The sequence below is a fragment of the Serratia sp. Je.1.23.a genome (genome assembly GCF_051129805.1).
Lineage (GTDB): Bacteria > Pseudomonadota > Gammaproteobacteria > Enterobacterales > Enterobacteriaceae > Serratia > Serratia liquefaciens.
Genome location: NZ_JBCPSR010000009.1, coordinates 1 through 114,632 on the forward strand (window position 1 = coordinate 1; position 114,632 = coordinate 114,632).

General features: G+C 56.2%; 106 protein-coding genes, 3 tRNA genes and 1 pseudogene (1 of these 110 running past the window's edge). 54 read left to right on the forward strand and 56 right to left on the reverse strand.

The genetic code is table 11. The annotated features are described in order from the left end of the window. Positions 1–176: 176 nt before the first annotated feature. The 4 genes and pseudogenes from AAZT04_RS23215 to lptF all read right to left on the reverse strand — a co-directional run. Positions 177–529: pseudogene (locus tag AAZT04_RS23215) on the reverse strand (Arm DNA-binding domain-containing protein); the annotation flags it as partial. A gap of 195 nt (positions 530–724) precedes the next feature. Then, a tRNA-Leu gene (locus tag AAZT04_RS23220) sits at positions 725–809 on the reverse strand. A 437-nt stretch (positions 810–1,246) separates the two neighbouring features. Beyond that, entirely contained in the window at positions 1,247–2,317 is a 1,071-nt protein-coding gene (gene lptG, locus AAZT04_RS23225) for an LPS export ABC transporter permease LptG (protein WP_020825022.1), read from the reverse strand. Further along, complete coding sequence (lptF, locus tag AAZT04_RS23230) at positions 2,317–3,411, reverse strand: LPS export ABC transporter permease LptF (RefSeq protein ID WP_020825021.1); 1,095 nt, start codon at positions 3,409–3,411, stop codon at positions 2,317–2,319. The genes lptG and lptF overlap by 1 nt, the downstream gene beginning before the upstream one ends. 280 nt (positions 3,412–3,691) lie before the next feature. On the opposite strand from lptF, the gene pepA reads away from it, so the two are divergent. From pepA to AAZT04_RS23250, 4 genes are all read left to right on the forward strand, one after another. After that, positions 3,692–5,203 (forward strand): leucyl aminopeptidase, encoded by a 1,512-nt coding sequence (gene pepA, locus AAZT04_RS23235; RefSeq protein ID WP_020825020.1) that lies wholly within the window; start codon positions 3,692–3,694, stop codon positions 5,201–5,203. Between the two features lie 209 nt (positions 5,204–5,412). After that, positions 5,413–5,862, forward strand: coding sequence for a DNA polymerase III subunit chi (locus AAZT04_RS23240; protein WP_012005017.1), 450 nt, complete (start codon positions 5,413–5,415; stop codon positions 5,860–5,862). A gap of 13 nt (positions 5,863–5,875) precedes the next feature. Beyond that, positions 5,876–8,752, forward strand: a complete 2,877-nt coding sequence (locus AAZT04_RS23245; RefSeq protein WP_129941302.1) for a valine--tRNA ligase — start codon at positions 5,876–5,878, stop codon at positions 8,750–8,752. 328 nt (positions 8,753–9,080) lie between these two features. Further along, positions 9,081–9,584: a GNAT family N-acetyltransferase gene (locus AAZT04_RS23250; RefSeq protein WP_041414155.1), complete on the forward strand. Its 504-nt coding sequence runs from the start codon at positions 9,081–9,083 to the stop codon at positions 9,582–9,584. Positions 9,585–9,631: 47 nt separating this feature from the next. Here AAZT04_RS23250 and AAZT04_RS23255 read toward each other — a convergent pair whose 3' ends face one another. After that, positions 9,632–10,621, reverse strand: a complete 990-nt coding sequence (locus AAZT04_RS23255) for an acyltransferase family protein (protein ID WP_129941301.1) — start codon at positions 10,619–10,621, stop codon at positions 9,632–9,634. Positions 10,622–10,973: 352 nt separating this feature from the next. Here AAZT04_RS23255 and AAZT04_RS23260 point away from each other — a divergent pair, with 352 nt between their 5' ends. Next, positions 10,974–12,581, forward strand: a complete 1,608-nt coding sequence (locus AAZT04_RS23260) for a GMC family oxidoreductase (RefSeq protein WP_128865691.1) — start codon at positions 10,974–10,976, stop codon at positions 12,579–12,581. A 24-nt stretch (positions 12,582–12,605) separates the two neighbouring features. Here the strand turns inward: AAZT04_RS23260 and miaE are convergent, their stop codons facing one another. Beyond that, positions 12,606–13,370, reverse strand: coding sequence for a tRNA isopentenyl-2-thiomethyl-A-37 hydroxylase MiaE (gene miaE, locus AAZT04_RS23265; RefSeq protein ID WP_044554017.1), 765 nt, complete (start codon positions 13,368–13,370; stop codon positions 12,606–12,608). 99 nt (positions 13,371–13,469) lie between these two features. Continuing rightward, complete coding sequence (rraB, locus tag AAZT04_RS23270) at positions 13,470–13,898, reverse strand: ribonuclease E inhibitor RraB (RefSeq protein WP_020825014.1); 429 nt, start codon at positions 13,896–13,898, stop codon at positions 13,470–13,472. Between the two features lie 163 nt (positions 13,899–14,061). On the opposite strand from rraB, the gene argF reads away from it, so the two are divergent. Further along, positions 14,062–15,081 (forward strand): ornithine carbamoyltransferase, encoded by a 1,020-nt coding sequence (gene argF / locus AAZT04_RS23275; protein ID WP_128865689.1) that lies wholly within the window; start codon positions 14,062–14,064, stop codon positions 15,079–15,081. 202 nt (positions 15,082–15,283) lie between these two features. Beyond that, positions 15,284–16,852, forward strand: a complete 1,569-nt coding sequence (locus AAZT04_RS23280) for an ABC transporter substrate-binding protein (RefSeq protein WP_129983230.1) — start codon at positions 15,284–15,286, stop codon at positions 16,850–16,852. Between the two features lie 238 nt (positions 16,853–17,090). Here AAZT04_RS23280 and AAZT04_RS23285 read toward each other — a convergent pair whose 3' ends face one another. The 3 genes from AAZT04_RS23285 to AAZT04_RS23295 are packed head-to-tail and all read right to left on the reverse strand — an operon-like array spanning position 17,091 to position 19,848. Further along, on the reverse strand, positions 17,091–17,489 hold the full coding sequence (locus tag AAZT04_RS23285) for a RidA family protein (RefSeq protein ID WP_020825011.1): 399 nt from the start codon (positions 17,487–17,489) through the stop codon (positions 17,091–17,093). Then, a complete protein-coding gene (locus AAZT04_RS23290) occupies positions 17,486–18,946 on the reverse strand; it encodes an N-acyl-D-amino-acid deacylase family protein (protein WP_176984152.1) in 1,461 nt (486 codons plus the stop codon). The genes AAZT04_RS23285 and AAZT04_RS23290 overlap by 4 nt, the downstream gene beginning before the upstream one ends. A gap of 38 nt (positions 18,947–18,984) precedes the next feature. Continuing rightward, positions 18,985–19,848 carry a MurR/RpiR family transcriptional regulator gene (locus AAZT04_RS23295; protein WP_046374619.1) on the reverse strand — a complete coding sequence of 288 codons (864 nt, stop codon included), beginning with the start codon at positions 19,846–19,848 and terminating at the stop codon, positions 18,985–18,987. Positions 19,849–20,041: 193 nt separating this feature from the next. Between AAZT04_RS23295 and AAZT04_RS23300 the strand changes: the two genes are divergently transcribed. The 12 genes from AAZT04_RS23300 (at position 20,042) to AAZT04_RS23355 (ending at position 33,937) form a co-directional block, all read left to right on the forward strand. Beyond that, positions 20,042–21,283 carry an amino acid deaminase gene (locus AAZT04_RS23300; protein ID WP_434681958.1) on the forward strand — a complete coding sequence of 414 codons (1,242 nt, stop codon included), beginning with the start codon at positions 20,042–20,044 and terminating at the stop codon, positions 21,281–21,283. A 19-nt stretch (positions 21,284–21,302) separates the two neighbouring features. Beyond that, positions 21,303–22,091, forward strand: coding sequence for an ABC transporter ATP-binding protein (locus AAZT04_RS23305; protein ID WP_434681960.1), 789 nt, complete (start codon positions 21,303–21,305; stop codon positions 22,089–22,091). Positions 22,092–22,327: 236 nt separating this feature from the next. After that, positions 22,328–23,284 (forward strand): ABC transporter substrate-binding protein, encoded by a 957-nt coding sequence (locus AAZT04_RS23310; RefSeq protein ID WP_434681962.1) that lies wholly within the window; start codon positions 22,328–22,330, stop codon positions 23,282–23,284. Then, on the forward strand, positions 23,284–24,288 hold the full coding sequence (locus AAZT04_RS23315; RefSeq protein ID WP_115060273.1) for a FecCD family ABC transporter permease: 1,005 nt from the start codon (positions 23,284–23,286) through the stop codon (positions 24,286–24,288). Before AAZT04_RS23310 ends, AAZT04_RS23315 begins: the two co-directional genes overlap by 1 nt. Positions 24,289–24,600: 312 nt before the next feature. Beyond that, complete coding sequence (gene pyrB, locus AAZT04_RS23320) at positions 24,601–25,536, forward strand: aspartate carbamoyltransferase (protein WP_020825004.1); 936 nt, start codon at positions 24,601–24,603, stop codon at positions 25,534–25,536. Positions 25,537–25,548: 12 nt separating this feature from the next. Further along, positions 25,549–26,013 (forward strand): aspartate carbamoyltransferase regulatory subunit, encoded by a 465-nt coding sequence (gene pyrI, locus AAZT04_RS23325; protein WP_020825003.1) that lies wholly within the window; start codon positions 25,549–25,551, stop codon positions 26,011–26,013. A gap of 157 nt (positions 26,014–26,170) precedes the next feature. Continuing rightward, positions 26,171–26,557: a 2-iminobutanoate/2-iminopropanoate deaminase gene (gene ridA, locus AAZT04_RS23330; protein WP_044554008.1), complete on the forward strand. Its 387-nt coding sequence runs from the start codon at positions 26,171–26,173 to the stop codon at positions 26,555–26,557. A 198-nt stretch (positions 26,558–26,755) separates the two neighbouring features. Then, entirely contained in the window at positions 26,756–29,737 is a 2,982-nt protein-coding gene (locus AAZT04_RS23335) for an amino acid adenylation domain-containing protein (protein ID WP_434681965.1), read from the forward strand. A gap of 245 nt (positions 29,738–29,982) precedes the next feature. Continuing rightward, the gene (locus AAZT04_RS23340) at positions 29,983–31,419 is read left to right on the forward strand and encodes a circularly permuted type 2 ATP-grasp protein (protein WP_041415185.1); all 1,437 of its coding nucleotides are present in this window, start codon (positions 29,983–29,985) and stop codon (positions 31,417–31,419) included. Further along, positions 31,413–32,342, forward strand: a complete 930-nt coding sequence (locus AAZT04_RS23345; protein WP_128865681.1) for an alpha-E domain-containing protein — start codon at positions 31,413–31,415, stop codon at positions 32,340–32,342. Before AAZT04_RS23340 ends, AAZT04_RS23345 begins: the two co-directional genes overlap by 7 nt. Further along, entirely contained in the window at positions 32,339–33,133 is a 795-nt protein-coding gene (locus tag AAZT04_RS23350) for a transglutaminase family protein (RefSeq protein WP_046374624.1), read from the forward strand. The genes AAZT04_RS23345 and AAZT04_RS23350 overlap by 4 nt, the downstream gene beginning before the upstream one ends. Positions 33,134–33,208: 75 nt before the next feature. Then, a complete protein-coding gene (locus AAZT04_RS23355) occupies positions 33,209–33,937 on the forward strand; it encodes a proteasome-type protease (RefSeq protein WP_020824997.1) in 729 nt (242 codons plus the stop codon). 62 nt (positions 33,938–33,999) lie between these two features. Here AAZT04_RS23355 and AAZT04_RS23360 read toward each other — a convergent pair whose 3' ends face one another. Then, positions 34,000–36,393: a beta-N-acetylhexosaminidase gene (locus AAZT04_RS23360; protein WP_434681970.1), complete on the reverse strand. Its 2,394-nt coding sequence runs from the start codon at positions 36,391–36,393 to the stop codon at positions 34,000–34,002. Positions 36,394–36,665: 272 nt separating this feature from the next. Then, entirely contained in the window at positions 36,666–39,374 is a 2,709-nt protein-coding gene (mgtA, locus tag AAZT04_RS23365; protein ID WP_434681973.1) for a magnesium-translocating P-type ATPase, read from the reverse strand. A 417-nt stretch (positions 39,375–39,791) separates the two neighbouring features. Between mgtA and treR the strand changes: the two genes are divergently transcribed. After that, a complete protein-coding gene (treR, locus tag AAZT04_RS23370; RefSeq protein WP_261135907.1) occupies positions 39,792–40,739 on the forward strand; it encodes a trehalose operon repressor TreR in 948 nt (315 codons plus the stop codon). A gap of 33 nt (positions 40,740–40,772) precedes the next feature. Here the strand turns inward: treR and AAZT04_RS23375 are convergent, their stop codons facing one another. After that, positions 40,773–41,186 carry an Exc2 family lipoprotein gene (locus AAZT04_RS23375; protein WP_261135908.1) on the reverse strand — a complete coding sequence of 138 codons (414 nt, stop codon included), beginning with the start codon at positions 41,184–41,186 and terminating at the stop codon, positions 40,773–40,775. Positions 41,187–41,520: 334 nt separating this feature from the next. On the opposite strand from AAZT04_RS23375, the gene treB reads away from it, so the two are divergent. Beyond that, entirely contained in the window at positions 41,521–42,936 is a 1,416-nt protein-coding gene (gene treB / locus AAZT04_RS23380; protein ID WP_020824992.1) for a PTS trehalose transporter subunit IIBC, read from the forward strand. Between the two features lie 56 nt (positions 42,937–42,992). After that, the gene (gene treC / locus AAZT04_RS23385; RefSeq protein WP_261279934.1) at positions 42,993–44,657 is read left to right on the forward strand and encodes an alpha,alpha-phosphotrehalase; all 1,665 of its coding nucleotides are present in this window, start codon (positions 42,993–42,995) and stop codon (positions 44,655–44,657) included. Between the two features lie 29 nt (positions 44,658–44,686). On the opposite strand, the gene AAZT04_RS23390 is transcribed toward treC, so the two are convergent. After that, positions 44,687–45,211: an NAD(P)H-dependent oxidoreductase gene (locus tag AAZT04_RS23390; protein WP_048762834.1), complete on the reverse strand. Its 525-nt coding sequence runs from the start codon at positions 45,209–45,211 to the stop codon at positions 44,687–44,689. Positions 45,212–45,315: 104 nt separating this feature from the next. Here AAZT04_RS23390 and AAZT04_RS23395 point away from each other — a divergent pair, with 104 nt between their 5' ends. From AAZT04_RS23395 to nrdG, 3 genes are all read left to right on the forward strand, one after another. Next, the gene (locus AAZT04_RS23395; protein WP_115060291.1) at positions 45,316–46,224 is read left to right on the forward strand and encodes a LysR family transcriptional regulator; all 909 of its coding nucleotides are present in this window, start codon (positions 45,316–45,318) and stop codon (positions 46,222–46,224) included. Positions 46,225–46,507: 283 nt separating this feature from the next. Then, positions 46,508–48,646 (forward strand): anaerobic ribonucleoside-triphosphate reductase, encoded by a 2,139-nt coding sequence (nrdD, locus tag AAZT04_RS23400; RefSeq protein WP_020824988.1) that lies wholly within the window; start codon positions 46,508–46,510, stop codon positions 48,644–48,646. A 173-nt stretch (positions 48,647–48,819) separates the two neighbouring features. After that, positions 48,820–49,284 carry an anaerobic ribonucleoside-triphosphate reductase-activating protein gene (gene nrdG, locus AAZT04_RS23405; RefSeq protein ID WP_434681980.1) on the forward strand — a complete coding sequence of 155 codons (465 nt, stop codon included), beginning with the start codon at positions 48,820–48,822 and terminating at the stop codon, positions 49,282–49,284. Here nrdG and AAZT04_RS23410 read toward each other — a convergent pair. The 3 genes from AAZT04_RS23410 to AAZT04_RS23420 all read right to left on the reverse strand — a co-directional run bounded on the left by AAZT04_RS23410 (position 49,281) and on the right by AAZT04_RS23420 (position 51,024). Beyond that, entirely contained in the window at positions 49,281–49,565 is a 285-nt protein-coding gene (locus AAZT04_RS23410; protein ID WP_262259440.1) for a type II toxin-antitoxin system RelE/ParE family toxin, read from the reverse strand. The two genes, nrdG and AAZT04_RS23410, sit on opposite strands and share 4 nt — an antisense overlap. A gap of 8 nt (positions 49,566–49,573) precedes the next feature. Beyond that, on the reverse strand, positions 49,574–49,861 hold the full coding sequence (locus AAZT04_RS23415; protein WP_020824985.1) for a type II toxin-antitoxin system RelB/DinJ family antitoxin: 288 nt from the start codon (positions 49,859–49,861) through the stop codon (positions 49,574–49,576). A gap of 104 nt (positions 49,862–49,965) precedes the next feature. Then, complete coding sequence (locus AAZT04_RS23420) at positions 49,966–51,024, reverse strand: permease (RefSeq protein ID WP_434681983.1); 1,059 nt, start codon at positions 51,022–51,024, stop codon at positions 49,966–49,968. 260 nt (positions 51,025–51,284) lie between these two features. Here AAZT04_RS23420 and phnF point away from each other — a divergent pair, with 260 nt between their 5' ends. The 11 genes from phnF to phnP are packed head-to-tail and all read left to right on the forward strand — an operon-like array spanning position 51,285 to position 59,586. Beyond that, the gene (gene phnF, locus AAZT04_RS23425) at positions 51,285–52,010 is read left to right on the forward strand and encodes a phosphonate metabolism transcriptional regulator PhnF (protein ID WP_170868571.1); all 726 of its coding nucleotides are present in this window, start codon (positions 51,285–51,287) and stop codon (positions 52,008–52,010) included. Continuing rightward, positions 52,011–52,454, forward strand: coding sequence for a phosphonate C-P lyase system protein PhnG (gene phnG / locus AAZT04_RS23430; RefSeq protein ID WP_046374634.1), 444 nt, complete (start codon positions 52,011–52,013; stop codon positions 52,452–52,454). It abuts the gene before it with no gap. 2 nt (positions 52,455–52,456) lie between these two features. Continuing rightward, entirely contained in the window at positions 52,457–53,038 is a 582-nt protein-coding gene (gene phnH, locus AAZT04_RS23435; RefSeq protein ID WP_434681985.1) for a phosphonate C-P lyase system protein PhnH, read from the forward strand. After that, the gene (locus AAZT04_RS23440) at positions 53,038–54,123 is read left to right on the forward strand and encodes a carbon-phosphorus lyase complex subunit PhnI (RefSeq protein WP_434681987.1); all 1,086 of its coding nucleotides are present in this window, start codon (positions 53,038–53,040) and stop codon (positions 54,121–54,123) included. Before phnH ends, AAZT04_RS23440 begins: the two co-directional genes overlap by 1 nt. Further along, entirely contained in the window at positions 54,116–54,976 is an 861-nt protein-coding gene (locus AAZT04_RS23445; RefSeq protein ID WP_020824979.1) for an alpha-D-ribose 1-methylphosphonate 5-phosphate C-P-lyase PhnJ, read from the forward strand. Before AAZT04_RS23440 ends, AAZT04_RS23445 begins: the two co-directional genes overlap by 8 nt. Then, complete coding sequence (gene phnK / locus AAZT04_RS23450) at positions 54,976–55,764, forward strand: phosphonate C-P lyase system protein PhnK (RefSeq protein WP_020824978.1); 789 nt, start codon at positions 54,976–54,978, stop codon at positions 55,762–55,764. Before AAZT04_RS23445 ends, phnK begins: the two co-directional genes overlap by 1 nt. 16 nt (positions 55,765–55,780) lie before the next feature. Further along, positions 55,781–56,485, forward strand: a complete 705-nt coding sequence (phnL, locus tag AAZT04_RS23455; RefSeq protein WP_044553987.1) for a phosphonate C-P lyase system protein PhnL — start codon at positions 55,781–55,783, stop codon at positions 56,483–56,485. Further along, on the forward strand, positions 56,485–57,621 hold the full coding sequence (gene phnM, locus AAZT04_RS23460) for an alpha-D-ribose 1-methylphosphonate 5-triphosphate diphosphatase (RefSeq protein ID WP_020824976.1): 1,137 nt from the start codon (positions 56,485–56,487) through the stop codon (positions 57,619–57,621). The genes phnL and phnM overlap by 1 nt, the downstream gene beginning before the upstream one ends. Next, positions 57,621–58,190 carry a ribose 1,5-bisphosphokinase gene (phnN, locus tag AAZT04_RS23465; RefSeq protein WP_434681990.1) on the forward strand — a complete coding sequence of 190 codons (570 nt, stop codon included), beginning with the start codon at positions 57,621–57,623 and terminating at the stop codon, positions 58,188–58,190. Before phnM ends, phnN begins: the two co-directional genes overlap by 1 nt. Then, the gene (locus AAZT04_RS23470; RefSeq protein ID WP_261135918.1) at positions 58,187–58,789 is read left to right on the forward strand and encodes a DapH/DapD/GlmU-related protein; all 603 of its coding nucleotides are present in this window, start codon (positions 58,187–58,189) and stop codon (positions 58,787–58,789) included. Before phnN ends, AAZT04_RS23470 begins: the two co-directional genes overlap by 4 nt. Positions 58,790–58,803: 14 nt before the next feature. After that, positions 58,804–59,586 (forward strand): phosphonate metabolism protein PhnP, encoded by a 783-nt coding sequence (gene phnP / locus AAZT04_RS23475; RefSeq protein ID WP_041414151.1) that lies wholly within the window; start codon positions 58,804–58,806, stop codon positions 59,584–59,586. Here phnP and AAZT04_RS23480 read toward each other — a convergent pair. Beyond that, positions 59,537–60,175, reverse strand: a complete 639-nt coding sequence (locus AAZT04_RS23480) for an NAD(P)H-binding protein (protein ID WP_434681993.1) — start codon at positions 60,173–60,175, stop codon at positions 59,537–59,539. The genes phnP and AAZT04_RS23480 overlap by 50 nt on opposite strands. Positions 60,176–60,222: 47 nt before the next feature. Further along, a complete protein-coding gene (locus AAZT04_RS23485) occupies positions 60,223–60,651 on the reverse strand; it encodes a YhbP family protein (RefSeq protein WP_115060308.1) in 429 nt (142 codons plus the stop codon). A gap of 438 nt (positions 60,652–61,089) precedes the next feature. Here AAZT04_RS23485 and speFL point away from each other — a divergent pair, with 438 nt between their 5' ends. From speFL to AAZT04_RS23505, 4 genes are all read left to right on the forward strand, one after another. Next, on the forward strand, positions 61,090–61,194 hold the full coding sequence (gene speFL / locus AAZT04_RS23490) for a leader peptide SpeFL (RefSeq protein WP_112363015.1): 105 nt from the start codon (positions 61,090–61,092) through the stop codon (positions 61,192–61,194). 269 nt (positions 61,195–61,463) lie between these two features. Further along, positions 61,464–63,626, forward strand: a complete 2,163-nt coding sequence (speF, locus tag AAZT04_RS23495) for an ornithine decarboxylase SpeF (protein WP_020824970.1) — start codon at positions 61,464–61,466, stop codon at positions 63,624–63,626. A 63-nt stretch (positions 63,627–63,689) separates the two neighbouring features. After that, on the forward strand, positions 63,690–65,006 hold the full coding sequence (gene potE / locus AAZT04_RS23500; protein ID WP_115060310.1) for a putrescine-ornithine antiporter: 1,317 nt from the start codon (positions 63,690–63,692) through the stop codon (positions 65,004–65,006). 90 nt (positions 65,007–65,096) lie between these two features. Further along, positions 65,097–65,405 (forward strand): GIY-YIG nuclease family protein, encoded by a 309-nt coding sequence (locus AAZT04_RS23505; RefSeq protein ID WP_139285490.1) that lies wholly within the window; start codon positions 65,097–65,099, stop codon positions 65,403–65,405. On the opposite strand, the gene AAZT04_RS23510 is transcribed toward AAZT04_RS23505, so the two are convergent. Then, positions 65,392–65,895, reverse strand: coding sequence for a GNAT family N-acetyltransferase (locus AAZT04_RS23510; RefSeq protein ID WP_020824967.1), 504 nt, complete (start codon positions 65,893–65,895; stop codon positions 65,392–65,394). The genes AAZT04_RS23505 and AAZT04_RS23510 overlap by 14 nt on opposite strands. After that, a complete protein-coding gene (gene ubiT / locus AAZT04_RS23515) occupies positions 65,889–66,410 on the reverse strand; it encodes a ubiquinone anaerobic biosynthesis accessory factor UbiT (RefSeq protein WP_020824966.1) in 522 nt (173 codons plus the stop codon). Before ubiT ends, AAZT04_RS23510 begins: the two co-directional genes overlap by 7 nt. A 254-nt stretch (positions 66,411–66,664) precedes the next feature. Here ubiT and ubiU point away from each other — a divergent pair, with 254 nt between their 5' ends. Together ubiU and AAZT04_RS23525 are read left to right on the forward strand one after the other, a co-directional pair. Beyond that, complete coding sequence (ubiU, locus tag AAZT04_RS23520; RefSeq protein ID WP_048762819.1) at positions 66,665–67,660, forward strand: ubiquinone anaerobic biosynthesis protein UbiU; 996 nt, start codon at positions 66,665–66,667, stop codon at positions 67,658–67,660. A gap of 11 nt (positions 67,661–67,671) precedes the next feature. Continuing rightward, positions 67,672–68,550, forward strand: coding sequence for a U32 family peptidase (locus tag AAZT04_RS23525; protein ID WP_020824964.1), 879 nt, complete (start codon positions 67,672–67,674; stop codon positions 68,548–68,550). Positions 68,551–68,618: 68 nt separating this feature from the next. Here AAZT04_RS23525 and AAZT04_RS23530 read toward each other — a convergent pair whose 3' ends face one another. The 4 genes from AAZT04_RS23530 to AAZT04_RS23545 form a co-directional block, all read right to left on the reverse strand. Beyond that, positions 68,619–69,740, reverse strand: a complete 1,122-nt coding sequence (locus AAZT04_RS23530; protein WP_434681998.1) for a JmjC domain-containing protein — start codon at positions 69,738–69,740, stop codon at positions 68,619–68,621. A gap of 104 nt (positions 69,741–69,844) precedes the next feature. Beyond that, positions 69,845–70,987 (reverse strand): ABC transporter permease, encoded by a 1,143-nt coding sequence (locus AAZT04_RS23535; protein WP_020824962.1) that lies wholly within the window; start codon positions 70,985–70,987, stop codon positions 69,845–69,847. Then, entirely contained in the window at positions 70,984–72,138 is a 1,155-nt protein-coding gene (locus AAZT04_RS23540) for an ABC transporter permease (protein ID WP_020824961.1), read from the reverse strand. The genes AAZT04_RS23535 and AAZT04_RS23540 overlap by 4 nt, the downstream gene beginning before the upstream one ends. Next, positions 72,120–73,091 carry an HlyD family secretion protein gene (locus tag AAZT04_RS23545; RefSeq protein WP_020824960.1) on the reverse strand — a complete coding sequence of 324 codons (972 nt, stop codon included), beginning with the start codon at positions 73,089–73,091 and terminating at the stop codon, positions 72,120–72,122. The genes AAZT04_RS23540 and AAZT04_RS23545 overlap by 19 nt, the downstream gene beginning before the upstream one ends. 224 nt (positions 73,092–73,315) lie before the next feature. Here AAZT04_RS23545 and AAZT04_RS23550 point away from each other — a divergent pair, with 224 nt between their 5' ends. Then, positions 73,316–74,329: a luciferase-like monooxygenase gene (locus AAZT04_RS23550; protein ID WP_170868569.1), complete on the forward strand. Its 1,014-nt coding sequence runs from the start codon at positions 73,316–73,318 to the stop codon at positions 74,327–74,329. Between the two features lie 82 nt (positions 74,330–74,411). Here AAZT04_RS23550 and yedF read toward each other — a convergent pair whose 3' ends face one another. The 19 genes from yedF to rlmE form a co-directional block, all read right to left on the reverse strand. Further along, positions 74,412–74,651, reverse strand: coding sequence for a sulfurtransferase-like selenium metabolism protein YedF (gene yedF, locus AAZT04_RS23555; RefSeq protein WP_046374647.1), 240 nt, complete (start codon positions 74,649–74,651; stop codon positions 74,412–74,414). Beyond that, a complete protein-coding gene (gene yedE, locus AAZT04_RS23560) occupies positions 74,648–75,862 on the reverse strand; it encodes a selenium metabolism membrane protein YedE/FdhT (protein ID WP_046374648.1) in 1,215 nt (404 codons plus the stop codon). Before yedE ends, yedF begins: the two co-directional genes overlap by 4 nt. A 147-nt stretch (positions 75,863–76,009) precedes the next feature. Further along, on the reverse strand, positions 76,010–77,977 hold the full coding sequence (locus AAZT04_RS23565; RefSeq protein ID WP_020824957.1) for a DEAD/DEAH family ATP-dependent RNA helicase: 1,968 nt from the start codon (positions 77,975–77,977) through the stop codon (positions 76,010–76,012). Next, positions 77,967–78,047 carry a protein YrbN gene (gene yrbN / locus AAZT04_RS23570; RefSeq protein ID WP_096335046.1) on the reverse strand — a complete coding sequence of 27 codons (81 nt, stop codon included), beginning with the start codon at positions 78,045–78,047 and terminating at the stop codon, positions 77,967–77,969. Before yrbN ends, AAZT04_RS23565 begins: the two co-directional genes overlap by 11 nt. A gap of 116 nt (positions 78,048–78,163) precedes the next feature. Further along, positions 78,164–79,048 (reverse strand): lipoprotein NlpI, encoded by an 885-nt coding sequence (gene nlpI, locus AAZT04_RS23575; protein WP_012004952.1) that lies wholly within the window; start codon positions 79,046–79,048, stop codon positions 78,164–78,166. A 128-nt stretch (positions 79,049–79,176) separates the two neighbouring features. Continuing rightward, positions 79,177–81,294, reverse strand: a complete 2,118-nt coding sequence (pnp, locus tag AAZT04_RS23580; RefSeq protein ID WP_020824956.1) for a polyribonucleotide nucleotidyltransferase — start codon at positions 81,292–81,294, stop codon at positions 79,177–79,179. Positions 81,295–81,549: 255 nt separating this feature from the next. Further along, the gene (rpsO, locus tag AAZT04_RS23585; RefSeq protein ID WP_012004950.1) at positions 81,550–81,819 is read right to left on the reverse strand and encodes a 30S ribosomal protein S15; all 270 of its coding nucleotides are present in this window, start codon (positions 81,817–81,819) and stop codon (positions 81,550–81,552) included. A gap of 123 nt (positions 81,820–81,942) precedes the next feature. Next, positions 81,943–82,887 carry a tRNA pseudouridine(55) synthase TruB gene (truB, locus tag AAZT04_RS23590; protein ID WP_020824955.1) on the reverse strand — a complete coding sequence of 315 codons (945 nt, stop codon included), beginning with the start codon at positions 82,885–82,887 and terminating at the stop codon, positions 81,943–81,945. Next, positions 82,887–83,297: a 30S ribosome-binding factor RbfA gene (rbfA, locus tag AAZT04_RS23595; protein WP_020824954.1), complete on the reverse strand. Its 411-nt coding sequence runs from the start codon at positions 83,295–83,297 to the stop codon at positions 82,887–82,889. Before rbfA ends, truB begins: the two co-directional genes overlap by 1 nt. Before the next feature lie 68 nt (positions 83,298–83,365). Beyond that, positions 83,366–86,053: a translation initiation factor IF-2 gene (gene infB / locus AAZT04_RS23600; RefSeq protein ID WP_020824953.1), complete on the reverse strand. Its 2,688-nt coding sequence runs from the start codon at positions 86,051–86,053 to the stop codon at positions 83,366–83,368. A gap of 24 nt (positions 86,054–86,077) precedes the next feature. Beyond that, entirely contained in the window at positions 86,078–87,586 is a 1,509-nt protein-coding gene (gene nusA, locus AAZT04_RS23605; protein ID WP_004952855.1) for a transcription termination factor NusA, read from the reverse strand. A gap of 21 nt (positions 87,587–87,607) precedes the next feature. Beyond that, positions 87,608–88,060 carry a ribosome maturation factor RimP gene (gene rimP / locus AAZT04_RS23610; protein ID WP_071827073.1) on the reverse strand — a complete coding sequence of 151 codons (453 nt, stop codon included), beginning with the start codon at positions 88,058–88,060 and terminating at the stop codon, positions 87,608–87,610. Between the two features lie 217 nt (positions 88,061–88,277). Beyond that, positions 88,278–88,354: transfer RNA gene (locus AAZT04_RS23615), tRNA-Met, on the reverse strand. A 60-nt stretch (positions 88,355–88,414) separates the two neighbouring features. After that, positions 88,415–88,501 (reverse strand) — tRNA-Leu (locus AAZT04_RS23620). Positions 88,502–88,578: 77 nt separating this feature from the next. Beyond that, positions 88,579–88,914 (reverse strand): preprotein translocase subunit SecG, encoded by a 336-nt coding sequence (gene secG, locus AAZT04_RS23625; protein WP_020824951.1) that lies wholly within the window; start codon positions 88,912–88,914, stop codon positions 88,579–88,581. A gap of 252 nt (positions 88,915–89,166) precedes the next feature. Beyond that, entirely contained in the window at positions 89,167–90,504 is a 1,338-nt protein-coding gene (gene glmM / locus AAZT04_RS23630) for a phosphoglucosamine mutase (RefSeq protein ID WP_048762815.1), read from the reverse strand. A gap of 7 nt (positions 90,505–90,511) precedes the next feature. Beyond that, positions 90,512–91,345, reverse strand: coding sequence for a dihydropteroate synthase (gene folP, locus AAZT04_RS23635; RefSeq protein WP_149573648.1), 834 nt, complete (start codon positions 91,343–91,345; stop codon positions 90,512–90,514). Between the two features lie 92 nt (positions 91,346–91,437). After that, the gene (gene ftsH, locus AAZT04_RS23640) at positions 91,438–93,369 is read right to left on the reverse strand and encodes an ATP-dependent zinc metalloprotease FtsH (protein ID WP_041414147.1); all 1,932 of its coding nucleotides are present in this window, start codon (positions 93,367–93,369) and stop codon (positions 91,438–91,440) included. Positions 93,370–93,425: 56 nt separating this feature from the next. Next, positions 93,426–94,055, reverse strand: coding sequence for a 23S rRNA (uridine(2552)-2'-O)-methyltransferase RlmE (gene rlmE / locus AAZT04_RS23645; RefSeq protein WP_012004940.1), 630 nt, complete (start codon positions 94,053–94,055; stop codon positions 93,426–93,428). A gap of 144 nt (positions 94,056–94,199) precedes the next feature. Between rlmE and yhbY the strand changes: the two genes are divergently transcribed. Beyond that, entirely contained in the window at positions 94,200–94,493 is a 294-nt protein-coding gene (yhbY, locus tag AAZT04_RS23650) for a ribosome assembly RNA-binding protein YhbY (RefSeq protein ID WP_004933536.1), read from the forward strand. A 114-nt stretch (positions 94,494–94,607) separates the two neighbouring features. Here the strand turns inward: yhbY and greA are convergent, their stop codons facing one another. Further along, positions 94,608–95,084, reverse strand: a complete 477-nt coding sequence (gene greA, locus AAZT04_RS23655; protein WP_020824947.1) for a transcription elongation factor GreA — start codon at positions 95,082–95,084, stop codon at positions 94,608–94,610. 256 nt (positions 95,085–95,340) lie between these two features. On the opposite strand from greA, the gene dacB reads away from it, so the two are divergent. From dacB to pmrB, 3 genes are read left to right on the forward strand one after another with little or no spacing between them, the layout of a single operon-like run. Further along, positions 95,341–96,774, forward strand: a complete 1,434-nt coding sequence (dacB, locus tag AAZT04_RS23660) for a serine-type D-Ala-D-Ala carboxypeptidase (RefSeq protein WP_434682009.1) — start codon at positions 95,341–95,343, stop codon at positions 96,772–96,774. An 8-nt stretch (positions 96,775–96,782) separates the two neighbouring features. Further along, complete coding sequence (gene pmrA, locus AAZT04_RS23665) at positions 96,783–97,445, forward strand: two-component system response regulator PmrA (RefSeq protein ID WP_020824945.1); 663 nt, start codon at positions 96,783–96,785, stop codon at positions 97,443–97,445. After that, positions 97,442–98,506: a two-component system sensor histidine kinase PmrB gene (gene pmrB, locus AAZT04_RS23670; RefSeq protein WP_434682012.1), complete on the forward strand. Its 1,065-nt coding sequence runs from the start codon at positions 97,442–97,444 to the stop codon at positions 98,504–98,506. Before pmrA ends, pmrB begins: the two co-directional genes overlap by 4 nt. Before the next feature lie 51 nt (positions 98,507–98,557). Here pmrB and cgtA read toward each other — a convergent pair whose 3' ends face one another. The 4 genes from cgtA to rplU form a co-directional block, all read right to left on the reverse strand. After that, positions 98,558–99,730 (reverse strand): Obg family GTPase CgtA, encoded by a 1,173-nt coding sequence (cgtA, locus tag AAZT04_RS23675; protein ID WP_434682014.1) that lies wholly within the window; start codon positions 99,728–99,730, stop codon positions 98,558–98,560. Positions 99,731–99,746: 16 nt separating this feature from the next. Further along, complete coding sequence (locus tag AAZT04_RS23680; RefSeq protein WP_041415179.1) at positions 99,747–100,718, reverse strand: DMT family transporter; 972 nt, start codon at positions 100,716–100,718, stop codon at positions 99,747–99,749. Positions 100,719–100,824: 106 nt separating this feature from the next. Beyond that, positions 100,825–101,082, reverse strand: coding sequence for a 50S ribosomal protein L27 (rpmA, locus tag AAZT04_RS23685; protein ID WP_004933559.1), 258 nt, complete (start codon positions 101,080–101,082; stop codon positions 100,825–100,827). A gap of 17 nt (positions 101,083–101,099) precedes the next feature. Further along, positions 101,100–101,411: a 50S ribosomal protein L21 gene (rplU, locus tag AAZT04_RS23690; protein ID WP_004933561.1), complete on the reverse strand. Its 312-nt coding sequence runs from the start codon at positions 101,409–101,411 to the stop codon at positions 101,100–101,102. Between the two features lie 269 nt (positions 101,412–101,680). Here rplU and ispB point away from each other — a divergent pair, with 269 nt between their 5' ends. Then, positions 101,681–102,652 carry an octaprenyl diphosphate synthase gene (gene ispB / locus AAZT04_RS23695; protein ID WP_046374652.1) on the forward strand — a complete coding sequence of 324 codons (972 nt, stop codon included), beginning with the start codon at positions 101,681–101,683 and terminating at the stop codon, positions 102,650–102,652. Positions 102,653–102,701: 49 nt separating this feature from the next. Here the strand turns inward: ispB and AAZT04_RS23700 are convergent, their stop codons facing one another. Continuing rightward, complete coding sequence (locus AAZT04_RS23700; RefSeq protein ID WP_048762812.1) at positions 102,702–103,052, reverse strand: DNA-binding protein; 351 nt, start codon at positions 103,050–103,052, stop codon at positions 102,702–102,704. 182 nt (positions 103,053–103,234) lie between these two features. Between AAZT04_RS23700 and AAZT04_RS23705 the strand changes: the two genes are divergently transcribed. Continuing rightward, entirely contained in the window at positions 103,235–103,495 is a 261-nt protein-coding gene (locus AAZT04_RS23705) for a helix-turn-helix domain-containing protein (protein ID WP_020824939.1), read from the forward strand. A 68-nt stretch (positions 103,496–103,563) separates the two neighbouring features. Here AAZT04_RS23705 and mdh read toward each other — a convergent pair whose 3' ends face one another. Then, positions 103,564–104,502, reverse strand: a complete 939-nt coding sequence (mdh, locus tag AAZT04_RS23710) for a malate dehydrogenase (protein ID WP_020824938.1) — start codon at positions 104,500–104,502, stop codon at positions 103,564–103,566. A 251-nt stretch (positions 104,503–104,753) separates the two neighbouring features. Beyond that, the gene (locus AAZT04_RS23715) at positions 104,754–104,921 is read right to left on the reverse strand and encodes a hypothetical protein (protein ID WP_153263177.1); all 168 of its coding nucleotides are present in this window, start codon (positions 104,919–104,921) and stop codon (positions 104,754–104,756) included. A gap of 47 nt (positions 104,922–104,968) precedes the next feature. On the opposite strand from AAZT04_RS23715, the gene argR reads away from it, so the two are divergent. From argR to yhcN (AAZT04_RS23730), 3 genes are all read left to right on the forward strand, one after another. Next, the gene (gene argR, locus AAZT04_RS23720) at positions 104,969–105,439 is read left to right on the forward strand and encodes a transcriptional regulator ArgR (RefSeq protein ID WP_020824937.1); all 471 of its coding nucleotides are present in this window, start codon (positions 104,969–104,971) and stop codon (positions 105,437–105,439) included. A gap of 405 nt (positions 105,440–105,844) precedes the next feature. Then, entirely contained in the window at positions 105,845–106,108 is a 264-nt protein-coding gene (gene yhcN / locus AAZT04_RS23725) for a peroxide/acid stress response protein YhcN (RefSeq protein ID WP_048762811.1), read from the forward strand. A 124-nt stretch (positions 106,109–106,232) separates the two neighbouring features. Next, on the forward strand, positions 106,233–106,496 hold the full coding sequence (yhcN, locus tag AAZT04_RS23730; protein ID WP_020824935.1) for a peroxide/acid stress response protein YhcN: 264 nt from the start codon (positions 106,233–106,235) through the stop codon (positions 106,494–106,496). A 203-nt stretch (positions 106,497–106,699) separates the two neighbouring features. Here the strand turns inward: yhcN (AAZT04_RS23730) and mpl are convergent, their stop codons facing one another. Continuing rightward, positions 106,700–108,079 (reverse strand): UDP-N-acetylmuramate:L-alanyl-gamma-D-glutamyl-meso-diaminopimelate ligase, encoded by a 1,380-nt coding sequence (gene mpl, locus AAZT04_RS23735; RefSeq protein ID WP_020824934.1) that lies wholly within the window; start codon positions 108,077–108,079, stop codon positions 106,700–106,702. A gap of 168 nt (positions 108,080–108,247) precedes the next feature. Between mpl and fbp the strand changes: the two genes are divergently transcribed. Next, a complete protein-coding gene (fbp, locus tag AAZT04_RS23740; RefSeq protein WP_020824933.1) occupies positions 108,248–109,252 on the forward strand; it encodes a class 1 fructose-bisphosphatase in 1,005 nt (334 codons plus the stop codon). Between the two features lie 37 nt (positions 109,253–109,289). On the opposite strand, the gene AAZT04_RS23745 is transcribed toward fbp, so the two are convergent. Further along, positions 109,290–110,843: a methyl-accepting chemotaxis protein gene (locus AAZT04_RS23745; protein ID WP_020824932.1), complete on the reverse strand. Its 1,554-nt coding sequence runs from the start codon at positions 110,841–110,843 to the stop codon at positions 109,290–109,292. A gap of 256 nt (positions 110,844–111,099) precedes the next feature. Between AAZT04_RS23745 and ppa the strand changes: the two genes are divergently transcribed. Then, positions 111,100–111,630 (forward strand): inorganic diphosphatase, encoded by a 531-nt coding sequence (gene ppa, locus AAZT04_RS23750; RefSeq protein WP_004952787.1) that lies wholly within the window; start codon positions 111,100–111,102, stop codon positions 111,628–111,630. 52 nt (positions 111,631–111,682) lie between these two features. On the opposite strand, the gene AAZT04_RS23755 is transcribed toward ppa, so the two are convergent. Next, complete coding sequence (locus AAZT04_RS23755) at positions 111,683–112,030, reverse strand: gamma-glutamylcyclotransferase family protein (RefSeq protein ID WP_006317485.1); 348 nt, start codon at positions 112,028–112,030, stop codon at positions 111,683–111,685. Between the two features lie 2 nt (positions 112,031–112,032). After that, a protein-coding gene (gene tamB, locus AAZT04_RS23760) for an autotransporter assembly complex protein TamB (protein WP_434682023.1) crosses the window boundary here: on the reverse strand, positions 112,033–114,632 show its 3' portion. 1,219 nt of this gene lie beyond the right edge of the window; the window shows 2,600 of its 3,819 coding nt (coding positions 1,220–3,819); its start codon lies beyond the right edge, outside the window; its stop codon occupies positions 112,033–112,035.

The window sequence follows — 114,632 nt, forward strand, 5'->3', positions numbered from 1 at the left end:
ATTCTGCCCTGGGCTGGATGACACCTTCTGAATTTGCCGAGAAATCTGCCGGTTGCCAGAATATGCAGCCAGAATGAGGCCGGTTATTCCTGATTATGAATGGATCACATACGGGGAGCGGGTCAAATATTACTTGACCACTACATATGAATGGATCACATACGGGGAGCGGGTCAGCTATGTGATGCAAACCACTTCTGATTGCTGGCATGCCAGTCTCTGGCGACCACTTCAAACGTTATCGCCTCTTGCTCCTGCTCTACCTTAACGACCTTCTTGTTCTCACTAGGATCTACACCGTTAGCTAGCTGCTTACGGGCTTCGTCTCGCCGTGCCTTGGCATCCGCTAAGGAAACTTCAGGGTATTTCCCCAATGCCAGCATCTTCTCTTTACCGCCGAAGCGATAACGAATCCGCCAATATTTGGAACCGTTAGGGTGAACCAGCAATACCATGCCGTCACCATCAGTAAGCTTATAAGCTTTTTCTTCTGGTTTAGCCGAACGAACCTTACATCACTCAGAGCCATGATGAGTATCCTTTCAAGGGATCTGTGTGGTTACAAACATTATCGAACCGGGATATACCCGCAGTTGTATCCGCATCAGTAAGTTGATGTAGGCTGATTCAGATTAAGTGAAAAAGTAAGGAAAAAACCTTGCAGGACTGGATTTTAGGCACAAAAAAACCACCTCTCGGTGGCTTCTTGTTCGCGCTGTACTAATGGTGCCGAAGGCCGGACTCGAACCGGCACGTATCTCTACGGTTGATTTTGAATCAACTGCGTCTACCGATTTCGCCACTTCGGCACTGCAAGTAGTATGCGGAAAACGGGTGCATTATACCTTTCAGCGATCCACGTGCAACACATATCCGTTGTTCAATGAGTTAAGTGCTGAAAAAATCGTCGCCGCAGTCACGTTGGCTCGTTTTTTGGGCGAAGTAAGGCGTGTCGATTGGGGATAACGGTGATAAACGACACGGGCACAGCGTGCAGCGCGCCTACGGATGACATCGGGGATAACTGTGGTAAACGGCACGGGCACGGCATGCGGCGCCCCTACGGATGACATCGGGGATAACTGTGATAAACGACACGGCCGCGGCGTGCAGCGCCCCTACGGATGATACCGGCGATAATGTGCGCCTGTGCGTAGCGATATCAGCAGCAGCGCGTCCCAGAGGCGCCAGAAACAAAAAAGGCGTAACCGCATGGCTACGCCTTTTTAAATCGTCTGTCGTGCCGCTACTTGCGTTTTAGCAGCATATACACGCTGATCAACAGGAACAGCATGCTTGGCAGCAACGCGCCCAATACCGGCGGCATGTTGTACACCAGGCTCAGCGGGCCGAATATCTGGTCCAGCACGTAGAACAGGAAACCGAAGCTGATACCGGTCACCACACGCACGCCCATCGGCACGCTGCGCAGCGGCCCGAAGATGAACGACAGGGCCATCAGCATCATCACCGCGACGGAAAGCGGCGAGAACACTTTGCTCCACATGTTCAGCTGGTAGCGGTTGGCTTCCTGGCCGCTTTGTTTCAGGTACTTCACGTAGTTGTGCAGGCCGCTGATCGAAAGCGAGGTTGGGTCCAGCGCTACCACGCCCAGTTTGTCCGGGGTCAGGTTGGTTTTCCATTCGCCGGTCAGCGTCTGGGTGCCGGTCACCTGCTTTTCATTGGTCAGGTCGGAGGTATCCACCTGCGAAAGCTTCCACACGCCGTCTTCAAAGCTGGCGGTGGCGGCATAGCGCACCGTCTCGAGCCTGCGCTGGTCGTTAAAGTGGTAGATGTTGACGCCGGAAAGCTCTTTCTCGCCCGCCACGCGCTCAATGTAGATGAAGTCGTTGCCGTCCTTCGCCCACAGGCCGTTTTTGGTGGAAAGCAGCGAGCCGCCGTACATCTGCTGCGCACGGTAGTTGCGCGCCATCTGGTCGCCCTGCGGTGCCACCCACTCGCCAATCGCCATGGTCAACAGCACCAGCGGGATAGCGGTTTTCATCACCGAACCGGCGATCTGCATGCGGGTAAAGCCGGAAGCCTGCATCACCACCAGTTCACTGCGCGTCGCCAGTTGCCCCAGCCCGAGCAGTGCGCCCAGCAGTGCCGCCATCGGGAAGAAGATCTCGATGTCTTTCGGTACGCTCAGCAGGGTAAACATCCCGGCGCTCAGCGCCGTGTACTCGCCCTGGCCCACTTTACGCAGCTGGTCGACGAACTTGATGATGCCGGAAAGCGACACCAGCATGAACAACGTCATGATGATGGTGTTGAAAATCGTCTTACCGATATATCGGTCTAAAACGCCAAACATCAGGCCGCTCCTCTCAGGCGTGCACGCAGCTTACGCATCGGCACCGTATCCCACAGGTTTAGCGCCAGCGCGATCGCAAAGTACGCCGCGTTGACCACCCAAAGCCATATCATCGGGTCCAGTTTGCCCTTGCCGCCGTTGGAACGCAGCGACGTCTGCAGCAGGAAGAAAATCAAATACAGCAGGATGGCCGGCAGCATGCTGAGCACGCGGCCCTGGCGCGGGTTGACCACGCTGAGCGGTACCACCAACAGCGCCATGATCACCACGGAAAGCACCAGCGTCAGGCGCCAGTGGAACTCGGCGCGTGCGTCCGGGTCGTCAGACTCCAGCAGCGTCTGCATCGACATCTGTTCGGCCTGGTTGCCGTCCACGGCGACCGTGCGGTGGCCGACCACGGCTTTATAGTCGTTGAAATCGGTAATGCGGAAGTCACGCAGCAGCGCGGTGCCTTCGAAGCGGGTGCCCTTGTCCAGCGTCACCACCTGCGAACCGTCTTTCATCTGGTTGATCTGGCCATGCTCAGCCACCACCACGGATGGGCGTTGGTTGCCGTTCGGCCGCAGTTGCGCCAGGAACACGTCGTTGAAGGTGCTGCCTTTTACGTTGCCGATAAACAGCACCGCGTTGCCGTCTTGCGAAGGTTTGAACTGCCCTTCCGCCAGCCCGGCGATGCTGGGGTTGGCTTTGGCTTCGCTGATCACCACGTCCTGATAGCGCGAGGCCATGGGCCCGGCCCAGAACACGTTGACCGCCGCCACGGCAGAGGTGATCAGCGCCAGCACCATCGCGGCGATAATCAAGGTGCGTTTACCCAGCCCGCAGGCATGCATCACGGTGATTTCGCTGTCGGTATACAGCCGCCCAAGCGTCATCAATAAGCCGAGAAACAGGCTTAACGGCAGGATTAGCTGCGCCATCTTCGGCACACCCAATGCGAGCAATGAAAGGACTAAATTTGTCGGGACATCGCCGTCCACCGCATCGCCTAACACCTTGACCAGGTTCTGACAAAAGAAGATCAGAAGCAGGATGAAAAGGATCGCGATTTGGCTCTTTAGCGTTTCCCGTACCAGATATCTTATGATGATCACGCTTATTACGCCTGTGAAAACTTGTCTTTTTGCAGGAAAATCGATAGTTTCATCGCTAATCCGCCATTTATTCTCATCATATGGCAACCAACACAGCTAAAATAGTATTACAACATCTAGCATTTGGGTGTCCTATAGGAACTTACTTATAGTCGCCAAAACAGAGCAATTTACGCCGTTCAGGTTAACATAGTTAGTTAACTCAATGGCGGGAGATCGTTACGGAGTACGTTATTCTAGCCGTAGCGCCTGCCTTTGTCTTTAAGATTCAGGAGAGTGCATGGAGTTCAGTGTAAAAAGCGGTAGCCCGGAAAAACAGCGCAGTGCCTGTATTGTAGTCGGCGTTTTCGAACCGCGCCGCTTGTCCCCTATCGCAGAACAACTCGACAAAATCAGTGATGGTTATATCAGCGCTTTGCTGCGCCGTGGCGAACTGGAAGGTAAAGTCGGGCAGACGTTACTGCTGCACCATGTGCCTAACATTCTCTCCGAACGCATCCTGTTGATTGGCTGTGGCAAAGAGCGCGAGCTCGATGAACGCCAGTACAAACAGGTGATTCAAAAAACCATCAATACCCTTAACGATACCGGCTCCATGGAAGCGGTCTGCTTCCTGACCGAGCTGCACGTGAAAGGCCGCAACACTTACTGGAAGGTGCGCCAGGCGGTGGAAACCGCAAAAGAAACGCTCTACACCTTCGATCAGCTGAAAAGCAATAAAGTGGAGCCGCGCCGTCCGCTGCGCAAAATGGTGTTCAATGTGCCGACCCGCCGTGAGCTCACCAGCGGTGAACGCGCTATCCAGCACGGTCTGGCCGTCTCTTCCGGTATCAAGGCAGCGAAAGATCTCGGCAATATGCCGCCGAACATCTGTAACGCCGGCTACCTGGCCTCTCAGGCTCGTCAACTGGCGGACGCCTTCAGCACCAACATCACCACCCGCGTCATCGGCGAACAGCAGATGAAAGAGCTGGGCATGAACGCCTATCTGGCGGTTGGCGCAGGGTCGCAGAACGAATCGCTGATGTCGGTGATGGAATATAAAGGCAACCCGAACCCGGACGCCAAGCCGATTGTGCTGGTGGGTAAAGGGCTGACCTTCGACTCCGGCGGCATCTCGATCAAACCTGCCGACAGCATGGACGAGATGAAGTACGACATGTGTGGCGCCGCTACCGTGTACGGCGTGATGCGCGTGGTGGCGGAACTGAACCTGCCGCTGAACGTGATCGGCGTACTGGCCGGCTGTGAAAACATGCCGGGCGGCAGCGCTTATCGTCCGGGTGACGTGCTGACCACCATGTCCGGCCAGACCGTCGAGGTGTTGAACACCGACGCCGAAGGCCGCCTGGTGCTGTGCGACACCCTGACCTACGTTGAGCGTTTCGATCCGGAGCTGGTGATTGACGTTGCCACCCTGACCGGCGCCTGCGTGATTGCGCTGGGCCACCACATCACCGGCCTGATGTCGAACCACAACCCGCTGGCACACGAACTGATCGGCGCGTCCGAACAGGCCGGTGACCGCGCGTGGCGCTTGCCGATGTCCGACGAGTACTATGAGCAGCTGGACTCTAATTTTGCCGATATGGCAAACATTGGCGGCCGTCCGGGCGGGGCTATCACCGCAGCCTGCTTCCTCTCGCGCTTTACCCGCAAGTACAGCTGGGCACACCTGGATATCGCCGGCACCGCCTGGCGTTCCGGCAAAGCCAAAGGCGCAACCGGCCGTCCGGTAGCGATGCTGGCGCAGTTCCTGCTCAATCGCGCGGGGCTGAACGGCGACGATTAAATCTGAGCGGTAATTCAGGTATAATCCCCAAGGGTACAGCATGCTGTACCCTTGTGTTTTTAGTAATGCTGCACAATTTTATAAACCCAATAGCTTTCGAGTTGCAGCAAGGCGGCAACCGAGAGAATCCCCAGGAGCTTACACGGGTAAGTGACTGGGGTGAGGGAGGGCAGCCAACACGGCTGCAGCTTGAAAGATGAAGGGGTTATATGAAACAGGCTACGTTCTATTTAATTGAACATGCGGAACCGGCAGGTGCGCTCAGCGCGCATGAGGCCGTGGCCTGCGCCGTTGCCGCCGAACGCTGGCGCTCCGGCAAGCGGGTGTTGATCGCCTGCGAAAGCCAGGAACAGGCCCAGCGGTTGGACGAAGCGCTGTGGCAGCGCGATCCGCACCAGTTCGTGCCGCACAATCTGGCCGGCGAAGGGCCGCACTACGGTGCCCCGGTCGAGCTGTGCTGGCCCGGCAAACGCGGCAACTCACCGCGCGATCTGCTGATCGCCCTGCTGCCGCAGTTTGCAGATTTTGCTACTGCTTTCCATGAAGTGGTAGACTTCGTCCCTTACGAAGACACCTTAAAACAGTTGGCGCGCGACCGATATAAAGCCTATCGCAGCGTCGGCTTCCATTTGACCACGGCAACGCCGCCAACTCACTGAACAACGATATAAAATGGAAAAGACAAACAGTCATCTCGATACCGCATACGACCCGAAAGAGATCGAACAGAAGCTGTACGATCACTGGGAAAACCAGGGTTACTTCAAGCCAAACGGTGATACCAGCCAGGAAAGCTTCTGCATCATGATCCCGCCGCCGAACGTCACCGGCAGCCTGCACATGGGTCACGCCTTCCAGCAGACCATCATGGACACCATGATCCGTTACCAGCGCATGCAGGGTAAAAACACCCTGTGGCAGGCCGGTACCGACCATGCCGGTATCGCCACCCAGATGGTGGTTGAGCGCAAGATCGCCGCAGAAGAAAACAAAACTCGCCATGACTATGGCCGCGATGCGTTCATCGACAAAATCTGGCAGTGGAAAGCAGAATCCGGCGGCACCATCACCCGCCAGATGCGTCGCCTGGGCAACTCCGTGGACTGGGAGCGCGAGCGCTTCACCATGGACGAAGGCCTGTCCAACGCGGTACGCGAAGTGTTTGTCCGCCTGCACAAAGAAGATCTGATCTACCGCGGCAAACGCCTGGTGAACTGGGATCCGAAACTGCGCACCGCCATCTCCGACCTGGAAGTGGAAAACCGCGAGTCCAAAGGCTCCATGTGGCACCTGCGCTACCCGCTGGCTGACGGCGCCAAAACCGCCGAAGGCAAAGATTACCTGGTGGTCGCCACCACCCGTCCGGAAACCGTGCTCGGTGATACCGGCGTGGCGGTAAACCCGGAAGACCCGCGCTACAAAGATTTGATCGGCAAAGAAATCGTTCTGCCGCTGGTGGGCCGCCGCATCCGCATCGTCGGTGACGAGCACGCCGATATGGAAAAAGGCACCGGCTGCGTGAAAATCACCCCGGCGCACGACTTTAACGACTACGAAGTCGGTAAACGTCACGGCCTGCCGATGATCAACATCCTGACTTTCGACGGCGATATCCGTCAGGAAGCGGAAGTGTTCAACACCCTCGGCGAAATCTGCACCGATTACTGCAACGAAATCCCGGCCCAGTTCCGTGGCCTGGAGCGTTTCGCGGCGCGTAAAGCGGTGGTTGCCGCCTTTGACGAATTGGGCCTGCTCGACGAGATCAAACCGCACGACCTGACGGTGCCTTACGGCGACCGCGGCGGCGTGGTGATCGAACCCATGCTGACCGACCAATGGTACGTACGTACCGCACCGCTGGCGAAAGTGGCGGTGGAAGCGGTTGAGCAAGGCGAAATTCAGTTCGTGCCGAAGCAGTACGAAAACATGTACTTCAGCTGGATGCGCGACATTCAGGACTGGTGTATCTCTCGTCAGCTGTGGTGGGGTCACCGTATCCCGGCCTGGTACGATGTGAACGGCAAAGTCTACGTGGGCCGCAGCGAAGAAGAAGTGCGCAGCGAAAACAACCTGGGCGCCGACGTGGTGCTGACTCAGGACGAAGACGTGCTGGACACCTGGTTCTCTTCCGGCCTGTGGACCTTCTCTACCCTGGGCTGGCCAGAGCAGACCGACGCGCTGAAAACCTTCCACCCGACCAGCGTGATGGTCAGCGGCTTCGACATCATCTTCTTCTGGATTGCGCGCATGATCATGCTGACCATGCACTTCATGAAGGACGAAAACGGCAAGCCGCAGGTTCCGTTCAAGACGGTCTACATGACCGGCCTGATCCGCGACGACGAAGGGCAGAAGATGTCCAAGTCGAAAGGCAACGTGATCGACCCGCTGGACATGGTTGACGGCATCTCGCTCGAAGACCTGCTGGAAAAACGCACCGGCAACATGATGCAGCCGCAGCTGGCGGAGAAAATCCGCAAGCGCACCGAGAAGCAGTTCCCGAACGGCATCGAGCCGCACGGCACCGACGCCCTGCGCTTCACCCTGGCGGCGCTGGCCTCTACCGGCCGTGACATCAACTGGGACATGAAGCGCCTGGAAGGCTACCGCAACTTCTGTAACAAGCTGTGGAACGCCAGCCGCTTCGTGCTGATGAACGCGGAAGGTCAGGACTGCGGCTTCAACGGCGGCGAGAAAGTGCTGTCGCTGGCGGACCGCTGGATCCTGGCCGAATTCAACCGTACGGTGAAAGCTTACCGCGAAGCGCTGGACACCTACCGCTTCGATCTGGCCGCCAACATCCTGTACGAATTCACCTGGAACCAGTTCTGTGACTGGTACCTGGAGCTGACCAAGCCGGTCGTGAGCAACGGCAGCGAAGCGGAACAGCGCGGCACCCGCCACACGCTGATCACCGTGCTGGAAGCCCTGCTGCGCCTGGCGCACCCGGTGATCCCGTTCATTACCGAAACCATCTGGCAGCGCGTGAAGACCCTGACCGGCGAAACCGCAGACACCATCATGCTGCAACCCTTCCCAGAGTACGACGCCGCGTTGGAAGACGCGCAGGCGCTGAACGATCTGGAATGGATCAAGCAGGCGATCACCGCGGTGCGTAACATCCGCGCCGAGATGAACATCGCTCCGAGCAAACAGCTGGAAGTGCTGCTGCGCAACTGCAGTGCCGACGCTCAGCGTCGCGTGCAGGAGAACCAGAGCTTTATCGAGCGTCTGGCGCGTCTGGAGTCTATCGCCCTGCTACCTGCGGGTGACAAAGGCCCGGTATCGGTCACCAAACTGGTGGACGGCGCCGAGCTGCTGATCCCTATGGCCGGCTTTATCGATAAAGACGCCGAAATTGCGCGTCTGTCGAAAGAGATGGGCAAGCTGGATGCAGAAATCGCCTCGATCGAAGGCAAGCTGGCCAACGAAGGCTTTGTAGCGCGCGCGCCGGAAGCCGTGGTCGCCAAAGAGCGCGAACGTCTGGCAGCCTGCAAAGAAGGTAAAGTGAAGCTGCAGGAACAGCAGGCGACCATCGCCGCGCTGTAATCTTACGGTTCACTGCAACAGTTGAAAAACAGCGGGGATTTCCCCGCTGTTTTTTTATCGCCGTTGCATCAGCCATATAAATACCCAATAGATTTCGAGATGCAGGAAGGCGGCAAGTGAGCGAAGCCCCAGGAGCTTACATAAGTAAGTGACTGGGGTAAGAAAACGCAGCCAACACATCTGCAGCTTGAAAGATGAAGGGTATAGATGTTATTACAAGATATTAAAGCTGCATGGACGCCGCCGAAATATAACCCCGGCGCGTTTTTGTCTGCACAAAAAACGATATTCCGGAACCCTTCGGGTTCTTTTTATGGCGAGTGTAACTATGACAACAGCAACCCCAGTACGTCTTCTGGTGCGCCCAATAACGGCTGACGACAATGCCGCTATTGCTAATGTCATTCGCGAAGTCTCTGCCGAGCACGGCCTGACGGCAGACAAAGGCTATACCGTTTCCGACCCCAATCTGGACGTCTTGTATCAGCTCTACAGCCTGCCACGCAGCGCTTATTGGGTGATAGAAGTCGATGGCCGGATTGCCGGCGGTGGCGGCGTGGCCCCGCTGCAGGGCGGTGACGACGATATTTGCGAATTACAGAAAATGTATTTCCTGCCGATTTTGCGCGGCCAGGGCCTGGCAAAACGCCTGGCGCTGCAGGCACTGGAGTTTGCCCGTCAACAGGGCTTCCGCTGTTGTTATTTGGAAACCACCGCCAGCCTGACGCAGGCCATCGGCCTGTACGAGCATCTGGGCTTCGAACATATCGACCACGCCATGGGCACCACCGGCCACGTCGACTGCGAAGTCACCATGCTGAAAACGCTTTAATCTTGCTGCTGCGCCCGCGGTCATCACGGGCGCAGTATTCAGCCTCCCTACGCCGTTACCCTGCCCTTGATCGCCAGCTCAATCCGGCTCAGCACCAGGCTGGTCAGATAGGACACCACAATCAGCAGCAGCAGGATCAGCGGCGTATAGCGCGGCGCAAAAATCAGCTTTTGAGTGAAGTAATAGCAGTAGAAGCTGTGGGTCAGCCACATGTACATCGAATGCTTGCCCAGCTCGCCCACCGCCCGATTCACCGTGCCGCCCAGCCCGTCTGCGGTTTTCATCATCGCGATGATAAACAGCGGCGTCACCAGCAGCAGCCCCGGATTATGGGCGACGATAAACACCGCCACCGTCACCATCAGCAAGATCAGCGGATGGGTGCGGCTCAGGGTAACAATCAGCTTCGACAGCCAGAAGTCCGCCGGCATTTGCTTGCTGCGGCCAAACACCATGCCAAAGCCGAAAGGCAGCAGCCAGGTGCAATATTCGATCAAGATTTCAGGCGCCCAGGCGAAATACTGCAGCCCTCTGCCGCACAGCGCCGCCAGAACCAGCAGCCCCAGTAAAGGGTAGATATTCAGCCGCGACAACAGCGGCAGAGAAAGCACGTACAGCACATAGAGTTTGAAGAACCACCACTCGCTGTTATACGTGGATTTAATGCCAATCAGGTTTTCGAGAAACAGCGGCAGGGAAAGGCTATACCTTTCTCCGGGAAAGAAGAAAATGCCGATAGGGACAAAGATAAATAACACTATCCAATAGCTGATATATAAATTTTTCAGCTTTCCCCAAATATAGTGAAACGACACTTCTTTTTTCAGCGAAAACCCGTAACCGGACAGAAACAGAAACATCGAAACGCAAATCTTGCCGAACAGACCAAGATACATTTCAAGATCAACGCTGTTAACAATATGATAGACCGGGATATCCGGGCTAATTCGGATCGGGTAGGCAAACAGGTGATGGATCAGCATCAATATGATGGCAATCCCTTTTAAATAATTAGATTTATTAATAGAAATGTCCATATTTCTTAATATCTTATCCAACCACAGAGTGGCTCATCATATAGCAGCATTTTTGTGCTGACATCCTCTTTCCCGCTCGGATAAATCTCATATTTAATATTCCGTTTAGAAACAATGCGCCGGATATTTATCACCGCGTATTTTTCGCTCCGGTATCGTCACGGTCGCGCAAACCACAAAAAATATTAATATGAAAATTTTATTTTTTATATATTAAAATCAATTAGTTGATAAAAATTAAAAACAATTTATGTGATATTCATTAACAAATTAACGATTTGAAATTGACCTGCCGCCCGCTTGCGATACTCTGCCATGACAGGCTCATGCCGTAATCGCACAGGGAGCAGTCATGTCGGAAAACGCTTTTGATTACATCATTGTCGGCGCAGGTTCCGCCGGCTGCGTACTGGCAGCGCAGTTGATCCGCCGCACTCAGGCGCGGGTGTTACTGCTGGAAGCCGGTGGCGACGACAATAATTTATTCATCAAGATGCCGGCCGGCGTGGCGAAAATCATCGCCAAAAAAAGCTGGCCCTACGAAACCGAACCCGAGCCGCACGCCAACAACCGCCGCATGCAGATCGCCCAGGGCAAGGTGTTGGGCGGCAGCAGCTCGGTCAACGGCATGATCTATATTCGTGGCCAGCGGCAGGATTACGACGAGTGGGCCGAACGTTACGGCTGCGTCGGCTGGGGCTATCAGGACGTGCTGCCCTATTTCAAACGTGCCGAGGCCAACGAGAGCCTGTCCGACACCTATCACGGCGGTGAGGGCCTGCTGCCGGTCAGCGAGAACCGCTACCGACACCCGCTCAGCATGGCGTTTATCCGCGCCGGCCAGGAGCTGGACCTGCCCTACCGCAACGATTTCAACGGCGACAGCCAGCACGGCGTCGGCTTCTACCAGACCACCACCCATAACGGCGAGCGCGCCAGCACTGCACGCACCTACCTGAAAGCGGTGCGCAACGACCAACGCCTGGTGGTGAAACTGAATGCGCTGGTGCACCGCGTGGTATTGGACAACAACATCGCCACCGGCGTGGTGTATAGCCAAAACGGCGGTGCCGAAGTCACCGCGCATGCGGCAAAGGAAGTGATCCTCAGCGCCGGCGCGGTAGGATCGCCGAAGATCCTGATGCTGTCAGGCATTGGGCCACGCGAACATCTGCAACAGTTGGGCATAACGCCGCTCGCCGATCTGCCGGTGGGCAAGAACTTCCACGATCATCTGCATATGTCGATCAACGTCAGCACCCGGCAACCGATCAGCCTCTACGGTGCCGATCGCGGGCTGCAGGCGCTACGCCACGGCACCGAATGGCTGGCGTTTCGCAGCGGCGTGCTGAGCTCCAACGTACTGGAAGGTGCCGCCTTCACCGACAGCCAGGGTGACGGCCGGCCCGACGTGCAAATCCACTTCCTGCCGATGCTCGACAGCTGGGACGACGTGCCCGGCGAACCGCTGCCCAATATCCACGGTTTCACGCTCAAGGTCGGTTATCTGCAGCCCAAGGCGCGAGGGGAAGTCCTGCTGCGCAGCCGCGATCCGCGCGATCCGGTGAAGCTGCACGCCAATTACCTCGGCCATCCGGAGGATCTGGCCGGCAGCGTGCGCGCGGTGAAATTCGGCCTGCGCTTCCTGCAAACCGCGGCCCTCAAGCCGCTGATCAAAGATCTGCTGATGCCGCAGCCGGCGTGGTTGAACGATGACGCCCAGTTGGAGGAGTTTGTGCGCAACTTCTGCAAGACGGTGTATCACCCGGTAGGCAGTTGCCGCATGGGCCAATCGCCGCAGGACTCGGTGACCGATCTGCAACTGCGGGTGCACGGTTTTGAGCGACTGCGGGTGATCGACTGCTCGGTGATGCCGCAGGTCTCCAGCGGCAATACCAATGCGCCGACCATTATGCTGGCGGAAAAAGCGGTGGATTTGCTGCTGGGCGCACCGGCGTAACTGAGTTGCGCGGGAGCCCGGCTATCAGGCGAAGGCGGGCACGCCGCTGTGGAAGCGGAACTCGCTGTCCGGCGTTTGGATAAGCTCTGCTTCAATGCGGCCGAAATGGGCCACCCGCTCACTGATGTCGCCACCGGCTATCTGTTCGGCAAGCTGCAGGTAATCCTGATAGTGGCGCGCTTCGGAGCGCAGCAGCGAAACGTAGAAACGGTTTAACTCGTCGTCCAGATGCGGTGCCAACCGGGCAAAACGCTCGCAGGAGCGGGCTTCGATATAGGCACCGCAAATCAGCTTATCAATCAGCGTAGCCGGATCGTGGGTGCGGATCTCGCGGATCATGCCTTTGGCATAGCGGCTGGCGGTGATCTTCTTATACGGGATCTGCCGCGCCAGCATGATCTCCAGCACCTGCGAGAAGTGATGCAGCTCTTCTTTGATCAGCAACACCATCTTGTCCGCCAGATCCTGGCCGTAGGCCGAGCCGTTCTTAGGCAAGATCTTGCGGGTGAAATTGTTTTGCTGGAACAAGGCTTCCGGCACGCCCTGCGCTTCATGCAGAAATGCTTCATAAGGCCTTAGCAGCGCCAACAAGGCATCGCCGCTCTCCTTGTCTGCCACGTAACGGCGGATTAGCCACATGCCGGTTTGCGCCGCTTTCAGCTCGCACACCATATGGTCGGTCAGCAACAGCGGCAGGTTTTCCGGACGACGGGCGGCGTCGATCCAGGCGTCTGGGGTTTCGCAATGCAGGAAGTTTAAAATGGGGGCTAACAGGGATTGGTATTTCATCTGCTTCAACTGCCCTATGCATTTCAAGTTACAGCTAGCGCTGCGGCTTGAAAAACGGCGGGATAGGCGGGGCCGGCGAGCGCCGGCCCACAAGATTAATTAATGGCGTTTACCGTCGTCGTCTTCGTCGATGAAGTCACCTTCTTCTTCGTCGTCGTCACCTTCTTCGCCGTTCGGATCTTCAAAGTAGGTGCCCCAACCGTCGTAGTTGACGCCGCAACGTGCCGCCAACGCCACCAGCTGCTCTACCTGAGTGTCGATCAGCTCGGCGTTGAGACCGATTTCGCTGATCACGTCACAGCACATCACCAGGGTACCGTCTTCCACTTCCAGCTCTTCGGCGTCGGTCACTTCGTAGCCCAACTTGAAGGCTTCAACGGCGGCCTGCTCCAGCACTTCAAACTTCTCAGCAGAAAGGTGGTGTTCGATAGTGTAGAGCGCTTCCGGATCGCTGCCGTCTTCCAGCAGTTCTTCGATGATCAGGCGGGTCTCTTCACGTTGTTCTTCTAGCTGTTCGCGGTTTGCCATGCCTATATCCTCAAGTCAAATGGCCTGTATTCCTTCTATTTTCACACACCGTCGGCATTGCTTCCACGATAAACGTGAAAGATTTCTCCCACGGGGTTGAAATTGAATATTCATACATATAAAGTGAATTTTAATTCAATAACAACAATCAGGATACACGGCAATGAGTAGCATAAACCCGTTCTACAAACGTCACTTCCTAAGGTTAATGGATTTCACCCCGGCGGAGCTTCAGGCGCTGCTGCAGCTTTCGGCCGAGTTAAAGCAGGCCAAGCGGAAAGGCCAGGAAAAACGCCACCTGCAGGGCAAAAACATTGCGCTCATCTTCGAAAAAGACTCGACCCGTACCCGATGCTCTTTCGAAGTTGCCGCTTTCGATCAGGGTGCTCAGGTCACCTATCTGGGCCCAAGCGGCAGCCAGATCGGCCATAAAGAGTCGATGAAAGACACCGCCCGGGTGCTGGGCCGGATGTATGACGGTATTCAATACCGCGGTTATGGTCAGGCGCTGGTGGAAACCCTGGCCAACCATGCCGGCGTACCGGTGTGGAACGGGTTGACCAACGAGTTCCATCCGACCCAGTTGCTGGCGGATCTGCTGACCGTACAGGAGCACCTACCGGGCAAGCCGCTGAGCGAGGTGAAGCTCGCCTACCTTGGCGACACCCGCAACAACATGGGCAACACCCTGCTGGAAGCTGCCGCCCTGGCGGGCATGGACCTGCGACTGGTGGCGCCGAAGGCCTGCTGGCCACAGCCGGAGCTGGTGGCAGAGTGCCAGGCATTGGCGAAACAGACCGGCGCCAAGATCACCCTGACCGAAGACATTGCCGAAGGGGTGAAGGACGCGGACTTTCTGTATACCGACGTGTGGGTATCGATGGGCGAGCCGAAAGAAACCTGGCAGGAGCGTATCGCGCTGCTGAAGCCTTATCAGGTCAATATGGCGATGGTGAAACTGACCGATAACCCGAACGTCAAATTCCTGCACTGCCTGCCGGCGTTTCACGACGACCAGACCACGCTCGGTAAGCAAATGGCCGAACAATACGGGCTGCACGGCGGCATGGAAGTCACCGATGAGGTGTTCGAATCTGCACACAGCGTGGTGTTCGATCAGGCCGAGAACCGCCTGCACACCATCAAGGCGGTGATGGTCGCCACCCTGAGCGAAACGTTTTAATCTGCATTGCCGGGGCGCAGTGATCCAGCACGCTGCGTCCCCCTCCCGCCTTTTCCGTCTAATATATTTTAAGCATATCAAATAGCCGATTGGCCTTTGTCAGCCGCCGACAAAGACTCTACCGTGGCATTCTGGCGGCGAAAACGCCGTGAAAACAAACGATAACAATAATTTCTTGCCGTACATTCAAGGGAAAACATCGATGAAAGCCAAAGTCCTGCCGCTGTTAATACTTGCCGCCCTGTCCTCCTCCGCGCTGGCCGCCACCCCGCCCAATACGCTGGTGGTCGTGCAATCGCTCGACGATATCGTCAGCCTGGATCCGGCGGAGGCCAACGAGCTGTCGAGTATCCAGACCGTCCCAAGCCTGTATCAGCGGCTGGTGCAGGCGGATCGCGACGATCCGGCGAAAGTGGAACCGGTGCTGGCGGAAAGCTGGCAGGGCGACGCCGCGGCCAAAACCCTGACCATCAAACTGCGTCCGCAGGCGACCTTCGCCTCCGGCAACCCGCTGACCGCCGATGACGTGATCTTTTCCTTTAGCCGCGCGGTGAAGATGAACAAGTCACCGGCGTTTATCCTCAACGTTCTCGGCTGGCAGCCGGACAACATCGACGCACAGCTGAAAAAAATCGACGACCACAGCCTGCAACTGAGCTGGACGGCGAACGTCAGTCCTGCGGTGGCGCTGAATATTCTCTCCACGCCGATCGCCTCGATCGTCGACAGCAAGGCGGTGCAGCCTAACGCCAAAGACGGCGACTACGGCAATGCCTGGCTGAAAATGCACTCCGCCGGCAGCGGGCCGTTTAAAATGCGCGTCTATCAACCGCATCAGGCGATTGTGCTGGACGCCAACCCGACGTCGCCGGGCAGCAAGCCACTGCTGAAAAGCATCATCATTAAAAGCGTGCCGGACTCCGCCACTCGCCGCCTGTTGATCCAGCAAGGTGACGCTGATGTGGCGCGTGAACTGGGCCCGGACCAAACCGTGGCGCTGAAAAATCAGCCGGGCGTGAAGGTGCTGGAAATCCCCTCTGCCGAGCAGAATTACCTGGTGTTCAACACCGGCAATACCGCCAATCCGCTGTTGAAAAACCCGGCGTTCTGGGAAGCGGCGCGCTATCTGATCGACTATCAGGGCATCACTAAAGATCTGTTGAAGGGCCAATATTTTGTGCACCAGAGCTTCCTGCCGGTAGGCTTGCCGGGCGCTTTGAAAGACAATCCGTTCAGTTTCGATCCGGCCAAAGCCAAGGCCATTCTGGCCAAGGCCGGTATCACCAATGCCTCGCTGACGCTGGACGTCGAGAACAAACCGCCGTTTATTACTATCGCTCAGGCGCTGCAGGCCAGCTTTGCCGAAGGCGGCGTGAAGGTGGAACTGTTGCCGGCCGCCGGCAGCCAGGTTTATTCGCGGGTACGCGCCCGACAGCATCAGGCGGCGATCCGTCTGTGGATCCCGGACTATTTCGACGCCCACTCCAATGCCAGCGCCTTCGCCTATAACGACGGCAAGACCAGCACGGTCGCAGGCCTCAACGGCTGGCAGATCCCACAGTTGAACCAGCAAACGCTGGCGGCGGTGGCCGAAGCCGATCCCGCCAAGCGCAGCGCGCTGTACACTGCCATGCAGCAAGAACTGCAACGCAGTTCGCCGTATGTCTTTATCGATCAGGCGAAAACCGAAGTGGTGCTGCGCGATAACGTCAAAGGCTATCAGCAGGGTCTGAACGCCGACATGGTCTACTACGATCGCGTCAGCAAATAACTGACTCGCGCCGCGGAGCTCCACCGCCTGGTGAAATGATGATTAGGGGAAATTTTTCCCCTAAGGCCACTGGCAAAGTGCTCCAAAGTTTCGTAGTAAGGTCGCTGCATGCTGCGCCCTATCGCATAATCAATCGGTTAAATCGGGTCGAACATGTTCGACCCCTACCGGTTTAGCCATTATGCGGGTTAATCAGCGGTCTGAGGGTGGCTTCACCCCCCTTTAATCGGCAAGCGCTCTAGCGGGGAATACGTGCGGCGTTATAGCAGGTGATATCCACTTCAACCTTGCAATCCACCACCAGATCGGCGACCGCGCAAATCCGTGCCGGGGGATGAGCGGCAAAGAACTCGCGAAAGACTTTATTGAATGACTGGAAGTAACGCGCATCGGTCAGAATGACCTTAACGTGCACCACGTCTTCCAGGCCATATCCCGCTTCCGCCATAATATCCAGGCAGTTTTGGATCGCCAGGCGAGACTGATCGATAATTCCCCCCTCCACCACTTCACCGTCTTTCATCGGCGTTTGGCCGGAAATGTACAACCAGCCACCGGCTTCTACCGCGCGGGAAAAGGGCAGATGCTGTCCACCGGTTCCGGTTCCGCCGTCAATGCCGTATCTTTTGATCGTCATGCCTTGCTCCTGTCGATTGTGTTGCCCTGACGGCACAAAAACCGCCCGGCGCGCAGGCCGGTCACGGCCTGATGTTGATAACTCAGTACGCCGTTCACCCACACCGCGTCGATCCCTGCAGCGGGTTGCTGCGGTTGGCTGAACGTCGCGCTGTCTTTCACTTTCAATGCGTCAAACAATACCAGATCGGCGTAGTACCCCGTTTTGATCAGCCCACGCTGCGGCAGTTGATAACGCGCCGCCGACATACCGCTCATTTTGTGCACCGCCACCGTGAGCGGGAACAAACCTTCATCGCGGCTGTAGTGGCCCAGCACGCGGGGAAAAGCGCCCCACAGGCGCGGGTGCGGCATCGGATCGTTCGGCAGGCCATCCGATCCCACCATGGTCAGCGGATAGCGCAATACCCGGCGCACATCCTGCTCGTCCATGTTGTAATAAATCGCCCCCGCTGGCATCAGCCGTTTGCCGGCCTCATGCAGGCTCATTGACCAGGCCCCGGCGATGTCCCGCAAGGATTGCCCCGCCATCTCCGGGTGCGGTTCGGACCAGGTGATGACGATATCGAACTCATCGGTGATCTGTTTTAAATCCAGCGTCGATGAACTGGCGGAATAAGGGTAACAGTCGCAGGACACGTCCTGCGTCTGGCGCACCTTGTCGAACAGCTTGAGCGTTTCCTGCGTGCGGCCCCAGTTTTTCGCCCCGGCGCATTTGTGGTGCGAAATCACCACCGGCACCCGGCCATGGCGGCCAATGTGGAATGCCTCCTCCATTGCCTCGAGTATGGGCTCAAATTCAGAACGCAGGTGAGTGGTGTAAATCCCCTGCTCACCCGCCAGCTCTTCCGCCAATGCCATCACCTCTTCCGTGGGGGCAGAGAACGCCGAGGCATACGCTAGGCCGGTACTCAGACCCAGAGCGCCCTGTTGCAACGCGGCACGCAGCTGCTCACGCATGGCGCAGATTTCCTCGGCATTAGCCGGGCGAAACAGGTCGTCCATCTGGTTACTGCGCAGCGTGGTGTGCCCGATCAGCGTCGCCACATTCACCGCCGGCGTCGCGGCCTCGACCTGCTGACGATAATCAGCAATCGTGGGGTAAACGAAATGCGCTTTTTCTCCCAGCAGGTTCATCGGGTCGGGCACGCTGGTTTTGATTACCGCCCCGGCAGCGCTGATGCCACAGTTGCCGACAATCACCGTTGTCACCCCCTGGGATATCTTCGGCAGCATCTCGGGCATACGGATCACGTTGGTGTCGTCGTGAGTATGTACGTCGATAAACCCCGGCGACAGCACCCGCCCCCGGCCGTCGATCACCACCTCCGCTTCAGCCTCTATGGCGGGTGCGATCGCCGCAATCCGATCGTCTTTCACCGCCACATCGGCACGGTATTGCGGCCCGCCGGTGCCGTCGATCACCGTGACATTTTTAATCAGATACTGATACCGCATGAATCATCATCCTCAGGTTAGTGTCTTGGGGCAGCGACTCAGTCCCCCAGCGGCTGCCGATCTTCTCCTCCACGGTGACTGTCCAGCGCCAGCTTGATGCGACGCAGACGGTCCCGGGACTGGCGTTTATTCGCCATAGCCAGCGCCGTCGCCAGCACGTCGACCATCGCCAACATGGCGTAGCGCGAAGTACTGGGTTTGTAGATGTAATCATTTTCCCGCACCACCAGCGCCAACAGCACGTCGGCCTGCGCCGCCAGCGGCGTTCCTGCCGGCGTGATGGCCACCACTTTGGCCCCGTACTGGCGAGCAATCGCCGCGCTTTCCACCACTTCCTGCGTGTAGCCGCCTAGCGACAGCGCCACCACCACATCCTGCCTGGCCACCGCCGCCGCCATCATGCGCACCAGCAAGCCGTCGCTTTGCGCGGTCACCGGCAGCCCGAGCCGAAACAGGCGGTGCTGTACCTCAGCGGCACAAATGGTCGAACCGCCGCCCATACCAATGGCCAGAATTTGCCGCGCGTCGCTGAGCCACTCCACCGCTTTGGCCAGCGCCGGCTCATCGATCGTCCGGCGGTTAATCGTCAGGACATTGATGATGGTTTCGTAAATCCCCTGGATCCCTTCCAGGTCCGGTTCTTCATGGATAAACCGTTGCCCCACCGCCAACGACTGCGCCAGCTTGACCTTAAGGTCACGCACGTCACGGCAGCCCAGCGTTTTGGCGAAGCGTGTGATCGAGGCCTGGCTGACGTTGGCCTGCCGGGCCAGCTCAGCAATCGGCAAAGCGGTCACCGCGTCCGCCTCGTCCAGAATGAATTGCGCGATACGTTTTTCGGCGCTGCTCAGCTCAATAAAAAGCTCTGTAATGCGCGAGATAATGTCGATATCCACACCCATCGCCTCACCCCATAGTGATTAAATTTTGTCATTTACAATGCAAGAAAACAGTGGAAGACTACACAAAAATCAGCGTTAAAAATGATACTTTGTACCCTAAAATAAAAAAATAATATTTAAATCCAATTAAAATCAAAGAAATAAATCAAGATACCTCATTTTAAAAAAGATAGAACACCCAAAGGATGATGTTATGAAATACCAAAAAGATTTCACCGTTACCCATAAGGCCGCCGTGCTGCGCAGTGACCCGTCTGCGCCGGCAAACCTGCTTAACGAAGATGTCTGCCTGCCGGCCGCGGTGATCAAGCTCAGCAGCCTGGAAAACAATATCGCCTGGATGCAAAACTATGCCGATGCACGCGGCGTCTCGCTGGCCCCGCACGGTAAAACCACCATGACCCCCTGGATCTTCCAGCGTCAGGTAGCCCAGGGCGCCTGGGCGGTGGGCGTCGGTTCCGCCTGGCAGGCGAAGGTGGCAATGGAGGCGGGCGTACCCCGGGTACTGATGGCCAACCAACTGGTCGGCAAGGCCAATATGCGACTCGTGGCCGAATTGAAAGTGCAACATCCCTCCACCCTTTTCCTTTGCTGCATCGACAGCCTGAGCAATGCGCAAGCCCTCTCGGCGTTTTTCAGCCAGCATGGGCAAACCCTGGATGTCCTGTTGGAACTGGGCGTGCCCGGTGGCCGCTGCGGCTGCCGTAGCGTGGCACAAGCCGAGCAACTGGCGCAGGATATTGCCGGGCTGCCAGGGCTGCGCCTGCAGGGTATCGAGCTGTATGAAGGCGTGATGCACGGCGACGACGCCCAGAGTAAAATCGAACGGTTCCTGCGTGACGCCGCCGGCTTGCTGCGTGAACTGCACCGGCAACGTCTGCTCAGCGGTGAAGAAGCAATCCTCACCGGTGCGGGCTCTTCCTGGTATGACGTGGTTTGCCGCGTTTGGGGTGAAGAGTCGCTGCCGAAAAACTGCCGTCGGGTGATCCGCCCCGGCTGTTACATCACCCACGATCGGGGAATTTATCAGGACGCGCAAAATGCGGTGCTGGCCCGCGATAGCTACGCCTGCGATCTGGCGGGGGAGCTAACCTCGGCATTGGAATTGATAGCGCTGGTACAGTCGGTGCCGGAACCGGGCCGGGTTATCGTCAATTTTGGCAAGCGAGACGCGGCTTTCGACGCCGGATTACCGCAGCCGATCGCCCATTACCGCAACGGGGTTCTGCAAGACAACGGCGTGCAGCAGTTAACCCCCCAGGGGATTATGGACCAGCACGCCATGTTAAGCTGCCCGGCAGACTTCCCGGTGCAGGTTGGAGATATACTGGTGTTTGCCACCTCGCACCCCTGCCTGACCTTCGATAAATGGAAGACGCTGTTGGTGATTGATGATAATTACAACGTTATAGAAACCATTGAGACATTTTTCTGAGCTCGGAAAAGGATATTTCATGACCAGCCTGCCCACCGACAGCCTGCTGTCGGTGCAGAATCTTTCTCTGGCGACCCCAGGGAAAGCCCCGCGAATTGATCGGGCCAGCTTCAGTATTCAACCCGGTGAATCCGTTACCATTATCGGCCCGAACGGCAGTGGGAAATCCACGCTATTGCGGCTACTGACCTGTGAGCTCAAGCCGACCGAAGGCGAAATTCTCTTTCAGGGAAAGCCCCTAGTCAGCTTAAAACCCCAGCAACGCGCCCGCGCTATCGCCTTGCTGAGCCAGCACGATGATGCGGATTTACGGCTTAAGGTTAGCGAGTATGTGGCGCTGGGACGACTGCCCTGGCTGGCCGATCATTCGCCATCTCAACACGCGCTGATAGTTGCAAAAGCGATGGAGGAGGTGGGTATCGGCCACCTGCAACATAGCCCGCTGGGCAAGCTTTCAGGCGGTGAACGCCAGCGCGCCGGGTTCGCCAGAGCATTGGCGCAGCAGCCGTTGCTGTTATTGCTTGATGAACCCACTAACCATCTCGATCCGCTGGCCCGACATCAACTGCTGTCGCTGATCCATGAAAAAAAGATAGCCACGATAAAAGTGCTGCACGATCTCGAGCTGGTGCAACCCTTTTCCGATAAGGTGATGATCATCAATAAAGGGAAAATCCTTTGTTATGACCGCCCTGAAAGGGTGCTGGAATCGGCGCACCTGCAACAGGTGTTTGGCATGAGAACGCTGCAGGTTCGTCATCCGGAAAGCGGCGAAGCTGTGCGTTTCTTCGAGGCTTTACCGACATAATCCCCGTGATATTCTCCACAACCGACAATTGTTTGATCTAACTATATTTGTCATACGAATTATTCAGGTATGTTGCCCCCGTTTCCAATAAACCGGGTTATTGACTTCGGTTTTGCCGTTTTGCCCACGGGGTTACCCGAGTGGGATGACCTTCCTCCGCCCCACTGACGCCTGGCCAGACAACCGACGGTAATGCCCAATCAATAGCCTTTCGGTGCAATGAATCTGGAGTCGATGTGAAAAAGTTAACCCTCGCCGCGTTACTGGCATTCACCGCGGCAAGCGCCGGGGCCTCTGGTTTCCCGGTTACGGTGGACAACTGCGGTCAGCCCCTGACCTTTGAACGCCCGCCACAGCGTGCCATTATTCAAGATATCAATATGTCGCAAATGGCCTTTGCCCTGCAGCTCCAGCCTTCTATCGTCGGCGTGACAGGGATCTCCGGCTGGTACAAAAACATCCCTGAATTCACACAACAGCAGGGAACCATTCCTGAACTGGCCGCCAAATACCCGACGATCGAAAACCTTCTCGCTGCCAGTCCAGACCTGTTCTTCGCCGGCTGGAATTATGGTCTTCGTGGGGAAGTGACCCCGCAAGCGCTGGAAAAATTCAATATCAAAACGCTGGTGTTAAGTGAAAGCTGCATCCACGTCGACAGCCATCGGCCGCGGGCCAGTATGGATTTGCTCTACGACGATATAATCAGGCTCGGCAAAGTCTTTGGTAAACAGGAACAGGCGGAAAAGCTGGTCGCAGGCTGGCAACGGCAGGTGGCAGATATCCATCGCAAAATTGCGACGCAAAAACCCGTCAGGGTGTTCCTTTATGATTCCGGCGAAGAAAAGCCCTACACCAGCGGGGCCTACGCCATGCCGACGGCGATTATTGAAGCCGCTGGGGCAACAAACGTGATGGATACCCTGAACACCAGCTGGGTGAACACCAATTGGGAAAACGTGGCGGCGACAGAGCCTGAATTTATCATTCTGGTGGACTATCAGGCTGAGCCCACCGACAGTATCGATGCGCGGCAGCTTTTCCTTGAACAACACCCCCTGATGAAGCAAACCCCGGCAGTGGTCCATCACCGCTATTTGAAATTGAAATACCAGGCGTTAACACCGGGGCCGGTCAATATTGAGGCGATCCACAAACTGGCTCAGGCCCTTTATCCTGCCGCTGTTAGCTGATGTCGGAAAAAATACGTTTCAGGCTGGCCTGGACCCTCGCCCCGCTGTTATTGGCAGGGTTAATCTTCGCCAATGTCGCCCAAGGCAGCGTGTCACTCTCTCTTGCCCAGGTGTTAAGCGCGCTGGGCATCGTCCCGGGTGATGTGCCCCCCATGATCAAGAGCATCGTGCTGGAACTGCGTTTGCCACGCACCTTGCTTGGGCTACTGGCGGGGGCTGGCCTGGCGTTGGTCGGCGCGCTGTTGCAAACCACAACCCGCAACGATTTGGCCGATCCCTTTCTGTTTGGCCTCTCCTCTGGCGCCTCCGCCGGCGTGGTGCTGGTGATGACCCGTCTCGGTGATAGCCTCGGGGCCTGGACGTTACCGGTGTCTTCCTTTGCCGGTGGGATGCTCTCTGCTGCCGTGGTGCTGGTTATTTTTATGACTCAATCGCAAAAAGGCACCGAAAAGCTGATTATCTGCGGGCTGGCGGTCTCTTTTTTATTCGGGGCCTTCACCAACTATCTGGTTTTTTCCGGCGATCAGCGTACCGCCAGCAGCGTACTGTTCTGGACGCTGGGCGGGCTGGGGCTGGCCCGCTGGGATAATGTGATTTTTGCCTTGATAGCGCTGCTGTTGCTGGTGGTATTGATTGCCTTGCGCTGGCGATCGCTGGACGGCTTACTGGCGGGCGAACAGACCGCCGGCACGCTGGGCATCAACACCCGCCGTTTGCGCACGGAAGTGTTTCTTTGCTGTTCGCTGGCGACGGCATTACTGGTGGCATTGACCGGGGTGATAGGGTTTGTCGGCTTAATGGTTCCCCATCTGGCGCGCCCTTTTACCGGCGTACGTCACCGGCGTCTGCTGCCGTTGGTCGGGGTGCTAGGGGCCATATTGCTCTCTGCCGGCGATCTGCTGAGCCGCGTCATCACCGCCCCCCAAGAGCTGCCCATCGGGATCATTACCGCCGGGCTGGGCGGCGTTTTCGTTCTGGTGATTTTGCTGCGCCGAGCCCACTGAAGATAAATTTTCTGCCATGCGGCTAAAGGCCACCAGCCAATCGATTGCGAAATGACAAAAATCGGCGTTTTAGCGCTTGCAGTGAACAAAGGCACGAGTATAATGCGCGACAATTTGCCAGGAGAAAGCATGAAAAACGACGTTTGTTTTGTTAGCCACAACCGACAAAACCGACTGCCAATCGGCAGCCAACTGCCGTTGTTTCTCCTGTTGCTAAACCGATCGTTTCAAGCCCCTCGTTGAGGGGCTTTTTTTTGCCTGAAAATCTGTTCAAAGCCCCGCGCCACGGGCACGAGTCGAGGAGAGTGAAAAATGGCCAACCCGCTGTATCACAAACATATCATCTCTATTAACGATCTCAGCCGCGAGGATCTGGAGCTGGTGCTGCGCACCGCCGCCAGCCTGAAAGCCAATCCGCAACCCGAGCTGCTAAAACACAAGGTGATCGCCAGCTGCTTCTTTGAAGCCTCGACCCGTACCCGCCTGTCGTTTGAAACCTCGATGCACCGTCTGGGCGCTTCGGTAGTGGGTTTTGCCGACGGCAGCAACACCTCGCTCGGCAAGAAAGGCGAAACGCTGGCCGACACCATCTCGGTGATTGGCACCTACGTCGACGCCATCGTCATGCGTCATCCGCAGGAAGGCGCGGCGCGCCTGGCGACCGAATTCTCCGGCGGCATCCCGGTGCTCAACGCCGGTGACGGCGCCAACCAGCACCCAACCCAGACGCTGCTCGACCTGTTCACCATTCAGGAAACCCAGGGCCGCCTGAACAACATCAATATCGCCATGGTTGGCGACCTGAAATACGGCCGCACCGTGCACTCACTGGCGCAGGCGCTGGCCAAGTTTGAAGGCAACCGCTTCTTCTTCATCGCGCCGGACGCGCTGGCAATGCCGGCCTATATCCTGCAAATGCTGGAAGAGAAAGGCATCGAGTTCAGCCTGCACAGCAGCATTGAAGAAGTGGTCCCCGAGCTGGATATTCTCTACATGACCCGGGTGCAGAAAGAGCGTCTGGATCCTTCCGAATACGCCAACGTGAAGGCGCAGTTCGTTCTGCGCGCAGCGGATCTGGCCGGCGCACGCGCCAACCTCAAGGTGCTGCACCCGCTGCCACGTATTGACGAAATCACTACCGACGTGGACAAAACGCCGTACGCCTACTATTTCCAGCAGGCGGGTAACGGCATTTTTGCCCGTCAGGCGCTGCTGGCGCTGGTTTTAAACGCAGATTTGGCTCTTTAAGGGGGAACCGTCATGACTCACGATAACAAACTGCAGGTTGAAGCGATCAAGTGCGGCACGGTGATTGACCATATTCCGGCACAGATCGGGTTTAAGCTGCTGACGCTGTTCAAGCTGACCGCCACCGACCAGCGCATCACCATCGGCCTGAACCTGCCTTCCAACGAGCTGGGCCGTAAAGACCTGATCAAAATCGAAAACACCTTCCTGACGGAGCAACAGGCCAACCAACTGGCCATGTACGCGCCGAAAGCCACGGTTAACCGCATCGACAATTATGAAGTGGTACGCAAGCTGACCCTCAGCCTGCCGGATCACATCGACGGCGTGCTGACCTGCCCGAACAGCAACTGCATCAGCCGCAGCGAACCGGTGTCTTCCAGCTTTAGCGTGAAATCCCGCGACGGCGACGTACACCTGAAATGCCGCTACTGCGAAAAAGAGTTCGAGCATCAGGTGGTCTTGCAGGCGGACTGAGTTCGGCCGGCGGCCGGGAGATGAGGCTGTTATTCTCCCGGTGACTGCCTATAATGGGAACCCCGTAGGGGCACCGAATACCGGGCCCGACGCTACGGAGAGCCACGCAGCCCACCGCGCTGCGATTTGAAAGACGAAGGGTATATCAGGAGAAAAAATGTCACGTAACATCAGCACTGAACTCGCCCCGGCAGCCATTGGTCCTTACGTGCAGGGCGTTGATCTGGGCAGCATGATCATCACTTCCGGCCAGATCCCGGTCGATCCGAAAACCGGCGCCGTTGCCGACGACGTTGCCGCTCAGGCTCGCCAGTCGCTGGAAAACGTTAAAGCGATCGTTGAAGCCGCCGGCCTGAAAGTGGCCGACATCGTGAAAACCACGGTTTTCGTGAAAGATCTTAACGACTTCGCTACCGTTAACGCCGCTTATGAAGCTTTCTTCACCGAGCACAGCGCGCCGTTCCCGGCCCGTTCCTGCGTTGAAGTGGCCCGTCTGCCGAAAGACGTGAAAATCGAAATCGAAGCCATCGCCGTTCGTCGCTAATACCGCGACCTCGCGCCCAACGGTCAGCCCAGGCTGGCCGTTTTTATTTTTAGTATTTCAATTATTTTATAACGATAGACCTATCCCCCCAAAATTTACAATCCCGCATTAAAAATACGTCTATAATTATTTTCGCCCGGCCAGGCTATGATTTCTTGTGATTTATTAACCAGACTAATTATCTCAGGAGAATATCCCATGGCTCAAAGCATATTGGATTATTTTATCCAACAGGTCACTTATTCCCCCGAAGCACTGGCGATCGTCAGTGACGATCAACGTATTACCTACCGACAGTTAAATGAAGCCAGCAACCAACTCTGCGGTCAGTTGCAACGGCAGGGCGTTAGCCCCGGTGACAACGTGCCATTAGTCGCGTTGCGCACGCCGGAATTGCTGATAGGTATCCTGGCGATTATCAAAGCTGGAGCAAGTTATATCCCCATCGATGCCCGATATCCTGAAAAAAGAATTCTGGATATTGTCAGACAAAGCGGGTCAAAAGTAATCATATTGAGTAACTTATCAATTACTTTTGAAATAAATAACCCCGATGTGAAAATTATTGCCATTGATAATATTACATCAGATAAACTGGTTCCTTTTGAATTAATAAATCCCAAGAGTGATGCAACGGCTTATATTATTTTCACCTCTGGCACTACCGGCAAGCCCAAGGGAGTGATGATTGAACATCATTCACTGTTGAATATTATTCTCTGGCATAATCAAAAATTCGCCATGAGCCATGAAAGCCGTTCCACGCTGATAGCCGGTATCGGCTTTGATGTGGCTCAGTGGGAAATCTGGGCAGCATTGCTCAGCGGCGGCACGCTGTATTTGCCGCAAGAAGAGACCCGACTGCAGCCCTCTGCCCTGCTCAACTTCTTCGCAGACCACCAGATCACCCATGCTTTCGTGCCCACGGTGTTGGTGGCTGAAATCGTCAGCGCGCCACAGCCAGAAAACCTGGCGCTGCGCTACCTGTTTACCGCCGGGGAAAAACTCAACCCGATCGATCTCCGTGGAGTGAGTTACCCCTTGGTGGATTACTACGGCCCCACTGAAGCGACCATCTTCGCCACTTGGAATCGGGTCACTTGTGCAACACAAAACACGGCCGCGACTATCGGTCGACCGGTGGCAGACACCGAGATTTTCATTCTCGACGATCATCTGCAACCGGTGAGTGGCCAACAGGCTGGCGAGCTTTATATCAGTGGCCGCTGCCTGGCTCGTGGTTACCTGAATGACCCACAGCTCACCGCAGAAAAGTTTATTACCCCGGTGCATTTTGCCGGTAAACGCCTCTACCGCAGCGGCGATCGGGCACGCTGGCTACCGGATCAACGCATTCAATACCTCGGGCGTCTAGACGACCAGATCAAAATCCGCGGTAACCGCGTGGAACTGGGCGAAATAGAAAGCGTTATGGTGCAGGTTGCGGGAGTGAAGGCGGCTGTCGCTATCGCCACCCAACCCCAGGATCCGGCAAACAAACAGATTGTGGCGTTTTTGGCGGCTGACAATGACGACGGCGAGTTGGTCGAACGTGTGAAGCAGCAGCTGAAAGAAATGTTACCTTCATACTTCCTGCCCGCCAGCTTCCTGGTGATGGAACGCATGCCGATCAATGCCAATGGTAAAACCGATAAGGCCGCGCTGTTGGCCCTTTCCCGCACGGATCAGTCTCCGACAGCAGAGACGCTGACCGGCAGCCGGCAGATCATTGCCGCTATTTGGAGCCAGGTATTGGGGACGGCGAATATCCGCGCCGAAGACAACTTTTTCGACATCGGCGGCCATTCACTGCTGGCAGCAAAGCTGGCGACGGCCATCGATAACAAAATCGGAGTCAAAGTCTATGTGCGCGATATTTATGAATATCCGACGATAAACCGTCTGTCGCAGGCGCTGGATGAACGCAGCGGCCATGCACTGCCGACGGTGGACAGCGAACCGGTACGTGCTCTGCAAGACGATGTTTGGCTGCCTGCAGATATCACCATCAACCCGGATTATGATGTGCGACAGGTCAGCGACCCCAAAGCCATTTTACTCACCGGCGCCACCGGCTTTGTCGGTGCGCATCTGCTGGCAGAGTTGCTCGCCACAACCCGTGCCGAGTTGTATTGCCTGGTGCGGCAGCGCAGCCGGATATCCCCGCAGCAACGACTCAACGAGATCCTGAATCGCTATCAGATTACTTTATCCGCCGAGCAGTACGCGCGCGTCCATCTGATCCCCGGCGACGTGGCCGAGCACGATTTCGCCCTGTCACCAGAGCACTTCCGTGAACTCAGCCAGCGGATCGATATCATTTATCATTCGGCAAGTGCGGTGAACTTTATCCAGCCCTATTCTTATATGAAACGCGATAATGTGCAGGGCCTGCGCGAAATCATTCGTTTTGCCGCGTACCGACGCACCAAACCACTGATGTTGATGTCGACGATTTCGGTCTACAGCTGGGGGCACTTGCATACCGGAAAACGGGTGATGCTGGAAAGTGACGACATAGATCAGAACCTGCCGGCGGTGATCACTGATATCGGCTACGTCCGCAGCAAATGGGTAATGGAGAAAATTGCCGATCTGGCGGCATCGCAAGGCCTGCCGCTAATGACCTTCCGTCTGGGGTACGCCACCTTCCACAGCCGAACCGGCGTCAGCGCCAGCTACCAATGGTGGGGACGGCTAGTCAAAACCTGTATCACCAGCGGCACCCTGCCAGTGTTGCAAGACCTGCGCGAGGGCCTGACGACGGTGGACTATATGACCCAATCCATTGCCCATATCACTCGCAACCCTCAGGCGTTAGGGAAGAAATTCAACCTGATCCACCAGCACCAGAATAACCTGACGCTGCAAGCCTTCTTCCGCCTGCTGGAGCGCGAGTGTGGCTACCGCTTCCGACAGTTGCCTTTCGATCAATGGCGAGCACAGTGGGAACACGACGCTAATGCACCGCTCTACCCGTTGCTCAGCCTGTTCAGGGACAATATGGTGAATGGGCAATCGACGGTGCAGCTCTACCAAAATACCTACCAATGGGATTGCAGCAACCTGCAGCATTTCCTGCGGCACAGCGGGATCGAAGAACCACGGTTTACCCGGCAAATGCTACTGAATTATCTGCGGCAGTCTATCGGCACTTCGCAGCAAGCATTGCAGGTATAAATACCAGGGCGGGTCTTCAGGGCCCGCCCGCGTCCTTTGCACGGTGAGTTGCGCCATCACTGCTCATAGCCAACCCACACGCGCCGCAGTTTTGCCCCGTTTTAAGGCAGCGCCCGCTTTGGTTGCACCCAAAGCGGGCCATTTCCTGCCGCAAGCCGGCGTTTTCGCGCCATTTTCGCCCCTTTATCACCTTGGCACATTTTATGCTGGTTCTGTATACAGCCTGCAATGTCGACGAGGTGATGATGCTAAATATCGATCTGTCTGCTTCACCGTTTTTTGATGAGATGCTTCTGGCTGAGGGTAAGCACCGGGGTCACTACGAGGCTTACTGGCATTGGCTGCAACAGGCTGACCAAAAGGCCATTCAACGCAAGAGGGAAGAGGCTGCACTGCTGTTTCACCGGGTGGGGATTACCTTTAACGTTTATGGTGAGGATGACGGCGCTGAGCGCTTGATTCCGTTCGACAGCGTACCGCGTATCATACCCGCCAGCGAGTGGGCGATGCTCGATCGCGGTATCCGCCAGCGCGTACAGGCGCTTAACGCCTTTCTGCACGATATTTACCATCAACAACACATTCTGAAAGCCGGGATCATTCCGGCGGAACAGGTGCTGGCCAACGATCAATATCAACCCTGCATGCAAGGGGTCGATCTGCACCGCAATATTTACGCGCACATCGTTGGCGTGGATATGGTGCGCAACGGTGACGGCCAGTATTACGTGCTGGAAGACAACCTGCGCACCCCGTCCGGCGTTTCCTATATGCTGGAAAACCGCAAAATGATGATGCGCCTGTACCCGGAGCTGTTCGCTCAGCAACGCATCGCGCCGGTGGAGCGCTACCCGTCGCACCTGCTGCAAACCCTGCGTGAAAGCTCGCCGATCAACGATCCTACCGTGGTGGTGCTGACGCCGGGCCGCTTCAACAGCGCCTACTTCGAACACAGCTTCCTGGCGCAGCAGATGGGGGTTGAGCTGGTGGAAAGCGCCGACCTGTTCGTCAAGGACGGGGCGGTCTTTATGCGCACCACCGCCGGGCCTTGCAAGGTGGATGTGATCTACCGCCGGGTGGACGACGCCTTCCTCGATCCGTTGGCGTTCCGCCCGGATTCGATGCTCGGCGTGCCGGGCCTGCTGTCGGTATACCGCGCCGGCAACGTGGTGCTGGCCAACGCCATCGGCACCGGCGTGGCCGACGACAAGTCAATTTATCCGTACGTGCCGGACATGGTGCGTTTCTACCTGCAGGAAGAGCCGATCCTCAATAACGTGCCCACCTGGCAATGCCGCCACAAGAATGAACTGTCGTACGTGCTGGCGAACCTGGAACAGATGGTGGTGAAAGAGGTGCACGGTGCCGGCGGCTACGGCATGCTGATCGGCCCGGCGGCGACCAAAGACGAAATCGCTCACTTCCGCAGCCTGCTGCTGGCCAAGCCGCATAACTACATTGCGCAAAACACGCTGGCGCTGTCGACCTGCCCGACCTTCGTCAACGACGGCCTGGCGCCGCGGCATATCGATTTACGGCCGTTCGCCCTCAGCGGCGCGGAAATCCGCCTGGTGCCAGGCGGCCTGACGCGCGTGGCGCTGGCGCAAGGCTCACTGGTGGTCAACTCGTCGCAAGGCGGGGGAACCAAGGATACCTGGGTGTTGGAGGACGACGCATGCTGAGCCGAACTGCCAGTGAACTCTATTGGATGGCCCGCTATCTGGAGCGGGCGGAAAGCATCGCCCGGGTGCTCGACGTCACCAACAAGCTGTCGATGATGCCGATCCGCGACAGTGAGGATCAGGATCTGCAGGTGCCGCTCAATCTGACCAGTACCGGACAGCTGTATGCCGCCGCCTATCCTGACCTGACGATGGCCAATCTGGTGAGCTTTTTTGCGCTCGACAGCCGCAACCACAGCAGCATTTACAGCTGTCTGCAAATGGGCTGGAACAACGCCCATGCGGTGCGCGGCAGCCTGTCTTCCGAGGTCTGGGAATGCATCAACGCCACCTGGATCGAAATGAAGCTGATCCGCCGTCAGGGCATAGGATCTGTGGGCGCGGATGGCTTTTTCGACTGGGTGAAGGAACGTTCTCACCTGTTTCGCGGCGCGATGTTCGGTACCTTGCTGCGCAGCGACGCCATGTGCTTTATCCGCCTCGGTACCCTGCTGGAGCGCGCAGACAGCACTGCCCGTCTGTTAGGGGTCAAGAACTCGCTGATGGACAGCGACGGCGACCCGGTGCGCGAATATTACCGCATGGACACGCTGTTGCGGGCAGTGAGCGCACGCGAAGCCTACCACAGTATCTACAAGCAGCAGCTCAGTCGGGATACCATTGCCGAACTGATGATCCTGCGTAATGAAATCCCCCGCTCCTTGCTGGCCTGCGTCGGCGATCTGGTGCAACAGCTGGAGCAAATTGGCGGCAACAGTGCCAATCAGCCGCGCCGGCTGGCGCATACGCTGCACGCCGAGCTGCGCTTTAGCAGCATGAAAGATCTGAACAAGGTCGGGTTGAACGACTGGCTGGACGCGTTTCTCGGCCAGATTAGCGGCATCGCGGAGAGCATCCATCACACTTATCTGGAGGCGCAATGAAACTGAACATTGAGCACAACACCCACTATACCTATGCCCAGCAGGTGCAGCGCAGCACTCAGTATCTGCGCCTGACGCCGCAGGATTCGGAGCATCAGCGCATCATTTCATGGCAGTTGACGCTGCCGGAAGATGCCGTGTGCACCACCGATGCCTTCGGCAACGTGCTGCACGTGCTGACGCTGGATCACCCGCACCAGGCCATCAGCATTCAGGCCCACGGCGTGGTGGAAATTGAAGACGGTGCCGAAGATCAGGTGATGGGGCATTTGTCGCCGCTGGTCTTCCTGCGCCACAGCCCGCTGACCCAACCCGACAGTGCGATCCAGGCCTTCGCCCTGCGCTACTACCAGCCGCAGGCGGTGCTGGACGGGCTGGAAAATCTGATGGGCGAGCTGCTGCTCAAAATGCCGTACACCCCAGGGTCGACCAGCGTCACCGACAGCGCGGCCCAGGCATTCGCGACCGGCACCGGCGTCTGTCAGGATCATACCCACGTATTTTTGGCCTGCTGCCGCAGCCTGAACATTCCGGCGCGCTATGTCAGCGGCTATCTTTACAGCGAGGACTCGGCCCACGTCGCCACCCACGCCTGGGCCGAGGCCTGGGTCGACGACCGCTGGCACAGCTTTGACGTCACCAACAATACACGCCTGCCGAATCAACACCTTAAGCTGGCGGTGGGCATCGACTATCTCGACGCCTGCCCGGTACGCGGGATGCGGCTCGGCGGTGGCTGCGAGAACATGCAGACCATCGCCGAAGTGCAGATGATGCCAACCGGCCAGTAGCCTCTTGCCGAAAACCAAGGTTTACGGCACGCTGGCGGTTGGCGGCGTGCCAGTATCGTTTTGAGGGATTGTGGTATGACCTATTGTGTGGCCATGCGCTTGTCTTCCGGGCTGGTCTTTGCTTCCGATTCACGCACCAATGCCGGCGTGGATCATATTTCCACCTTCCGCAAACTGCACGTGTTTCAGCAGGACGGTGAACGCATGCTGGTGTTGCAAAGCGCCGGCAACCTGGCGACCACTCAGAGCATCATCAGCCTGTTACAGCGCCGCAGCAAAGATCCCGAACGCCTGAACCTGCTGAACGCACCGAGCATGTACGAAGCCGCCACGCTGGTGGGCGAAACGGTGCGGGAAGTGATCCAACGCGACAGCGAAGCCCAGCAAAGCGGCAGCACGACCGACTTTAGCTGCAGCCTGCTGCTCGGCGGCCAGATCAGCGGTGAAGAGATGCGGCTATTCCATATTTATCCGCAGGGTAATTTTATCGAGGCCACCCGCGATACGCCCTATTTCCAGATTGGCGAAAGCAAATACGGCAAACCGATTATCGATCGGGTACTGACCTACGACACCCCGCTGGAACAGGCGATGCAGTGCGCGCTGATCTCTCTGGATTCGACGCTGCGCAGCAACCTGTCGGTCGGCCTGCCGCTCGACGTGATGATCTACCCGCGCGACAGCTTTAGCAGTGCGCAGCAGTACCGTATCACCGAAGATCATCCGCATTTTAGCGCCATCCGTAAAGGCTGGGGCGAAGGGCTGGTCAGTATTTTCAAACAGTTGCCGCCGCTGCAACTGTAGGTTTTGCGGGCTCAGCATGCTGAGCCCCTACATATGCAGAGCGCTACATATGCTGACTTACCTCATTCGATAGCGCTGGCGCGCAAAAGCGCTTCCAGCGGATAGACCGCCGCAATCACCACTTCGTCGCGTATCTGCGCCGCCGCGTCCAATTGCTGCTGTATCTGCGTCGCTTCTGCCTTGCTCAGCGGTTTGCCCTGTTGATAATGCTCCAACAGCATCAACCCCAGCGTGGACAGCGCGCCGACATCCTGCACCACCGGTGCCAGATCCTGCATCAGCCGGTTACCGGCAATCACCGTTTTTACCGGTGCGGTATTGAGCTGCCAGCGTTGTAAACGTTCGCGCAACGCCTGCGCTGCAGCACGATCGTTGCGGTCCTTCACTAACGCCGCAACCTGCATGCCCATCTCGCGCACCGCGTTGCTTTCCGCCGGCAGTGCGTCGGCAAAACGGTTCAGCGGTTCGAACTGGTGATAGTTACCGGCTTTGAATTTCAGATGCTGTCGGGTGTAGTACTGGCCCGGCTCCACCGCTTCGGCCAGGGTTTGCAGCGGTGCTATCGTCACGCTGTTTGCCAACCGGGTGAACTCGCGCGCGGTTTCCGCATGCTGTTGCAACCCCACCGACACCACCGACCAGGCATCGACTGCCGCCAGCCTGCGGTACATATTATTTTCATCGGTCACGTCCTGCGCAGACCACAAGCGCTCCGCCACCGCGAACCCACGCGGCCAGAGTTTGAGATCGAGGATCGGCGCCCTGATGTTTTCAGCCCACAGCGCCGCCTCGCCGCCGAGAATATTGGCCTGCTGCTTCGTCTCCGGCACCACCGGCATCTTGCCCACCGGGATCGCCGTCAGCTTGCTGCCAGTGGTCGGGTAACGCACGTTGCCCACCAGCGTATAGCCGCTGAGCTGGTCCTGGCTCAGGGTAAATACCGGGCGGGTATCCCCCATCCAGCTGTCGAGCCGGAAGCTCACCTGCTGCGGAGAACGCCAGACGATATCGTGCAACGCACGGCGCGATTTACCGTTGAAATCGATAAAACCCCGCCAGCCCTGCTTGCCTTCAATCAGGGTAAAACTGCCTTCTACCGCGCTGCCCTTCAGCCGCGGCATGCTGAACTGCCAGCTTTGCGCCTTTTCATCCGGCTGCACCTCGGTGTCGACGCCCAGCGGCTGCGGCAGGATCTCATTGCGATAGTGATAGGCCGCGCTTTGCGGTTGATCGAGGTAAAAACCGGTAGACAGAATGCCCTGGTAACCGTCCTGTGCGCTGGCGCCGAGCGAGTCCTGCCCCTGCCAGGACTGGATGACAATGCTGCGCGGCAGCGACGGATGATAGATCTCATCCCAACCCACCATCTGGCGCTGATGCTGCTCGAGGATTTTCTCCAGCTTCTGATTGAAGTAGGCCTGCAGCGCATGGGTGTCCGCCAACTGGTGCTGCTGCATAAAGGCCTGAATGGTTTTGGACTGCTTCCACTGGCTGGCATCAACCTCATCACCGCCAATGTGCAAATAAGGATCGGGGAAGATCGCAGCCAGTTCGCCAATGATGGCGTCAACAAACCGATAAACTTCATCGCGGGTCGGATCCAGCGTCGGCAGATGCACACCCCACTTGCGCTCCATCGAATACGGGCCCGGCGCGCTCATCAATTCCGGGTAGGCCACGGCGATACTGGAAGCATGGCCAGGCAGATCGATTTCAGGTACTACCCGGATACCGCGCGCGCTAGCGTAAGCCACTACCTGTTGCATCTGTTCGCGTGTGTAGAACTGGCCGTCGCTGGCCTGCTGTTGCAGTTTAGGATAGCGCTCGGAGGCAAAGCGCCAGCCCTGATCGTCGGTCAGGTGCCAGTGGAACACGTTGAGTTTGGCCGCCGCCATGCCGTCGAGCTGACGCAGAATGCCCGCCAACGGCAGGAAATGACGTGCCGAATCCAGCAGCACACCGCGCCACGGGAAACGCGGTACGTCGGTAATGCTCACCAACGGCAGGAAGGTGTTCTGCCCGTCGGTCTGCACCAATTGCAGCAGGGTTTCCATGCCGCGCAACGCGCCGAAACGGGTATTGGCTGCCAGCGTTACCCCCTGCGGCGTCACCGTCAATTTATAGCTTTCATCGCTCCCCGGCAGCGGCTGCGCCGCCACCTTATCTTTGATATTCACCTTGATGACCACGCCCGTGGCTTTTTCGGCCTGCGGCACCAGGGTCCAGCCGGTTTGCAGCTCAATACGTTGGCGCCAGCGCTGCAGCGCATCGTCCAGATCATCCCCCTGCAGGCTAATCGACAAACGGTGATCCAACACCAGCTTGCCCGCCGGCTGAGTCAGTTCAACCTGCTGCGGCCAGGGCATTAGCGGCAGATCGCCGGCCGGCTGCGCCAGCGCGCCCAGGGAAAGCAATAACGATGAAGCCAGTAGCGTATAACGCAAAGTTCTGTGCATCAGAAATTCCTCAGAGGAAAAAATATCAATTGCTCCCCCAACGAATTTCAAATTACCGCCAGGCAGCAAGCGTCTGAATCCCTGGGAGCTTAGATTTGCTAAGTGACTAGGGTGAGGACGTGCAGCCAACAACGCGGTAGTTTGAAAGGCAAAGGGGAAGACAGCTAAGCTGTAAATAAAGACTGAGCACAGGACAGATGTCCAACGACAAGGGTGAAAAGCCGGGTTGGATCACAGATGCCCCTCTTCCAGGCGAAAGAGGGGCGCAGCGATTACTGCCAGCCGTAACGGCGCACAAACCAGCCTTTCACGCACTGGGTCAGCACCATATAGCCGGTCAGGATCAGCACCAGCCACGGGAAGTAGCCGAGCGGCAATGCCTGTAGCTGCAAGAATCCGGCCAACGGCGAGAAGGTCAGGCCGATGCCGGTAACGATGACCAGCAGGGTCATCATGCACAGCGGCCATGAAGGACGGCTCTGGATAAACGGTATTTTGCGCGTGCGGATCATATGCACAATCAGCGTTTGCGACAGCAGGCCTTCCACGAACCAGCCGGACTGGAACAGCGTCTGCATTTCAGGCGAATTGGCCTTGAAAACCCACCACATCAGGCTGAAGGTCAGCACGTCGAAGATCGAGCTGATCGGCCCGAAAAACACCATAAAGCGTCCAATATCGCCGGAGTTCCAGCGTTGCGGCTGAGTAATCTGATCGTCGTCGACATTGTCGAACGGAATGGCGATCTGTGAAATGTCATACATCAGGTTCTGGATCAACAGGTGCAGCGGCAACATCGGCAGGAAAGGTAAAAAGGCGCTGGCAATCAGCACGCTGAAGACGTTGCCGAAATTGGAGCTGGCGGTCATCTTGATGTACTTGAGCATGTTGGCAAAAGTACGGCGTCCCTCGATGACCCCCTGCTCCAACACCATCAGGCTTTTTTCCAGCAGGATGATGTCCGCCGCTTCCTTGGCGATATCCACAGCGGAGTCCACCGAAATACCGATATCCGCCGCACGCAGAGCGGGCGCATCGTTGATTCCGTCCCCCATAAAGCCGACCACGTGGCCCTGCTGGCGCAATAGCTTGACGATGCGTTCCTTATGCAGCGGCGTCAGCTTGGCGAACACCGTGGTACGCGCCGCAGCCTGCGCCAGCTGTTCGTCGTTCATCTGTTCGATTTCACTGCCGCGCAATACGTGATCCGCCGCCAGCCCGACGTCTTTGCACACCTTCGCCGCCACCAGCTCATTGTCACCGGTAAGGATCTTCACCGTGACACCGCTGTTTTTCAGCGCCGCCAACGCCGGCGCCGTGCTCTCTTTAGGCGGATCGAGGAAGGCCACGTAGCCCTCGAGGATCAAATCCGACTCGTCGGCCACGCTGTATTCATGGGCCTGGGCCGGCAAGATCTTGTTGGCCACCGCCACTACGCGCAACCCTTGCTGGTTGAGATCGTCGGTGATGCGCCGAATTCGCGCCAGCAGCGCTTCGCCGAGCGGGATCACCTGATCTTCCTGCCGCACATGGCTGCAAATCGCCAGCATCTCTTCCAGCGCGCCCTTGCAGATCAGTTCGTGATATTGCGCGTCTTTGGCCACCACCACCGACATACGGCGCCGTTCAAAATCAAACGGGATCTCATCCACTTTACGGTAATGCTGCAACGCATCCGGCTGTTGGTTTTGTTCCGCGCAGCTCAGTACCGCCACGTCGAGCAGGTTTTTCAAGCCGGTCTGGTAGAAGCTGTTCAGCCAGGCGTAATGCAGCACGCGATCGCTAGCGGCACCAAACACGTCAGTGTGGCGCTCCAGCACGATTTTATCCTGGGTCAGGGTGCCGGTTTTATCAGTGCACAAAACGTCCATGGCGCCAAAGTTTTGGATAGCATCCAGACGTTTGACGATCACTTTCTGCCTGGACAGTTTCACCGCCCCTCTGGCCAGCGTTGAAGTGACGATCATCGGCAGCATTTCCGGGGTCAGCCCCACCGCCACCGACAGCGCAAACAGCGCAGCTTCCCACCAGTCACCCTTGGTGTAGCCGTTGATCAACAAAACGATCGGCGTCATCACCAGCATAAAACGGATCAGCAGCCAGCTGACCCTGCTGATGCCGGTCTGGAAGGCGTTCGGCTGTTCATCCTGGCTGATGACCCGCTGCGCCAACTGGCCAAAGTAGGTGCCGCCGCCGGTACCGATCACCATCGCCAGCGCGGTGCCGCTGACCACGTTGGTGCCCATAAAGCACAGGTTCTGGCACTCCAACGGATCTTCTGCCTGTTCGCGCAGCTCGGCGATTTTCTCTACCGGCAGAGATTCGCCGGTCAACGCCGCCTGGCTGATAAACAGATCCTTGGCCGACAGCACGCGCAGATCCGCCGGGATCATATCTCCTGCCGCCAGTTTGATGATGTCACCCGGCACCAGTTGAGAGATCGGCAGTTCAAGATGTTCGCTTTTCCCGGACAATGCGTCGCTGCGGATCACCGTGGCGGTGTTGCTGACCATCGCCTTCAGCGCGTCCGCAGCCCGATTGGATCGCGCTTCCTGAATGAAGTTCAACAACGTGGAGATCACCACCATCAGTGCGATCACCAGTGCGCCCGTCAGATCTTCCGTCGCGTAAGAGATCATGCCAAGCGCGGTCAGCAGCAGGTTGAACGGGTTGCGATAGCAGTGCCACAGGTGCTGCCACCAGGCTTCTTTTTGCTGATCGTCGATGACGTTCTCGCCGCAGCGTTCGCGCACCCGCTCAGCCTCATGGGCAGTAATGCCTTCCGGGTGGCTGTGAAAACGCAGATACAGATCGGTGACGTCGGCAGCGGCGCATTCCAGCCGCTGCTGTGCCAATCCGGCGGGCAACCCTTGCGCTTTGCCGCCAAGGCTGTCCAACAGGCTATCGCGGTGCACCAAACGGCGCGGTAAATTGCGGCTGAGCATGCCCAACAGCTGACGGGGAATATTTTTCAGTTTCATTATTTTGCACCTCGTCGCCCATTGCCTCCTGGCAGCGGGTGAACGCGGGATCGCTCCCAACCGGGCTTTTGGATGTGCCAAAAAGCCTCTGCCGGGGCAGATCCTGTTTTTTTAAAAGCAGCAGGAGCGAACGACGGGCGTGCGCTACCGGTTACCGTTTACTTCACCGGTAAAACAGCAGCGCAAAGCGAGCAGGTTTTACCGGATCACCGAGTGGGTGTCTAACGGGGTCGGATCGGGATCCATACGGGTGATAACCTCCGGTAAATGAAAAGATCGAACGACAAGAGCGGCCGTTCAGCGCAGCATATAAATCCCTGCATAGCGTCAAGATCCGTTGCGGAAAATAAGCTATGCTGACGGGCATTCAGCGTAGGCCGCCAGTCTACGCCTTTTAACCTCAACGAAAAGTAAACCATGCAAAACCGGCTGACCATCAAGGACATCGCACGCCTGAGCGGCGTAGGCAAATCCACCGTATCACGCGTGCTGAACAACGAAGGCAGCGTGAGCCCGCAAACCCGCGAACGGGTGGAAGCGGTGATCCGTCAGCAGGGGTTTACCCCGTCCAAATCGGCGCGCGCCATGCGCGGCCAGAGCGATAAAGTGGTCGGCATCATCGTTTCCCGTCTCGATTCGCCATCCGAGAACCAGGCGGTACGCACCATGCTGCCGCTGCTGTATCAGCACGGTTTCGACCCTATAGTGATGGAAAGCCAGTTTGAAACCCGGCTGGTGGAAGAGCATCTGCATGTCCTTCAACAGCGCAACGTCGACGGGGTGATCCTGTTTGGCTTCACCGGCCTGACGGCGGCCATGCTCAGCCCATGGCAAGAAAAGATGGTGGTGCTGGCGCGGGAATATGACGGTTTTTCCTCGGTGTGCTACGACGACGACGGTGCCGTACGGCTGTTGATGGAACGCCTGCAGCAGCAGGGGCATCGCCATATCAGTTATTTGGGGGTACAACTGTCGGATGCCACCACCGGTTTGCGCCGCCACCAGGCCTATCTGGACGCCTGCCGCCAACGGGGGATTTCCCCCCATGTGGCCTTGGGTGAATTGAGTTATCAGAGCGGCTTCCAGCTGGCTGCCTCAGCCATCGAACCACAGACCACCGCGCTGGTGTGCGCCTCCGACACCATCGCCCTTGGCGCCATCAAATACCTGCAACAGCAGCATATTGCGCCGCTGCAGGTGTGCGGCATCGGTAACACCCCGTTGCTTAACTTCTTGTTCCCCGAAACGTTCTCGGTCGATCTCGGCTACGGCAGCGCCGGACTGCAGGCTGCGCAACAGCTGCTGGGACAGCTCAGCAGCGAACAGGGTATCCGCCAGATCATCGTGCCAAGCAAACTCGCCTGACGGCGGGTTTATTGCATCATTTGTAGGCAGTCTTCAAGGCCGCCCTTCGTAACCATCCCAGTAGGTGGCCACGGCGGAATCCAGCAATATCTGGCGTTGTTTCTGCGGGTTATCCACTGAATATTGCTGATTGATAAATCGCCCTTTCTTCCCCATGTCACTGAGGAATTCTGGGCTGCGGAAATAGGCTTCCTGCTGCTGTGCCTGTTGCTGCGTTAAGCCCTTGGCCCGATCGGCTTTCCCCATCTTGTAGAACTGGTCGAAGAACGGAATAGACGCTTTTATCGAGTCTGGGATTTGGGTTCGCATTTCGGGGGAGAAATCTTCACGTGCCAACTGATAAACCGCATGTTTAGCGTGGCGTTCCGGGCTACTTTTTTGACTGGTACAGGCGCTCAGGAACAGCGCGGTAAAGACAATAAGCAGTCGAGGCAATGTCAAAGTCATCATTCTTCCTTGAAAAAAGTCCGTGGTAATAGCACTCGAATAGCGTATTGGTTTTGAAAACACAGGCGTGAGTGCCGCTGAATTGAATCAAATCATTGATTGTTAAGGCTAACAGTATAACCGCCATTGCGTCAGTTCAAGATAATATTACGGAATGTTTCAGCCTGCTCTCAAATTTCCCCTGTTCAACAAGTGGTCATTTTTTTATCGTTTTGTGATCCTCGCCCCAAACCGGGAACGTTCCCATTCCATAAAAAAAGCGAAATGACTAAGCTTTGATCATCACTCGAACAACACCTCTGCGGCAGTCTCATACCAAGAAAGGTATCTAATAATGGGCAAAGTAAAACAGCAGGATATCGATCGCCTGATTGTGCTGGTGGGCGGGCGCGAGAATATCGCCACCGTCAGCCATTGCATTACCAGGCTGCGTTTCGTTCTCAACGACACAAGTCTTGCCAAACCAAAAGAAATCGAAGAGCTGCCAATGGTCAAAGGCTGCTTCACCAATGCCGGGCAGTTCCAGGTAGTGATTGGCCCGGAGGTCGGTGATTATTATCAGGCGTTGATTGCCACCACCGGCGTCAACGAGGCCGATAAAGAGCAGGCCAAGGTGGCGGCGCGCCAGAACATGACCTGGAGCGAGCGCGCTATCTCCCACTTCGCCGAAATCTTCTTCCCGCTGCTGCCAGCGCTGATCAGCGGCGGTTTAATCCTCGGCTTCCGCAACGTGATCGGCGACATCCCGATGTCCGGCGGCCAAACGCTGGCGCAAATGCACCCGGCGTGGAAAACCATTTACGACTTCCTGTGGCTGCTCGGTGAAGCCATCTTCATGTTCCTGCCGGTCGCCATCTGTTGGTCAACGGTGAAAAAAATGGGCGGCACGCCGGTGCTTGGCATCGTGCTGGGCGTCACGCTGGTGTCGCCGCAGTTGATGAACTCCTATCAGCTCGGCCAGCAGATCCCGGAAGTGTGGAACTTCGGCTGGTTCACCATCCAGAAAGTCGGCTATCAGGCGCAGGTGATCCCGTCCATGCTGGCCGGTATGGCACTGGGCTGGATTGAAACCCGTTTGAAAAAGATCGTGCCGGATTACCTGTATCTGGTGGTAGTGCCGGTCGTTTCTCTGCTGCTGGCGGTGTTCCTGGCGCACGCCTTTATCGGCCCATTCGGCCGTATGATTGGCGATGGCGTAGCCTGGGCGGTGAAAGCCGTCATGACCGGTAGCTTCGCGCCGATTGGGGCCGCGCTGTTTGGTTTCCTGTATGCCCCGCTGGTGATCACCGGCGTACATCAGACCACGCTGGCCATCGATATGCAGATGATCCAAAGCATGGGCGGCACGCCGGTTTGGCCACTGATTGCTCTGTCCAACATTGCGCAGGCATCTGCGGTGTTGGGTATCATCATCGTCAGCCGCAAGGCCAACGAACGTGAAATCTCGGTCCCGGCGGCAATCTCCGCCTACCTTGGCGTCACCGAACCGGCAATGTACGGGATCAACCTGAAATACCGTTTCCCTATGCTGTGCGCGATGATCGGCTCTGCCTTCGCCGGGCTGATCTGCGGCCTGGACGGCGTGATGGCCAACGGCATCGGCGTCGGCGGTTTGCCAGGCATCCTGTCGATCAAACCTCAGTTCTGGATGATTTACACGGTGGCGATCCTGGTGGCAGTGATTATCCCGCTGGTCCTGACCATGATGGTTTACAAACGCAAAGCCAGCCGCGGTGAGCTGCCGGTCTGATTAAAATGTAGGGGCCTGGCATGCCGGGCCCGTTGTCACGATTTAAAGGTATGACTATGAGCAATCCAATCCCCTGGTGGCAAAACGGCGTCATCTACCAAATCTACCCGAAGAGTTTTCAGGACAGCACCGGTAACGGCTACGGCGATCTGGCCGGTGTGACCCAGCGGCTGGACTATCTGCAGGAGCTGGGCGTCGATGCGATCTGGCTGACGCCGGTATATGTCTCCCCACAGGTGGATAACGGTTATGACGTGGCGGACTACTGCGCCATCGATCCGGCCTACGGCACCATGGAGGATTTCGACCGACTGATTGCCGCCGCCCACCAGCGTAGCATCCGCATCGTGATGGATATGGTGTTCAACCACACTTCAACCGAGCACCCGTGGTTCAAAGCTTCGCAAGAACCGAACAGCCCCTTCCGCCAGTTCTACGTCTGGCGCGATGGCGAAGGTGATACCCCGCCGAACAACTGGCGTTCCAAATTTGGCGGTAATGCCTGGCAGTGGCATGCCGACAGCGGCCAGTATTACCTGCATCTGTTTGCCACCGAGCAGGCCGATCTCAACTGGGAACACCCGCCGGTCCGCGAAGAGTTGAAGAAAGTGTGCCAGTTCTGGGCAGACAAAGGCGTCGACGGCCTGCGCCTCGACGTGATTAACCTGGTTTCCAAGCAGCAGGATTTCCCGTCCGATCCCCAGGGTGACGGTCGCCGTTTCTATACCGACGGACCGCGTATTCATGAGTTCCTGCAGGAGATGAGCCGCGACGTGTTCCAGCCGCGCGGCTTGATGACCGTGGGCGAAATGTCCTCCACCACCCTGGAGCATTGCCGGCAGTACGCTGCGCAAAGCGGTGAAGAGTTGTCGATGACCTTCAACTTCCATCATCTGAAAGTGGACTATGCCGGCGGCGAGAAATGGACGCTGGCGGCGCCGGATTACGTTGAGCTGAAACAGATTTTCCGCCACTGGCAGCAGGGCATGCACAACCAGGCCTGGAATGCGCTGTTCTGGTGTAACCACGATCAGCCGCGCATCGTTTCGCGCTTCGGCGATGAAGGCGAACTGCGAGTACCGGCCGCCAAAATGCTGGCGATGGTGCTGCACGGCATGCAGGGCACGCCTTATATTTATCAGGGCGAAGAGCTCGGCATGACCAATCCCGGCTTTAGCACCATCGGGCAGTACCGCGATGTGGAAAGCCTGAACATGTACGCCGAGCTGAGTTCCCAGGGCAAAAGTGACGCCGAATTGCTGGCGATCCTGGCCACTAAATCGCGCGATAACGGCCGCACGCCAATGCAGTGGAGTGCCGCGCCCAACGCCGGTTTCACCCAGGGAACCCCGTGGATTGGCTGTGCGGAAAACTACCCGCAAATCAATGCTGAAGCGGCGCTGGCCGATCTGGACTCGGTGTTTTACGCCTACCGTCAGTTAATCACCCTGCGCAAGCAGTATCCGCTGTTGACCCACGGTGACTATCAGGATCTGGCGCCCAACCATCCGGCGCTGTGGTGCTACCAGCGCCGCTGGAACGGCCAACGCCTGCTGGTGGCGGCCAACCTCAGCCGTGAACCGCTGGCCTGGCGGGCGGAAGGCGTGGAACCTTCAGCGTTGTGGCGTCCGCTGATGAGCAATTACGCCGATGCGCCTACGCAACCGCAGGCTATCACCCTGCGCCCGTTCGAAGCGGTGTGGTGGTTGTTAGAGGACTAACCCCCCAGGGCGCGGCCTCAGGCTGCGCCCTACTCTTTTTTCAACAGAGCCACCACTCCGGCGGCCTCTTGCGCCAGACGCTCATCGCTCATATCAAAGACGCCCTGCACCAGATGCGGCGGCAGATAATCCATGCCGGTCAGGTTGGCCATCGCATGGAACGGACGCAGCAAATCCTCGACCGGATAGCGGTTATACCCTTCCGCCGTATAGGCCTGCTGATTGCCGCCGGTGGTGACCACCAGTTGCAAGGGCTTGCCATGCAGTTGGGTACCTTCACTGCCGTAGGCGAAACCGTGGGTTAATACCGCATCCTGCCACTCGCTGAGAATCGCCGGTGAGCTGTACCAATAGAACGGGAACAGCATCACCACCGCATCATGGTTTTGCAGCAGCTCTTGCTCACGCGCCACGTCGATTTGATAGTCCGGGTAAGCACGCATCAGTTCGTGGACAGTGACGTTAGGCAAAGGACGAAGCGCTTCGATCAGCGCTTTGTTGATGCGTGATTCGTCGGGAAAACGGTGGGCGGTCAACACTAAAATACGCGACATAAAGGATCCTTGATTAAGATTTGATAACGCATTTTTCCATTTCCAGCGCCCCGGGTGTAGGCTGTGAATCGTCACTTCAATTTCAACTGAAAGTATCAACCACTATGTCGCTGCCCTTTGACGTGCACCGCCTGCTGCCGGCCTTTCTCGCGGCCGCCCAGGTACAGAATTTCTCCGCCGCCGCGCGCCAACTGGGCGTCACCCCGGCGGCAATCAGTAAAAATATTCGCGTGCTGGAAGAAAAACTGGCGCTGCGGTTGTTCCAGCGTAATACCCACAACGTGGTGCTCACCGACGAAGGTAAGGCGCTGTTGCAGCAAGTCGCACCGCTATGGCAGGCGCTGTCCGCCACGCTGGAAACTGCCGGTAGCGCGCAGCAGGCACCTTCCGGCACGGTGCGCGTCAGCATGATCCCCGGCTTCGGCCGCCAGATCCTGATGCCGTTGATCCCGCAATTCCTGGAACGTTATCCGCAGATCGATCTCGATCTCTCACTGGATGCCCGCGTGGTCAATCTGGTGGGCGAAGGATTTGACGTCGGCATCGGCAGCCGGGTCGATCCCGACAGCCGGCTGGTGGCGCGGCCACTGTATCCGATGCAGATGGTTCTGGCGGCCTCGCCCGGCTATCTTGCGCAGCACGGCACGCCGCAGGATCCTGACGATCTGCTGCAACATAATTGTCTGCTGCACCGTAACCCGGCGACCGGCCGCAGCGTAAAATGGCCGTTGCATCGACATGGCGAAGCCAAAACGCTGGAGCTGCATGGCCGCCTGGTGGCCAGTCGGCCGGAGATGTTACTGGATGCGGCGCTGGCCGGCCTGGGCATAGTCTGTCTGGCGCGTTGGTATGCGGAGCATCACTTTGCGCAGGGTACCCTGCTGCCGGTGCTGGCAGAATGCTGGCCGCAGCCAACCCAACTGTGGTTGTACTATGCCTCGGCCGATCTGCCCCCGCGAGTGCGCGTCTGGGTTGAGTTCCTGCTCGAACATTTCCACTCTCGTCCGGCCTGAGCATTCAGGCCAAAATTAACGTCTGTACAGCTTACGCGCGCTCTTTCATTTTCTTTGTCCTACGTCAAAAGAACCCCATCAACATCTATATATAGTGCATTAAGAAACGACAGCAACTATATATAGTAGTTATCCACAAAATCATCCACACATCGCCTCAGCCCTTGCGTGCTGCGGCATGGCCCTGTGGATAAGCTGAAATCATACCGATACCCGCTAGCTTTCAGGCTGAAATCTGCAAGGCAGGGCATCAACGCTCCCTCGGGGAACAAGGAGTAACAACGTGAAACCAGTAGTGATTAAACGGGACGGTTGTCAGGTACCTTTTGACGAGGCACGTATTGGGCAAGCGATCGAGCGGGCCGCGCTGGCCGTGGGGATCGTCGATGCGGACTACTGCGCAACCGTCGCCCGCGTAGTCGCTCAACAGATATCACAGCAGCCGCGCGTCGATATCCATGAAATCCAGCGGGCAGTGGAAAACCAGCTTATGGCCGGCGAATACAAGCAGCTGGCGCGGGCCTATATTGAGTACCGTCACGATCGCGACGTCGCGCGTGAACTGCGTGGACGGTTAAACCAGGAGATCCGCGGCCTGGTCGAGCAAAGCAACGTGGCATTGCTCAATGAAAACGCCAATAAAGACAGTAAGGTGATCCCCACCCAGCGCGATCTGCTGGCCGGGATCGTCGCCAAGCACTATGCCAAGCAGCACATTCTGCCGCGTGACGTAGTGCTGGCCCATGAGCGAGGCGAGATCCACTACCACGATCTCGACTACTCGCCATTCTTCCCGATGTTCAACTGCATGCTGATCGACCTGAAGGGCATGCTGACCAACGGCTTCAAGATGGGTAACGCCGAGATTGAACCCCCGAAGTCGATCTCCACCGCTACCGCAGTGACCGCGCAAATCATCGCGCAGGTGGCCAGCCATATTTATGGCGGCACCACCATTAACCGTATCGACGAGATCCTGGCGCCCTTCGTCACCGAAAGCTTTAACAAACACCAGCAGGTCGCCGAACAGTGGCAGATCCCTGACGCGCAAGGTTACGCCATGGCGCGCACCGAAAAAGAGTGTTACGACGCCTTCCAGTCGCTGGAATACGAGGTCAACACCCTGCACACCGCCAATGGCCAGACGCCATTCGTCACCTTCGGTTTCGGGCTGGGGACCTCTTGGGAATCACGCTTGATCCAACGTTCTATCCTGAGTAACCGCATTGCCGGGCTAGGCAAAAACCGTAAAACGGCGGTATTCCCTAAACTGGTGTTCGCCATCCGCGACGGCCTGAATCATCAGTACGGCGATCCGAACTACGACATCAAGCAGTTGGCGTTGGAATGCGCCAGCAAGCGCATGTATCCAGACATTCTCAATTACGATCAGGTGGTGAAAGTCACCGGCTCGTTCAAAACGCCGATGGGCTGCCGTAGCTTCCTCGGCACTTACGAAGAAGAGGGCGAGCTGGTACACGATGGCCGCAACAATATCGGCGTGATCAGCCTGAACCTGCCGCGTATTGCGCTGGAGGCCATGGGCGATGAAAGCCGCTTCTGGGATCTGCTGGATCAGCGCTTGCTGCTGGCGAAAAAAGCGCTGATGACGCGCATTGCCCGGCTGGAAGGTATCAAGGCGCGCGTGGCCCCTATTTTGTATATGGAAGGCGCCTGCGGCGTACGCCTGAAGGCAGACGACAACATTGCCGAGATCTTCAAGAATGGCCGCGCCTCTATTTCGCTGGGTTACATCGGTCTGCATGAAACCATCAACGCCCTGTTCGGCAACGAACAACACGTATACGACGATGAAACGCTGCGCGCCAAGGCGATCGCCATCGTTGCGCACCTGCGGGCCGCCACGGAAAGTTGGAAAGCCGAGACCGGTTACGGCTTTAGCCTGTACAGCACGCCAAGCGAAAACCTGTGCGATCGCTTCTGCCGGCTCGATACCGCCGATTTCGGCGTGGTGTCTGGCGTGACCGACAAAGGCTATTACACCAACAGCTTCCACCTCGACGTAGAGAAAAAGGTCAATCCTTACGACAAGCTGGATTTTGAAGCCCCCTATCCGCCATTGGCCAACGGCGGCTTCATCTGTTACGGCGAATACCCGAACCTGCAGCACAACCTGAAAGCGCTCGAAGACGTGTGGGATTACAGCTACAGCCGCGTGCCCTATTACGGTACCAACACCCCCATCGATGAATGCTACGAGTGCGGTTTTACCGGAGAATTCTCTTGCACCAGCAAGGGCTTCACCTGCCCGAAATGCGGTAACCACGAGCCATCCAAGGTCTCCGTCACCCGCCGGGTGTGCGGTTATCTCGGCAGCCCAGACGCCAGGCCGTTCAATGCCGGCAAGCAAGAAGAGGTGAAACGCCGGGTGAAACACCTGGGGAACGGGCAGATCGGCTGAAGCAAAGATCGTCAAGCCTGCTGAGCATAAGTCTGTTCATCGGGCGTGATTGTCGCCGCCAATTTACCCTCGGCCAGCGCGGAAGAAACGGAGCGTACACGCAGTACCTGAGTATTCAGAGCACTGCCCGGGGGGAAAATGGCAAGTAAAATAGCCAGATGGGCAGACCTCACATGAATTATCACCAGTATTACCCCATTGATGTCGTCAACGGCCCCGGCACCCGCTGCACGCTGTTTGTTGCCGGCTGCGTGCACCAGTGCCCTGGCTGCTACAACAAAAGTACCTGGCGGCTTAACTCCGGCCAGCCGTTTACCCAGACGATGGAAGACCGGTTGATTGCCGACCTGAACGATACGCGCATTCCGCGCCAGGGGCTGTCGCTGTCCGGTGGCGATCCCCTGCACCCCGCCAACGTCGCGGCGGTGCTGCAACTGGTGAAACGGGTGCGTGCCGAATGCCCCGGCAAGGATATCTGGCTGTGGACCGGCTACCGGCTGGCGGAGCTGGATGCGCAGCAAATGCAGGTAGTGGACAGGATTAACGTGTTGATTGACGGAAAGTTTGTGCAGGACTTAAAAGATCCGGCGCTGATTTGGCGCGGCAGCGCTAATCAGGTGGTGCATAAGCTGCGTTAGTTCTCTATGTCGGGGAATTTCTCTCGTTGATGAGCAACGGCTAAAACCTTAATCACGTCGTCGACAACAACGTATAAAACTAATAACGAAGCCTGGCTGACCAATAACTTACGCGCCTGTCTGTACCAAATTTTACCGAGTTCAGGGTAATCCAACAGGCGCTTCACTGCCTTATCAATCTCAGCATCAGCCTGCTCAGCAGCCTGTGGATTAAAAGGATAGAGAAAATCAAAAATACGTTCCCTGTCCCGTTGCGCTTCTTCATCCCATTCGACACGCATAACGATCCTTATTTTCGGTCGTATTTCGCTCGGACTTTTGCCTTAAAGGCATCCATGCTTTCATCAACCTGTTGCTGGTCAAGATAGACCGCACTTCCTTCATGCAAACGGGCAAAAGCGGCATCAACCTTTTCTTTCAACCAATTTTCATGTTGCTCAGTGGCCCGTTGCTCATCCGCCATTTGCTCAGCCAAACGTCGACACGCCTCACTCAAAGTGATCCCCTTGGCTTCTGCGGCTTTCTGCGCCAAACGTTTAGTCTCATCCTCAATGCGAAACTGGATACGGCTTTCCATCTTGATACTCCTGCATTCGCTCAATATTTAACAACTGAAAACCTGCCAACGTTAGCACATTTGTGACAACGCAAATACGAATGAAAGACTATTTATTAAACAATTTATACCAACCCCATTCCTACCACGCCCGTGACGATCCCACACAGCGCAACCAACAGCGCTGTCAAGCACAGTGCCTTGGCAGAGAAGGCCTTGTTCAGCATCAGCAACGAAGGCAGGCTGACCGCCGGCAGGGTCATCAACAGCGCCAGCGCCGGGCCGGTGCCCATGCCCGCCAGCATTAGAGTCTGCACAATCGGGATTTCCGCCGCCGTCGGGATCACGAACAGGCAACCGGCGATCGCCAGGCCAATAATCCACAACACGCTATTATCTATCGCCCCATCGGCATGCGGGAACAGCCAAACGCGCGCGGCCCCTAGCGCCAATACCGCCAGAATGTAGACAGGTATGGTGGACCAAAACAGCGACCACAGCGCCTTGAGCCAGCGGCCGAAAAACGGCTTTTCGTCAGCTTTATCCAGCGGCAGCAGCGGCGTTTGCAAAGCCGCCGGCTGCGGATCCCTGGCAGTGGCACGCTGCACCAGCCAGGCGATGCCCAGCACCATGATCACCCCATCCACCAGCCGGATTGCGGCAAACTGCCAGCCGAGCACAAAGCCCATAAAAATCAGCGTGGCCGGATTCAGCACCGGGTTACTCAGCCAGAACGCCATCGCTGCCCCGCTGGACACCGACTGACGCCGTAATCCGGCAGCTACCGGCGCGGCACAACAGGTACACATCATGCCCGGCAGTGCGATCACCGCGCCCAGCAAGGTACCGGAAAAACGCGGATGACCGAGCGTGCGCATCAACCAATCGCGTGGGATCAGCACCTGCACCAATGAGCCCAACACCACACCGAGCACCGCCGCCTTCCATACCGCCGTGAAATAGACCAGCGCGTAATGCCAGGCCGCCAGCCACGGGCTGCTGTCGTCGTTGACCAGTATCGATTTGCCGATGGAATGCGTGTCCGCCGCCAGAAAGGCCTTGCCGTAATAAGGCTGCCATTTGACGTAGTAGAGGCCGATGGCCACCACCAGCAGAAACAGCGCCGGTTTCCACCACGGCCAAGGGCGTGCGCGGTGTTCAGTTGCAGTCAGGGGATGTGGCATGGGCTTAGATTAACTCGGTTCAATCATCAATAGCGTCAGCTTAGCGCGCAGCGGCCCCCTGCGCATCATCTGCCTGTCCAAAATAGTTCATCTGTTCGCCACCGACGCGTAACGCGATTGTCATCTGACGCCTGCAAGATGATGCCAACTTCACCACGGGACCTACCCGTCGTCTTTCAAGCCGCAGGGTAAGCACTGTAAGACATGCCGATAAACCGCATATTTTTATGTCGTTATGGCCACCGAGGTTTTTTATTATGATGGACTTATCTAGACATCCGACCAGTTTTCCCACCCGCTACCAGCAAATCGCCGCGCAGCTGGAACAAGAGCTGCGCACCCAATACCGCTGTGGCGACTACCTGCCTTCCGAGCAGCAATTGGCGGAACGCTATCAGGTCAATCGCCATACCCTGCGTCGTGCAGTCGATCAATTGGTGGAGCGCGGCTGGCTGCAACGCCGGCACGGGATCGGCATTCTGGTGTTGATGCGCCCCTACGACTACCCGCTGCATGCCAATACCCGTTTCAGTCAGAACCTGTTCGAGCAGGGAAGCCACCCCACCAGTGAGCGCTTACTCGCTGTACTACGCCCGTGCAATGGTCATGTTGCCAGCGCGTTGTCACGGGAAGAAGGTGAAACGGTGATCCACCTTCGCACTTTGCGCCGGGTTAACGGCGTACCGATGAGCCTGATCGACCACTATCTGCCCGATCTGGACTGGTGGCCGGCGCTACAACAGTTCCACAGCGGTTCGCTGCACGAATTTATCGAATCAAACATCCACCAGCCGCTGACCCGCAGCCAGACACGCATCAGTGCGCGCCGGGCCCAGGCCAAAGAGAGCCGGATGCTGGAAATTGCCACCCAGGCGCCGCTGCTGTGCGTGCGCACCCTGAACGTCTGCACCGGCAGCGACAACGTGGCGGAATACTCCGTCAGCCTGGCGCGCGCCGACATGATTGAACTGACGATGGAGCACTAAATGCAAGCCTTACAGCCGAGACAACGCTGGATGTCGGTACTGGCGCACAGCCAGCCGGCCCAGTTGCGCAGCCACTGGCAGGCGCTGAATATCAACCCGCGCTACCAGAGCATCCGTGCACCGGAGATTGGCCTGGCGCAGTTGCAGGGGCGCATGGGGGCCACTGGCCGCCGCTTCGTCTTGGGCGACATGACCGTCACCCGTGCGGTGGTCCAGCTCGAAAACGGCGGCTATGGCTACAGCTATATCGCCGGGCGCGATAAGGCGCATGCCGAACTCTGCGCGCTGCTGGATGCCCTGCTGCAACTGCCGGAGCAGGCCGAATTGCTGCAACAACAGCTGATAGAGCCGCTGGCCGCGCTGCAACACGAGCAACGCCAGCTGCGTGCAAGGGCCGTCGCCTCCAGCCGGGTGGACTTCTTTACGCTGGTGCGAGGGGATTAATCATGAGCCTACTGACAGGTTTTACCCAGCCGATCGACCAATCTCAGCAGACTTTCCGCTTAATTCTTAAGGCGTTAAGCGAGCCTGGGCATGTGGTTACGCTGCAAGGCAGCCCAACCTGGGACAGGCTGAATGCCGCCAGTACCGCTGCCTTGCTGACCCTGGCGGATCAGGAAACTCCGATCCAGCTGAGTCCTGAGCTAAAAAGTGAGCAAGCGCTAACAAACATTCGCTTCCACAGTGGCGCACCGCTGGCCGAGCGCGCCGAAGAGGTGTGTTTCGCCCTGTTCGATAGCCAACTGCAGGCGACCGATTTACAGGCATTGCCGCACGGCAGCGAAATTTCCCCCGAGTTCAGCGCTACGGTGATTGTGCAGTTAGCTAGCCTGGAACAAGGCACCGCCCTGCGCCTGACCGGGCCAGGCATCGAACATCAACGAATTATTTCACCGCAGCTGCCGCCGGCGCTGCTGGATTACCTGCTTAACCGCCCGCAGCGCTTCCCGCTGGGGCTGGATTTCCTGCTGACCTGCGGCGAATGCCTGTTGGCGTTACCGCGAACCACCCGCGTGGAGGTGTGCTGATGTACGTTGCCGTTAAAGGGGGCGAAAAAGCCATTGAGGCCGCCCATCAGTTACAAGAACAGCTGCGGCGCGGCGATGACAACGTGGCGGAACTGAGCGCACTGCAGATTGAGCAGCAGCTGGGGCTGGCCGTGGACAGGGTCATGACCGAGGGCGGCATCTACGATCCTGAGCTGGCGGCGCTGGCCATCAAACAGGCGAGCGGCGATCTGGTCGAGGCCATTTTCCTGCTGCGCGCCTACCGTACCACTCTGCCGCGCCTGGCGATCGGCGAACCGCTGGCGACAGAAAATATGCGACTGGAGCGCCGCATCTCGGCAGTTTACAAGGACTTGCCCGGCGGACAGGTGCTGGGGCCAACCTACGATTACACTCACCGGCTGTTGGATTTCGCGTTGCTGGCGGAAGGAGAAGCCCCCCGCGCACCACAGGCGGACGAACCCTTGCCGGAAAACTGTGCCCACGTGTTTGATCTGCTCAGTCAGCAACAGCTGGCATTGGCGGAACAGGACGACGGCAGCATACCGGACGATATCACCCGTAATCCTCCGGTTTACCCCTGCTCACGCTCAGCGCGTCTGCAGCAATTGGTGCGCGGTGACGAAGGCTTTTTACTGGCGCTGAGCTACTCCACCCAACGTGGCTACGGCCGTACCCACCCGTTCGCCGGCGAGATCCGCACCGGCTATGTTTCAGTGGAGATCACGCCAGAAGAGCTGGGTTTCACCATTGATATCGGCGAAATCCTGCTAACCGAATGCGAGATGGTTAACGGTTTTATCGATCCGGTTGACCAGCCGCCGCATTTCACCCGCGGCTATGGTCTGGTGTTTGGCCGGGCCGAACGCAAGGCGATGGCGATGGCGCTGGTAGACCGTGCACTGCAAAGCCCCGAGTACGACGAAGGCATCGCCAGTCCGGCGCAGGACGAAGAGTTCGTGCTGGCCCATGCCGATAACGTCGAAGCCGCCGGCTTTGTTTCCCACCTTAAATTGCCGCACTACGTCGATTTCCAGGCAGAGCTGGAACTGCTTAAGCGTCTACGCCAGGAATTTAGCGAGCGTCAGGAGGCCCGCAATGAGTGAAGTATTAACCGGCTACAACCTGGGCTACCTGGACGAGCAAACCAAGCGCATGATCCGTCGCGCCATTTTGAAGGCAATCGCCATCCCCGGTTATCAGGTGCCGTTCGGCGGCCGTGAAATGCCGATGCCCTACGGCTGGGGCACCGGCGGCATTCAGTTGACCGCCAGCGTGATTGGCCGTGCCGACGTGCTGAAGGTGATTGATCAGGGCGCCGACGACACCACCAACGCCGTGTCGATTCGCCGCTTCTTCCAGCGCGTCGCCGGGGTCGCCACCACCGAACGCACGCCCGAGGCTACGCTGATCCAGACCCGTCACCGCATTCCGGAAACTGCGCTGCGCGAAGACCAGATCCTGATTTATCAGGTGCCGATCCCTGAGCCGCTGCGCTTTATCGAACCGCGAGAAACCGAGACCCGCAAAATGCATGCGCTGGAAGAGTATGGCGTGATGCAGGTGAAGCTGTACGAAGACATCGCGCGCTACGGCCACATCGCCACCACCTACGCCTATCCGGTGAAGGTCAATGACCGCTACGTGATGGATCCGTCGCCGATCCCCAAATTCGATAACCCGAAAATGCACATGATGCCGGCGCTGCAGCTGTTTGGGGCCGGACGCGAGAAACGTATCTATGCCCTGCCACCCTTTACCAAAGTGGAGAGCCTGGACTTCGACGATCATCCGTTCAGCGTACAGCAGTGGGACGAGCCCTGCGCGCTGTGCGGCTCGCGCCACAGTTATCTGGACGAGGTGGTGCTCGACGACCAGGGCAACCGCATGTTCGTCTGCTCCGATACCGATTACTGCCAGCAGCAACTGGCGCAACCTTCGCAAGAGGCGCAGCACTGATGACTTCCACCCCTCTGAGCACCACGCCGCTGCTGTCGGTGGCTAACCTGACCCACCTGTACGCGCCGGGCAAAGGCTTTAGCGATGTGTCTTTCGATATCTACCCCGGTGAAGTGCTGGGCATCGTCGGCGAATCCGGCTCCGGCAAAACCACCCTACTGAAGTCGATCTCTGCGCGGCTGGCGCCACAGCAAGGGCAGATCCTCTACCGTCCGCAGGCCGGGCAACAGCATGATTTATATGCGATGGCGGAAAGCGATCGCCGCCGCCTGCTGCGCACCGACTGGGGCGTAGTGCATCAGCACCCGCTCGACGGGCTGCGGCCCAAGGTTTCCGCCGGCGGCAACATCGGCGAACGGCTGATGGCCATCGGCCAGCGCCACTATGGCGACATCCGCCGTCAGGCCGGGCAGTGGCTGGAAGACGTTGAGATCCCGCTGTCGCGCCTTGACGATCTGCCGACCACCTTTTCCGGTGGTATGCAGCAACGCTTGCAGATCGCCCGCAATCTGGTAACCCACCCGAAGCTGGTGTTTATGGACGAACCCACCGGTGGTCTGGACGTTTCGGTGCAGGCACGGCTGCTCGATCTGCTGCGCACTTTGGTGGTGGAAATGCAGTTGGCAGCGGTGATCGTCACCCACGATCTCGGCGTGGCGCGCCTGCTGGCGCACCGCTTGCTGGTGATGAAACAGGGCGAGGTGGTGGAAAGCGGCCTGACCGACCGGGTGCTGGACGATCCACACCATCCTTATACCCAACTGCTGGTTTCTTCGGTGCTGTCGTAACTCAAGGTAATAACAGATGACTATTCAAATCCGGGTTGAACACCTCAGCAAAACCTTTGTGCTCCACCAGCAGCACGGCACGCGGCTGCCGGTGTTGCACGACGCCAACATGACGGTCAGCAGCGGCGAGTGTGTGGTGCTGCACGGCCATTCCGGCAGCGGAAAATCAACCCTGCTGCGCTCGCTGTATGCCAACTATCTGCCCGACAGCGGCCATATCTGGGTCAACCATCAGGGGGAATGGCTGGACATGGTGCAGGCCGAAGCGCGCCAAATCCTGGCGGTTCGCCGTCATACCCTTGGCTGGGTCAGCCAGTTCCTGCGAGTGATCCCTCGTATCAGCGCACTGGACGTCGTGATGCAGCCGTTACTGGAACAGGGTGCCGATCGCACCGAATGCCGTGAGCGCGCCGAAACCTTGCTTAACCAGCTCAATGTGCCGCAGCGTCTGTGGCAGTTGGCGCCTTCGACCTTCTCCGGCGGCGAGCAACAGCGGGTGAACATTGCGCGCGGCTTTATTGTCGATTATCCGATTTTGCTGCTGGACGAACCCACGGCGTCACTCGACAGCCGCAACAGCGCGGCAGTGGTCGCCTTGATCGAACAGGCCAAACGGCGCGGCGCGGCTATCGTCGGCATTTTTCATGATGAGGGCGTCCGTCAGCAGGTCGCCGACCGGTTATATGACATGCAGGCGCCACAGGCGCTGGAGATCCTCTGATGATCATCAATAACGTGAAGCTGGTGCTGGAAGATCAGGTTGTCGAAGGATCGCTGGAGATCAGCGACGGCACGATCCGCAGTTTTGCCGATACGCCGAGTCAGTTACCCCAGGCACTGAACGGTGAAGGCGGCTGGTTGCTGCCTGGCCTGATTGAATTACACACCGACAACCTGGACAAGTTTTTCACCCCGCGCCCTAACGTCGACTGGCCGGCCCATTCGGCCATGAGCAGCCATGATGCATTGATGGTGGCCAATGGCATCACCACCGTGCTGGACGCAGTGGCCATTGGCGACGTACGCGACGGCGGTCACCGGCTGGAGAACCTGCAAAAAATGATCGACGCGGTGATCCACAGCCAGCGTGCGGGGGTGAATCGCGCCGAACACCGGTTGCACCTGCGCTGCGAACTGCCGCACGACAGTACCCTGCCGTTGTTCGAACAGCTGATGGACAAGCCGGGCGTGTCTCTGGTGTCGTTGATGGACCATTCGCCGGGTCAGCGCCAGTTCGCTTCGCGAGAAAAATACCGCGAATACTATCAGGGCAAATACAACCTCAATGACCAGCAGATGAGCGACTTTGAGGAGCAGCAAATCGGGCTTTCCGCTCGCTGGGCCACGCCAAACCGCGAAGCGATCGCCGCTCACTGCCGGGCACGCAAGATCTCTCTTGCCAGCCACGACGATGCGACCGCCGAACACGTAGCCGAGTCCTGTGCGCTGGGCAGCGCCATTGCCGAATTCCCCACCACCGAAGCCGCGGCCCTGGCCTCGCATCAGCAAGGATTACAGGTGCTGATGGGGGCACCGAATATCGTGCGCGGCGGTTCCCACTCCGGCAACGTGGCAGCGCACCATCTGGCGGCGTTGGGGGTGTTGGATATTCTGTCTTCCGATTATTACCCGGCCAGCCTGCTGGATGCGGCATTTCGTATCGCGGCCGACGAGCGCAACGGCTACGGCTTGCCGCAGGCGGTGCAGATGATCACCCGCAACCCGGCGAAAGCGCTGGACTTGCAGGATCGCGGGACGATCGCCGAAGGATTACGGGCAGATTTGGTGCTGGCGCGGCCGCACGGCGAGCATATCTACGTGCAGAACGTGTGGCGCCAGGGCAAGCAGGTGTTCTGATGGCACAGCTTATCTATCTGATGGGGCCTTCCGGGGCCGGGAAAGACAGCCTGCTGGCCGCCCTGCGCGCCCATGCCGACAGTGCGCCGCTGGTGGCGCACCGTTATATCACCCGGCCGGCAGACGCCGGCTGCGAGAACCATATTGCGCTCAGTGAACCCGAATTTTTGCGCCGCCGCGCCAAAGGCCTGTTCGCCCTCGACTGGCACGCGCACCAGCATCATTACGCTTTTGGGATCGAAGTGGATCTTTGGTTGCTGCAGGGGATCGATGTGGTGGTCAATGGCTCGCGCGCTCACTTATTGCAGGCGCAGCAGCGTTATGGCGCACAGCTGCTGCCGGTTTGCCTGCAGGTCAGTACGCATATTCTCCGCCAGCGGCTGCAAAACCGCGGACGCGAAAATGCCGAGCAGATCGAACAACGATTGGCGCGTGCGGCAGAGTACCAGGAAAAACTCCCTGCCGGTTGCCGACGGTTGGATAACGACGGCAACCTTGATGACACGCTGGCGGTGCTGTTGGCGCTGCTGCCCTCTTTGGCAAAACAACCACAGGATGCCGTGCCATGAACGATGCTGCGCAGCCGAGAATCGGTAACAACGTGACGCTTAACCGCAGTCGCTTAGGCCAATATGTACATCTGGCCGACGATGCGATTCTGGAAGAGGTGGAGATGGGTGACTACTCCTATACCGCCGGACACAACCAGATTTTTTACGCCACCATCGGCAAATTCGTGTCGATTGCCTCTTATGCGCGTATCAATCCTGGCAATCACCCCAGTTACCAGCGTATCGCCCAACACCATTTCACCTACCGCGCTTCAGAGTATGACCTGGGAGAAGACGACGAAGCGTTCTTCGACTGGCGGCGCGAACAGCATGTGACTATCGGCCACGACGTCTGGATCGGTCATAACGCCATCGTCATGCCCGGCGTCAGCATCGGCAACGGTGCCGTTATCGGCAGCGCGGCGGTCGTCACCAAAGATGTCGCCCCCTATGAGATTGTCGCCGGCGTAGCGGCCAAAAAGATCGGCATGCGTTTCGACGACGCCCTGATCGAACGCATTGAGCGCAGCCAGTGGTGGCACTGGGACCACCAGACGCTGCAACAGCGGTTGGCGGATTTCCGTGATATCCATGCCTTCGCGGAGAAGTATTTATAATCGGGAGTGACGACATGCAACTGACGTTTCTCGGCACCGGTGGCGCGCAACAGATCCCGGTGTTTGGCTGTGATTGTCTGGTCTGTCAGCGGGCGAGGCGCGAGCCGGCGTTTCGGCGACGACCGTGCAGCGCCATGCTCAAATTTCAGGGGGAAACGACCTTGCTGGATGCAGGATTACCGTCGTTGGAACGGCGTTTTTCGGCGGGGGAAATTCAACGTTTTTTACTGACACATTACCACATGGATCACGTACAGGGGTTATTTCCTTTGCGTTGGGGGTGCGGAAATTTTATTCCCGTCTATGGTCCGGCAGACGAGCAGGGCTGCGATGACCTGTTCAAACACCCTGGTATTCTGGCGTTTCAACCGCCGTTAACCCCCTTCGAACCCCTTGAACTGGGCGGGCTGCGCATCACACCGTTACCGCTGCAGCATTCAAAAATCACGCTGGGCTATCTGATCCAGGCCGCAGGGGCATCGCTCGCCTACCTGACCGATACCGTCGGCCTGCCGCCCGATACCGACGCTTTTCTACGCGGAGTGCCGTTGGATTTGCTGGTGCTCGATTGCAGCCTGCCCCCTCAGCCGCAGGCACCGCGTAACCACAACGATTTGACCCGTGCGCAGGAAATTCAGCAACGCTTGCAACCAGGCCGTACCCTATTGACGCACATCAGCCATCATCTCGATTTGTGGCTGACGGACAATGAACTGCCGCCTGGCCTGGAGCTGGCGTTCGATAATCTCAGCGTGCACTGCGGTAACAATGCAGCCGATCGGATTCCAGCACCCTAACGCCGTTGCTAGGGCTGAACGCCTGTTCCAGCAGGGTTTGCGCCACGTCTTTGGCACTCACCGCTCGCCATTTGCCGGGCAGCAATTTAAACAGCGGCGCGGTGAGGCGCTCCAGCAAACGCGGCGAGGGCCGTGACCCCAGTAGCATGGATGGCCGCACCAGCGTCAGGCGCGGCCAATTCTGTTCACGCAGCGCCTGCTCCATTTCCCCTTTGGTGCGGTTATAGAGGAACGTAGAGCGCCTGTTCGCGCCTAGCGCACTGACGACCAGACAATGCTGCGCCCCTAACCGACGGCCAGTCAGCGCACTTTCCACCACCAGGGTGTAATCGACATAATGGAAATTAGCGTCGCTACCGGCTTCGCGGCGGGTCGTCCCCAGGCAGCAAAACACCATATCGACCGGCTGTTCACATTCAGTCAGCAGCGCAAACAAATCATCCCCCACCGGGTTCTCTAATTTTTCGTGCGGTGGCAATGGCCTGCGCGTTGGCGCCACGATCGCCGTGACCTGCGGATCACGCTGCAGCAGATGCAACAGTGCATTACCCACCAACCCAGTTGCCCCGACAATGAATACCCGTGCCATATGCCCTCCCGCTGATTGATGATGCTGAAAAGTATAGTTTGCGGTATTCAGACCCGCGCCCAGTGAAGCTTTTTACCGAAACCGAGGGTGTTGTCAGTCATCTTCACCTCCTGCAGATCCAACTGCCAGACCGGCGCCTTCATCATCTTGGCTATCGGGAAACGCTTGCAGTAACGTGCCCGTGCCAACGCCTCTTGCTCACCGTTCAGCATCGTCGCTTGTGCCCGATACTGAATGCCGCGGATCAAGGCGATGGTCTTCGGTTTCGGCGCTATGGTGCCCACCACGCTGGCGTTTTGCAGCATCAGCTCACCGTGACGGGTGTGGGTTTCGGTCATCAACCACAGCGCCATCCGCTCGGTGTCAAACACGTAGAAACAATTGGCGCACCACATATCCATGCCGTTCCCCGCGCACAGCGTCAGTACGTGCTGCTTGCTGAGAAACTGTGCGATAGGTTGATGCTCATCGGTCATAGTCACTGTGAATTCTCCCCGTTAGCTTGTTTCATCTTAACCCGTGTTGTTGAGGCGGGTCACAAATAACAACAATGTCGGAAAAAATTAAAATAGAATAAACATCCAGACAAAGTGAATTTATATACAAAATACCATTATATGGACTTATAACATAATAAAAACAAACTCACTTCAATTACGCATTATACGCCCCTCTTAAACGCAATTTTTTTTGCTATTTCTCCCACATAGAAAAAATCAGGTAGCAGAAAGGGCTATTTGTTATCAATCTATTTACATGCATAATCACTCTTTAGAGGTATTCTTATGCAACTCAATGCATAACCAGTGAATAGTTATTTACTTGAAGGTGCATATGCGTGATGTATGTCACATATTTTGCTCAAGCCTGCGTTAAAATAGCGCCATCTTTTCACTCACAAAGGTGGATTAGAAATGGAAAACAACAACAGAAAAATGGCGCATATCAGGCGCACAACCCATATTATGATGATGGCTCATCGTAGTTGCTTTAGCTTCGCTTTCTTTAACTTCAGATAACCTCCCTCCTCGTTCGTCCTTATTCCGAACGCAAGACATCATTACGACTTATTTTTCACTCTGTTCAACAGAGATAAACTGCTGTTGCTTACGCAGCGGAAAACATCGTAATTCAGCTTCATGGGATAAGAACGTCATCACAAAATAATAGAGTGAACTCAGGAATGCCTTCCGGCATGCCAGGTTCTCGTACACCTTTATTTTAATAAGGTATTAACGGCAGATTTAATTATTTGCCGATGGAATACCTTTGTCTGAAGAATGAGAAAATGAAAAAGTTAAAAATTGCCGCTAATGAAAAAACACTGGGCTGCTTTGAAACAGAACGTGAAATTGTCGATGTGCATCAGAGCGATTTCAATGATGTCGCCGCCATTGTGCTGTCCGTTGAGGACGTTACGAAGGGCATGGTGACGCATCTCGAAGAGATCGGGTTGAACATCCCGCTGTTTGTGGCGGTTTGCTGCGAAGAAGAGTTGGACAATGCCGTATTACCGGCGCTGCACGGGGTATTTGAACTCTGCGGGAAAAACACCCAGTTCTACGGCAAGCAGTTGGAGGCCGCGGCGGTTAAATATGAAAAAGATCTGCTGCCACCGTTCTTCAACACGCTGACGCAGTATGTCGAAATGGGTAACGCCACCTTTGCCTGTCCGGGCCATCAGGGCGGTGAATTCTTCCGTAAACATCCGGCCGGACGTCAGTTCTTTGATTTCTATGGCGAGACGCTGTTCCGTTCCGATATGTGCAACGCGGACGTCAAACTGGGCGACTTATTGATCCACGAGGGGGCACCCTGTGCCGCGCAGCAACACGCAGCCAAGGTCTTTAACGCCGATAAGACCTATTTCGTGCTGAATGGGACCTCGGCATCAAACAAAGTTGCGACCAACGCCCTGTTAACACGCGGCGATTTAGTGTTGTTCGACCGTAATAACCATAAATCCAATCACCATGGCGCTCTGATTCAAGCTGGCGCAACGCCGGTGTATCTGGAGACCGCCCGCAATCCATTTGGCTTTATCGGCGGTATTGATGCGCACTGCTTTGATGAACGTTATTTACGTCAGCAAATCCGCGAAGTGGCGCCGGAGCGTGCCAATGAGGCCCGGCCTTTCCGTCTGGCAATCATCCAGTTAGGCACCTACGACGGCACCATTTACAACGCTCGCCAGGTGGTCGACAAGATTGGGCACCTGTGCGATTACATCCTGTTTGACTCCGCCTGGGTGGGCTACGAACAATTCATCCCAATGATGAAAGATTGTTCGCCTTTACTGCTTGAACTGAATGAAAACGACCCGGGGATCATTGTGACCCAGTCCGTTCACAAACAGCAGGCCGGCTTCTCGCAAACCTCACAAATCCATAAAAAAGACAAACATATCAAAGGCCAAAGTCGCTATTGCAACCATAAACGCTTTAATAACGCTTTTATGCTGCATGCTTCCACCAGCCCGTTCTATCCGCTGTTTGCCGCTCTGGACGTCAATGCCAAAATGCATGAAGGGAAAAGCGGTCAGCGCCTGTGGAAGGAGTGCGTTCGCGTAGGGATTGAAGCCCGTAAAATGCTGCTGGAGACCTGCCAGTTAATCAAACCTTTTGTTCCAGACCAGATCGACGGCAAGCCCTGGCAGTCTTATGACACCGAGACAATGGCCAACGATTTGCGCTTCTTCAACTTTGTGCCAGGCGAGAAGTGGCATGCCTTTGAAGGCTATGCGGAATCGCAGTATTTTGTCGACCCGTGCAAGCTGTTGCTCACCACGCCGGGCATAGACACGGCGAGCGGTAACTACAGTGACTTCGGCATTCCGGCGACCATTTTGGCCAACTATCTGCGCGAAAACGGCATAGTACCGGAAAAATGCGATCTCAACTCGATCCTGTTCCTGCTCACGCCGGCCGAAGACATCGCCAAAATGCAGCATCTGGTGGCGCTGATTGCCCGCTTTGAAAAACACATCGAGCAGGATTCATTACTCAGTGAAGTCCTGCCCGCGGTATATAAAAGCAATGAGCAACGCTACAAGAATTATACCCTGCGTCAACTTTGCCAAGAAATGCACGATCTCTATGTCAGTTACGACGTTAAAGAACTGCAAAAAGAGATGTTCCGCAAAAATTATTTCCCTCGTGTCGCCATGAACCCGCAAGATGCCAATACAGAATTTGTCCGCGGCAATATCGAATTGGTTTCATTGGCCAAGGCTGAGGGCCGTATTGCGGCAGAGGGTGCACTACCTTACCCTCCGGGTGTTTTATGTGTCGTCCCTGGAGAAATATGGGGTGGCGCTGCACAGCGTTATTTCCTGGCATTGGAGGAAGGCATTAATTTACTTCCTGGTTTCGCACCGGAATTGCAGGGTGTTTATATCCAACAAGATGAAGATGGCTGGAATCGCGCTTACGGCTACGTCATGAGTAATTAATGACCTCACAAGGCGGTGAATATTATTCACCGCCCAGATCGCATCATAAAAGAGAGAATGATCATGAGTAAGTCTAATAATAAAATGGGGGTCGTGCAGTTAACGATCCTGACGGCCGTCAACATGATGGGGTCCGGCATAATTATGCTGCCGACCAAATTGGCCGAGGTAGGCACAATTTCTATTGTTTCCTGGTTGGTCACTGCGGTTGGTTCAATGGCGCTGGCCTATGCCTTCGCCAAATGCGGGATGTTCAGCCGTAAATCCGGCGGTATGGGGGGGTATGCTGAATATGCCTTCGGCAAATCGGGCAACTTTATGGCGAACTATACCTACGGCGTTTCGTTACTGATCGCCAATATCGCCATCGCCATTTCCGCCGTGGGTTACGGTACCGAGCTGTTTGGCGCCAACCTGAGCCCGCTGGGGATCTGTATCGCCACCATTGGTGTGCTGTGGTTAGCCACGGTCGCCAACTTCGGCGGCGCTCGCATTACCGGCAGGATCAGCGGCATCACCGTTTGGGGCGTCATCATCCCGGTGGTCGGGATTTCGATCATCGGCTGGCACTGGTTCAGCGGCAGCGCTTACGTCGCCGCGTGGAACCCGCATCAGGTGCCAACTTTTGAAGCCATTGGCGCTTCGATTTCCATGACCCTATGGGCTTTCCTGGGCCTCGAATCCGCCTGTGCCAATACCGATGTGGTGGAGAACCCAGAACGTAATGTGCCGATCGCCGTATTGGGCGGCACGCTTAGCGCCGCAGTGATCTATATCGTTTCGACCAACGTGATCGCCGGTATAGTACCGAATATGGACCTGGCCAATTCCACCGCGCCGTTTGGGCTGGCGTTTTCCCATATGTTCAACCCAACGGTCGGCAAGATCATCATGGCACTGATGATCATGTCCTGCGTCGGGTCGCTGCTGGGGTGGCAGTTCACCATCGCTCAGGTATTCAAATCTTCCGCCGACAGCGGTTTCTTCCCGAAAATCTTCTCGAAACTCAGCAAGGCGGACGCCCCGGTCAAAGGCATGCTGACCATCGTCGTTATCCAGAGCGTACTGTCGCTGATGACCATCAGCCCCTCGCTGAACAAGCAGTTCAACGTGCTGGTTAACCTGGCCGTGGTGACCAATATTATCCCCTACATCTTGTCGATGGCGGCGCTGATCATTATTCAGAAGGTTGCGAAAGTGCCGGAGAAAAAAGCGCGGATCGCCAACATCATTGCCGGCATTGGCGCGCTTTACAGCTTCTATGCGCTCTACAGTTCCGGTGAAGAGGCCATGATGTGGGGTGCCATCGCCACTTTCCTCGGCTGGACGCTGTACGGCATCGTTTCACCTCGCTTTGAAATGGCGGGCAAAAAAGGCTAACCGTAATCATCCGCAGGCGGACAGGGTGGGATTACGACGGCGAACATGCCATCATATTCCCACCCTGGCCACCGAAGTTGCTGCTTATTCATGACCGATACCCTCTCCCCCTGGTACCTTTACATGCTGCGTCTGCCTAACGGCATGCTGTATACCGGCATTACTACCGACGTCGAACGACGTCTGGCGCAGCATCAGGCTGGCAAAGGTGCAAAGGCACTGCGGGGCAAAGGCGAGCTGGTGTTGGCGTTTCACTGCCTGGCGGGGGATCGTTCTAAAGCGCTAAGGCTGGAATACCGGGTGAAGCAACTGAGCAAAACGCAAAAAGAGAGGCTGGTGAATCACCCGCCTCTTACTTTGGATCATTTACTGCCGGACGCTGAGATTAAAACCGGTTAAACGGCTCGGAAAACTCCACCGCCCCGCGCGCATCATCCAGAGCATTTTCCGCCAGCGGATACACCTGGAAGGCGGCTTCGCTGCCCGGCCAACGGCACTGCAGCCCGTAGGCGGCAGCCGGTTTAAAGCCAAAGCGACCGTAATAAGCGGGATCGCCCAGCACCACGACTGCGGCATAGCTGAACTCATTGAGCGAATCCAATCCTTCGTAGATCAGTTTTTCACCCAGCCCTTGGCGACGCAGGCTTTCGTCCACCGCCAGCGGTGCCAGACCGACCCATTGGCGATCCTCCCCGGCCACGTCCACCGGACTGAACGCCGCATAACCTACCACGCCGCCTTCGTCGTCGGTGGCGACAATGCCCAGCGTCAGCAGGCCATCTTCGCGCAGTTGCTGCACCAGATCGGCCTCGTCGTCACGCCCAAAGGCACGACGCAACAGCGCGTCGATCCCTGCGGCATCTACTGGAATTTCTACGCGGATTAGCATGATACCGGCACACGGGAAGTTTGCACCGTGCCCTCCTGCAGCCCTGCTTCAACAAATTCAGCCAGTTGCAGCAGGCCTAGGCGCAATGGCGCAGGCATGGCTTCCAACTCGATGGCGTCCATCAGATTTTTTACATACAGGCCCAATTCGGTGTCCCCTTCAATCTGCAGCCGACGCTGAAAGAACAGCGTATCGGGATCTTGCTTACGCGCTGCGATAAGAATCAGATCGTTGGCGTCGCCGCTGAAGCTGACATCAGCCTCGGCGTGTTGGCTGACAACCAGCTTGCCGTTTTCTACCGTCATAAACCAGTGTAGCGCCAGATCGCGGACTTCGATCTTTAACCAGCGCGATTCGAGAAATTCCAAATCGCCATCCGCCAACGCCTGGCGGAACTGCCAGCCCAGCACCTGTTCCAGAAGCTGGCGCTGCAAAGCAAACGGCGTGAATTTTAGCGGTACTCGCAGCAGCGACGGCCCCTGGCGCACAATGCGCGCTCGTAATTGTTCCAACACTGTCGTTCACTCCTTTCAACACAGATGCACTATTTTGCCACAGTGGCGCACGGCAGAAGCGCTCTATATCAACAAATAGTGCATTTCGCCGCCAGCTTTATCAATACGCCAGAAGCTGCCTCAAATCAAAGCCTGTTCAGCGCGCTTTCACTAAAATTGCCTCCCGATTAGCGTTTGCCGGTTAAAAACGGTCACCGGTAAACATTGTGACAGCCCGCATCCGCCATGGGTGCATGCTGAGTCAGGATAAATCTATGGAGCTGCTTTGTCCCGCCGGTAACCTGCCGGCCCTGAAGGCTGCGGTGGATAACGGCGCTGACGCCGTGTACATCGGCCTGAAAGATGATACCAACGCGCGCCACTTTGCCGGCCTCAACTTTACCGAGAAAAAGCTGCAGGAAGCGGTCGAGTACGTCCATCGCCACCACCGCAAGCTGCACATCGCCATCAACACCTTCGCCCACCCGGACGGCTATGCCCGCTGGCAGCGGGCGGTAGACATGGCGGCGCAGTTGGGTGCCGACGTGCTGATCCTCGCCGATTTGGCGATGCTGGAATACGCCGCCGAACGTTACCCGCAGTTGGAGCGCCACGTGTCGGTGCAGGCTTCTGCCACTAACGAAGAGGCAATTCGCTTCTACCAACGCCATTTCGACGTCGGTCGGGTGGTGCTGCCGCGCGTGCTGTCGATGCACCAGGTTAAACAGTTGGCGCGTACCAGCCCTGTGCCGCTTGAGGTCTTCGCCTTCGGCAGCCTGTGCATCATGGCCGAGGGGCGTTGCTACCTCTCCTCTTACCTGACCGGCGAATCCCCCAATACCGTCGGTGCCTGTTCGCCGGCGCGCTACGTGCGCTGGCAGCAAACGGCTCAGGGTATGGAGTCACGCCTGAACGGCGTGCTGATCGACCGCTACCGGGACGATGAAAATGCCGGTTACCCGACGCTGTGCAAGGGCCGCTATCTGGTGGATGACGTGCGCTACCACGCGCTGGAAGAGCCCACCAGCCTCAATACGCTGGAACTGCTGCCGGAACTGCTGGCTGCCAATATCGCTTCGGTGAAGATTGAAGGCCGCCAGCGCAGCCCGGCCTATGTTAGCCAGGTTGCCCGCGTGTGGCGTCAGGCCATCGATCGCTGCCAGGCCGATCCGGCCGCTTATCAGGCCGAGGCCGGCTGGATGGAGGCGCTCGGCTCGATGTCCGAAGGCACCCAAACCACCCTCGGTGCCTATCACCGCAAATGGCAGTAGCAGGAGGACGCATGAAATACGCATTAGGCCCAGTGCTGTACTACTGGCCAAAAACCGAGGTCGAGAGTTTTTATCAGCAGGCGGTAAACAGCAGCGCGGAGATTATTTATCTCGGTGAAAGCGTCTGCACCAAACGGCGTGAAATGAAGGTGGGAGACTGGCTGGCGCTGGCGCAAGAGATAGCCCGCAGCGGCAAGCAGGTGGTGATCTCTACCCTGGCCCTATTACAGGCGCCGTCCGAGCTGAACGAACTGAAGCGTTATGTGGAAAACGGCGAATTCCTGATCGAAGCCAACGATCTGGGCACGGTGAACATGGCCGCGGAACGTGGCCTGCCGTTCGTCGCCGGTCACGCGCTGAATTGCTACAACGCTTATACCCTGCGCCTGCTGCACCGCCAGGGCATGACCCGCTGGTGTATGCCGGTCGAGCTGTCACGCGACTGGCTGGCCAAACTGTTGGCGCAGTGCGAGGAACTGGGCTTCCGCCAGCAGTTTGAAGTGGAAGTGCTGAGCTACGGCCACCTGCCGCTGGCCTATTCGGCACGCTGCTTCACCGCACGGTCTGAAGACCGTGCCAAGGACGAATGCGAAACCTGCTGCATCAAATACCCGCAGGGCCGCATGATGCGTTCCCAAGAACAGCAACAGGTGTTCGTGCTCAACGGTATTCAGACCATGAGCGGCTACTGTTATAACCTGGGTAACGAATTGAGCGGTATGCAGGGATTGGTAGACATCGTGCGCCTGTCGCCGCAGAGCACGGAGACGTTGGCTCTGGTCGAACGTTTCCGTGCCAACGAGCAGGGTGCGCAGCCGTTAACGCTCACCGATCAAGCCGACTGCAACGGCTACTGGCGCCGGGTCGCGGGGCTGGAATTGGTGTCTTAATTCGTTGAGAAAATACAAAACTGCCGGGTAGGCGTAGCGCCACCCGGCAAGTCAGCCAACAGCGACAACTACTCTTTGAAGAACCAGTATCCCTGATTGATCAGTTCGGTCAGCTCAGCCACAAAGGCCGGATTTTGCAACGCATCACCCAGCTCCGGCTGGCCCAGCTCGGTATAACGACACAGCGCATCGGCCGCACGATCGTCCACGGTGTTCAGACGCTCGCTGTTGACGAAGAAGCTGTCGCCGACCTGCAGCACACGCAGGCCGCTCAGGCGAGTCAGGGTTTCACCGCCCATCAGCGCATTCAGTACCTCTTCCGCTTCATAAGGGGGTTCCGCCATAGCGATATCCAGCTCATGACGTGGCGTAGTGGCAAAACGGCCAAACCACTGCTTAAAGTCTTCCGGTTGGCCGATCATTTCGAACATCATTGAGCGCAGGCGCTCAAGCTCATATTCTTCAACCCGGCCCGGATGTTCACGCAGGGTTAAATCAGGATCGCTGTAATGCGCACCACCCAGATCTTTTTCCAGCGCGTAATCAGCAAAGCTGCTGATCAAGTCGCGGCCGTTTGGCCCACGGAAGCCCACTGAATAGTTGAACGCCGTTTCGTGGGTAAAACCGTCATGGGGAAAGCCTGGCGGGATGTACAGAATGTCGCCCGGTTCCAATTCTTCATCAATGATCGGCTCGAACGGATCAACGTGCAGCAGCGCCGGGTGCGGGCAGAACTGACGCATCGGCAAGGCGTCGCCTACGCGCCAGCGACGGCGGCCCATCCCCTGAATGATGAACACATCGTAGTTGTCGATATGCGGACCCACACCGCCTCCCGGCACCGAGAAGGAGATCATCAGATCATCCAGGCGCCAGTCCGGCAAGGCGCGAAACGGGCGCACCAGCTCGGCTGAGGGCGCATGCCAGTGGTTAACCGCCTGCGCCAGCAGTGACCAACCCGTTTCACCGAGGTCATCGAAATGTTCAAACGGACCGTTGCTGGCCTGCCATTTTCCCTCTGCGTTGCTCACCAGACGGCTGTCAACCTCCTGCTCCATCGCCAGCCCCGCCAGTTCGTCTGGCGTGATAGGATCGACAAAATTCGGGAAGGCATTTTTCAAAACAACAGGTTTTTTCTGCCAATACTTCTCTAAAAACTCGGGCCAGGTCAGGTTCAGTTGGTAAGCCATACAATCACACCAGTAAGAAAATTCACGGACGTGATTATGCGAGACAGCGCGTCTGTCCACCTTGTTAAGGGTCAAGGAAATGGTGGGGCTCCCTTGCTGGAACGTTAATTAACCTGCCGTTTGCGGAACATACTGCGCAGCGCGACGCTGTTGCGTACGAAACCTACGCCGAAGCCCAACAGGGTGTAAACAATCCCCAGCACCAACAGCATCGCCACGTCCCCCCACACTTCGTTCAGCGACAACCCCATCTGGTTAACCCCCGCAACGGCCTTGGTTGCCCAGGTGGAGGGAATGCTGTAGGAAATCGCCCGCACCCAGCCAGGCATCGCCTGCAGCGGCCAGATGGTGCCCGAAAGATAAAATATCGGCGTCGTAATAAACGCCAGCGTCAGGTAGATCATTTCGACGCTGCGCAGGCACTCGGTCACCAGCTTGCCCAACCCCAGCACCGCCAGTAAGAACGGGAAGGTCAGCAGCAGAATTTCCGCAATGCCCGCCGTTTGCCGATAGCCCAGCACCCATGGCCACAACACAAACAGCACGATCGACAGGAACAGCCAGATCGGCAGCAACGCCGTCAGCCCCCCCAGATGCGCCGCCAGCGGCGCTTTACCCCCGGGCATGCTCTTCATGGCAATGCTGACGCGCACGCAGGCAATCAACAGCGAGTGCTGCAACAGCATCACCAGCAGGCCGGGGAAGATGATCGCCGCAAAGCTGATGCCCGGGTTGAACACATCCAACGTCTGTCCGACGATCGGCGTCAGGATCACCTGCGCCTGGCGTTCGCTGAAACCGCTGCGTAACAGCAGGCCGTTGTTGTACTGGGTCAGCAACTGCTGATAAGCCGCCACCACATCCTGCTGGATCTGCCCGTTGGCCAGGCGGTTGGTCGCATCGCCATACACCGGCACCACGATATTCTGGCCGCTCAGGATCTTCTTCTCCAGATCCACCGGCATGATGATCACCGCGAACAGCTTGCGCCAGCCAAGATCCCGCTGCGCCTGCTCAAGACTGTCGTAGGTTTCAATAGCGATTTTGGAGGTGGCGTCCAGTTGACGGATCAGCTGGCGACTGGCGGTGCTGTGGTCCTGATCGATGACGCCCACCGGCAGATCCCATACCGTGCGGTTGGCATAGACCATGCTCATGACGCACAACGACAGGATCAACATCAGCCACATCGGCCGCTCCAGCATGCCGAGCAGCACCCGGACGAAGGTTTGCCAATAAAGTTTCATCCTGCCCCCCCTTCTTTTAACAGCCGCGCCAACAGCCGGTTACGCACCAGCAGTGCGGTCACCAGCGGATAAATCGACAGCAACGCACAGACGCTGAAGATGGCGCTGGCAGGGACTTGCCGCAGGAATACGTCAAACATGGCGTACAACGCATGAGTTAACGGCTCAATATTGGAAATAATGCGCGCCGGCAGCGGCATCGACAGTTCCGGCACCGCCATGCCCGAAAAGGTCAGCGCAATACTCACCAAAATGGCGATCAGGCTGTAGGCGGTGATGGTGCTGCTGGTAAAGGTAAACAGCAGCAGGCCAATGCTCTGCGCCGCCATCACGTAGAAGAAGCCAATCATCAGCATGAACAGCGGATTGCCGCTGACGCGGGCGTCAAAAATGCCCACCAGCGCGGCAATTTCAACCATCAGCAAGCTGGTGAAACATAAGGTGTACGGCGCCAACTTGCCGAGCAGCGCCAAGCTGAACGGCCGAGCCTTCAACAAGGATTTACTGCGTGCCAACACGTAAATCATGCAGGTCACTACGAACAGCTGCAGCAAGTGGATGGTGGCGGCAAACTGTTGATAATAAATATAGCTGCCGCTGGCGTTGAATAAACTGCCGTAGGAAAGCGTCACGTCCGCCAGGGGCGGCAGTGTTTTGCCCATCTCGCCGGCAATGATGCTGCGGTAGCTGGCGTTGATTTCGGTCATCAGGCCGCTGAAGTCCTGGGTGGAATACAGCCCCGCACCGTAAAACAGCGCATTGTAGTACATCACCACGCTCGGCTGTTTGCCAGCCAGCGCGTTGGCCTCAAAATCCGGCGGCACATACAGCAGCGCATAATCCTGCGCACTACGCAGGCGATGCAGCGACTCCTGCAGCCCACCGGGGTAAGCCTCGACGTGGGCGTGCGAACCGGCATCCAGACGGCGCGTCAGCGATTTGGATAGCGGGCTGTGATCGCTGTCCACTACCGACACCGGCAGATCGAGCAAGGTCCCTTCCGAAAAGTTACTGCTGATCAGACCAAACAGGATCAGCGGGAAGATCCAGCTCAGCCAATGTACCACCGGGCTGCGGAAGGCAAGCCGACACTCGTTGCCAAACGCATGACTGAAGCAGCGCCAGCCGGCCCTTACTCTTTCCATAGCCATAAGCTGCTCATCCCTGGGCGCAGGCCGTCTACCGGCTGTGACGGATACAGGCGCACTTCAAATGTTTTCAGATCGAAGTCACCGGTAGCTCGGGTGGCGCGTTTGGTGGCGTAGTCGCCCAGCGGGGCGATATAACGCACTTCCGCCTCGATCATTTTGTCCTTCAGTGCCGGTACCCGCATCTGGACTTTGTCGCCCTTCCGCACGTGAGCCAAAATATCTTCACGCAGGTTAAACACGAAATAAGCGTCCGGTATGCGGATCAGCGTCAGCAATGGGCTACCCGCATTCAACAACTCGCCCACTTCTGCCGGTATTGGCCCAACTTCGCCGGTCACCGGGGCCAAAACCTGCAGGTCGTCCGTCTGGGCTTTCACCTGCAGCAAGTTTTCTTCCGCTGCTCGCAGTGCCGCAGCGTACTGTTGCCGTAATTCGACACGGTCGCCGTTAATCCCTTCGTCCAGGTTGGCTTTGGCCGCCTGCACCTGTTGGAAAGCGGTATCGCGCGCGCGGCGTGAAGCGTCCAATTCAGATTTCGAAATATAACCTTTACCGGCCACGCTCAGGTTGCGGTTGTAGTCGTTTTGCGCGTTGCGATATTGCGCTTCGGACTGCGCCAGGTTGGCGCGCAGGTTGCGGATGCTTTCTTCACGCGTGCCGTGCAGCGACTGCTCGAGCTGCGCTTTGGCCTCATCGCGCGACGCCTGCGCGGAACGCAGTTGCGCCATCAGTTCCGGGCTGTCGAGATGAATCATCACTTGCCCTGCCTGCACGTCGTCCCCACGCTCCACCAGACGTTCAATCACTCGTCCCTTAGCTTTGGAAGCCACAATCACCTCAGGCGCATCCACTTCGCCCTGCAACAACAAATCCTGATTATGCGCGCGGAACAATATCGCCATGGCGATCGCCACCACCATCAACAGTAGGGTAAACAACGTCTTTTTTTTCATTCTCTCAGCTCCCTGAGCAGTAAGCGGCAGGTGAAATCATCATGTCCATATTTCAATAAACTCCCAAAAAAACCATTTTACTCATAAGGATATCTCGAGCACATATATCCTCTTTTATAACTATAAATTGGATTATGCTTTTAACACTAAAAGCACATTATGCTTTGTAGTTTGCAGACTTCTGCAATCGCCCTTTAAGCGATCACCTTTTGATGGACGATGCCATGACTGAAAAAACTGCGGTACCGGTTTCGGTACTGGATTTATCCCCTATCCCACAAGGGGCCAAACCACGTGATGCGTTTCACGCTTCTTTAGATTTAGCACAACATGCCGAAAAATGGGGTTATCAACGCTATTGGTTGGCAGAGCATCACAACATGACCGGCATCGGCAGTGCCGCCACCTCGGTACTGCTGGGTTATCTGGCCGCGGGTACCCAAACCATTCGCCTTGGTTCCGGTGGCGTGATGCTGCCTAACCATGCGCCGCTGGTGATCGCCGAGCAGTTCGGTACGCTGGAGTCTTTGTACCCCGGGCGTATCGATTTGGGCCTCGGCCGTGCACCCGGTACCGATCAACGCACCATGATGGCACTGCGCCGCCATCTGTCCGGCGAGGTGGATAACTTCCCCCGCGACGTGCAGGAACTGCAACATTACTTCTGCGATGCACAACCGGGCCAGCCGGTACAGGCGGTACCCGGCCAAGGATTGCATGTCCCTCTCTGGCTGCTCGGTTCCAGTTTGTACAGCGCGCAGTTGGCGGCACAGCTTGGCCTGCCGTTCGCCTTCGCCTCCCACTTTGCACCGGAGATGCTGTTCCAGGCGCTGAAGTTGTATCGTGATAACTTCAAAGCTTCCGAGCAGTGCCAGCAGCCGCATGCGATGGTGTGCGTCAACGTGGTGGCCGCCGACAGCGATGCCGATGCGCGCTTCCTGTTTACGTCGATGCAGCAGCAGTTCATCAACCTGCGTCGTGGTTCGCCAGGCCCACTGCCGGCGCCGGTGGACAATATCCACGCGCTATGGACCGCCGGGGAACAGTACGGGGTTGATCAGGCACTGCGCATGTCGATCATCGGTAACGAAAATACCGTGCGTCACGGGCTGCAAACGTTGCTCAACGAAACCGGTGCGGATGAGATCATGGTTAACGGCCAGATCTTTGACCATCAGGCACGGTTGCATTCGTTTGAGATTGTCGCCGGAGTAAAAGACACGCTGGCGAAAGGGTAAGTCAACGGCGGGCCGCAGGGCAATCATTTCCCTCAACGTCCGCCATGCAAAAATGGGGCAGCACACCGCTGCCCCACGTCGGTTAACGCTGGATAAGATAGCGGATGGTTGGCCCGTCCTGCTGAATATCCAACACTTTGTAACCGTGATTCCGCGCGTCGAGTGGAATGTTGTTGATCGACTGCGGGCAGTCGCTGATCACTTCCAGGATCTCGCCCGGCTTCAACTGCGGCATCGCCTCCAGCGTGGCCACTGCCGGATACGGACAAGGTTCACCCAGCATATCCAACCGATAATTTGGCACTATCGCCGCTTGCTTCATGACACACTCCTCAAATTAACCACCTGCGCATCGGGTTTGGCGCGGAAAAAACGTTTCTCCCACCACAGCATGGCGGCAAACGCCAACGCCAGCAGCAGGTAAGTCACCAGCAGGCCGCCGATCGGCCCGAAAGTATCCAGCAGGTTGATCTTGTCGTAATCTGTGGCCAGCGCCGGGGCCAGGTCATCCCAGTAGTAAGCCAGCAGGGTCGCGCCGATGATGTTACCCAGCCCCACCCACCAATAGTGCACCTGTCCTTCCACCGCACGGTACATCCAGCCGGTTTCACAGCCGCCGGCCAGCACGATGCCGAAACCAAACAGCAGGCCGCCCAGAACCGCATTGGGGCCGGCCCACATGATTTTCGGCGCGACACCCAACTGCACATAGCTGAAAATACCGATGGCGCTCACCGCCATGCCGATAATGATCGCTTTCGCCATGTGGGTACGCCCGGTGATCCATAAATCGCGGAAGGCTGAGGTGAAGCAGATCTGCGCACGCTCAATCAGCAGGCCAAAACCGATACCGAACAGCATGGCGATACCCAGCTTCGGCGCATCGAACAGCGTCCAAAGTGACCAGGCTACCGACAGACAGAAAATCACCATGCCCAAACGGAAGCGGCGGCGCGCCTGCTCCGGCTTTTGCGTCAACGGGGCGGCGGCTTTTACCTTCTGTAATTTCACCGGGATGCGGAACATCGGCAACAGGGTAAATTTGGCGCCAAAGTAGGAGCCAGCAGCGGTCGCCAGTGCGAAGAACCAGGCGTGCAACGAGAACTGAGGAATACCGGTAAAGAACGCCGCCAGGTTGCAGCCCATCGCCAGACGGGCACCGAAGCCGGCGATAATGCCGCCCAACAGCGCCTGCACAATGCGAATGCGGTGCTGTGGCTGGCGCAGCTTGATGTTATTGGCCCACAGTGCGGCAGCGATACAGCCAGCGAACATGCCGATGATCATCCTGCCGTCGATGCGCTGCAGCGGCGTGCCCTCAAGGCCGATAACCTTGAAGTAGCCCCATTGCTCAGGGTGCAGGCCGAACCACTGCAATACATGGCCACCCCAGCGGGTAAATTCCCCGGTTACCGCCCAGAAGGTACCGGTCAAACCAAAGTAGTAGGTAGAGAGGATCCCTGCGGCAATCACCGCGGGTAAAGGTGCCCAAAAGCGCACCAGGTATTGAGACTTGAACTGCTGCCAACTCATGGCATCTCCCGTGCGTAGTATCCATAAGAAAAAACCTTATAAATGATACGCCATTTTCTGCCATTTAACGGTGAATTTCAGGCATAAAAAAACCAGCCCGAAGGCTGGTTTCTTAGTCCGATTAACCGCAAGCGGTCAAATCAGATGTTATGCATCACCGAAACGGCGACGTGGTGCAGCCGGAGCGGCGTCATCACGACGTGGGGCGCGTTGGCCGTCACGGTTGAAGTTACCGCCACGACGTTCGCCACCGTTGCCGGCAGGTGCAGCAGCACCGCCTTCACGACGATCACCGAAAGAACGACGGCCTGGGTTTGCCCCTTCACGACGTTCGCCGTTGAATGGACGACCACCGCCACGACGCTCGCCGTTACCTGCACCAGCACCGCCTTCGCGACGCTCACGACGTTCATGCGGCTGTGCATCGCCCAGCAGTTGCATGTTCATCGGCTTGTTCAGGATACGAGTACGGGTGAAGTGAGACAGGATCTCGCCCGGCATGCCTTTTGGCAGTTCGATGGTCGAGTGACCAGCAAACAGCTTGATGTTACCGATGTAACGGCTGCTGATGTCACCTTCGTTAGCGATCGCGCCAACGATATGACGAACTTCAACGCCGTCATCACGGCCCACTTCAATGCGGTACAGCTGCATTTCGCCAACGTCACGACGCTCGCGACGTGGGCGATCTGCGCCACCATCACGGCTGTCTGGACGTGCGTCACGACGACGGTCGCTGCCGCGGTCGTCACGGTCGTTGAATTCACGACGCTGACGTGGTTTGAACACGGGATCCGGTGGCAAGATCAGAGGACGTTCGCCCTGTGCCATTTTCAGCAGTGCTGCGGCCAGGGTTTCCATTTCCAGCTCTTCTTCCGGCTGCAGTTTAGCCAGCAGTGCGCGGTACATGTCCAGATCGCTGCTTTCCAGCTGTTGCTGTACTTTAGCGGCGAACTTGGCCAGACGACGCTCACCCAGCAGTTCTGCGTTTGGCAGCTCAACTTCTGGAATGGTCAGCTTCATGGTGCGTTCGATGTTGCGCAGCAGGCGGCGTTCGCGGTTTTCTACGAACAGCAGCGCACGGCCGGCACGACCAGCACGGCCGGTACGGCCGATACGGTGAACGTAAGACTCTGAATCCATAGGGATGTCATAGTTTACCACCAGGCTGATACGCTCAACGTCCAGGCCACGAGCAGCAACGTCGGTTGCGATCAGGATATCCAGACGACCATCTTTCAGGCGCTCCAGGGTCTGCTCACGCAGTGCCTGGTTCATGTCGCCGTTCAGTGCTGCGCTGCTGTAACCGCTGCGCTCCAGCGCTTCAGCCACTTCCAGGGTCGCGTTTTTGGTACGAACGAAGATAATCGCCGCATCAAAGTCTTCCGCTTCCAGGAAACGCACCAGCGCTTCGTTTTTACGCATGCCGTGCACAGTCCAGTAGCTCTGGCTGATGTCCGGACGGGTAGTGATGCTGGATTGGATGCGCACTTCCTGCGGCTCTTTCATAAAGCGGCGGGTAATGCGACGGATCGCTTCCGGCATGGTTGCGGAGAACAGCGCGGTCTGATGTTCAGCCGGGATCTCTGCCATGATGGTTTCTACGTCTTCGATAAAGCCCATGCGCAGCATTTCGTCGGCTTCATCCAGCACCAGACCGCTCAGGTTAGAGAGGTTCAGGGTGCCACGCTTCAGGTGGTCCAGCAGACGGCCTGGAGTCCCTACTACGATTTGCGGGCCCTGACGCAGAGCGCGCAGCTGCACGTCATAACGCTGGCCGCCATACAGGGCCACGACGTTAACGCCATGCATGTGTTTGGAGAAATCAGTCATCGCTTCAGCAACCTGAACCGCCAGTTCGCGGGTCGGTGCCAGCACCAGGATCTGAGGTGCTTTCAGGGAAGCGTCAAGGTTGTGCAGCAGTGGCAGCGAGAATGCTGCAGTTTTACCACTACCGGTCTGTGCCATGCCCAGCACATCACGGCCGTTCAACAGGTGAGGAATACACTCAGCCTGGATCGGTGAAGGTTTTTCATAGCCCAGATCGGTCAGGGCAGAAATGATCGGAGCAGACAGCCCCAGGTCAGCAAAAGAGGTTTCAAGCTCAGTAGTCATGTACACGTGCCTCATTAATAATGGCAGCCAGTCTACATAACTCGTCGAGAAAATTTTCAGTCATTTTCATTGAAAAGTGTGAACCGGCTCAAATTAGATTATAAAACGAACAAAAAAGCCCTCGCCCGTTAAGACGATAACTTTGGCAAAAAACCAATGTATATCAGGCTGATAGTTGTTCGTCAGCTATTGCTGGTCCGATTCCGATAGGTCGTCTTGTTCTTGGCCTAACAGCGCCAATTCCAACAATGCATAGCGGTGCTCAACGAAGTTATGAACGTTGTTAGCGACCGTCAGTTTGAACAGCGCCGAAGCGGTGTCCTTGTCCCCCAGACTTAGGTAATGCTTACCTAAATAGAAGTCAGTTTCACTGAGATGCTCAGCGAGCGAAGTGTTATCCGTTGCATCTGCCTTGAGCCTTTCCATCAGCGTTTTTTCACTGATGTTGCCCAGGTAGAATTCGACAATATTCCATCCCCATTGCCCTCGGTTCGCTTTGTCATAACGCTGCTGGAGCGCTACGTCAGCCTTCTTGGGATCGATTTCTCTTTCCACCAGATAAAGCCACAACGAACGGAAGGGATCGTTTGGGTCGTCTTGATAAAACGCCTGCAGATCATCCTGCGCCAACGGGAAGCGGCCGCCATAATACAGTGCGATGCCCCGGTTTAAACGCGCGTAATTGTAAGTTGGATCAAGCTCTAGTACAGAATCAAACGCTTCATAGGCAGCATCAAAATTGCCTGCCTGCGTTAAGTAAATGCCCAGGTAGTTGAAAACTTCTGGCATATCAGGACGTATCGCCAGCGCTTGCGAGAAATCATTGCGCGCCAGTGCACGTAGCCCGAGGCTATCATACAGCACACCGCGCTCATATAAAAGCTGCGCACGCTCATCGTCCGTCAGTGCCCGGCTGGCAAGTATTTGTTCCATGCGCGCCAGGATCACTTCCTGCTGCAGAGTTGGCTGCAACGGGATCGCCAAAACTTCGTCTTTACGCCAATCATGGTTGCTGCATCCTGCCAGCATGAGTGCTGTCGCAACGTAACACCAGCGCAAGAAAGGCTTCATTTCCCACTCCCGAAGACAAACATTGGATGAACATCCTTTCATCCGTTTGCTAATACGCAAGCATCCTACCCGCGCGATACGAACAGCTCCCAACCCCATGGCCGGGAGCTGTAAATCTATCTATACAGTTATTCTGCTTCAGGCGCAGGTGAACCTGCTTCTGGTGCGGTCGCTTCTTTGATGCTCAGACGCACGCGGCCCTGACGGTCAACTTCCAGTACCTTAACCGGTACTTCCTGACCCATCTGCAGATAGTCGGTCACTTTCTCAACGCGCTTGTCTGCGATTTGAGAGATGTGCACCAGACCTTCTTTACCGCCGCCGATCGCCACGAATGCGCCGAAATCAACGATACGGGTAACTTTACCCTGGTAAATACGGCCCACTTCGATCTCGGCAGTGATCTCTTCGATGCGGCGAATAGCGAATTTCGCTTTCTCACCGTCGGTAGCAGCGATTTTCACTGTACCATCATCTTCGATTTCGATGGTAGTGCCGGTCTCTTCGGTCAACGCACGGATGACAGAGCCGCCTTTACCAATCACGTCTTTGATCTTGTCCGGGTTGATTCGGATAGTGTGAATACGTGGTGCGAACTGAGAGATATCGCCACGCGGAGTGCTGATAGCCTGTTCCATTACGCCCAGGATGTGCAGACGCGCGCCCTTGGCCTGGTTCAGTGCAACCTGCATGATTTCGCGGGTGATGCCTTCAATTTTAATGTCCATCTGCAGCGCGGTAATACCGTCACGGCTACCCGCTACTTTGAAGTCCATGTCACCCAGGTGATCTTCGTCACCCAGAATGTCGGACAGAACCACAAAGTTGTCTTGTTCTTTCACCAGGCCCATTGCGATACCCGCAACGGCGGCTTTGATTGGCACACCAGCGTCCATCAGCGCCAGAGAAGCGCCACAGACTGAAGCCATGGAAGAAGAACCGTTAGATTCGGTGATTTCGGAAACCACACGCACCGTGTACGGGAAATCTTCTGCTTTAGGCATCATAGCCAATACGCCGCGTTTCGCCAGGCGACCGTGACCAATTTCACGACGTTTAGGCGAACCTACCATCCCGGTCTCACCAACGGAGTACGGAGGGAAGTTGTAGTGGAACAGGAAGCTGTCGGTCTTCTCGCCCATCAGCTCATCCAGGTTCTGCGCATCACGTGCGGTACCCAGAGTTGCAGTAACCAGAGCCTGAGTTTCACCACGGGTGAACAGTGCGGAACCGTGGGTACGCGGCAGTACGCCAGTGCGCACGTCCAGGCCACGGATCATGTCTTTTTCACGGCCGTCGATACGCGGCTCGCCACGCAGCACGCGGCTACGAACGACGTTTTTCTCAACGCTGCCCAGGATGTCCTGAATTTCAGACGCGTCCAGGGTTTCGTCCTGTGCCAACAGGGTTTCAACAACGCTGTTCTTGATCGCATCTACCTGAGCGTAACGCTCTTGTTTTTCGGTGATGTGATAAGCGTCGCCCAGGCGGCCTTCTGCCAGTTCTGCAACGCGCGCGTGCAGCGCTTCGTTGACTGCAGGTGCCTGCCAATCCCACTTAGGCTTGCCGGCTTCGGCAACCAGGGAATTGATGTTCTCGATAACGATCTGCTGTTGCTCGTGGCCAAAGACCACCGCGCCCAGCATTTGATCTTCGCTCAGAACGTCAGCTTCGGATTCAACCATCAGCACTGCACCTGCGGTACCGGCAACCACCAAGTCCAGGCTGCTTTCTTTCAGCTCGTCAGTCGTTGGGTTCAGCACGTACTGGCTGTTGATGTAACCCACGCGAGCGGCACCGATTGGGCCATTGAACGGAATACCGGACAGGCTCAGGGCTGCAGAGGCACCGATCATCGCAACGATATCCGGGTTAACCTGCGGGTTTACGGAAACAACGGTCGCGATCACCTGAACTTCATTCAGGAAGCTGTCCGGGAACAGTGGACGGATCGGACGGTCAATCAGACGGGAAGTCAGAGTTTCGCCTTCGCTCGGACGGCCTTCACGACGGAAGAAGCTACCCGGGATACGACCAGCAGCGTAGGTACGCTCCTGATAGTTAACGGTCAGTGGGAAGAAGCTCTGGCCTGGTTTGGCTTTTTTCTGGCCAACTACGGTAACGAATACGGCGGTGTCATCCATGCTCACCATCACGGCGGCGGTGGCTTGACGAGCCATCATACCGGTCTCGATAGTGACGGTATGCTGGCCATACTGGAATTTGCGAATGATCGGTGTCAGCAAAATTATATCCTTAGATTAGGCGCGCAATCGTATTGACGACTCGACACGCCATTGACTCGATTTGCCTTCTCACTACATCCTCGCGACTAATGACAATCCTTATCTCAAGCCTGAGACAAAGCCTCTCATTAGCCGCGCGAACCTCTGTAATGGAAGATCCTGTTTGGAAACATCAGTAATACATTAACCTGATTTGCTTATGCTTCCTAGAAGAAAGGGGCCCAAATAGGCCCCTTTCCACTGAAACTCGCTAGATTAGCGACGCAGACCCAGACGCTCGATCAGGCTGGTGTAACGTGCTACATCTTTACGCTTCAGGTAGTCCAGCAGCTTACGACGCTGAGAAACCATACGCAGCAGACCACGACGGCTGTGGTGATCTTTTTTGTGCTCTGAGAAGTGGCCTTGCAGATGGTTGATCTGCGCAGTCAACAGGGCAACCTGAACTTCGGAAGAACCGCTGTCGTTAGTACCACGACCGAAATCAGCTACGATTTTAGCTTTAGCTTCAACACTTAGAGACATTGTAATACTCCAGATTATAGATAATAAATACAGGCGCCGATCTCTAATTCAGCAACCCAATGCATAAGCTGCGCCATTCTACCCTTAGCGCAGTGCGATCGCAAGGCAGTGCGTTTTCTGCCCTCAGTCGAAATATTCGACGACCAGGCGGCGCGGCGCCACACGACCGTCATCGGCAATATCGCCCACGCCGATAAATTTACGCTCTTCACCTTCGGTGATACGTACCATGCCCGAGGCCGGCGCACCGGCAACCTGTACGGGCTGCCCCTGCTTAACGTATCCCGCGACTACCGGGAGCAAATTCACTTCCGGGTAGTTCTCCACCGGGCTGTCCATCGGCATCAGCAGAGGATCGAGCAGCTCGCCTGGCGCGACTTCCTGTGCCTGTGCCTGCTCCAGCAATTCGTTCAGCTGTTCCAGCGTGACCATCCTTTCGATCGGATAGGTCGCCACCTGCAGACGACGCAGGTAGATCACGTGTGCGCCACACCCCAGCAGCTCACCGAGGTCGTCGGTAATGGTGCGGATGTAGGTGCCTTTCGAACAGTGAATTTCCAGCTCCAGTTCGTCCCCTTCCCAGCGGATAAACTGCAGATCGTAAACGGTGATGCTGCGTGCTTCGCGCGGAACTTCGATACCTTGACGAGCATACTCATAGAGTTTCTTGCCCTGGTACTTCAGCGCCGAATACATCGAAGGCACCTGCTTGATATCGCCGCGGAAGCTGTCCAGCGCCGCATCGAGCTGCGCCTGGGTGAAGTTCACCGGACGTTCCTGCACAATCTGGCCGTCGGCGTCCGAAGTATCGGTGCGCTGACCCAGTCGAGCAATAACGCGATAGCGTTTGTCGGAGTCGAGCAGGAACTGTGAGAACTTGGTCGCCTCACCGAGGCAAATCGGCAGCATGCCGGTCGCCAGCGGGTCGAGCGCGCCGGTGTGTCCCGCGCGGTTGGCGTTATAGAGGCGTTTTACTTTTTGCAGGGCGTCGTTAGACGACAGGCCCTGCGGTTTGTCCAGCAACAGGACGCCGTGGATATCACGGCCGCGGCGACGAGGGCGACTCATTAAGCCTCCTCGTCATCGCCTGATGCGGAACGGCGTTCGGCGTCGTTCTTCACTACGTTAGTCACCAGGTTGGACATGCGCATGCCTTCAACCAGAGAGTTGTCGTAAGCGAAGGTCAGCTCAGGTACTACACGCAGACGCATGGCTTTGCCCAGCAATGTGCGGATGTAGCCCGAAGCGTCTTGCAGCGCTTTGATACCGTTTGGCACCAGTTCCGGATCCGGGTTTTCGGTCAACACGTTCAGGAAGGTGACATAAACTTTGGCATAGGCCAAATCGCGAGAAACTTCTACACCAGAAACGGTAGCCATGCCGATACGCGGATCTTTGACTTCACGCTGCAGAATGATAGCAATCTCTTTTTGCATCTCTTGTGCCACGCGCTGACCGCGGCTGAATTCTTTTGCCATTATGGATTCTCCAGACAAATCGGGGGGCACAAGGCCCCCCAGAAAAGACTTAAGCAGATGTGCTAGCGTTAAGCGATGGTACGTTGGATCTCGATGATTTCGAAGACTTCGATCATGTCGCCGACGCGCACGTCGTTGTAGTTCTTAACGCCGATACCACATTCCATGCCGTTACGGACTTCGTTAACGTCATCTTTGAAGCGGCGCAGGGATTCCAGCTCGCCTTCATAGATAACCACGTTGTCGCGCAGAACGCGGATTGGGTTGTGACGCTTGATGTTACCTTCGGTAACCATACAACCGGCAATAGCACCGAATTTAGGTGATTTGAACACGTCACGCACTTCGGCCAGACCGATGATCTGCTGCTTGTACTCAGGCGCCAACATACCGCTCATCGCCTGCTTCACTTCGTCGATCAAGTTATAGATCACGGAGTAGTAACGCAGATCCAGGCTTTCTGCTTCAATCACGCGGCGCGCAGAAGCGTCGGCACGGACGTTGAAGCCCAGGATGATGGCGTTGGAAGCCGCTGCCAGCGTTGCGTCGGTTTCAGTGATACCACCTACGCCAGAACCAACAATCTTCACTTTCACTTCGTCGGTAGAGAGTTTCAACAGTGAATCCATGATGGCTTCACAAGAACCCTGTACGTCGGATTTCAGTACGATGTTCAGCTCAGAAACTTCACCGTCGGTCATGTTCGCAAACATGTTTTCCAGTTTGGATTTCTGCTGACGCGCCAGTTTAACTTCGCGGAACTTGCCTTGACGGTACAGCGCAACTTCACGCGCTTTCTTCTCATCGCGCACAACGGTCGCTTCATCACCGGCGGCAGGAACGCTGGACAGGCCCAGGATCTCAACCGGAATAGAAGGACCCGCAGAGGTCACTTCGCGACCCAGTTCGTCACGCATCGCACGCACGCGGCCGTATTCGAAGCCACACAGAACGATATCGCCTTTGTTCAGCGTACCTTCCTGTACCAACACGGTAGCAACCGGACCACGACCTTTATCCAGGAAGGATTCGATAACTACGCCGCTGGCCATGCCGCTGCGTACTGCTTTCAGTTCGAGAACTTCGGACTGCAGCAGGATAGCGTTCAGCAGTTCGTCGATACCGGTACCGGCTTTCGCAGATACGTGAACGAACTGAGCTTCGCCGCCCCACTCTTCCGGCATAACGCCGTACTGGGACAGTTCTTGCTTAACGCGATCCGGATCGGCTTCCGGCTTGTCAATTTTGTTCACTGCAACCACCAACGGTACCTGCGCTGCTTTCGCATGCTGGATAGCTTCGATGGTTTGCGGCATCACGCCGTCGTCGGCAGCAACAACCAGAACAACGATGTCAGTCGCCTGAGCACCACGGGCACGCATTGAAGTAAAGGCTGCGTGGCCTGGGGTATCCAGGAAGGTGATCATGCCGTTGTCGGTTTCTACGTGGTAAGCACCGATATGCTGGGTAATACCGCCGGCCTCGCCTGCTGCCACCTTGGTGGAGCGGATGTAGTCCAGCAAAGAAGTTTTACCGTGGTCGACGTGGCCCATGATGGTCACAACTGGCGCACGTGGCTCAGCCGCTGCACCGGTATCACGGTCGCTCATCAGCGCTTCTTCCAGCTCGTTCTCACGACGCAGGATAACTTTGTGGCCCATCTCTTCGGCAACCAGCTGCGCGGTTTCCTGATCGATGACCTGGTTGATGGTGGCCATTGCGCCCAGCTTCATCATCGCTTTGATGACCTGAGAGCCTTTAACCGCCATTTTGTTAGCCAGTTCGGCTACGGTGATGGTTTCGCCGATAATAACGTCGCGGTTAACCACCTGAGCTGGCTTGTTGAAGCCCTGCTGCAGAGTGCTTGGCTTACGCTTGCCTTTACCACCACGGGTAACGGCGCGCGCTTCTTCACGGTCTGCTTTAGACTCGGAAAGCTTGTTGCCTTTCTTCTGCTTGGTCGCTTTACCGCCACGGGTGCGGCTGCGGCGTTCGCCTTCAACTTTAGCGTCGTTTTCGTCTTCAGCGGCACGGGCGTGCTGAGAGGTCGTCACGTGGTAATCGGCTGTTTCAACCGCAGCGCTTGCTGCTTCAGCTTCGGCCCACTTCTCACCGTTCTCTTCTGCCATGCGGCGAGCTTCTTCCGCTACGCGTTTGGCGTCTTCTTCGACCTTACGGCGTACTTCCTCTTCCGCTTTACGTTTCAGTTCAGCGGCTTCGGCTTCACGGCGTGCTTTTTCTGCCTGAGCTGGCTTGGTCATTTCGTCGGTATGTTGATTCGTCACTTTTTCTTTTTCCGCTGAATTACGCTTAGCAATCTCCGCGGCCTCACGTTTGGCTTGCTCTTCGGCTGCGCGCTTCGCTTCTGCTTCGCGTTTCGCTAGCTCTTCCGCTTCGCGCTGTGCCTGCTCTTCCGCTTCACGCTGTGCCTGCTCTGCCGCTTCAGCCTGTTGGGCTTCTGGCGTATCGCGATTTACATAAGTGCGTTTCTTGCGGACCTCAATTTGCACCGATTTACTTTTACCGCCGGTGCTCGGAATATTCAAGGTGCTGCGCGTTTTGCGCTGCAACGTGAGCTTACCAGGCGCGCTACCGTGTTCACGGTTCAGGTGCGCCAGTAAGGCTTCTTTCTCATGTTGGGTTACAGAGTCTGTCTCAGACTTGTTAATCCCTGCATCAGCAAACTGCTGTACCAGGCGATCAACTGGAGTCTGAATCTCTGCTGCCAGCGATTTTACGGTTACATCTGTCGTCATGCTGTTCCTTCCTGCTACAGTTTATTACGCGTTGTCGCCAAACCAACAGATATTACGTGCGGCCATAATCAGCTCGCCGGCTTGCTCATCGCTAAGCCCTTCAATATCAGCCAGATCGTCAACACCCTGCTCGGCAAGATCTTCCAGCGTACAAACCCCACGCGCGGCCAGTTTAAAGGCCATGCTGCGCTCAAGACCCGGAAGGTTGAGCAAATCGTCAGCAGGTTTTTGGTCGCCCAGGCTTTCTTCTTGGGCCAGGGCCAGCGTGGTCAATGCAGCTTTGGCGCGATCGCGCAACGCTTCAACCATATCTTCATCCAGACCGTCGATTTCCAGCAGCTCTTTGATTGGCACGTAAGCCAATTCTTCCAGCGTAGAGAAGCCTTCTTCGACCAGTACGGTGGCGAAATCTTCGTCGATATCAAGATACTTGGTGAAGGTATCAATGGCGGCATGAGCTTCGGCCTGGTGCTTGGCCTGCAGATCGTCCGCCGTCATCACGTTCAGTTCCCAACGGTCGTCGTCACGGTGTTGTTTTAACAGCTGGGATGCCAAACGCACGTTTTGGCCATTACGGCCGATCGCCTGTGCCAGATTGCTGGCTTCAACGGCGATATCCATAGTGCAATTATCTTCATCAACCACGATCGAGGCAACGTCTGCCGGCGCCATGGCGTTGATGACGAACTGCGCAGGGTTATCATCCCACAGGATGATGTCGATACGTTCACCGCCGAGCTCGCTCGAAACGGCCTGAACGCGCGCACCGCGCATACCTACGCAAGCGCCGACCGGGTCGATGCGTTTGTCGTTGGTTTTCACTGCAATTTTCGCACGGGAGCCTGGATCGCGGGCTGCCGCTTTAATTTCAATCACTTCTTCGCCGATTTCCGGTACTTCGATGCGGAACAGTTCTTTCAGCATCTCGGCGCTGGAGCGGCTGACGAACAGCTGGGCACCACGGGCTTCGGGACGAACGGCGTACAGGATGCCGCGGATGCGGTCGCCTGGACGGAAGTTTTCGCGCGGCAGCATGTCTTCACGGCCAATTACCGCTTCGGCGTTGCTGCCCAGATCCAGCGCGATGCTGTCACGGTTAACTTTCTTCACCACGCCGGTGACGATTTCACCTTCGTGCTGACGGAAAGCATCAACGACCATAGCGCGCTCGGCTTCACGTACTTTCTGTACGATAACCTGTTTCGCGGTTTGAGTGGTGATACGGTCGAAGGTAACAGATTCAATCTGATCTTCGATGTAACCGCCCAGCTCGATGCCTGGCTCTTCATACTGCGCAGCTTCCAGCGTGATTTCACGCGTTGGCTGAGTCACTTCATCTACGGCGACCCAACGGCGGAAGGTATCGAAATCGCCAGTTTTGCGGTCAATGCTGACGCGAACTTCGATTTCCTGCTCGTATTTTTTCTTGGTGGCGGTGGCTAATGCGGTTTCCAGCGCTTCGAAAATCTTCTCACGCGGAAGGGATTTTTCATTGGAAACAGCTTCAACAACAGCCAGAATCTCTTTATTCATCCTAGTTGCCTCATCCAAACTTTAAAAGTGGGGTACCAGGTTCGCTTTCTGGATATTGCTCAGCGCGAACACTTCATCTTTCCCTTCCACAGTAACCGTGATCATCTCGCCATCGACAGACTTGATAATGCCCTGCCATTTGCGACGGTTCTGTACGGCCATGCGCAGGACCAAGCTGACTTCATCACCGAGGAAACGAGTATAGTGTTCGGCGGTGAACATCGGGCGATCAAGGCCAGGAGAGGAGACTTCCAAGTTGTAAGCGACTGTGATTGGCTCTTCGACGTCCAATACAGCGCTGACCTGGTGGCTGACATCAGCGCAATCGTCAACATTGATGCCGTTTTCACTGTCAATATAGATACGGAGCGTCGATTGGCGCGCACGAATAAATTCGATGCCTACAAGTTCAAAGCCCAACGCTTCTACCGGTGCCGAAAGCATCTCTGTTAATTTTTGCTCTAATGTGGACAAGCCCACCCCCAAGACATAAAAAAAGGGCCTAATAGCCCAGTGATTCTGTTGCCAAATAACAAAAAACCCCGAAAATTCGGGGCTTTATGCAACTGGACCCTGTTTGCCGCTAAGCGGCTTCGGTGCAACTTTCTAACAAGTGTCATTTTCAAATGTTGATCGAGAAAAGCGGAATTCAATCGAAAAGTGTATTTGAAAATAAACACTTAAAGGAAAGTGGTTGCGGGGGCCGGATTTGAACCGACGACCTTCGGGTTATGAGCCCGACGAGCTACCAGGCTGCTCCACCCCGCGTCCGAAAACGTGGCAAATATTACGCCGATAATCGCAAAATTGCAAGTTATCTCTGGGATTTGGTACCGAGGATGGGACTCGAACCCACAAGCCCGTTAGGGCACTACCACCTCAAGGTAGCGTGTCTACCAATTCCACCACCTCGGTACTGATTCTTACTGCTAACGGCCGTTATTTTAATGAGGTAATAACAACCGTTTTCAAACTCTGTTACTGCGTGCTGCTTACTGCGGGATATCGCTGCTCGGCTTGGTTGGTGCTGCCGGCGCGGTAGTCTGCTCAGATTTCACTGGCTGACCCAGGTTTTCCCACTCGCTGCCTTTCTTGCTCTGGTTGGTGCTCAGGTTGCCCAGGATCAGACTGATGACGAAGAACAGCGTCGCCAGCACAGCCGTCATGCGGGTCATGAAGTTACCGGAACCGCTCGAACCGAACAATGTGCCAGAAGCACCTGCTCCGAATGAGGCTCCCATATCAGCGCCTTTACCTTGCTGCAGCATAATCAGAGCAACCAGCCCGATTGAGATCAGCAGGAAAATTACCAGAAGAGCTTCGTACATAGTTGTACCCGTATCCTTGCGGCTTCACCGCGTGCCAAATGCTTCACACCCCAAAGGCTTCTAATTCTATTAAGAAGTCGCAGGCGTTATATCAAACTGCCCACTGAAGCGGGTGTGAATACTAACCAAAGGCGCCAAACCACGCAAGGGCAATTTGCAGCCACCGGCGCGTTTGCGGAAAAAAACGCCAATAAAATTCGCAGGCTGTGATTTCCGAGGGCAGCGGTTGCCCCCGGACCGATCAAAAAAGCGTTAGCCCGCAGATTTCACCGCGTCGGCAATGCGATGTGCCAATGCCGTCACTTGCTGCTCATCCTCGCCTTCCACCATCACACGGATCAGCGGCTCGGTACCGGATTTACGTAGCAGCACGCGGCCGCGGCCGGCCAGTTCAGCCTCGACCTGCTCGGTGATTTTACGCACCTCTTCCGACTCCAGCGGGTTGTGCTCGCCGACAAAACGCACGTTGACCAGGATCTGCGGCAGTAATTTCATGCCGCTGCACAGGTCGTGCAGGCTCATGTTGTTGCGGACCATCGCCGTCAGTACCTGCAGACCGGCAACGATGCCGTCACCGGTGGTAGTTTTATCCAGCAGGATTACATGGCCGGAGTTCTCCGCACCAATGCGCCATCCCAGTTCCTGCAGCTTCTCCAGTACATAGCGATCGCCGACTTTGGCGCGGGCGAAGGGAATGCCCAGTTGCTTAAGTGCCAGTTCGAGCCCCATGTTGCTCATCAGCGTGCCTACCGCACCACCGCGCAATTGGCCCTGACGCAATCCTTCACGGGCAATGATGTAAAGGATCTGGTCGCCGTCGACCTTGTGGCCAAGGTGATCAACCATCATCACCCTGTCACCGTCACCGTCAAATGCCAGACCGACGTGCGCTTTCTCCTGCAGCACGCGCTCTTGCAGTTGGCGAACGTCTGTTGCACCGCATTTTTCATTGATGTTCATGCCATCCGGTTCAACGCCGATGGCAATCACCGTGGCACCCAGTTCACGCAGCACGCTCGGCGCAATGTGATAGGTCGCGCCGTTGGCGCAGTCCACCACAATTTTCAGGCCTTTCAGGCTCAGTTCGCTCGGGAAGGTGCCTTTACAGAATTCGATGTAACGGCCGGCAGCATCAATGATCCGGCTCGCTTTACCCAGTTCGGAAGATTCTACGCAGGTCAGCGGTTTTTCCATTTCAGCTTCAATGGCTTCTTCCACATGATCCGGCAGCTTCGCGCCATCAATGGAGAAGAATTTAATGCCGTTGTCGTAAAACGGGTTATGAGAAGCGGAGATCACAATACCGGCTTCCGCACGGAAGGTACGCGTCAGATAGGCTACCGCCGGCGTCGGCATAGGCCCCGTGAAGGAAGCAGACAGCCCCGCCGCGGCAAGACCGGCTTCCAATGCAGACTCAAGCATGTAACCTGAGATACGGGTATCTTTGCCGATAATAATTTTACGAGAACCGTGGCGTGCCAGCACCTTGCCCGCCGCCCAACCCAGCTTCAGAACGAAATCTGGGGTAATAGGGCTATCACCGACCTTGCCACGAATGCCGTCGGTACCAAAATATTTGCGCTCGCTCATGTCTCTATCATCCCTTAGCTGAAATGGTTGCCTCGACGACACGCATCGCCTCGACGGTTTCTTTAACGTCATGCACTCTGACAATCTGCGCTCCCTGCATGGCGGCGATAACCGCGCAGGCTACGCTGCCGATAACCCGCTGATCAGGGGGGACATTCAGCAGTTGCCCAATCATCGACTTACGCGACATTCCCACCAAAAGCGGCAGGCCGAAGTGATGAAACTCAGACAATCTGGCCAGAAGCTGATAATTGTGCGCTAAATTCTTACCGAAACCGAACCCGGGGTCGAGCAGCAATTTCTGATTTGTAATACCGGCGACATTACAGCGTTCGATATGATGCTGAAAAAAGGCGTTCACATCGCCAATAAGATCGTCGTAGTGCGGTGCCTGCTGCATGGTTCGTGGCTCACCCTGCATGTGCATCAGGCACACTGGCAACCCGCTTTCCGCCGCAGCGGCCAATGCGCCCGGCTCCTGCAATGAGCGAACGTCGTTGATCAGGTGCGCACCGGCCTGAGCCGACTCGCGGATCACCCCCGCTTTCGAAGTATCTACCGAGATAAAAACTTCAAAACGCCGGGCAATGGCTTCAACGACGGGGACTACGCGCGCGATCTCTTCGTCTTCGCTGACCTCAGCCGCTCCCGGTCTTGTCGACTCGCCGCCCACATCAATCATGGTCGCACCGGCCGAAATCAGCGCATGCGCGTGCAGCAAAGCCTGATTGAGCTGGTTGTGTTGGCCGCCGTCAGAAAAAGAATCCGGGGTCACGTTGAGGATCCCCATCACCCGCGGATGGGAAAGATCGAGAGTCATGTCTCGCACGGTTAACTGCATTGCTAATCCACCTTACTGTTGCCTGGTTCACTGCCCGCCGGGCAATAAAAAACCCCGGCATGCCGGGGTTCGATGTTATTACACAGCCAAAGTTACTTGTCTAGCTGTTCAGACATGGTATTGCCTGGGTTTGGTGTGCGCGGTTCATCAACCGGCGTCGGGGCTTTTGGTGTGCCACCGTTGTCGGAATTGCTGCCCTTGCCCACATCGTCCCAACCCGCTGGCGGACGCACGTCTTTACGGTTCATCAGATCGTCAATCTGCGGCGCGTCGATGGTTTCGTACTTCATCAGGGCGTCCTTCATTGAATGCAGGATGTCCATGTTTTCCATCAACAGCGAACGCGCTCGCACATAGTTACGTTCAATCAGGGATTTAACTTCCTGGTCGATAATGCGCGCGGTTTCGTCCGACATGTGCTTCGCCTTGGCCACTGAACGGCCCAGGAACACTTCGCCCTCTTCTTCCGCATACAGCAATGGCCCCAGCTTCTCGGAGAAGCCCCATTGGGTCACCATATTGCGGGCAATCGAGGTCGCCACTTTAATGTCGTTCGAGGCACCGGTAGAGACTTTTTCCGGTCCGTAAATGATCTCTTCAGCCAGACGACCGCCGTACAGAGTAGAGATTTGGCTTTCCAGCTTCTGACGGCTGGCGCTGATCGCATCCCCTTCCGGCAGGAAGAAGGTCACACCCAACGCACGGCCACGAGGAATAATCGTGACTTTATGCACCGGATCGTGCTCAGGAACCAGGCGACCAATAATGGCGTGGCCAGCTTCGTGATACGCGGTCGACTCTTTCTGCGCTTCAGTCATCACCATGGAGCGACGTTCTGCACCCATCATGATCTTGTCTTTGGCTTTTTCGAACTCCACCATCGACACAACACGTTTGTTTCCACGTGCGGCAAACAGCGCAGCTTCGTTGACCAGGTTGGCCAGGTCAGCACCTGAGAAGCCCGGCGTACCACGAGCCAGTACAGAAGCATCAACATCGGGTGCCAGTGGCACGCGGCGTGAATGCACTTTCAGGATCTGCTCACGGCCACGCACGTCCGGCAAGCCCACCACAACCTGGCGGTCGAAACGGCCTGGACGCAGCAACGCCGGGTCAAGCACGTCTGGACGGTTGGTCGCAGCGATAACGATGATACCTTCGTTGCCTTCAAAGCCGTCCATCTCAACCAGCATCTGGTTCAGCGTCTGCTCACGTTCGTCATGACCGCCGCCCAGGCCGGCACCACGCTGGCGACCGACGGCATCGATTTCATCGATAAAGATGATGCACGGTGCCGCTTTCTTCGCCTGCTCGAACATGTCACGCACACGGGAAGCACCGACACCCACAAACATTTCCACGAAGTCAGAACCGGAAATGGTGAAGAACGGCACTTTCGCCTCACCGGCGATCGCTTTCGCCAGCAGGGTTTTACCTGTCCCCGGCGGGCCAACCATCAGCACGCCTTTCGGGATCTTGCCGCCCAGCTTCTGGAAACGGCTCGGCTCGCGCAGGTATTCCACCAGTTCGCTTACTTCGTCTTTCGCTTCGTCACAGCCGGCAACGTCAGCAAAAGTGGTTTTGATCTGGTCTTCCGTCAGCATGCGGGCCTTGCTCTTGCCGAAGGACATCGCGCCCTTGCCACCGCCGCCCTGCATTTGACGCATGAAGAAGATCCAGACCCCGATCAGCAACAGCATCGGGAACCATGAAATAAAGATAGAAGCCAGCAAACTCGGCTCTTCAGGCGGTTCACCAACCACTTTCACATTCTTGGTCAACAACGTATCCAGCAACTTAGGATCGTTGACAGGGATGTAGGTCGTGTATTTGTTACTGTCTTTCTTGGTAACGTTAATTTCACGTCCATTGATTCGCGCTTCGCGAACCTGATCTTGGGTCAGTTCGGACATGAAGGTAGAGTAATCCACCCTACGGCCATTCGACTCGCTGGGCCCAAAGCTCTGGAATACAGACATCAACACTACCGCGATGACTAACCAGAGAATTAGGTTTTTCGCCATGTCACTCAAGGGATTAACCTCATATTACAACTGTGTTAACAAACAGCGTTAGGGTACTACAGCTTGCGCCCTGTCGCTACAATGTACACTTCGCGCGAACGTGCGCGGGAAGCGTCTGGCTTACGAATCTTAACCTTCGTAAACAGGGAGCGAATTTCCCGTAGGTACTCGTCAAAGCCATCTCCCTGGAACACCTTCACCAGGAAACTTCCGCCTGGTGCGAGGACATCACGACACATTCCCAGTGCTAATTCCACCAGATACATCGATCTTGGAATATCGACGGCCGGAGTGCCACTCATATTCGGGGCCATGTCAGACATGACCACCTGAACCTTACTTTCACCTACACGTTCCAACAGAGCCTTGAGCACCAGTTCATCACGAAAATCGCCCTGAAGGAAATCGACGCCAACGATAGGATCCATTGGCAAAATATCACAGGCGATGATGCGGCCGGAACCGCCAATCTGGGTCACGACATACTGCGACCAACCGCCCGGCGCCGCACCTAAATCTACTACGGTCATACCAGGTTTAAACAGTTTGTCACTCTGCTGTATTTCATCAAGTTTAAACCAGGCGCGCGAACGTAGCCCTTTTTTCTGCGCCTGTTGCACATATTTATCGCTAAAGTGTTCTTGTAACCAGCGACTGGAGCTAGCAGAACGCTTTTTATTAGCCATCTCGTTTTCCAACTATCATAAAAAGAGTCTTAATGTCAGGTTCGCAGCTCATGTAGACTCACACCGATGAAGACCGATTTGGTGATATACATGAGATGGCGGTAGAATGTACCGTTTTCAATCCCAACTTAAGCAAAAAAGACAATGAATCTGAATAATAAACAAAAACAGCACCTGAAAGGCCTGGCGCATCCGTTAAAACCGGTTGTCATGCTGGGTAATAACGGTCTCACCGAAGGGGTGCTGGCTGAAATTGAACAGGCTCTGGAGCATCATGAGCTGATCAAGGTAAAAATCGCTGCTGAAGATCGCGAAACCAAAACCCTGATCGCCGACGCTATCGTGCGTGAAACGGGTGCCTGCAATGTGCAAGTCATCGGTAGTACGCTTATTCTTTACCGCCCGTCTAAAGAGCGCAAGATCAGTCTACCGCGTTAATAAGCATTGGGTTAACGAAAAGGTGCCATGCACCTGATTCAGATAAAAGGCCGCACGCGGCCTTTTTCCTTTCTTTACAAAACCCTGGCGATTTTCTGCACGATTGGAAGGTGATCAGAGATATTCAACCTTCAAGATCTCATAATCGACATCGCCACCCGGGGTTTTTATCACAACCACATCATCTTGTTCTTTGCCGATCAGGCCACGTGCCATAGGCGAATTGACAGAAATCAGATTTTTCTTGAAATCAGCTTCGTCGTCGCCAACGATACGGTAGGTCACTTCTTCTTCGCTATCCAGGTTCAGCACCGATACGGTGGCGCCAAAAATCACGCGGCCATTGTTTGGCATCTTGGTGATATCGATCACCTGCGCGTTCGACAGCTTGGCTTCAATTTCCTGGATACGTCCTTCACAGAATCCCTGCTGCTCACGCGCCGCATGGTACTCTGCGTTTTCTTTCAAATCGCCGTGTTCACGGGCGTCAGCGATGTCCGCAATGATTTTCGGACGGCGCACGCCTTTCAAATATTCGAGTTCTTCGCGCAGTTTTTCAGCGCCAAACAAGGTCATCGGAATCTGTTTCATAGTATAAATACCTCTAAATCTTTCCTGTTCAAATAGCCGTCATCCTGACGTGTTCGTATGAAAAAACGGTGGGTACGTGCCCCCCGCCTCCAGGCGATAAACAAAAGAAGCCTGACTCGGAACCCTTGCCCAAGTCAGGATCGATTTTGCATTTTGATACGCATTTTAGCCTAGAGTTCCTTGAGGGTCATCGTTTACTTTTTCCCTGAATGCACCGTAGTATGACGGCACGTTATCCAGCTGTTATCCCGAGATTATGCGTTTTTCACGAATTGTCAGTGCATTGGCTTGCGCATTTGTTCTGAATGCGAATGCGGCCCCGGTTGAAGATTACACACAATATTTGCCTGATGGGGCCAACCTTGCCCTGGTAGTTCAGAAGATCGGCGCTAGCGCTCCGACCATCGATTATCACTCTCAGCAAATGGCGTTGCCGGCCAGTACCCAAAAAGTACTGACCGCTTTAGCTGCCTTGTTGCAGCTCGGCCCAGACTATCGCTTCACCACCACGCTGGAGAGCCAGGCCGATATCAGCGACGGCGTGCTGCGCGGCAACCTGATTGCCCGCTTTGGCGGCGATCCGACCTTTAAGCGCCAGAGCCTGCGCAACATGGTGGCGATCCTGAAAAAACAGGGCGTGCGCCAGATTACCGGCGATGTGCTGGTCGATACCTCGGTATTCGCCAGCCATGACAAAGCCCCCGGCTGGCCGTGGAACGACCTGACGCAGTGTTTCAGCGCACCGCCGGCGGCGGCGATAGTCGACCGCAACTGTTTCTCGGTGTCGCTGTACAGCGCCCCCAATCCGGGCGATATGGCCTTTATTCGCGTGGCCTCCTATTATCCGGTCAATATGTTTAGCCAGGTTCGCACGTTGGCGAAAGGGTCTGCGGATGCCCAATACTGCGAGCTGGATGTGGTGCCGGGCGAATTGAACCGCTTTACCCTGACCGGTTGCCTGACCCAACGCAGCGATCCCCTGCCGCTGGCCTTCGCCATTCAGGATGGTGCCAGCTACGCCGGGGCGATCCTGAAAGATGAGCTGACCCAGGCCGGTATCCAGATCGACGGACACCTGAAGCGCCAGACACAGCCGGGCCTGAAAGGCACGGTGATCGCCCAGACTCAATCAGCACCGTTGCACGAATTGCTGAAGATTATGCTGAAGAAATCGGACAACATGATTGCCGATACCGTCTTCCGGACCATCGGTCATGAACGTTTTGGCGTTCCAGGTACCTGGCGTGCCGGCGCTGACGCCGTGCGTCAGGTGCTGCGTCAGAAGGCCGGCGTGGATTTGGGCAACAGCATCGTGGTAGACGGCTCAGGCCTTTCACGCCATAACCTGCTGGCTCCGGCGACCATGATGCAGGCGCTGCAATACATTGCGCAGCATGACAGCGAGCTGAACTTTATTTCGATGCTGCCGCTGTCCGGTTACGACGGAACGCTGCGCTACCGTGGCGGGCTGCACGAAGCCGGTGTCGACGGTAAAGTTTCCGCCAAAACCGGTGCGCTGCAGGGCGTATATAACCTGGCCGGATTTATTACAACCGCCAGCGGCCAACGCTTTGCCTTCGTACAGTATCTGTCAGGCTATGCCGTACCGCCGGAAGATCAAAAGCAGCGTCGAGCACCACTGGTGCGTTTCGAAAGCCGCCTGTATCGGGATATTTATCAGAATAACTGAGGGTTATGATGAAACTGCTGATTGTGGAAGACGATGAGCTGCTGCAACAAGGGTTGGCACTGGCATTAGCCGGGGAAGGCTATGCCTGTGACTGCGCCGCCACGGCAGCGGAGGCCAATGCTCTGCTCATCACCAGCCAATACAGCATGATTATCCTCGATCTGGGCTTGCCCGACATGGATGGCGCCAGCCTGCTGCGGCAGTGGCGCCGCCAGCAAGTCGACCTGCCGGTGCTGATTTTGACCGCCCGTGACGCACTGGAAGACCGGGTCGACGGGCTGGATGCCGGTGCTGACGATTACCTGGTCAAGCCCTTCGCGTTAGTTGAACTACAGGCGCGCGTGCGCGCCCTGATCCGCCGCTATCAGGGCCACAGCGACAATCTTATTCAGTTGGACGATCTCCAGCTCAATCTCTCCAGCCAGCAGGTTTATGTTCAGCAGCAGCCGGTGGAGGTGACGCCGAAAGAATTCGCCATCCTCTCCCGCCTGATGATGCGCGCCGGTCAAACGGTTAATCGCGAGCTGTTGCAGCAGGATCTTTATACCTGGCAGGATGATTTAGGCTCCAATACGCTGGAAGTGCATATCCATAACCTGCGTCGTAAATTGGGCAAGGACCGCATCCGTACCGTTCGTGGCATTGGCTATCGTCTGGAATCCTCATCATGATCAGCATGCGCCGTCGTCTGTTGTTGATGCTGGCGCTGATCCTGTTGGTCACCCAGTTAATCAGCGCCTTTTGGCTCTGGCATGAAAGCCAGGAGCAAATCAGTTTCCTGGTGGATGAAACCCTGTCGGCCAAGGTGCGTACCGAGCGTGTCGATACGGAAATCGCCGAGGCGATAGCCTCACTGCTCGCCCCTTCGCTGATCATGATGATCGTCACCCTGCTGGCCTCATTCTGGGCTATCAGCTGGATTATTCGCCCGCTCAATCAGCTGCAGCAACGGTTGGAGAAGCGTTCCGCCGATAACCTGACGCCCCTGCCGCTCAGCGGAGACAGCCTCGAAATTATGGCGGTCACCACTACACTCAACCAACTGTTCTCACGGTTGGATAACACCATCCAGCAGGAACGGCTGTTCACCGCAGATGCCGCACATGAGTTACGTACGCCACTGGCGGGGATACGACTGCACCTGGAGTTAATGGAAAAACAGGGGGTCCCGCAAAGTAAGCCGTTGATCACCCGCATCGACCAACTGATGCACACCGTCGAACAGCTGTTGATGCTCGCACGCGCCGGACAAGACTTTGCCAGCGGCCACTATCAGCGTTTCGATTGGGTGAGTGACGTGATCCTGCCGCTACAAGAGGAACTTGAGGAGTTGACCGGCCAGCGCAGACAAAAACTGCAATGGCAGCTCCCGACGGCGGCCCCGATGCATGGCGATCCGGTCCTGCTTCGCCTGCTGCTGCGTAATCTGGTAGAAAATGCCCACCGCTACAGCCCGGAAGGCAGCAGCATCCAGGTGCAGCTGACACAGCAGAAACCCGGCTATCAGTTGCAAGTGACGGATGAAGGCCCGGGAATCAAAGAACAAATGGAAGGTGAGCTCACTCAGGCATTCCGCCGTATGGATCAACGCTATGGCGGCAGCGGACTGGGACTGAACATCGTCACCCGCATAGTGCAACTGCACCAAGGCCGTCTGACTCTGGAAAATCGCCAGGATGCCCACGGGCTGAATGCACAATGCTGGTTACCTGAGAATGTCCTGAACAAATAATGCCGATAAAAAAAGGGCCCAGTTCTTAACTGAGCCCTTTTCTTTGCAAGATTATTTCTGGTAAATGATTTCGACGCCTTCGTCGTCATCTTCGTCCCAGTCATCATCCCAATCGTCTTCCGCTCCAGCTTCCACTTCAGCGATCTGTTCACGGTGGTAATCATCCCACATGAACTCGACTTTCTCCGGTGCGCTTTCTTCGATAGCCATGGCTTTCGGTTGGGTGTTGATGAACTTCATCACGTCCCAGCACAGCGCATTCACGCCTTCGCGATTCACCGCGGAGATCATGTAGTACTTGCCTTCCCAGCCCATGCCTTCTGCAATCGCCTTGGCGCGCTCGGCAGCTTCTTCCTCACCTATCAGGTCAACCTTGTTGAAAACAAGCCAGCGTGGCTTCTGCGCCAGATTTTCGCTGTATTGATTCAACTCGTTGATAATGACTTTGGCGTTTTCTACCGGATCGGATTCATCGATAGGTGCGATATCCACCAGGTGCAGCAGAACGCGGCAACGCTCCAGGTGCTTCAGGAAGCGAATACCCAGGCCGGCACCGTCGGAAGCCCCTTCGATCAAGCCAGGAATGTCGGCAATAACGAAGCTCTGTTCGTGATCCATACGTACCACGCCCAGGCTTGGGACCAGAGTGGTAAATGGATAGTCGGCCACTTTCGGCTTAGCGGCGGACACTGCACGAATGAAGGTGGATTTGCCGGCGTTTGGCAGGCCAAGCATGCCAACATCGGCCAGCAGCAACAGCTCCAGCAAGATGTCACGTGCTTCACCGGCGGTGCCCAGCGTTTTCTGGCGCGGCGCACGGTTAACTGATGATTTAAAACGGGTGTTGCCCAAACCGTGCCAACCGCCCTTCGCCACCATCAGACGTTGTTCATGGCGAGTCATGTCACCGAGGATCTCACCGGTGCCCTGATCCTGCACGCGGGTACCGACCGGTACCTTGATGGTGATATCTTTGCCACGCTTGCCGGTACAGTCACGGCTTTGGCCGTTCTGGCCACGTTCAGCACGGAAAGATTTCTCAAAGCGGTAGTCGATCAGCGTGTTGAGGTTTTCGTCCGCCAACAGATAGACGTCGCCGCCATCGCCGCCGTCACCGCCATCAGGGCCGCCGTTCGGGATATACTTTTCGCGGCGGAAGCTGACGCAACCATTACCACCGTCACCTGCAACGACCAAAATCGCTGCTTCATCTACAAACTTCATTTACCGTCTCCGTAAATCATTCACCGGGCTGCTTCAAAGGAGCAACCAGGCGGGTTTCTGCCCGTCGCGGCCACCAACGGTGACCAATTGCGGAAAACATGGCGCCCGCTACCACGACGAAAGCGCCGACATAACCGACGACATTCAATGTCGGGGCGGCGAATACGTGTGGCCAGGCCAGCGCCAACAAATCTGAAAACAGCAGGGTAAACAGCGGGGTCAGCGTGATTAACGCACTCACCTGCGCCGCCTGCCAGCGCGCCATGGCTTCCGCCAGCGCACCATAGCCAATCAGCGTGTTGGCGCCACAGAACAGCAAACAGGCTAATTGCCAGCCGCTGAGCTGGAAAATCACCTCAGGCTTGGCCAGAGGGAATAGCGCGATCGCACATAAAGTGTACAACATTACCAAAATTTGCGGCGAGGCTAATCGACGTAGTAACACTTTCTGCGCCACGCCATAAGTCACCCAGACCATCGCCGCACACACGCCCAACAGCACCCCCAGGGTGTAATCCGTCAGGCGGGTGAAAATCTCAATCAGGCTGACATTGAAGAACAACAGCAGCCCGCAAATCAGCATCAGTGCGCCAATCACCTGGGTGATGCGCATCCGCTCTTTTAAAACCAGCACGCTGGCAAACATCATACCGACCGGCGACAGCTGGCCGATGACCTGCGATGCGGTCGGGCTAAGGTACTGCAACGAAGAGCTGAAGAAGATAAAATTCCCCAGCAGGCCCGCGGTGGCGATGGCCAAAATCAGCAGCCAGCGTGGTTGACGGAACATGGTCACCGGCGGCAATCTGCCGCGCACGGCCAAAATGATCCCCAGCCCCAGCGCCGCGATGGTAAATCGATACCAAACGACGGTAAACGGCTCCATCACTACCAGCACTTCTTTCATCGCAATCGGCAATGCACCCCAGCAAACTGCCGTAGTCACCGCCAGGAAAATGCCAATTCCGACCTGCTGTTTCGTTTCCATCTTACCTTTTGCCAGCGCTGACGGGCCGATGCACAAGCAGCCCATAAATGTAAAAAGCCCCGCAACGAGTTGCGGGGCTTACATCTATTTCGTAAGGCTCGAAAAATTATTCAGCTTCGATGCTGATGAATTTACGATTGCTCGGGCCTTTAACTTCGAATTTGACTTTACCGTCTTTCAAAGCAAACAGAGTGTGGTCTTTGCCGCAACCCACGTTGGTACCAGCGTGGAATTTAGTGCCGCGCTGACGAACGATGATGCTGCCTGCCAGTACTGCTTCGCCGCCAAAGCGTTTAACGCCCAGACGTTTAGCTTCTGAATCGCGACCGTTACGAGTCGAGCCGCCAGCCTTTTTGTGTGCCATTAATCTGCTCCCCTAACTTAAGCGCTGATGCCGGTGATTTTAACGTCAGTGAACCACTGACGGTGGCCCTGCTGCTTACGATGGTGCTTACGACGACGAAACTTAACAATCTTAATTTTCTCGCCACGACCGTGAGCAACGACTTCAGCTTTGATCTTACCGCCATCGACGAAAGGAACGCCGATTTTGATATCTTCGCCATTAGCAATCATCAGAATCTGGTCAAACTCAACAGCTTCACCAGTTGCGATGTCCAGCTTTTCCAAGCGAACGGTTTGACCTTCGCTTACTCGGTGTTGTTTACCACCACTTTGGAAAACCGCGTACATATAAAACTCCGCTTTCCGCGTGCCCAACTGTTCAGTACAGAGCGCGCTATAAATATTCACAATAGGGCGCGAATTCTACGCAATAATCCAGCATATGACAAGAGCAGAATAAGACCAGAAGTAGAAAAAAGAAGAAAAAAAGCACAGTTTCTTTCATGGCGTTTATCTGAGGCGTTTTTCAAGTACAATCAGTAGGACAGTTACCGCCATGTACCGATGTGAGCAGCGATCTCAACGCGGTGAAGAGAAACACAGCTGAAAAAAATACAATGAACCTAGAGCAAATTACCGAGTTAACCGCGCAAGATATGGCGGCCGTGAACGCAACAATTCTCGAACAGCTGAATTCCGATGTCACGCTCATCAATCAGCTTGGCTATTACATTATCAGTGGTGGCGGTAAACGCATCCGCCCGATGATCGCCGTTCTGGCGGCGCGGGCATTGCATTATCAGGGTGATAAACACATTACCGTCGCTGCGCTGATCGAATTCATTCATACCGCAACCCTGCTGCATGATGATGTGGTGGATGAATCCGATATGCGTCGCGGCAAGGCCACTGCCAATGCTGCCTTCGGCAATGCCGCCAGCGTATTGGTTGGCGACTTCATCTATACGCGTGCTTTCCAGATGATGACCAGCCTGGAATCGCTCCGTGTATTGGCGCTGATGTCCGAGGCGGTCAATGTGATTGCCGAAGGTGAAGTGCTGCAGTTAATGAACGTGAACGATCCGAACATTACCGAAGAAAGCTACATGCGGGTGATCTACAGCAAAACCGCACGCCTGTTCGAAGCGGCGGCACAATCTTCGGCGATCCTTTCGGACGCCAGCGAGGCAGAAGAAAAAGCGCTGCAGGATTACGGCCGCTATCTCGGCACCGCCTTCCAGCTGATCGACGACCTGCTCGATTACAGCGCCGACGGCAGCACCCTGGGTAAGAATACCGGTGACGATCTTAACGAGGGCAAACCGACGCTGCCCTTGCTGCATGCCATGCATAATAGTGAAGGCGAGCAGAAAGCCATGATCCGCGGCGCGATTGAACAGGGCAACGGTCGTCATTTGCTGGAGCCGGTTTTACAGGCCATGGAGCAATGCGGCTCGCTGGAATATACCCGCCAACGCGCTGAGGAAGAGGCCGACAAGGCGATTGCCGCACTGCAGGTGTTGCCGGAGTCTGCCCACCGTGCCGCGCTGGAAGGATTAGCCCATCTTGCGGTTCAACGCGATTTTTAAGAAATAAAAAACGCCCTGCAGTTTCCACAGACCCGCGATGCGGGTCTGTTCATTTCCCCGGAAAGACACGCGCCAGCAGGCCGCCAATCCCCTCTCGCATCAGGAAAGCCAACATCTTTTCGCGTTCGCTCTCCGTCAGGTGGTAGTAATACTCAATCCACACCGTCAGCGGATCCTTGCGTTCAACTTCATACAGCGCCGGTTCCTCTTTCAAGATCAGTAAATTGCGCGTACCGGTCGGCAAACTGTCAATGTGATACTCCAGCGCCTTTCCCTGTACGCCTTTGCGCCGGCGGCTGATCCAGCCTTCACGACGCGCCATCAAGTTTATTCCCTGTGGTGAGGAAGGTAACCCTGCCACGCCGGTCAATTCCTTGGCGGCAAACCACTCTTTTTTCATGGCCATGTTCTCTGGGCAAAAGTAGGCGAAGATCTTTTTTAGGAAATTTATTGGATATTTTTTAAGAAATTTAGTGGTATCCTAGTTTCCGTATAAGCGTTTCATGTTGTTCAAACGATTAATCTTGACCTGTTAGTTATACCACTAACAGAACTTTCGCTAATCAAAAAAGGAATGCAAACATGAACTCAAGGAACAAGGATTGGCATCCGGCGGATATCATTGCGGCTTTACGTAAGAAGGGAACGACACTGGCGGCGGTGTCGCGCAAGGCAGGACTTAGCTCATCAACGCTGGCAAACGCACTGTCGCGTCCCTGGCCAAAAGGAGAATGGCTGATTGCCGAAACGCTCGATATACACCCTGCAGAAATCTGGCCGAGCCGCTATTTCGATCCCCATACCAATAACTTACTGGATCGAAAAGCCCGTATTCGGTCCTAACTGCGGGCATAAAAAAACCGCCGGTACGTTGTCCGGCGGCCTATGCATACTCATGCACTGCTGGATGATCAGTTATTGATAAACTTTTCGCCCAGTTCGATATCTTTGTGCAGAACATCCAGCATGTCTTCCAACGCTTTCTGTTCGAACGCGCTCAGAGTGCCGATGTCTTTGCGTTCTTCAACGCCATTCTTACCCAGCACCAGCGGTTGCGCGAAGAAGCGAGCGTATTTGCCATCGCCTTCCACATAAGCACATTCCACCACGCCTTTTTCGCCTTGCAGCGCACGAACCAGAGACAGGCCGAAACGCGCCGCCGCCTGGCCCATAGACAGGGTTGCAGACCCGCCGCCGGCTTTGGCTTCAACCACTTCGGTACCCGCATTTTGGATACGTTTGGTCAGATCGGCCACTTCCTGATCGGTAAAGCTCACGCCAGGGATCTGCGACAGCAGCGGCAAAATGGTCACGCCAGAGTGTCCGCCGATCACCGGTACGTTCAGCTCTTCAGGTTTTTTGCCTTTCAGCTCAGCCACAAAGGTGTTGGAACGGATGATATCCAGCGAAGTCACGCCGAACAGTTTGTTCTTGTCATAAACACCGGCTTTCTTCAGCACTTCTGCCGCGATAGCCACGGTGGTGTTGACCGGGTTGGTGATAATGCCGATGCAGGCTTTCGGGCAGGTGGTTGCCACTTGCTGGATCAGATTACGCACGATGCCTGCATTCACGTTGAACAGATCTGAACGATCCATACCTGGTTTACGCGCAACGCCTGCAGAAATCAGCACCACGTCTGCACCGTGCAGAGCTGGCGTAGCGTCTTCGCCACTGAAGCCTTTGATTTTCACTGCGGTTGGGATGTGGCTTAAATCGACGGCAACGCCTGGGGTAACAGGGGCAATGTCGTAGAGAGAGAGTTCAGAACCTGAAGGAAGCTGGGTTTTGAGTAGAAGGGCGAGGGCCTGGCCGATACCGCCAGCAGCACCGAGAACTGCAACTTTCATCCTATACTCCTTTATTATCTTAAATATATAAAGCGCCGTGAATATGTTGGTTACGGACCTTAAATTATTACACCTTTAAAAACAATCTCTTAACAGTCTGTTTGAGAACTGGCGCAATAAAACAGCCGATGTCGCGCTCATTTTAGATTAAATAGCTTACGCATTAAGGGCATAGCGCACACTAATCAAAAATACTGCGAGGTTATTCACGAGCAAGTTAACCGGCGGTTACATTACACCCTTACACAACATCAGAACAACATCATTTTAATAACATTTTCTTTACCACCGAGGGCGGCATTTTCGGTCACCGAAAGGGCATATTCATGGGGTACGGATTTTGTTAAAATGCTGCCCTTTCCTCGTTGTCCGGGCATTGTTATTTTTTCCGGGCGTCCTTTTATTGCATAAAAATTCATTTATATGCATAATCATCACTTCTATTGTCAACATTCCACGGTGCAAAATGCGTAATCCCGCAAAGCAGGAAGATCTGATCAAGGCGTTTAAAGCGTTATTGAAAGAAGAAAAATTCAGTTCTCAAGGCGAGATTGTTTTGGCGCTGCAAGAAGAAGGCTTCGAAAACATCAACCAATCCAAAGTATCGCGCATGCTGACCAAGTTCGGCGCGGTGCGTACGCGCAATGCCAAAATGGAAATGGTGTATTGCCTTCCCGCTGAACTCGGCGTGCCGACCACTACCAGCCCGCTGAAGAATCTGGTGCTGGATGTCGATCATAACGATGCCGTTGTCGTGATCCACACCAGCCCCGGCGCCGCGCAGCTCATTGCTCGCCTGCTGGATTCTCTGGGCAAATCCGAAGGTATTCTCGGCACCATCGCCGGTGACGACACCATTTTCGTTACCCCAGCCAGCAGCTTTACCGCGCGCCAGCTGTACGAAGCCATCCTGACCCTGTTCGAACAGGAGCTGTGATGCATAACGCTAACAAAATGCGGCGAGCCGTCGCGTTTTGTTAGCGTTTCTTTAACCCCATCCTTACTTTTCCCCCTCCCCCTACCACTTTTAACGCCAGGTTTCTTTCTCTTCGCAACACATTTCAATGACATTTCCGCTTAGCTAGTGATAGCTACTGTGATCTTCCGCACTTTTGGTCAAAAGCACTTACCTTATTGAAATTACATAAATTTAACATCAAAAGATCGTTTTATAACCACTTTTTATTCCATCTGGTTATAAAAGATAAGGATCATCATAATAAAGTTTCACTAGAAACTGTTAGCGAACTATTAATTTTTGGCGTTACTAGATGTATACTCATTTCCGTGACGTAAATCACAGTTCACTGGAACTGATAAAAGAATACGAAAAGGTCAAATCATGAAAATTAAATCTACCATCGCAACTATGAGCGTTCTCTCCATGCTTTCTTTCGGCGCATTTGCAGCACAATCTGTTGATGCAAACCAGGCTGCAAAAATGCAATCTGCAGGCACCATTACCGTCAGCGGCGTTGCCGGTGCACCTTCAGATATCCGTCAGGCACTGTCTGAAAAGGCCGATGCCAAAGGGGCGACCGCTTACCGTGTAATCGAAGCACGCAACGAAGGTAACTTCCACGCGACAGCAGAAATTTACAAATAAGTACAAGGCGTTACCCGGCAACGGGCAATATAACTCTGGTACCGAGCACCACTGATAACAGCCTTCAAGTACAAAAATGCTGCAAAAGCCCTTCCAGGCGGTTATCACAACAGGACGCACTATCATGAACATGAAAACCACTCTCGCTGCACTTAGCCTGCTGTCTGTCGTTTCGTTCGGCGCTTCCGCCGCGACGTTAATCACTAACGACCAGGCCAATACGCTCCAGTCTGCCGGTACCATCACCGTCAGCGGCGTCACCGGCGCGCCTTCCGATATTCGCCAGGCCCTGTCTGACAAAGCCGATAAACAAGGCGCTAAAGCCTACCGCGTGATCGAAGCCTACGAAAACGGCAATTGGCACGCGACAGCCGAAATCTACAAATAACAATTCAGGGAGCCCTGCTTACCGAACTGATTACCCTCGTCACTGCCACTGCCGAGTTCTATCGTAAGCACTGATTCCTTGAAGAAACTTCGTCGTCCTATCCGACGAACCCCGTTGCCCTCGCTCGCGAGGGCTTTTTTATGGGCAAAAGAAAAGGCCGCAAGCGGCCTTTTAGTTTTGCTTCAGTCACACTGAATCGACGATCAATAAGTCACTTTAGGTTCTGACTTGTGGGCCAATGCCTCCAGCAGACGGTCATGGATCCCACCGAAGCCGCCGTTACTCATCACCAAAATGTGGTCGCCAGGCTGGGCCGTTTTCACGATCATGTCCACCAGCGTGTCGAGATCGGCGCTCCAGTGGGCCGGCTGTACACAGGCTTCCGCGACTTCCGCCACCTGCCAGGGAATATGGTGCGGTTGGAACAGGAAGACCTCATCGGCACGGCCCAGAGACGGTGCTAAATCATTCTTGCTGATCCCCATTTTCATGGTGTTGGAGCGCGGCTCGAGCACAGCCAAAATGCGCGCGGTACCGCCAACCTTGCCGCGCAATGCGGCCAAGGTCGCCAGGATCGCCGTTGGGTGATGGGCAAAATCGTCATACACCGTAACGCCATGAGCTTCACCGCGCAGTTCCAGACGGCGGCGAGCATTGATAAACTCACCGAGCGCGCGACAGGCATCGGCTGGCAGCACACCAACGTGGCGCGTGGCGGCAATGGCCATCAAACCGTTGTGCATGTTGTGTTCACCCACCAGCGACCACTTCACTTCGCCCACCTGTTCGCCGTCGAGGAACACCGCATAATGGCTGGCGTCCGGCGTTAATTTTTGAGCGCGCCATGCGCCCTCTTCCCCGACCAGCTCTTGCTCACTCCAACAGCCCATCGCCATCACCTGTTTCAGGTGGTTGTCGTTATCAGGCAAAATGATCTTGCCCTTGCCCGGCACCAGACGCACCAGATGATGGAACTGTTTCTGGATCGCTTTCAGATCGTCGAAGATATCAGCGTGATCGAACTCCAGGTTATTCATGATCAGCGTACGCGGGCTGTAATGCACAAACTTGGAACGCTTGTCGAAGAAGGCGCAGTCATACTCATCGGCTTCGATCACAAAGAACGGGCTACCGCCCAGACGCGCGGAAACGTCAAAGTTGCCCGGAACGCCGCCGATAACAAAGCCCGGTTGATAGCCGCAGGCTTCCAGGATCCAGGTGGCCATACCGGCGGTAGTGGTCTTGCCATGCGTGCCAGCCACGGCCAGCACCCAGCGATCGCGCAGCACATAATCGTGCAGCCACTGCGGGCCGGAAACGTAAGGGATCCCCTGTTCCAGTACCGCTTCAACGCAAGGATTACCCCGCGTCATGGCGTTACCGATGATCACCAGATCCGGCGCCGGATCCAATTGAGCAGGATCGTAGCCCTGGATCAGGTCGATCCCTTCCTTCTCCAGCAGCGTGCTCATCGGCGGATAGACATTAGCGTCAGAGCCGGTCACCTCATGCCCTAGCGAACGAGCCAGCACCGCCAGCCCGCCCATAAAGGTGCCACAGATCCCAAGAATGTGAATGCGCATAGTTTTCTCATAGAGTACGTCGAATGTTGACTCATTCTAACGCTCAGAATCGTCCAGAAGAAATGGATTTGCCTATGAATAGCGTTCATCTTTGGGCTACACTGCTCGCGAATACGTTGGCGGTTTGTTAACAAACCGCTACCCATCCGTAGATTCAGGGATTGTGTCATGAAAACGTTAGGCGAATTTATCGTCGAGAAACAGCACGACTTCTCACACGCCACCGGCGAGCTGACTGCGCTACTTTCTGCAATTAAACTGGGCGCCAAAATCATCCACCGCGATATCAACAAAGCGGGTCTGGTGGATATTCTGGGCACCAGCGGCGTTTCCAATGTACAGGGCGAAGTTCAGATGAAACTGGACCTGTACGCGAATGAAAAGCTGAAAGCAGCATTGAAAGCGCGCGGTGAAGTTGCGGGTATCGCTTCTGAAGAAGAAGATGAAATCGTGATATTCGACGGCGAGCGGGCTGAAAATGCCAAGTATGTGGTGCTGATGGATCCGTTGGACGGTTCGTCCAACATCGATGTCAACGTCTCGGTCGGTACGATTTTCTCTATCTATCGTCGCATTACCCCGGTCGGTACGCCAGTGACCGAAGAAGACTTCCTGCAGCCAGGCAGCGCACAGGTCGCCGCAGGCTACGTGGTTTACGGTTCATCTACCATGCTGGTATACACCACCGGTTATGGCGTGCATGCCTTTACCTACGATCCTTCTCTGGGCGTGTTCTGCCTCTCCCACGAGAAAGTCCGCTTCCCGGCCAGCGGCAATATGTATTCCATCAACGAAGGTAACTACATCAAGTTCCCGCGCGGCGTGAAGAAATACATCAAATATTGTCAGGAACAGGACGAAGCTACGCAACGCCCTTATACCTCACGCTACATCGGTTCACTGGTTGCCGACTTCCACCGCAACCTGCTGAAAGGCGGCATCTACATTTATCCAAGCACCGCCAGCCACCCGCAAGGCAAGCTGCGCCTGCTGTATGAATGCAACCCGATGGCGTTCCTGGCGGAACAGGCCGGCGGTAAAGCCAGCGACGGTAAAAACCGTATTCTGGACATTACCCCGGTGAAACTGCACCAGCGCGCACCGTTCTTCGTCGGCACCAAATCCATGGTGGAAGACGCAGAGCGCTTTATCGCTGAGAACCCGGACGAATAACGAGTTCAATGTGGGGGACGGCTTGCCGTCCCCGGCATTATAATTTAAAGGCTGCCATGCTCTGTGCCAGCAACTGCGCCTGATCCTCCAGCGAGCGCGTCGCCGCCGCCGACTCTTCGACCAAGGCCGCATTCTGTTGCGCCACCTGATCCATCTGCGCCACCGCCAGGTTTACCTGCTCAATACCGCTGCTTTGCTCACGCGTAGCCGCAGAGATTTCCCGCATCAGCGCCGTCACCCGGCCCACTTCACCGGTAATGCCGTTCATGGTTTTCGCCGCCGAACCGGCCATTTGTTCGCCTTCCTGCACCCGATTCTGCGACGCTTCAATCAACCCTTTGATCTCTTTCGCCGACTGCGCACTGCGCTGAGCCAGGCTGCGAACCTCACCGGCCACCACGGCAAAACCACGCCCTTGTTCACCGGCACGTGCCGCTTCCACCGCCGCATTCAACGCCAGAATGTTGGTCTGGAAGGCAATGCCGTCCATCACGCTGATGATATCGGCAATGCGGCGTGAGCTGTCGGTGATCGCCTGCATCTTGTCCATGACCTGACTGACCACTTCACTGCCTTGGTTGGCAATATCGGATACGCTCAGCGCCAATTGATTCGCCTGTTCGCAGTTCTCGGCGTTCATCTTCACCGTCGAGGTCAGCTGTTCCATGCTGGCGGCGGTTTCTTCCAGAGAAGCGGCTGATTCTTCGGTTCGCTGCGCCAGGTGCAGGTTGCCGGCAGCCAGTTCGCGTGAACCGGTATCGATTTGGCTGCTGGCATCGCGCACCTTGCTGACCGAACTGACCAAGGCCTGCTGCATCCGCTGCATCGCACGCACCAGACGGCCCATTTCGGTCTCGCCTTCGCCGGTGATACGGTGCGTCAGGTCACCGCTGGCGATATGTTCCAGCTGGGCGATTGACTCATCGAGCGGACGCAGGATAATCACCCGCAGCGCAAACCAGGCCAGTAGCGCCAGCAAAATGCTGAGCAGGCCGGCAATCACGATCAGCGTAATTTTAGTGCTGGCATTGCTTTCCGCTTCATTCACCCGCTGCTGGCCAATCTTCATGGCGAAGCTGCGGAAGTCGCTGAGGTCCTTTTCAAAAGCGATGCTCAACGCGGAAATTTTTGTTTCCTGAATGTCGTAGTAATCATCAACTTTACCGGCCTTGATGGCATCGGCCATCGGCCCAACGCCCTGTTCCAGATAGGCGCGGTAGCTGTTTTGCAAACGACCGGACAGCTCGCGTCCACGTTCGGTAACGGTACCGACGCTGACAAAACGCGCCATTTCCTGCTTCGATTGCGCAAGATAGTCATAGATACGGCCCACCGTAGCATCTGAAACCTCAATCTGGCCGATTTCCCGTTGGCGTACCGCCAGTGAGGCAGCGGTTCTGGCGCGCAGCGTCAGGTTGGAACTGCTGGCCAGCGACCCCAACTCTTCCCCCAGGATTTGATTCAGGGTGTGTAACGAGCGCGATCCTTCGTTAATCGCGTTGACGCCAATCGTGCTGACCATAATCAACAGCAGCGTCATCAGGCTCAACAGGGCAATCAGCCCGGCCTTGACCGTAATCTTTTTTAGCATGAGTTCTTCCCGGCTTCAGAAATAGTGAGATCTTACGTAGAGGAGGTAAAACGCGGAGCCAGACTTCGCCGACTCATTATTATTTGATGAAGTTATCGGCAACCCTCGAGAAAACTTAACGCCGTGGGAGGATTTATCTGGAAATTCGATGGATGGCTCTGCGCCGGGGCGGGGATGATGAAAAGGGCAGGAAATCGCAAAAGAGTCCGCTATAATAGCCGCCACTCCATTTCTGGTTTGATTAAAGGAAACCGACATGAGCTTGAACCTGGTCCCTGCTGGCAAAGACCTGCCGGAAGACATCTACGTTGTTATCGAAATCCCGGCAAACGCCGATCCGATCAAATATGAAATCGACAAGGACACCGGTGCGCTGTTCGTTGACCGTTTCATGTCCACCGCGATGTTCTACCCGTGCAACTACGGTTACATCAACCACACCCTGTCTCTGGACGGTGACCCGGTTGACGTGCTGGTGCCAACCCCATACCCACTGCAGCCTGGTTCTGTGATCCGCTGCCGTCCGGTTGGCGTGTTGAAGATGTCCGACGAAGCCGGCGAAGATGCGAAACTGGTTGCCGTACCGCACAGCAAGCTGACCAAAGAGTACGATCACATCAAAGACGTGAACGACCTGCCGGAACTGCTGCGTGCCCAGATCGCTCACTTCTTCGAGCACTACAAAGATCTGGAAAAAGGCAAATGGGTGAAAGTGGAAGGCTGGGCAGATGCTGCCGCTGCCAAAGCTGAAATCGTTGCTTCTTTCGAGCGTGCCGCCAAGAAGTAATTCTTGCCAGCCGTCCGATAAAAAAACACCGCTCAGTGAGCGGTGTTTTTTTTTACTTTTCGTCGAGACGCTTCAGCCAGTCGCCGCTGTTAATTCGCGGGTAACCGTCCACACTGTGTTTATACAGGTAGATCCACGCACTCCCATAAGGCGTCTGAATCAGCTCGCGCTTATAGTCCTTGGTGTTGCTTTTCAGTTCGTCCAGCTCAGCCAAAATCGATGAGTTGATGCGGTACACTTCACAATGTACCGTGCCCTCTCCAGGGATCGCCGCCGGGTAATGGCCCAGATTATAAATCTGATAGCCTTCGAGCTCATGCTCGCCGAGCCATTGGGCGTTGGTCATCCAATGGCTGTTTCCCTGTTTGCGTCGTAAACTGCCGTAGACAATTATTCGCATCGCTAAAACTCAAACTGATAGAGCAAATCTAATGCCTGGTCGAGACCAGACACCGCTTCCAGATACAATTTAGGCATCAGGCGGTAACGCAACGTCAACGTAGCCAGCGAGTCGAAAATACCCACCCCATATTTTACTTGTAAGCCTGGGAGAACATAACCGCTCACGACAACCTGGGAACTGTCGCCGACACCCTGAGTATCCAGGGCCAAATTGCTTACGCCAAACGCCTCGCCGATTTTACCCACAAGTTGACCACTTTGTGCAACCCCCATCCCAATTAACATTGAGGTCATTGCGTTACCATCGGCGCCGGAACTGCCCAATCCCTGCCCGCGCAGCAGATAAGACAGCGCTTCCTGCTGAGATTTGGCCGGATCCGAGAACACTTCCAGCTTGGGTGCATCCGCCAACCCGGTAACGCGTACCCCAGCGGTAACGTCGTCTTCGGTCGATTCAGGATTACGGATGGCTTCAATATTAAGCAGCGGCTGATCCGGCGGCCCTGAGAACATCAGTTGGCCCTTGCGGACGATCAAATCCTGACCATAAGCATGGAAGCGACCGGAAGGGATGTCAATCTGGCCGTTCAGGCCCAGGCCATTCTTGTCCTGCACTACTTTCAGATCGCCCTTCAAGCGGGCTTTTAAGCCAAAGGCATCCAGCCGCACATCGTTACCCACGTGGATCATCAGGTTGCTGTTGATCGGGATCCCTGCGGTTTTCGGCTGTATCGGTTTCAGTTGGTCGTCCAGCATCACTTCGTCGGAAGAGACGCCCACCGCACTTTCCGGCAACTCCTGCACCGTAATGCGCGCCCACGGAATATCGACCGAACCATTGAGCGAGAACAGCTGCGGCGTGGCTTCAAACACCAGATCGGGTGAAACGTCGATGCGGATCATCGGCGGCACCGTCACCCGCAGCTTATCGCCCTTGGCGGCGATACGTGCGCGCCAGGCGTTGATGTCGCGCCAGTCAGCATCGCCCGACAGGTTAAGCTGTCCGCGCGTGGTGCTGACTAGCCCTTCCATGGTCGAGGTCATGCCGTCAAAGTTCATCACCAGGCGGCCGTCCGTCATATCAAACGGCATCCAGTGACCATCTATATCAACCTTATCCAACGCCATCCGGCCATAAACCAGAGGCTTCTGCGCACTGCCACCCAGGCGCAGATTGGCATTCAGCATGCCCGCGGCCTTCTCCCCCTTCATCAACGCCGGATTGATCATCGCCAGCGAGATATTGGTGATATTGACGTTGCCGCTGATAATGCGTCGTACCTGTGGATCGGCAACCTGTACGTTACCGTCAAATTGGCCATTATTGATCAACTTGATCAACCAGTCGGCCTGCGCACGACCGTTGGACAGGCCAGCATTAAGGTTCAGCCGATCAAAGGCGATCGGCAGTGCATTCCCCTGCACTTGCTGAACCACCTTCACGCCGTTACCCACCAGGGAAACTTTCGCGTCCGGCAGCGCACCGCCCGGTTTCCAGCTTACGTCAGCACGTCCGGTGAACACGCCACTCAAAGCGGTCTCCGGACCGAGGAAAGGTTTTATCATCGCCAGATCAAAGCGGTTCAACACCACGCTGGCCTGGCCACTCTGGCCTGCTTCGATGGTCTTGGGTACGCACAGTTCGGCGTTCGGGTTCTGCCAGCAGTGCGGTCCAATACTGATTTTCTGCGCGGTATTCAGGTAATCCAGCGCAATGGCGCGAGTTAAGCGCCATTCGCCCACCGGGGTATCGAAACGGGTATTGTTCAGGTTGCCGCGCCAGCGCTGCTGTTGGCGATCGAAACTGCCCTGTAGCGCCAACTGACCGGATACCGGCTTGCCGTCAATTTTCAACTGCAGCTGATGCTGCTTCTCACTGCCTTTGGCATCCAGTGTCAGCAGGCTGATATCCAGCGCATCCTGCTTAAGTTGCTCAACGCGTACCGCCAACTGACCCTGGATCTGATCGCTGGAACGCACGTCGCCGTCAATCTTCACCCGGTTGATGCGCAGCGCCTGCCACTGCAGGCCGGAAGCGGTCAGGTCGGCCAGCAACTGAGGCGCTTGCAGGTTGCCCCGCAGTTTCAGCAAGCCTTTCGCCGTACCGCCCAGCCCTGGCAGAGCGCCGTCCAGACGTGGCGCGTCAATATTCGCATCCAGGTTCCAGCTTTTCTCGTCCAGTTGGCCCTTAACGTTCAGTTGGTTGCGTCCCAGCGTCAGATCGATGCCCGGGATTTTCCACTGACCGGCAGCATTGCCGCTAAGCGTGCCACGTGCAGTGACTTTGTTTTGCTTCACGTTACCATCGAGCTGCAGCACCGGTACCTGCAATTGCCAACTGCCGCCGTGCAGGCTGCCACGCGTAGTGATTTTACCGTCCAACTTCGCCGGCCATTCCGGCCACTGCTTGGCGGTATTGATGCCGCTCAGCGTCAGCTGTGAATTCCAACTGATGGCCTTGCTCCAGTCCACCAGCGCCGTCAGATCGGTATTGCCCTGCAAGGCCGCCAACCGCAGGCGATCCAGTTTGAACTGTTCGACGTTACCTTTTCCGTCCAGCGTCAGCACCGCCGGCGGGAGATCCTGCCCCTTGATATTGG

Excerpts from the sequence above, each read along its gene's own strand:
- lptG (WP_020825022.1), bottom strand. The coding sequence starts at position 2,317 with ATGTTTGGCGTTTTAGACCGATATATCGGTAAGACGATTTTCAACACC.
- pepA (WP_020825020.1), top strand. The coding sequence starts at position 3,692 with ATGGAGTTCAGTGTAAAAAGCGGTAGCCCGGAAAAACAGCGCAGTGCC.
- AAZT04_RS23240 (WP_012005017.1), top strand. The coding sequence starts at position 5,413 with ATGAAACAGGCTACGTTCTATTTAATTGAACATGCGGAACCGGCAGGT.
- AAZT04_RS23245 (WP_129941302.1), top strand. The coding sequence starts at position 5,876 with ATGGAAAAGACAAACAGTCATCTCGATACCGCATACGACCCGAAAGAG.
- AAZT04_RS23250 (WP_041414155.1), top strand. The coding sequence starts at position 9,081 with ATGACAACAGCAACCCCAGTACGTCTTCTGGTGCGCCCAATAACGGCT.
- AAZT04_RS23255 (WP_129941301.1), bottom strand. The coding sequence starts at position 10,621 with ATGGACATTTCTATTAATAAATCTAATTATTTAAAAGGGATTGCCATC.
- AAZT04_RS23260 (WP_128865691.1), top strand. The coding sequence starts at position 10,974 with ATGTCGGAAAACGCTTTTGATTACATCATTGTCGGCGCAGGTTCCGCC.
- miaE (WP_044554017.1), bottom strand. The coding sequence starts at position 13,370 with ATGAAATACCAATCCCTGTTAGCCCCCATTTTAAACTTCCTGCATTGC.
- rraB (WP_020825014.1), bottom strand. The coding sequence starts at position 13,898 with ATGGCAAACCGCGAACAGCTAGAAGAACAACGTGAAGAGACCCGCCTG.
- argF (WP_128865689.1), top strand. The coding sequence starts at position 14,062 with ATGAGTAGCATAAACCCGTTCTACAAACGTCACTTCCTAAGGTTAATG.
- AAZT04_RS23280 (WP_129983230.1), top strand. The coding sequence starts at position 15,284 with ATGAAAGCCAAAGTCCTGCCGCTGTTAATACTTGCCGCCCTGTCCTCC.
- AAZT04_RS23285 (WP_020825011.1), bottom strand. The coding sequence starts at position 17,489 with ATGACGATCAAAAGATACGGCATTGACGGCGGAACCGGAACCGGTGGA.
- AAZT04_RS23290 (WP_176984152.1), bottom strand. The coding sequence starts at position 18,946 with ATGCGGTATCAGTATCTGATTAAAAATGTCACGGTGATCGACGGCACC.
- AAZT04_RS23295 (WP_046374619.1), bottom strand. The coding sequence starts at position 19,848 with ATGGGTGTGGATATCGACATTATCTCGCGCATTACAGAGCTTTTTATT.
- AAZT04_RS23300 (WP_434681958.1), top strand. The coding sequence starts at position 20,042 with ATGAAATACCAAAAAGATTTCACCGTTACCCATAAGGCCGCCGTGCTG.
- AAZT04_RS23305 (WP_434681960.1), top strand. The coding sequence starts at position 21,303 with ATGACCAGCCTGCCCACCGACAGCCTGCTGTCGGTGCAGAATCTTTCT.
- AAZT04_RS23315 (WP_115060273.1), top strand. The coding sequence starts at position 23,284 with ATGTCGGAAAAAATACGTTTCAGGCTGGCCTGGACCCTCGCCCCGCTG.
- pyrB (WP_020825004.1), top strand. The coding sequence starts at position 24,601 with ATGGCCAACCCGCTGTATCACAAACATATCATCTCTATTAACGATCTC.
- pyrI (WP_020825003.1), top strand. The coding sequence starts at position 25,549 with ATGACTCACGATAACAAACTGCAGGTTGAAGCGATCAAGTGCGGCACG.
- ridA (WP_044554008.1), top strand. The coding sequence starts at position 26,171 with ATGTCACGTAACATCAGCACTGAACTCGCCCCGGCAGCCATTGGTCCT.
- AAZT04_RS23335 (WP_434681965.1), top strand. The coding sequence starts at position 26,756 with ATGGCTCAAAGCATATTGGATTATTTTATCCAACAGGTCACTTATTCC.
- AAZT04_RS23340 (WP_041415185.1), top strand. The coding sequence starts at position 29,983 with ATGCTAAATATCGATCTGTCTGCTTCACCGTTTTTTGATGAGATGCTT.
- AAZT04_RS23345 (WP_128865681.1), top strand. The coding sequence starts at position 31,413 with ATGCTGAGCCGAACTGCCAGTGAACTCTATTGGATGGCCCGCTATCTG.
- AAZT04_RS23350 (WP_046374624.1), top strand. The coding sequence starts at position 32,339 with ATGAAACTGAACATTGAGCACAACACCCACTATACCTATGCCCAGCAG.
- AAZT04_RS23355 (WP_020824997.1), top strand. The coding sequence starts at position 33,209 with ATGACCTATTGTGTGGCCATGCGCTTGTCTTCCGGGCTGGTCTTTGCT.
- AAZT04_RS23360 (WP_434681970.1), bottom strand. The coding sequence starts at position 36,393 with ATGCACAGAACTTTGCGTTATACGCTACTGGCTTCATCGTTATTGCTT.
- mgtA (WP_434681973.1), bottom strand. The coding sequence starts at position 39,374 with ATGAAACTGAAAAATATTCCCCGTCAGCTGTTGGGCATGCTCAGCCGC.
- treR (WP_261135907.1), top strand. The coding sequence starts at position 39,792 with ATGCAAAACCGGCTGACCATCAAGGACATCGCACGCCTGAGCGGCGTA.
- AAZT04_RS23375 (WP_261135908.1), bottom strand. The coding sequence starts at position 41,186 with ATGACTTTGACATTGCCTCGACTGCTTATTGTCTTTACCGCGCTGTTC.
- treB (WP_020824992.1), top strand. The coding sequence starts at position 41,521 with ATGGGCAAAGTAAAACAGCAGGATATCGATCGCCTGATTGTGCTGGTG.
- treC (WP_261279934.1), top strand. The coding sequence starts at position 42,993 with ATGAGCAATCCAATCCCCTGGTGGCAAAACGGCGTCATCTACCAAATC.
- AAZT04_RS23390 (WP_048762834.1), bottom strand. The coding sequence starts at position 45,211 with ATGTCGCGTATTTTAGTGTTGACCGCCCACCGTTTTCCCGACGAATCA.
- AAZT04_RS23395 (WP_115060291.1), top strand. The coding sequence starts at position 45,316 with ATGTCGCTGCCCTTTGACGTGCACCGCCTGCTGCCGGCCTTTCTCGCG.
- nrdG (WP_434681980.1), top strand. The coding sequence starts at position 48,820 with ATGAATTATCACCAGTATTACCCCATTGATGTCGTCAACGGCCCCGGC.
- AAZT04_RS23410 (WP_262259440.1), bottom strand. The coding sequence starts at position 49,565 with ATGCGTGTCGAATGGGATGAAGAAGCGCAACGGGACAGGGAACGTATT.
- AAZT04_RS23415 (WP_020824985.1), bottom strand. The coding sequence starts at position 49,861 with ATGGAAAGCCGTATCCAGTTTCGCATTGAGGATGAGACTAAACGTTTG.
- AAZT04_RS23420 (WP_434681983.1), bottom strand. The coding sequence starts at position 51,024 with ATGCCACATCCCCTGACTGCAACTGAACACCGCGCACGCCCTTGGCCG.
- phnF (WP_170868571.1), top strand. The coding sequence starts at position 51,285 with ATGGACTTATCTAGACATCCGACCAGTTTTCCCACCCGCTACCAGCAA.
- phnG (WP_046374634.1), top strand. The coding sequence starts at position 52,011 with ATGCAAGCCTTACAGCCGAGACAACGCTGGATGTCGGTACTGGCGCAC.
- phnH (WP_434681985.1), top strand. The coding sequence starts at position 52,457 with ATGAGCCTACTGACAGGTTTTACCCAGCCGATCGACCAATCTCAGCAG.
- AAZT04_RS23440 (WP_434681987.1), top strand. The coding sequence starts at position 53,038 with ATGTACGTTGCCGTTAAAGGGGGCGAAAAAGCCATTGAGGCCGCCCAT.
- AAZT04_RS23445 (WP_020824979.1), top strand. The coding sequence starts at position 54,116 with ATGAGTGAAGTATTAACCGGCTACAACCTGGGCTACCTGGACGAGCAA.
- phnK (WP_020824978.1), top strand. The coding sequence starts at position 54,976 with ATGACTTCCACCCCTCTGAGCACCACGCCGCTGCTGTCGGTGGCTAAC.
- phnL (WP_044553987.1), top strand. The coding sequence starts at position 55,781 with ATGACTATTCAAATCCGGGTTGAACACCTCAGCAAAACCTTTGTGCTC.
- phnM (WP_020824976.1), top strand. The coding sequence starts at position 56,485 with ATGATCATCAATAACGTGAAGCTGGTGCTGGAAGATCAGGTTGTCGAA.
- phnN (WP_434681990.1), top strand. The coding sequence starts at position 57,621 with ATGGCACAGCTTATCTATCTGATGGGGCCTTCCGGGGCCGGGAAAGAC.
- AAZT04_RS23470 (WP_261135918.1), top strand. The coding sequence starts at position 58,187 with ATGAACGATGCTGCGCAGCCGAGAATCGGTAACAACGTGACGCTTAAC.
- phnP (WP_041414151.1), top strand. The coding sequence starts at position 58,804 with ATGCAACTGACGTTTCTCGGCACCGGTGGCGCGCAACAGATCCCGGTG.
- AAZT04_RS23480 (WP_434681993.1), bottom strand. The coding sequence starts at position 60,175 with ATGGCACGGGTATTCATTGTCGGGGCAACTGGGTTGGTGGGTAATGCA.
- AAZT04_RS23485 (WP_115060308.1), bottom strand. The coding sequence starts at position 60,651 with ATGACCGATGAGCATCAACCTATCGCACAGTTTCTCAGCAAGCAGCAC.
- speFL (WP_112363015.1), top strand. The coding sequence starts at position 61,090 with ATGGAAAACAACAACAGAAAAATGGCGCATATCAGGCGCACAACCCAT.
- speF (WP_020824970.1), top strand. The coding sequence starts at position 61,464 with ATGAAAAAGTTAAAAATTGCCGCTAATGAAAAAACACTGGGCTGCTTT.
- potE (WP_115060310.1), top strand. The coding sequence starts at position 63,690 with ATGAGTAAGTCTAATAATAAAATGGGGGTCGTGCAGTTAACGATCCTG.
- AAZT04_RS23505 (WP_139285490.1), top strand. The coding sequence starts at position 65,097 with ATGACCGATACCCTCTCCCCCTGGTACCTTTACATGCTGCGTCTGCCT.
- AAZT04_RS23510 (WP_020824967.1), bottom strand. The coding sequence starts at position 65,895 with ATGCTAATCCGCGTAGAAATTCCAGTAGATGCCGCAGGGATCGACGCG.
- ubiU (WP_048762819.1), top strand. The coding sequence starts at position 66,665 with ATGGAGCTGCTTTGTCCCGCCGGTAACCTGCCGGCCCTGAAGGCTGCG.
- AAZT04_RS23525 (WP_020824964.1), top strand. The coding sequence starts at position 67,672 with ATGAAATACGCATTAGGCCCAGTGCTGTACTACTGGCCAAAAACCGAG.
- AAZT04_RS23530 (WP_434681998.1), bottom strand. The coding sequence starts at position 69,740 with ATGGCTTACCAACTGAACCTGACCTGGCCCGAGTTTTTAGAGAAGTAT.
- AAZT04_RS23535 (WP_020824962.1), bottom strand. The coding sequence starts at position 70,987 with ATGAAACTTTATTGGCAAACCTTCGTCCGGGTGCTGCTCGGCATGCTG.
- AAZT04_RS23540 (WP_020824961.1), bottom strand. The coding sequence starts at position 72,138 with ATGGCTATGGAAAGAGTAAGGGCCGGCTGGCGCTGCTTCAGTCATGCG.
- AAZT04_RS23545 (WP_020824960.1), bottom strand. The coding sequence starts at position 73,091 with ATGAAAAAAAAGACGTTGTTTACCCTACTGTTGATGGTGGTGGCGATC.
- AAZT04_RS23550 (WP_170868569.1), top strand. The coding sequence starts at position 73,316 with ATGACTGAAAAAACTGCGGTACCGGTTTCGGTACTGGATTTATCCCCT.
- yedF (WP_046374647.1), bottom strand. The coding sequence starts at position 74,651 with ATGAAGCAAGCGGCGATAGTGCCAAATTATCGGTTGGATATGCTGGGT.
- yedE (WP_046374648.1), bottom strand. The coding sequence starts at position 75,862 with ATGAGTTGGCAGCAGTTCAAGTCTCAATACCTGGTGCGCTTTTGGGCA.
- AAZT04_RS23565 (WP_020824957.1), bottom strand. The coding sequence starts at position 77,977 with ATGACTACTGAGCTTGAAACCTCTTTTGCTGACCTGGGGCTGTCTGCT.
- yrbN (WP_096335046.1), bottom strand. The coding sequence starts at position 78,047 with ATGAAAATGACTGAAAATTTTCTCGACGAGTTATGTAGACTGGCTGCC.
- nlpI (WP_012004952.1), bottom strand. The coding sequence starts at position 79,048 with ATGAAGCCTTTCTTGCGCTGGTGTTACGTTGCGACAGCACTCATGCTG.
- rpsO (WP_012004950.1), bottom strand. The coding sequence starts at position 81,819 with ATGTCTCTAAGTGTTGAAGCTAAAGCTAAAATCGTAGCTGATTTCGGT.
- truB (WP_020824955.1), bottom strand. The coding sequence starts at position 82,887 with ATGAGTCGCCCTCGTCGCCGCGGCCGTGATATCCACGGCGTCCTGTTG.
- rbfA (WP_020824954.1), bottom strand. The coding sequence starts at position 83,297 with ATGGCAAAAGAATTCAGCCGCGGTCAGCGCGTGGCACAAGAGATGCAA.
- infB (WP_020824953.1), bottom strand. The coding sequence starts at position 86,053 with ATGACGACAGATGTAACCGTAAAATCGCTGGCAGCAGAGATTCAGACT.
- nusA (WP_004952855.1), bottom strand. The coding sequence starts at position 87,586 with ATGAATAAAGAGATTCTGGCTGTTGTTGAAGCTGTTTCCAATGAAAAA.
- secG (WP_020824951.1), bottom strand. The coding sequence starts at position 88,914 with ATGTACGAAGCTCTTCTGGTAATTTTCCTGCTGATCTCAATCGGGCTG.
- glmM (WP_048762815.1), bottom strand. The coding sequence starts at position 90,504 with ATGAGCGAGCGCAAATATTTTGGTACCGACGGCATTCGTGGCAAGGTC.
- folP (WP_149573648.1), bottom strand. The coding sequence starts at position 91,345 with ATGCAGTTAACCGTGCGAGACATGACTCTCGATCTTTCCCATCCGCGG.
- ftsH (WP_041414147.1), bottom strand. The coding sequence starts at position 93,369 with ATGGCGAAAAACCTAATTCTCTGGTTAGTCATCGCGGTAGTGTTGATG.
- rlmE (WP_012004940.1), bottom strand. The coding sequence starts at position 94,055 with ATGGCTAATAAAAAGCGTTCTGCTAGCTCCAGTCGCTGGTTACAAGAA.
- yhbY (WP_004933536.1), top strand. The coding sequence starts at position 94,200 with ATGAATCTGAATAATAAACAAAAACAGCACCTGAAAGGCCTGGCGCAT.
- greA (WP_020824947.1), bottom strand. The coding sequence starts at position 95,084 with ATGAAACAGATTCCGATGACCTTGTTTGGCGCTGAAAAACTGCGCGAA.
- dacB (WP_434682009.1), top strand. The coding sequence starts at position 95,341 with ATGCGTTTTTCACGAATTGTCAGTGCATTGGCTTGCGCATTTGTTCTG.
- pmrA (WP_020824945.1), top strand. The coding sequence starts at position 96,783 with ATGAAACTGCTGATTGTGGAAGACGATGAGCTGCTGCAACAAGGGTTG.
- pmrB (WP_434682012.1), top strand. The coding sequence starts at position 97,442 with ATGATCAGCATGCGCCGTCGTCTGTTGTTGATGCTGGCGCTGATCCTG.
- cgtA (WP_434682014.1), bottom strand. The coding sequence starts at position 99,730 with ATGAAGTTTGTAGATGAAGCAGCGATTTTGGTCGTTGCAGGTGACGGT.
- AAZT04_RS23680 (WP_041415179.1), bottom strand. The coding sequence starts at position 100,718 with ATGGAAACGAAACAGCAGGTCGGAATTGGCATTTTCCTGGCGGTGACT.
- rpmA (WP_004933559.1), bottom strand. The coding sequence starts at position 101,082 with ATGGCACACAAAAAGGCTGGCGGCTCGACTCGTAACGGTCGCGATTCA.
- rplU (WP_004933561.1), bottom strand. The coding sequence starts at position 101,411 with ATGTACGCGGTTTTCCAAAGTGGTGGTAAACAACACCGAGTAAGCGAA.
- ispB (WP_046374652.1), top strand. The coding sequence starts at position 101,681 with ATGAACCTAGAGCAAATTACCGAGTTAACCGCGCAAGATATGGCGGCC.
- AAZT04_RS23700 (WP_048762812.1), bottom strand. The coding sequence starts at position 103,052 with ATGAAAAAAGAGTGGTTTGCCGCCAAGGAATTGACCGGCGTGGCAGGG.
- AAZT04_RS23705 (WP_020824939.1), top strand. The coding sequence starts at position 103,235 with ATGAACTCAAGGAACAAGGATTGGCATCCGGCGGATATCATTGCGGCT.
- mdh (WP_020824938.1), bottom strand. The coding sequence starts at position 104,502 with ATGAAAGTTGCAGTTCTCGGTGCTGCTGGCGGTATCGGCCAGGCCCTC.
- AAZT04_RS23715 (WP_153263177.1), bottom strand. The coding sequence starts at position 104,921 with ATGAATTTTTATGCAATAAAAGGACGCCCGGAAAAAATAACAATGCCC.
- argR (WP_020824937.1), top strand. The coding sequence starts at position 104,969 with ATGCGTAATCCCGCAAAGCAGGAAGATCTGATCAAGGCGTTTAAAGCG.
- yhcN (WP_048762811.1), top strand. The coding sequence starts at position 105,845 with ATGAAAATTAAATCTACCATCGCAACTATGAGCGTTCTCTCCATGCTT.
- yhcN (WP_020824935.1), top strand. The coding sequence starts at position 106,233 with ATGAACATGAAAACCACTCTCGCTGCACTTAGCCTGCTGTCTGTCGTT.
- mpl (WP_020824934.1), bottom strand. The coding sequence starts at position 108,079 with ATGCGCATTCACATTCTTGGGATCTGTGGCACCTTTATGGGCGGGCTG.
- fbp (WP_020824933.1), top strand. The coding sequence starts at position 108,248 with ATGAAAACGTTAGGCGAATTTATCGTCGAGAAACAGCACGACTTCTCA.
- AAZT04_RS23745 (WP_020824932.1), bottom strand. The coding sequence starts at position 110,843 with ATGCTAAAAAAGATTACGGTCAAGGCCGGGCTGATTGCCCTGTTGAGC.
- ppa (WP_004952787.1), top strand. The coding sequence starts at position 111,100 with ATGAGCTTGAACCTGGTCCCTGCTGGCAAAGACCTGCCGGAAGACATC.
- AAZT04_RS23755 (WP_006317485.1), bottom strand. The coding sequence starts at position 112,030 with ATGCGAATAATTGTCTACGGCAGTTTACGACGCAAACAGGGAAACAGC.